We start from the raw sequence: 109,984 nt of genomic DNA, 5'->3' as shown, positions 1-109,984 counted from the left end.
CCCCAACAGCGCCTCCGGCTCAGGCTCCTTCACCTCCAGGTCGTCGAGCGTGAAATCGAGAGGCGTGTCGCAATCCAGCTGCACCAGCCGCCGGGATACTTCGATCTGGTCGCGCTTCTCGATCAGGGTCTGCCGCCGCTTCGGCTGCTTGATCTCCTCGGCGCGCTCCAGAAGGGTGTCCAGATCGCCGAACTCGTTGATAAGCTGCGCCGCCGTCTTCACCCCGATGCCCGGCGCCCCCGGCACGTTGTCCACCGAATCCCCGGCCAGCGCCTGCACGTCCACCACGCGATCCGGCCCGACGCCGAACTTCTCCTCCACCTGCTCGACGCCGATGCGCTTGTTCTTCATCGCGTCCAGCATCTCGACGCCGCCGCCGACCAGTTGCATCAGGTCCTTGTCGGAGGAAATGATCGTCACCCGGCCGCCCGCCTCCCGCGCCTTGCAGGCGAGCGTCGCGATGATGTCGTCGGCCTCGTATCCCTCGATCTCCTCGCAGGCCACGTTGAAGGCGCGCGTCGCCTCCCGCGTCAGGGGGAACTGCGGCACCAGATCCTCGGGCGCCGGCGGGCGATTGGCCTTGTAGTCCTCGTAGATGGCGTTGCGGAACGACTTGCCGGAGTAGTCGAAGATGACCGCCGCATGGGTCGGCGCATCGGGGCCGGTGTTGGCCTCGATATACTTGTGCAACATGTTGCAAAAGCCCGCGACCGCCCCCACGGGCAGCCCGTCGGACTTCCGCGTCAGCGGCGGCAGCGCGTGGTAGGCCCGAAAGATGAAGGCCGAGCCGTCTATCAGATGCAGGTGATGTCCCTTGCCGAATGGCATGTCCGCTCCATTCCCCGTGTTCACCCGACAGACCTACCCCGCCGCTTCCGGCGGGTCCACAGCCGTTCCGGCCAGGGAGGCGCGAGCGCCTGATCGACGGTTCTCCGAACGGCGCGTATCCGTAGGGTTACGACGGGCAGGCGCAGGCGCACCCACCTGCAATCCCTTGATCCTTATTCGGATTATCGGACCGCCCACACCGCACTGCTACGGCACAGCGGCCGGTGGGACCGTCGAAGAATTTGGGAACGCCATCCGCGGCCCGAGGCCAGACTCGGCCCGGCAAAACTGTCAGCCGGGCGCCGTGTCCTAACCGTGGATCAGCTGCCGTTCTTCAGCACCAAGTACTCACGCCCGCTGCCGGCCTGTTCGATTTCCACCTCGGAGACGCTGCTGTGGGTGGTGTCCGCCGTCGCGGCGCGCACCTCCCGCACCGTGGCCGTGGCTTCGCCGGGCGTGGTGGTGGTGAAGTCGTCGCGGAAGACGAGTCGGCCCGTCGCCGGTACATAGGCAGGATGCTCGCCATGCGGGCCGGGCGCGCCGGTGTAGGCCGGAATGTCGTCGGCATGGGTGCCGGTGCTAAGCTGCAGGGCCCGCTGCGCCGGGGCACTCAGGCGCGGCGTGGAGGCCGGCAGGTACACCTGATCCTTCGTCGCGTAAGACTCATCGCAGGCGGCCAGCCCGAGGCCGAGTGCCAGAACGCCAGCCCCCCTGAACAGGACCTTTCCGCACCGCCCGGTCAGCTCGCCCGCTGCCACCGTCTCTCTCGAACTTGTCTTGCTGGGCACGTCGGCCTCCTTCGATTCCCTATGCGCGGTGCACCCACGACACGGCATTTGCCCGGATGCGTCCCGGGCAGTTTAGCGCCGAATTTCGACAGGAGATACAACTGATTCCGCCCGGGTCAAGCGCCCGGGTCACGCGGCGCGGCCGTCTTCCCCGTCACCCGTTCCGGCCTTGCGGAACAGCTTGTCGCAATAGGGGCATTCCACCTCGCCGTCCTCGCCAAGGCTCAGCCAGACACGCGGGTGCCCAAGCGCCCCCTCGCCTCCATCGCAAGCCACCCGCTCGGTGGTGACGATCTCGACCTCGGGCGGTTCGGGAATATTGCTCATGCACAGGCTCCTGCGGGATCTTTCCAGCGGCCGCCTTGTCGCGGCCTCCGGCACGGCTTAGGTATCCGGCATCATAGGGTAAGCCCGGGTACGGGCAAGTGCCGGAGCGCCGCATATGACAGATTACGCCATCGAGATCGAGGGCCTGACAAAGACCTATGCCGCCCAGCGTGGCACCGGCCCGAAGACGGCCCTGCACGAGGTGGACCTGACCGTTCCCGCCGGCAGCATCTTCGGCCTGCTCGGCCCGAACGGCGCGGGAAAATCGACGCTCATCAACATCCTCGCCGGACTTGTGCGCAAGTCCGCCGGCCAGGTGAAGATCTGGGGCTTCGATCAGGACGTGAACCCGCGCCAGAGCCGCGCCTCCATCGGGGTCATGCCGCAGGAACTGAACATGGACCCGTTCTTCACGCCCCGCGCCTCGCTGGACACCCAGGCGGGCCTCTACGGCGTTCCCAAGTCGCAGCGCCGAACCGATGAGATCCTTCGCACCATCGGCCTCACCGACAAGGCGGACGCCTACGCCCGCACGCTCTCCGGCGGGATGCGCCGCCGCCTCCTGCTCGGCAAGGCGCTGGTGCATTCCCCGCAGGTTCTGGTGCTCGACGAGCCCACCGCCGGCGTGGACATCGAGCTTCGGCAGATGCTCTGGCAGAACGTCCGCAAGCTCAACGCGCAGGGCATGACGATCATCCTGACCACGCATTACCTGGAGGAAGCCGAGGAGATGTGCGACGAGATCGCCATCATCCACCAGGGCCGCAAGATCGCCCACGACCGGACCGACCGGCTGATCGGCCAGCTCGACGCGAAGACGCTGGTCATCCAGCCCGTCGACCCGGCCCCCGAGGCTCTCCAACTGCCTGACGGGGTGGAGCTGGAGCGCCGCGCCAACGGCACGCTGGCGTTCTCCTACTTCCGCAACCGGACCTCTGCCGAGCAGGTGCTGGACGCGGTGCGCGCCGCCGGCATCCGCATTCACGACGTCGCCACAGCCGAGCCCCATCTTGAGGATGTCTTCCTCGCGCTGACCAAGTCCTCCGAGGATCAGGCCGCCTGAATGCGCCTGACGCCGCCGGATGCCCGGCCCCGGCCTGGCGTGTCGCCCTACCGCAGCCTCTTGGCCCAGGCCGCCGCCGCGCGGGGCGGCACCGTCGAGCTTGAGGAGGCTTATGGCTTCGTCGGCCGCTATACCACGCCCACCGGCCGCACGCGCCCGATCGTCGGCAAGGCCCTCGGACTGAATTGCGACTCCGCCGTCGCGCTCGCCGCCGACAAGGACTACACCGCCCGCTGGCTCGCCGCCGACGGCCTGCCCACGCCGCCGGGCCTAGCGATCTTCTCGCCCGCCTACTGCACCCGCCGCGCGCTCAAGAACGCCGCCGTTGCGGGCCGCTTGCCTGAAACGAGCGCCGGCCTCGCCTTCGCCCGCACGCAGGGCTTACCGGTCATCGTGAAACCCAACCGCGGGGCCGAAGGGCGCGGCGTCACGCTCGCCCGGACCGAGGCGGAGCTTGCGGAGGACATTGCGGCAGGTTTCGCCACGGAAGAACAGCTCCGGATCGAGGCCCAGGTGCCGGGCCGCGACTACCGCCTTCTGGTGCTCGACGGCACCGTGCTTCTTGCCTACGAACGTCTGCCCTTCGCGATCACAGGTGACGGCGAACGCACGATCGCCGAGCTGCTGAGTGACGCCCTCGCGACACTCGCCACCACACGACGCGGCCCCCGGGTCGTCGCTGACGATCCACGGATCACGCGCTGCCTCGCCTCGCGCCGTCTCACCCCCGCCAGCGTTCCGGCCAAAGGCGCGTCCCTGCCGCTGCTGGAGACCGCAAACCTCTCCACCGGCGGGCGCGCCAGGGACCTCACCGGAACCCTGCCGCCCGAAGCGGAGGCGCTGGCCACAGCCGCAACCCGCAGCCTCGGCCTCACCCTCGCGGGCGTGGATATCCTCGCCCCGAACCTCCCCGCCGGCACGGAGGGCGCCACGATCCTCGAGGTCAACGCTGCACCGAGCCTCGACCACTTTGCCGCCGAAAGCGCCGCCCACCGGCAGCGCGCCCTCGCCGCCCTGACCGACATGCTCGCCCGACTGGAGTGACCCGCCCCCCAAAGACCACCGCAGGGGAATGCCGACCGCCCGCCAAAGGCGCCCACTGCCCGTAGGGCTCAAAAGGAACGCGCCGCAGGCGCGCCGTTTGATAACCGGCCCGAACCGTCACTCCGCCGGTGCCAGCATCCGCCCGAGCATTCGTCCGCCCAGAACGTGCACGTGCAGATGCGGCACTTCCTGCACGCCGTGCACGCCCGCATTCGCGATCAGCCGGCAGCCGTCGCCGGCCGCATCCGCCTGCACCCCGAGCGCCTTGCACACCTGTCCGACCGTCCGGGTGAAATCGATGATCTCCGCGTCCGACGCTTCCAGCGCGAAGTGGTCGTAGCAAACGTACCGCCCCTTCGGGACCACCAGCACATGCACCGGCGCCTGCGGGTTGATGTCGTGGAACGCCAGCGAGTGCTCCGTCTCCATCACCGTATTGTTCGGAATCTCCCCGCGCAGGATCTTCGCAAAGATGTTCTCGTCGTCGTAGTCGTAGGCCATCGCCTCTCTCCTCAAACCCAATCAGTCGACAAACAGGGTGTCGGCCGCCGCAATCTCGCGCGCCATCTCCCTCGGTATAGACAGAATTTCCACCCGCGACACGGCATTCTCCTGCGCCGTGTCCTGCGCCGGACTTCGGTGGCGGTGCGCGCCCCCGCACGCCCCGCATCCGCTCGGCTTGCCCCGCCAAAACAACCGGAACGCAGCCAGCAACGCCGCCGACGCTCCCGCGTTCAATGTGTGGGCAGACCGCCGGCTCGCTCAGGACTTTGACTTCAGCTTGACCCGCAGCTCGTAGCCGCCGTCGACCTCCTGCCAGGTGGCGCCGGACTTGGCGAGGGCCTTCTCAAGCGCGCGGACGGTGGAGTAGCCCGCCCCCGCGCCGCCTTCGAGGCGCTTGAGCGTCTGCACGTGGACGCCCGCGGCGGCGGCCAGTTCCTTTTGCTTGAGCCCTGCCGCGCGGCGTGCGCGGGAAATGACCTCACCGATCTTCATGGACGCCGCATGGCACCCGGCAGGGCGAAAATCAACCCCGAAGAAATCGTTTCACGCCGCCGGACCGCGCTCGACGCGGCCGTCAGACAAGCCCCGCCTGCCGGAACAGATCGTAGGTGTCCGTCTGCGGGCGCGGGCCCATATGGCCGATCACCTCGCCCGCACAGATCACCCCCATCCGCCCGCATGTCTCCAGGTCCCGCCCGGTGGAGAGCCCATAGAGGAACCCGGCCGCGAACTGGTCGCCCGCGCCCGTCGCGTCCACGGGCGTCACGCGGTGCACCGGCACCTCCACCCGCTCTGCCCCGCGGATCAGGATCACGTCGTCGCCGGACCGCGTGCACACCACCAGCCCGCAATCGACCGCCGCATGGGCCAGCGCGCGCTCCAGATCCTCTGTCTCGTAGAGCGAGCACCACTCGTGGACATTGCCGATGACGTAATCCATCTCCTCGGACACCAGCGTGCGGAAATCGGCCCTGTGCCGGTCCACGCAGAACGGGTCCGACAGCGCAATCCCCGCGCGGCCGCCGGACGCTTTGCAGAGACGCGCGGCCTTCAGAAAGGCCTCCTTCCCCTTGTCCTTGTCGAACAGGTAGCCCTCCAGGAACAGGATCTCCGACGCCCCGGCCACCGCATCGGGCACGTCCTCCGGCCCCAGTTCGGCGGAGATCCCGAGGTACGTGTTCATCGACCGCTCCCCGTCCGGCGAGACGAAAATCATGGAGCGCGACGTGGGCAGCTCCCCGTTCGGCACCGGCGGGTTGACGAAATCGGTACCCCCCTCGGCCAGCGCCCGCGCGTAATAGGCCCCGAGCGCATCCGCATGGACCCGCCCCATGAACGCCGTCTTCAGCCCCAGGTGCCCCAGTCCCGCCAGCGTGTTCGCCACCGACCCGCCCGGCGCCTGCCGGCGCTCGTCCATCGCGGCATAGAGGACTTCCGCACGCTCGCGTTCGACGAGTTGCATGATCCCCTTCTCGATTCCCATGATGTCCAGGAAACTGTCGTCCGAATGGGACAGCACGTCGACAATGGCATTGCCGATCCCGGCAACCTGATAGTTCGGGCTCATTCAACGCCCTCCTTGGGACAGAGATCTTCAATCAAACACACGGCACATTTCGGCTTGCGCGCCACGCAGATGTAGCGGCCGTGAAGGATCATCCAGTGATGCGCGTGGCGGGCGAAATCGGCCGGGACGTTGTCCTCGATGGCCCGCTCGACCGCCACCACGTCCTTGCCGGGCGCAATCCCGGTGCGGTTCGCCAGACGGAAAATGTGGGTGTCCACCGCTTGCGCCGGCATCCCCCACCACATGTTGAGAACCACGTTGGCCGTCTTGCGCCCTACGCCCGGAAGGCCCTGAAGTGCGGCGCGGGAATTCGGAACCTCCCCGCCGTACTCCTCCACCAGGATGCAGCAGAGCTTCATGACGTTCTTCGCCTTGTTGCGATAGAGCCCGATGGTGCGGATATGCTCGATCAGCCGCTCCTCGCCCAGCTCCAGCATCTCCTGCGGCGTCGAAACCTGCTCGAAGAGCGCCCGGGTTGCGCGGTTCACGCCCTTGTCGGTGGCCTGCGCCGAGAGCAGCACGGCGACCAGCAGGGTAAACGCGTTGGTGTGCTCCAACTCGCCCTTCGGTTCGGGCTCGTGGGCGCGGAAACGCTCGAAGATATCCCGCATCACGCGGTAGGGAAGTTGCGGGGCCATGCGGGTCGTCTCGTTTTGCCTGCGGCCCGGTTTAACGTCATCGGCCGCCGATGCAAACGCAAGCCGCAGGATTCGGGTCGCCCGGCCCCGGACCGGCCACTAATGTCATTGCATCACAGGAGGCCAAGACGATGAATGCCGAAACCGCAGTCGCCGATCAGGGATACCACTTCAACGTCATGCGGCGCGCGCTCGACGAGATCGACGCGGCGGCAGAGACGGGCGAGACCCTCTCGCTGGACGCCCTGGCGGCGCGGATGCAGATGAGCCCCGCCCATTTCCAGCGCCTCTTCAGCCAGTGGGTCGGCGTTTCGCCGAAGCGCTACCAGCAATACCTTTCCCTCGGCCTCGCCAAGACGCTCCTGCGCGACCGCTTCACCACGCTGGAGGCCGCCGACGCAGCGGGCCTGTCGAGCAGCGGGCGGCTGCACGACATGTTCCTGCGGTGGGAGTCCATGACCCCCGGCGAATATGCCCGGGGCGGCGCCGGGCTCGAGATCCGCTGGGGATGGTTCGACAGCCCCTTCGGACCGGCGCTGGTGATGGCCACGGACAAGGGCATCTGCGGCATCGGCCTGGCCGCCGACACGGGGGCGGAAGCCACCATGGCGGACCTCCGCGCGCGGTGGCCGAAGGCGACGTTCCGGGAGGACCCGGGCGCCCTGCGCCCCTGGGTGCAGGCGGCCTTCGGCGAGGCGACCGGCGAGGCGCGGCTTCACCTTATCGGCGCCCCATTCCAGATCAAGGTCTGGGAAGCGCTGCTGGCCATTCCCAGCGGCCACGTCACGACCTATTCCGAAATCGCTGGCGCCATCGGCCACCCCGCAGCCGTCCGCGCCGTCGGAACGGCCGTCGGGCGCAACCCGGTCTCCTGGCTGATCCCCTGCCACCGCGCCATCCGCAAGTCCGGGGGCCTCGGGGGCTACCACTGGGGCCTGCCGGTCAAACGGGCCATTCTCGCCTGGGAAGCCGCCCGCGCGGACGCAAGTTGAGCGGCGAAAATGCGCGAGAGGCCGCCACGTCACGCGATTGGTGGCTGGCACCGGCGCGCAGGTGGCGTAAAACCTAAGGGAAATGTCCCCAAAGAGGCCACGAGCATGATGACCCGTCTTTCCCTGACCCTTCCCCTGTGCAGCGCCCTCGCCCTCGGCGCCTGCACCGATCCCGCCAACCTGAACCCGGATGCGAACTACACCCAGCAAGGCGCCATCATGGGCGGCGTCCTGGGCGCGGCCACCGGCCTCGCCACTGCTGAAAACGACAAGGATCGGGGCCGCAACGCCCTGCTCGGCGCCGCCATCGGCGCCGGCGCTGGCGCGATCGCCGGCAACCGGATGGACCAGCAGGCAGCGGCCCTGCGCCAATCCATCTCCAACCAGAACATCCAGATTAGCCAGCAGGGCGACACCCTCGTCGTGACCATGCCGCAGGACATACTGTTCGACGTGGACAGCACCGAGGTGCGCGGGGCGGTCCGGGGCGATCTCGCCGCGCTCGCCGCCAACCTGAACCAATACCCGAACACCAGCGCGCAAATCGTCGGCCACACCGACAACACCGGGGACGCGGCCTACAATCAGGATCTCTCCGTGCGCCGCGCCCAGGCCGTGGCGGCCATCCTTTCGGCGAACGGCGTCGCGCAATACCGCATGTCCGCAACCGGTCGCGGCGAGGACGCCCCTGTCGCGTCCAACCTCACGGCGGAGGGCCGCGCCCAGAACCGCCGCGTGGATATCCTCATCAGCCCGTCGGCTTGATCACCGTATGAGCGGCCGGCCCCGCGTCGGTCGGCCGCGTTCCACACGCCGGGCAACCTCAGCGCCGTCCCGCGTCGCTCCGCCGGAACGTCAGGTAATGCGGCACCCGCCCCTCGCGCAGGGCCTTTTGCTCGTAGCGCGTGGAAACCCAGTCGTCCCACGGTCGACGCCAGTCCTCCGGTCCCTCCGCGGTCCAGACGAACCCGTGGCGCGGCACCTGCTCCAGCGCCTGCCGCACGTAGTCCGGAATGTCCGTCGCGATCCGCAACTCCGCCCCCGGCGTCATCACACGCGCCAGCGGCGCGAGATGCTCGGGTGTGACGAAGCGGCGGCGATGGTGCCGCTTCTTCGGCCAGGGGTCCGGATAGAGCAGGAAGGCGCGCGCGATAGAGGCGTCGGGCAGCACGTCGAACAGATCGCGCGCATCGCCGGGGTGGACGGCCACGTTGTCCGCCTCCGCCGCGCGGATCTTCCCCAGCAGCATCGCGACACCGTTGATGAAGGGCTCGCAGCCGATGATGCCGACCTGCCGGTGCAACTCCGCCTGGTGCACCATGTGCTCGCCCCCGCCGAAGCCGATCTCCAGCCAGACATCGCGGCCGCCGAACAAGGCGTCCAGGTCGAGTGGCCTGCGCTCGGGGTTCTCGTCCCAGCCGACGGGGCCGGGTGAGAGCCTGGCGAGGTCTTCCTCGAGATAGGTTTGCTGGCTCGGCCGCAGGGTCTTGCCGTGGCGGCGGCCATAGAAATTGCGCCAAGGGGCGCCTTGGGGAGCGGTCTCTTTGGTCATGACGCGCAGCCTTTGGCAAAGGCGGCCCCCGGGGTCAAGCGGCAGCGGCTCCGGGCCGCGCCGAACCGCCGCGGGCCTCAGCCCGCGGCCCGGCCCAACGGGATGAGCCCCCGAACGGGGGCGAAGACGGGCGGGAGCGCCCCCTGCGCCGCCTCACCGCCGTCGGCAAGCCGGGACGGGGGCTGTCTGCCCCCACGCCTCCCGGCAGAGCCGGGAGCCTCCCCCGAGGATATTTTCCGACACAAGAAGCCGCCGCGCTCAGGCGATGGCCTTTTTGAGGGCCTCGGCGAGGTCCGTGCGTTCCCAGCTGAACCCGCCCTCGGCATCCGGCTCGCGGCCGAAGTGGCCGTAGGCGGACGTGCGTTGGTAGATGGGCCGGTTGAGATCGAGGTGGGTGCGGATGCCGAGCGGGGTCAGGTCCATCACCTCTGCGACCGCGCGTTCAATAGCGGTCTCGTCGACCTCTCCCGTGCCGTAGGTGTCCACATAGATCGACAGCGGATGCGCCACGCCGATGGCATAGCTGAGCTGGATGCAACAACGCCGCGCCAGGCCCGCCGCGACAACGTTCTTGGCGAGGTAGCGGGCGGCATAGGCGGCAGAGCGGTCGACCTTCGTCGGGTCCTTGCCGGAGAAGGCGCCGCCGCCGTGGGGCGCCGCGCCGCCGTAGGTGTCGACGATGATCTTGCGTCCCGTCAGCCCGGCATCCCCGTCCGGCCCGCCGATCACGAAGGTGCCCGTGGGGTTCACCCACCATTTGGTGGCCTCGGTAATCCAGGACGCCGGCAGCACCTCGCGAATGTAGGGCTCCACGATGGCGCGGATGTCGTCGGAGGTCTGCCCTTCGTCCGCATGCTGGGTCGACAGGACGATGGAGCTCACCTCCACCGGCTTGCCGCCCTCGTAGCGGATGGACAGCTGCGACTTGGCGTCGGGCCGCAGGTCCGGCTCCGCGCCGGATTTGCGCGCCTCCGCCAGGCGGCGCAGGATGGCGTGGGCATACTGCAGCGGCGCCGGCATCAGTTCCGGCGTTTCGTCCACCGCGTAGCCGAACATGATGCCCTGATCCCCCGCCCCGTCGCGGTCCACGCCCTGGGCGATATGGGCGGACTGCTCGTGCAGGAAGTTCAGCACCCGGCAGGTGTTCCAGTGGAACTGCTCCTGCTCGTAGCCGATGTCCCGGATGCAGTCGCGGGCGATCTCGCCGATCTTGCCCATGAAGGTCTTCAGGCGTTCCTCGTCAGACAGGCCGACCTCGCCACCGATCACCACCATGCCGCTGGTGGCGAAGGTCTCGCAGGCGACCCGCGCGTTCGGCTCCTCGGTGAGGAACGCGTCAAGCACCGCGTCCGAGATACGGTCGCAGACCTTATCGGGGTGCCCCTCGGAGACGGACTCCGAGGTAAAGGTGTAATCTTTCCGGGACATGAGTGCTCCATTGAGAAATACGCCGCCACGTCAGGAAGCCGTTGTGGCGGACAAGTACCCCCAATTAGGCGCGCGAGGGTTCGGCGTCAACCGAGCCTGGCACGGCGCCGTGACAGCACGATCACCGCGCCCAGGGCGAGCAGGAGAATGCCCACCGGCGTGTCTCCGTAGCGGGCATAGACCGTTGGCGGCAAGGGCGCGGGCAGCGGCGCGTCGATGAACCCGGCCGTATCGAGCGGTACCCGGGCAAGCTCGCGGCCGTAGGGGTCGAAGGCCGCGGAAACACCCGTATTGGCCGCCCGGAACAGCGGCAGCCCCTGCTCCACGGCGCGCAGGCGGGCCTGGGCGAGGTGCTGGAACGGGCCGGAAAGGTGCCCGAACCAGGCATCGTTGGTGATCTGCACGATCCAGTCCGCCCGGACCGGCGCGCCGGAGATGTCGCCGGGAAAGATCGCCTCGTAACAGATCAGCGGCAACATGCGGCCAAATCCGTCGAGGTCGAGCACCTGTGGCCCTGGCCCGCTGCTGTAGCCGCCGGTCTCGTTGGCGGCGAGGCCGAAGACGCCCCAGCGAGCGAAAATCTCCACCAGCGGCATGTATTCCCCGAACGGTACCAGGTGATGCTTGTCGTACAGCGCTTCTATCCCGCCCTCGGACGAAAGCGCGACGAGCGAGTTGAACCAACGCCCCTGATCGTCGATCCGCTGCAGCCCGACGATGGACTGCGCCCCCTGCGCGGCGTCGGCGATGGCCTCGAAGGCGGGCGCGGCGTTGTGCAACAGGGCCGGGACGGAGGTCTCGGGCCAGATCACCAGACCGGGGCGCGGGCCGCCCGTGCTGGGCGCCGCCGCGGTTTGCTCGAGCAGACGCTGGTAATAGATCGGCGCCATTTCGGGCGACCACTTCAGGTGTTGCGGCGCATTTGGCTGCACCAGCCGCACGATCGACGGCGGGTCGCTTACCAACAGCGCCGGGTCATCTGGCACCCTGAACGTACCGAAGAGGCCGGAAAGCCCCAGAAGCGCAACCCCCGCCAGCACACCAAGCCACACACGCGCCGGACCGAAGATGGCCGGAAGCGCCGCCGCCGACACCGTCAGCACGGTGAGCCCATGCGCCCCCACGATGGCCGCAAGCTGCATCTGCGGCCAGCCGATCCAGATGTGCCCGACGAGGGCCCAGGGAAAGCCGGTAAAGATCACCGACCGCAGCATCTCGGCCCCGGTCAGTGTCACGATGGCGAGGGCTGCGCGCTGGCGGCGGGTGCTGCCGAAGCGGCCAGCGAGACCGAACGCCAGCGCCCAGAAAAGCGCCAGCCCCCCCGCCATGAAGACCAGCGCAAACGGGGCCATCCAGCCATGCCGGCCGATGTCTACAAGGAAAGGCTCGACGATCCAAAAGAGGGCGGCGGCGAAATACCCGGTTCCAAGGGCCCAGCCGCGCCACGCGGCCACGCGCCAGTCGGCCGGCACGGAGATCAGGTAAAGCGCAACCGCCAGAACGGCCACCGCGCCCCAGGCCCAGCCGAGCGGCGCCTGCCCCATGGCGAGAAGCGCGCCAAGACAGATGCACAGCAACTGGCCCGAGCGGCGCGTCTCCACCGCCCGCATGATCGCTGCCGACATACCGGGGCTACTCTGCCGCCGCCGTCCGGGGCATGGGGATTGCGGCGTTCGGCAAACGCACCCGCAGCCGCTTGATCCGGCGCGGGTCCGCGTCCACGATCTCGAACTGGGCGCCGGAGGCATGAGGAATCACCTCGCCGCGCGCAGGCACCCGGCCCGTTTCCATCACGACCAGGCCGCCGAGCGTGTCGATTTCCTCCTCGTCCTCCTCTTCGACCAGGCGCATGCCGATGGCGGCTTCGAACTCGTCCAGGGGGGCGCGTGCGAGGGCGAGGTAGCAGCCGGGCTTCTCAACCGTCCAGAACGCTTCTTCCTCGACGTCGTGCTCGTCCTCGATCTCGCCGATCACCTGCTCGATGAGGTCCTCGATCGTCAGCAGGCCGTCGACGCCGCCATATTCGTCGATCACCAGCGCCATGTGGCGGCGATCCGTCTGCATCTTCTGCAACAGCACGCCGATCGGCATGGAGGGCGGTGCATAGATCAGCGGGCGCAGCATTTCGCGGAGGTCGAAATCTTCGTTGCCATGCCCGTTGAAGCCATAGCGCAGGGCCACGTCCTTCAGGTGGACCAGACCCAAGGGGTTGTCGAGCGTGCCGTCGAAGACCGGCAGGCGGGTGTTGCCGCTCTCCCGGAAGACGTCCACCAGCGACTCGAGATCCGTGTCCACCGGGACGGCACAGATCTCCACCCGCGGGATCGCCACGTCCTCCACCCGCATCTGACGCAGGTTGGCCATGCCCCGGGACACCACGTCGCCCCGCTGGTTCCGCTCGGCGGAGGCCCCGCCCATGTCGTCCCCAGCCTCATCGGCCGGGCCATTTTCGCTAAAAAGATCGGCCAGCCGGCCGAAGAAGCCGCGCTGTTCGTGAATGTCGGTTACCTGCGCGCCATGCGCTGCGCTAGGAGAACCTTCGGGAGTGTCGCCCATCGTTCCTTTCCAAAACCACCGGACACGCCGGCACACCCTTAATATGGGTCCGGAAATCCGAGTTCGCCAAGTATTTCAATCTCGAGACGTTCCATCAAGTCGGCATCTTCGTCACAGATGTGATCATAGCCCAACAGATGCAACAATCCGTGTACAATCAGGTGCGTAACGTGCGCATTGAGCGGCTTTTCTGCACAATCGGCTTCCGCCCGGCAGGTTTCCCAGGCAAGCGCAATATCGCCGAGGAACGGCGGCTCACCCGGAAAATCCGCCTCCGGCAGCGCGGGGGGCCCGCCGGGGGTGTCGGCGGCAAGGTCCTCGGCGGGCCAGGAGAGCACATTGGTGGCCGCTTCCTTGGCCCGAAAGTCCGCATTCAGGACAGTGATTCGCGCATCGTCGGTGGCCAGCAGCGAGCATTGGCAGTCGTCCGGCAGCCGCAGGTGGCGCAGGGTCGCCAGCACCGCCTTTTCGGCGAGCGCGTGCAGGCCCACGTCCTCCCACTGGGGCGCCTCGATCACCACATCGACGTTATCGGTCATCTCGTTCCGTCCGCCCTGCCGCCTTCCGCGCCAGCGGTAAACCCATTCCTCGCTGGACGGAACCACATGGCGCGGCCGCCCCCGCCCATTCAGCCGAGCGGCGCGTCCGCGTCGTAGGCTTCGATGATCCGCGCAACCAGCGGATGGCGCACCACGTCCTTGGCGGTGAAATAGTTGAAGGAGATGCCGCCGATCCCTTTCAGCAGCCGCTCCGCCTCCACCAGCCCCGATGTCACGCCGCGTGGCAGGTCCACTTGGCTGCGGTCGCCCGTGACCACCATGCGGGAGCCTTCGCCCAGCCGGGTCAGGAACATCTTCATCTGCATCGTCGTCGCGTTCTGCGCCTCGTCCAGCACGACCGCCGCATTCGACAGCGTCCGCCCGCGCATGAAGGCCAGCGGCGCGATCTCGATCTTCTTCTCTTCCTTCAGCTTGGCCACCTGCTTGGCCGGCAGGAAGTCGTTCAGCGCGTCATAGAGCGGCTGCATGTAGGGATCGACCTTCTCCTCCTGCGTGCCGGGCAGGAAGCCCAGCCGCTCGCCCGCCTCCACCGCCGGCCGGCACAGAATGATCCGGTCCACATGGCCGCCGATGAACAGGCTCACCGCCACCGCCACCGCGAGATAGGTCTTGCCCGTGCCCGCCGGGCCGATGCCGAAGGCCAGTTCGTTGGCCATCAGGGCGCGCACGTAGGCCTTCTGCGCCTCCGTACGGGGCTCCACGATCTTCTTGCGGGTCTTGATCTCAACCCGCCCGCCCTGGAACATCTCCAGTTGATCGCCCGGCCGCGGCGACGCCTCGTCTTCGAGCGTTCCGAGCCGGATCGCCCCGTCGATGTCACCCGGCTCCAACGGCCGTCCGGCCTCCAGCCGACCGTACAACTCCTGCAGGATGACTGCGCCGCGCGCCCGCGCATCCGCATCCCCGATCAGCGCCAGGTGATTGCCGCGCCGGATGATCTGCAGGCCGAGCTGGTGCTCTATCTGGGAAAGGTTCCGGTCGAACTCGCCGCAGAGTTCAACCAGGAGACGATTGTCGGGAAACTCCATTGGCGTTTCGAGGATTTCGTCTGCGGTGGGCGGGGTGGTCAGGGCACTGATTCCCAAAAATGCGGCTCCGCTGTTTCGTGTTTCCGTCGTGCGAATGCTGCCCGCTCTGCCCGCCACTTGGCAAGGGAAACGGTGCAGAATTCACATCGGTGACACAAAAAGAGCTATCCCGATTGTGCCCCGCTGCCAGATATGGGGTGCAAACGCCACAAATCCACCCGTCTCGCGCCCCAACCGCGCAGGGAATGCGCTCAAACCAGCGCGCCGGCCAGCGAATTGGGTGCACTCTCGGTGATCCGAACCCGGACCAGATCGCCGGGCGCCAGCGCCGCCGTCATGTGCACCGCGTGAAGATGGTCCGACTTGCCCACCACTTGACCGGGCAGGCGCCCGGGCTTCTCCACCAGCACCCCCACGGTCCGGCCCACCATCGCATCCTGCGCCGCCTTCTGCTGGCGCGTCAGCAGGGCCTGCAACCGCTGCAGGCGGTCGTCGGCCTCCGCCGGGTCCACCATCGGCCGCTCGGCGGCGGGCGTTCCCGGCCGGGCGGAATACTTGAAGGAGAAGCACTGCCCATAGCGCACCTCCTCCACCAGCGCCATCGTCGCGCGGAAGTCCTCTTCCGTCTCCTCCGGGAAGCCAACGATGAAATCGCCGGACATCAGGATATCCGGCCGCGCGGCGCGGATGCGCTCCACCAGCCGGATATACTCCTCCGCCGTGTGGCCCCGGTTCATCCGCTTCAGTATGCGGTCGGACCCCGATTGCACCGGCAGATGCAGGTAGGGCATCAGCTTTTCACAGTCGCCATGGGCGGCGATCAGGTCGTCGTCCATGTCGCGCGGATGCGAGGTGGTGAAGCGGATGCGGTCCAGCCCGTCGACCGCCGCCAGCCGCCGGATCAGCTGGGCCAGCCCCCAGGTCTCCCCGCCCGCGTCGCCGTGATAGGCGTTGACATTCTGCCCCAGCAAGGTGATCTCGCGCACCCCCTGCTCCACCAGCCCTTCGGCTTCCTTCAGGATGCGCGATACCGGGCGAGAGACCTCCGCGCCGCGGGTGTAGGGCACAACGCAGAAGGCGCAGAACTTGTCGCAGCCCTCCTGCACCGTCAGAAACGCCGTCGGCCCGCGCCGGGGCTTCGGCCGGGTCGGCAGGTGCTCGAACTTCATCTCCTCTGGAAAGTCCGTGTCGAGCGCCTTCTCCCCGCCCCGCGCCCGCGCCTCCAGCGCCGGCAGGCGATGATAGGACTGCGGCCCGACCACGAGGTCGACCAGCGGCTGCCGGCGCAAGATCTCCTCGCCCTCGGCCTGCGCGACGCAACCAGCAACCCCGATCATCAGATTCGGGTTCGCGGCCTTCAGCGGCTTGTACCGGCCCAGTTCGGAATAGACCTTCTCCGCCGCCTTCTCGCGGATGTGGCAGGTGTTGAGCAGGATCATGTCGGCGCCCTCGGGGCTCGACACCTGCTCATAGCCCTGCCCGCCCATGGCCTCCGCCATGCGCTCGCTGTCGTAGACGTTCATCTGACAGCCATAGGTCTTGATGTAGAGCTTCTTCGGCGCCTCGGTCATCGGCCCTGCCTCCTGATCGCTGGCGCGCGGCATACCGCAGCGGGGCACGGCGCGCAACGCCGCCGCGCCTTGCGGGCTTGCCATGCCGATGCTCTGGCGCCAGAGGCAGCGGCCCAATCAGGCACCTAAGTCTCGTCAGCCTCCTCTCCCGAACCTGCGCCGCATCGTCCCTCAACCCTGACGTGTCCGCAAATTCTCGGCCGAAAGATCGTCATACTCTTTCGGCCGAAAATTCGGTGTCGCTTCAGCCCGGAGCGGTCTCGGTATGTGCCAACCCGCCGGAGATCTCCTCGGTCGCCTCAGGCTCGAGCGGCTCCGGCAGGACAAGGTTCAGCACGATCGCGATCAGGGCCGCCGGCAGCAGGCCGCTGGTCATCAGGATGCGCAGCGTATCCGGCAGGTGCTGAACCGCGCCCGGTTCGAGCTGCAATCCCAGCCCGACCGACAGCGCGATGGCGAAGATCACCATGTTGCGCTTGTTCCAGTCCACGTCCGACAGCATCGAGATGCCGGCGGCGACCACCATGCCGAACATCACGATCACGCCGCCGCCCAGCACCTCGATCGGCACCGTCCGGATCACCGCCCCCACCTTGGGCACAAGACCGCAGACGATCAGGAAGATCCCGCCGATCGTCACCACGTGCCGGCTCATGATCCCCGTCATCGCGATCAACCCGACGTTCTGGCTGAAGGAGGTGTTTGGCAGCCCGCCGAAGGCACCGGCCACGGCACTCCCGATCCCGTCGGCGAAGGTGGCGCCGGAGATCTCCTTGTCCGTCGCTTCACGCCCGGCCCCGCCCTTGGTGATGCCGGAGACGTCGCCCACCGTCTCCACCGCGGAGACGAAGGCCATCAGGCAGAAGCCGATCACCGCCGCCAGGCTGAACTCGAAGCCGTACTTGAACGGCTGCGGCAGCGAAAACGCAGCGGCATTGCCCCAGCTTCCGGCGATGCCCTCCATGCTCAGCATCCCCGTCATCAGCGCATAGAGATAGCCCACGAGGATGCCGATCATCACGGCGGAGACCGAAAGCATGCCCCTGGTGAAGAACTTGAACCCGAGCGTCACGAAGATCACGACGAGCGCCGCGGACCAGCTCTGGAGGCTGCCGTACTCGGGCGTTCCGATCTTGGGCACGCCCCCGGCGGCGTACTGAATGCCCACCTTTACCAGCGCAAGACCGATCATGGTCACGACCAGCCCGGTCACGAGCGGCGGCAGAGCGAAGCGGATCTTGCCGATCACTGTGCCGAGGCAGGCATGGAACAGCCCCCCCAGGAACACGCCCCCGAACAGCGCCGCCAGCCCGTCCACGCCCTTACCGGCCACCAGCGGGATCATGATCGGGATGAAGGCGAAGCTGGTGCCCTGCACGATCGGCAGCCGCGCCCCGACCGGCCCGAAGCCGATGGTCTGGAACAGCGTCGCGATGCCGGCGAACAGCATCGACATCTGGATCATGTAGAGTAGCTCGGGAAAATCCGGCGAGTTGGACCCGAAGCCGAACCCGGCCGCCCCCGCGACGATGATCGCCGGCGTCACGTTCGACACGAACATCGCCAGCACATGCTGAATACCGAGCGGAATCGCCTTTGCCAGCGGCGGCGTATAATCCGGATCGCGCAGTTGCTGCGGCGTTCCGATGGAATCTGTGGTCATGCGAGCGTCCCCTAGCTGTGTTTTCCCGACAGCTAAGAGGACCGGGCAAAGTTCTGTCTTTTCCTTTTCCCGGCCACTGCGGCCTGCATCGCCCGATATGATCCCAAATCAGGCGAATGCCGCCGCTTTGCGAAAGAATCAGGCAATTGGCCGCGCGCCACGCTGGCGCTTCGGCCTCAGACCTTCCGCAGCCGGATCACGACGTCCACGCTGGACACCTCGGCGCCCTTCGGCGCTTGCGGCAGGCGGGATATCTCCAGCTCATCGGAGGGGGCATCGGTCAGCCGTTGATCGTCTTCCCAGAAGAAATGCGGGTGGTCGTCCGTGCAGGTGTCGAAGTAGCTCTTGGTCCCATCCACAACGATCTCGCGTATCAGGCCTGCATCGCAGAAGGCACGCAGGGTATTATAGACCGTCGCCAGCGACACCTGCTCGCCTGCGTTCCGCGACGCGTCGAACAGGCTCTCGGCCGTGACATGGCGGTTACGACCGTCCCCCACGAGCAGTGCGGCGAGCGCAAGGCGTTGCCGCGTCGGCCTGAGCCCACCGCGATCCAGCCATTTCGATCCGCGTTCGCGTTCCTCGGAGGTCATTCGGTCTACCCACCAATCCTTTGCATCGAATGAATATGCGCCTTTTAGCCGCGATTTCAAATTAAAACAGGTCGCAAACCCCGCCGCGGGACGCGACCGGCGGTACACTTGCACCGGCTGGACGCGCGGTGATAGAGAGCGCAAAAGAATGCCTGGCGCGGGAGGAAAGCATCATGTCCGAAAGACAGACAGTTTTTGACAAGGACGACCTCCTGCGGTGCGCCCGCGCCGAAATGTTCGGGCCCGGGAACGCCCAGCTTCCGCTGCCGCCGATGCTGATGGCCGATCGCATCACCGACATCTCCGCCGATGGCGGTGAGCACGGCAAAGGCCATATCGACGCCGAATTCGACATCAAACCCGACCTCTGGTTTTTCGAGTGCCACTTCCCCGGCAATCCCGTCATGCCGGGCTGCCTGGGCCTCGACGGCCTGTGGCAACTCACCGGCTTCGGCCTCGGCTGGCGCGGTTTCAAGGGCCAGGGCTTTGCGCTCGGCGCGCAGGAGGTGAAGTTCTCCGGAATGGTGCGGCCGACCAACAAGCTCCTCACCTACCGTATCGACTACACCCGCGTGATCGACCGCAAGCTGAAGCTCGGAGTGGCCGACGGCAAGGTGTACGTGGACGGCGAGCAGATCTATGCTGTCACCGGCCTGAAGGTCGGCCTGGCCGAACCCCAATCCTGAACCGCAACGGAACTCTCGGAAGGAGGTCCACCATGCGCCGAGTCGTCGTCACCGGACTTGGTATCGTCTCACCCATCGGCAATTCCGCCGAGGATGTCACAACCAGCCTGAAAGCCGGTGCTTCCGGGATCGCCCGCGACGAGTCCATGGTGGAACACGGATTCCGCAGCCAGGTCTCGGGCCAGCTCCGGATCAAGCCGGCCGACCACATCGACAAGCGGACCTTGCGCTTCATGGGCCCCGGTGCGGCCTATGCCCATATCGCGATGCAGCAGGCCATCGCCGATGCGGGGCTTGAGGAGGAAGACGTCGTCAACGTACGCACCGGGCTCGTGGCCGGCTCCGGCGGCCCCTCGACTTCGGCCATGTTCACGGCGCACCAGACGGTGCTCAAGACCGGCGGGACCAAGCGCATCGGCCCGTTCGCGGTGCCGAAATGCATGTCTTCAACGATCTCGGCCAACCTTGCGACGGCCTTCAAGATCAAAGGGATCAACTATTCCATCACCTCCGCCTGCTCCACATCGCTGCATTGCATCGGCAATGCCGCCGAGCAGATCATGATGGGCAAGCAGGACGTGATGTTCGCCGGCGGCGGCGAGGAGCTGGACTGGACGCTCTCCTGCCTCTTCGACGCCATGGGCGCGATGTCCTCCAAATACAACGACACGCCCGAAGCCGCTTCCCGCGCCTTTGACGCGAACCGCGATGGCTTCGTGATCGGCGGCGGCGGCGGCATCCTGGTGCTTGAGGAACTGGAGCGTGCAAAGGCCCGCGGCGCCAGGATCTACGCCGAGGTGACGGGCTTTGCCGCCACCTCCGACGGCCACGACATGGTGGCCCCCTCCGGTGAGGGTGGCGAGCGGGCGATGCGGCTCGCGCTGCAGTCGCTGCCCGAAGGTCGGAAGGTCAGCTACATCAACGCCCACGGCACCTCCACGCCGGTCGGCGACGTGGGCGAGATCGAAGCCGTGCGCCGCGTCTTCGGCGAGGGCAGCACGCCGCCCGTCTCCTCCACCAAATCCATGACGGGCCACGCCCAGGGCGCCGCCGGCGTTCTGGAAGCCGTGTTCTGCCTGCTCATGCTGAAGCACGATTTCATCGCGCCGTCGATCAACGTCACCGACCTCGATCCGGCATTGAAGCCCGAAGAGATTGCCACCAGGCTCGTGGAAAACGCAGGTCTCGACACCGTCATGACGAACAGCTTCGGCTTCGGCGGGACCAACGGCTCCATGCTCCTTTCCACATTTGACGGATGAGGCTGCCATGCCGGAACTGATGAAGGGGAAACGCGGCCTCATCATGGGTGTCGCGAACGATCGGTCCATCGCCTGGGGCATTGCCAAGGCGATGGCGGCGGAAGGGGCCGAACTGGCGTTTTCCTACCAGGGAGAGGCCTTCGGCCGGAGGGTGGAACCGCTGGCGGAATCCCTCGGCTCCGACATCCTGATCGACGTCGATGTGACCGACGATGCCTCCCTCGACGCGGGCTTCGCCGCGCTGCGGGATCGCTGGGACAGCATGGATTTTCTCGTGCACGCAATCGCCTATTCCGACAAGAACGAACTCGGCGGGCGCTTCATCAACACCTCGCGGGAGAACTTCCGCAATTCACTGACCATCTCCTGCTACTCGCTGATCGACGTGGCGCGCCGGGCCAAGCCGATGATGCCGCAGGGCGGTACCATCCTCACGCTCACCTACCAGGGCTCCAACCGCGTCACGCCGTTCTACAACGTGATGGGCGTGGCCAAGGCGGCGCTGGAATCCACCGTGCGCTACCTCGCGAACGACCTCGGCCCGGACAAGATCCGTGTGAACGCCATCTCCCCCGGCCCGATGAAGACCCTCGCCGGAGCCGCCATCACCGGCGCCCGCCGGACCTTCCGCCTGACCGAAACGAACGCCCCGCTGCGCTCGAACGCCACGCTGGAAGCCGTAGGCGGCACGGCGGTCTACCTCGCCTCCGACGCCGGCGCCTACACCAGCGGCGAGATCATCCACGTCGACGGTGGCTACCACGTTCTGGGAATGCCGCAGCCGGAGAACCTCTGACCCCGGCCGCCATGGAACCGACTGGTGGTCAGACGGGGAAGTTGTCCTCGGTCCCGTCGTCGTCCATCGGGGCCTCCTCGGCCTCGTCCGCCTCGTAGGCGGGGGTCATCAGGCCGACGACCGCCCCGCTGGTGTCCGCGACGATCGCGATGCGGCCCACTTCCGGCACGTCGAACGGCGGGCGGATGATCCTGCCGCCGGCAAAACGCGTCCGCTCCGCCGCCCGGTCGACATCGTCCACCGCGATATAGGTGAACCAGTGCGGCGTGCTCTCCTCGAACTGCTCGCTTCCGGTCATGTCCGAAATGCCCGCGATCGGTTTGCCGTGCGCGACGGCGACGTGGTAATCGCCCCCCTCCATCGGCATCGCGTCGAACGACCAGCCGCAGACGTCGCCATAGTATTTCAGCGCTCCCCGCACGTCGCTGGTCTTCAGCTCACTCCACCATATCGCTCCGTGATTCAGGCTCATGCCACCCTCCCGTTCTTGAATTGCACATCCCCGATTCCCGTCGCGCGGAACCACTGTACCCCCATTTCCGGCCATGCGTCACGAACTGCCGGCGGCGCGCCCAGTCGAATTCGGCATGTTCAACGCCGGGGCCATGTGCCAGTGTCGCGCCGAAGGAGGGGCCGATGACCTCACGGGTTGCCGTTTTCGATGCTTATGGAACGCTGTTCGACGTCGCTGCGGCGGCGCGGCGCGCGGCGGAAGAGCCGGGCGGCGACGCGCTCGCGGCGCATTGGCAGGCGCTGGCGCAGGTCTGGCGGGACAAGCAGCTTCAGTACACGTGGCTCCGCGCCATCACCGGCGCCCACGCGGATTTCTGGCAAGTGACGACCGACGCGCTCGATTACGCGCTCGAAGCCCAGAGCCTCGACGGCGCCCCGGACCTGCGTGCGCGGCTGCTTGCGCTCTACCGCGAACTCGATGCTTACCCGGAGGTGCCGACCGTCCTGCAAGCCCTCAAGGCCGCAGGGCTGCGAACCGCGATCCTCTCCAACGGCTCGCCGGATATGCTCGCCGCAGCGACCGCCTCCGCCGGCATCGGCGCCCACCTCGACGCCCTGCTCTCGGTCGAGGCGGTGGGGGTCTACAAGCCGGACGGCCGCGTCTACGACCTCGTGGGCGACCATTTCGGCTGCGAGACGGGCGACGTGCTCTTCGTCTCCTCCAACGGCTGGGATGCGGCCGGGGCGACGGGCTACGGGTTCGAGACCGCCTGGATCAACCGCGCCGGCCTGCCGATGGACCGTCTCCCCTGGACGCCCGCCCACACCCTGCCAGACCTCACGACACTTCCGGAGCTCGCCCTTCCCCGATGACACAGTTCTTCCAATCCGCTGACGGCCTGCGCCTGGCCTACGACGACCAGGGCAGCGGCCACCCGATCCTCTGCCTTGCCGGCCTGTCCCGCAACATGGCCGATTTCGAGCCGGTGCTGGAGCGCTTCGCCGACAGCGCCCGCATCATCCGGCTGGACAGCCGCGGGCGCGGCCAGTCCGACTGGGACCCCGATTACCTCAACTACACCGTCCCGCAGGAAGCCCAGGACGCGCTGGCGCTGCTCGACCACCTCGGGCTGGACAAGGTGACGATCCTCGGCACCTCCCGCGGCGGCCTGATCGCCATGGGCCTCGCCGCCGCGGTCGCCAGCCGGCTGCACGGCGTGATCCTGAACGACATCGGTCCGGACCTCTCGCCACAGGGCCTGACGCATATCATGGGCTACCTCGGGAACCGCCCCGGCTACCGCGACTACGACGAGGCCGCCACACGCCTGCCCGACGCAATGGCCCCGGCCTTCCGCAACGTCTCCCACGATCAATGGCGCGCCTACGCCCGACGCCTGTGGCGACAGGAGCCAGACGGGCTGGACCTGCGCTACGATCCACGCATTGCGCGCGCCTTGGTGGAACAGTCCGCCGCCGGCGAGGCGCCGGACCTCTGGCCGCTGTTCGACGCCTTGGCGCAACTGCCCGTCGGCCTGATCCGGGGCGCCAATTCCGACCTGCTGCTGCCCGAGACGGCCACGGAGATGGTTCGCCGCCACCCCGGCCTGATCTATGGCGAGGTGCCGGACCGTGGGCACGTCCCCTTCCTCGACGAACCCGAAGCCGTCGGCGTGATCCAGACCTACCTCGAGCAGATCTCGTGAACATCGCGGATATCGAGGCCGCGGCCGCCCGCCTCGCCGGGCGGGCCCGTCGCACGCCGCTCCTCACCTCCCCCTTTCTCGACGAGATCGCCGGCCGGCCCGTGCTGGTGAAGGCCGAATGCCTCCAGCACACCGGCAGCTTCAAGTTTCGCGGCGCGTGGTCGGCCATCTCCGCCCTGCCCGCCGACACCCGGGGCGTCATCGCCTTCTCCTCCGGCAACCACGCCCAGGGGATCGCCATGGCCGCCCGGCTCCGGGGCCTGCCGTCCGTGATCGTGATGCCCGCCGACGCGCCGAAGCTGAAGCGCGAGAACACCGCCGCGCTCGGGGCCGAGGTCATCACCTACGACCGCGCGACGGAGGACCGGGACGCCATCGGCGAACGGCTGTCGCAGGAGCGCGGCCTCACCCTCGTCCGCCCCTTCGATGAGCCGCTGGTGATCGCCGGACAGGGCACCTGCGGGCTTGAGATCGCGGAACAGGCGGCGGAGGCGGGCGTGAAGCGCGCCACGGTCCTCACCTGCTGCGGCGGGGGCGGTCTGACCAGCGGCATCGCCCTCGCGCTGGAGGCCCGCGCGCCGGGCATGACAGTCCGCACCGTGGAGCCCGAGGCGTTCGACGACGTCGCCCGCTCCCTCGCGGCCGGGCAGATCGTAACCAACCCCGCGCTCACCGGCTCCATCTGCGACGCTATCATCACGCCCGCGCCCGGCAAACTCACGTTCCCCATCATGCACCGCCTCTGCGGGCCCGGCCTGACCGTCAGCGACGAGGAGTGCCTGCGGGCCATGGCGCTCGCCTTCCTGCGCCTCAAGATCGTGCTGGAGCCCGGCGGAGCCGTGGCGCTCGCCGCCGCCCTCTTCCGTGGGGGCGAGCTCGCCGACGGTCCGGTCATCTGCACCGCGTCCGGCGGCAATGTCGATCCGGGGGTTTTCCGCACCGCGCTGGAGCGCTACGGAGAGGGCTGACGCACTCGGTCCACGGCAAGTCAGGGAGCAGACGGACATGCATATGGCAGACCTCGGCGACATCGGCCTGCATTGGCGCGAGGACGGCAACCCGCACGGCGCGCCCATCGTCTTCGCCAACTCGCTCGGAACGGACCTGCGGATCTGGGACAAGGTCGTCGCCCGCCTGCCCGGCCAATACCGCATCCTGCGTTACGACATGCGCGGTCACGGCCTCTCGGACTGCCCCCCGCCTCCCTACTCCATGGGCGCCCTCGTGCGGGACGTCGAACGCCTGCTGGACCAGCTCGAGGTCCGCGACGCGGTCTTCGTCGGCCTGTCCGTGGGCGGTATGGTCGCCCAGGGCCTCGCGGTAAAGCGCCTGGATCTGGTGCGAGCCATGGTGCTCTCCAACACCGCCGCCAAGATCGGAACGAAGGAGACGTGGGAGGACCGCGTCGCCGCCGTGAAATCGGGCGGCCTGGAGTCCCTTGCCGACGGCATCATGGAGAAGTGGTTCACGGCCGAGCTCCGCGCCACGCCGGAACTCAGGCTCTGGCGGAACATGGTCACGCGCTCGCCCGAGCAAGGCTACATCGGCACCTGTCAGGCCATCGCCGGCACAGATTTCTACACGCCGACGTCGGGGCTGACTCTTCCCACGCTGGCCATCGCGGGCTCGGAGGACGGCTCCACCCCGCCCGATCTGGTTCGGGAGACGGCGGGCCTAGTGAGGGGCTCCGAATTCCACCTGATCCGCCGGTCAGGCCACATCCCCTGCGTGGAGCGGCCCGACGACTACACCGAGCGGCTGATGGAGTTCCTGACCGCCATCGGTCACTGACGCCCATGCCCACCGACCATCGCGACGCCGCCCCCACCGACCCGGAGGGGAGCCCTTCGGGACGGGCGCCCCCCCTGCCCCCGGTTTCCCGCGACTCCCGCCTGCCGCTGGTGTTCATCCTCGCGACCCTGGTGATCGACGCGATGGGAATCGGGCTGATCCTGCCGGTGATGCCGGACCTGATCCGGGACGTCGAAGGCGCCACGCTGGCCGAGGCCGCCGTCTGGGGTGGCATCCTCGCCACCGGATACGCGGTGATGCAGTTCCTCTTCGGCCCCATCCTCGGCGCGCTCTCGGATGCGCACGGCCGCCGGCCGGTGCTGCTCGCCTCGCTCGCGGTGATGGCGGTGGACTACCTTGTGATGGCGGTGACCGGCTCGATCTGGATGCTGCTCGCCGCCCGCGTCTTCGGCGGCGTGCTGGCGGCCACCCACGCGACCGCCATGGCCTTCGTCGCCGACATCTCCCGCCCGCAGGAGAAAGCCGCCCGCTTCGCGCTCACCCACGCGGCCTACGGCGTGGGCTTCGTGCTGGGCCCGGTCCTCGGCGGCGCCCTCGGCGTCTTCGGCCCGCGCGCCCCCTTCTACGCCGCCGCCGCCCTCGCGGTGGCCAACCTGGTGCTCGGCCTCGTCGTCCTGCCCGAAACGGTGACCCGCCCCCTCCGGCGCCCGTTCAGCTGGCGGCGCGCGAACCCCTTCGGCGCCATCGCCCATGTCGGTAGTCTGCCCGGCGTGGGGCGGCTCATGGCGGTCCTCGCGATCTACGAGTTCGCCCTCTACGTCTACCCGGCGATCTGGGCCTACTTCACCCCGCTCCGCTTCGGCTGGGACACGCCCATGGTCGGCCTCTCCCTCGCCCTCTTCGGCATCGGCTTCACCATCGTGCAGGCGGGGCTGATCCGGCCGATCCTTCGGCGGCTGGGGGAGGACGGCACGATCCTGTTCGGCCTCTGCGCCGAAGTGGTCATTCTCACCACCCTCGGCCTCGTCACCTCCGGCACTTTCGGGCTGATCCTCACGCCCATCTCCGCCATCGGCTCCGTGGCCGTTCCTGCACTGCAGGGGCTCATGTCACAACGAGTCAGCGCGGATGCGCAGGGAGAGTTGCAGGGCGTGGTGACCTCGACCATCTCGCTCGCCACCGTCCTCGCGCCGCTCCTGATGACCCAGGTGTTCTACCTCACCACCCGCGAAGGCGCGTCGTTCCACCACCCGGGCGCGACCTTCCTTCTCGCCGCCGCCCTGATGGTGGGCGGGGTCCTGCTCTACGTCGGCGGGCCGCGCGGCCGGGCGGCGCCCGGCTGACGGCACCCTCAGCGCAGCGCCGACAGGTTGGCGACCAGCAGGGTGCGGCGGCGGTCCGCCTCCTCGTTGATCCGCTCCGCCGCGCCTGTGGCATGGCTCAGGTGCTGCTCGACGATGTCGGCATTTTCCCGCGAGCAGATCTCCATCGCCCCGTGCATCGCCTTGTCGATTGCCGCGAGGATCTCCGCCTCGTGCCCATCCGTGACGCCGATTCCCTCGATCCGCTTGATTTCCTCCAGCGCCCGATGGGCGATCTCGTTCAGTGACATCGCTTGCTCCTCCTCGGCCTCGTATCAAGTCACGCCCCGGCCCCCGGTGCAAGCGGCGCCGCGCGTCCACAACGAAACGCGCCGCCTGACAGGCAGGCGGCGCGCGCACATCTTCAGAAAAGATGCATTCAGACGATAGCTTCTTGATCCGAATCAAGGTGCCCCGGACGCCCGCCGGGTATCCGGCGGCCGACGGCTCTGATTGGATGACGACGATGCTGAGACTCACCCTGCTGATCCACGCACTTGCGTCCACCGTCATCATGGGCGTCGGCATCGTCGCCGTACTCGTGATGGGTTTCGTCTCCGCCAAGGCGATCATAGCGGCCATCGTCATCGGCCTGATACTTGGCGTCCCCGTAGCGTGGCTGATTGCGCAGAAACTCCACGAGGGATGAATCGCCGACCAGAAGGTCGTTCGTAAAAAGTCGGATCTCTAAAGTCATGCGGCTCCCCGAATGGCCTCCGGATGGTCCTTTACGAAGTGTTGAAGTGTGAGAAACAGTTCCCTGGCATGATCCAGGTCGCCGTGCCGTATCGCCTCCCGCATATCCTCGCAGATCATCTGCTGCACCTTCTGCGGCCCCTTTGGCAGGTGCATGAGGTATTCGGCAAGCATGGAAGCGTCGAAATCGCCTATGTGCTCGTGTTCGGCGAGCGCCGCGATCTCCTTCCTCGAGAGACAGGTCATGTCCTCGATATCGTCTAGTGCGATCATCCTATCCTCCCCTTTCGGCTGATCACTGGGGAGAAAGTACCACATAAAGTGACGCGGCGTAATTAATCCATGACAACTGTCAGGCCGAAAGGTACGCCGCGACCGTCGCTTCGAACTCCCGCGGCCGGTCCGCATGCAGCCAATGCCCGGCGTCGGGGATCTTCGCGAATTGGGCGGCAGGGAACAAAGCTTTGATGTCAGAGCGATAGTCGGGCAGCACGTAATCCGACCGCGCACCGGACAAAAACAGCGTCGGGCCGTCGAAGCGTCCATCGGTCGCGGGCCACCCCAGGATTTTGTCCATCTCCTCGGCCAGCACGTCCAAGTTTAGCTTCCACCGCGGCGTCGGGGCCTTAACGTCCAGAGATTGCAGGAGAAACGAGCGCGTCTGGGAGTCCGGAACGGTGCGTTCCAGCGCCCGGTCGGCATCGCTGCGCTTCTTCAGTCCCTCGATCTCCAGCTCCTGCATCGCTTCCACCAGGTGAAGCTGCGTGTGGCTGTAGGCCACCGGCGCAATGTCCGCGACGATGAGTCGGCGGACGAACTCCGGCCGCGTCAGCGCCAGCATCATCGCCGACTTGCCGCCCATGGAATGTCCGAGCAGGTCGACATTTCCCCCATTCTCTTCAATCACTTGCGCCAGATCTTCGGCCATGTCCTCATAGCCGTGCGCCTCTGCCCGGAAGCTCTCTCCGTGGTTGCGCATGTCCACCGTCAGAACGGGCCGGTCGACCGACAGGCGCTTGGCCAGGACACCCCAGTTGCGGGCGGAGCCGAATAGGCCGTGGACGATCAGAAGGGGCCGGCCCTCGTCGGGGCCGTAGCGATACGTTGCGAGCATTGATTTACCAAGGAATCCTGAGGGTTGGCACCCTCCGTTGATTGACCGTTTTCGCCGGACGTTCAACGGGGTACAACGCATTCATGTTTGAAGTGTCGCTTCCGGAAACCAACGCCGCCCTCGCTGGGAAGATGCGTGAAAAGCTCGGCCTCGGCGGCGAGGACCGGCTGGAGGTCAAACTCCGCCGCGGCCGCCGCATCCTGCCGCGCGCCGTGAAGAAAGACGTCAAGTATCTGGTAGATATGGAGAAAATCTGCCTCCACCCGAAGCTCGCCCCGCAGGTTGACCCCCAGAAAACCCAGCGGGCGGAGGACAACCTGCGCCGCTATCTCGACAGCGTGAACGTGCGGGACCGGCGGATCGGGCAGGTCTTGGGCATCGTGGCCCCGCTGGCCTTCAATATTCTGGTGATCTTCGCCGCGGTCGTCACCTGGCTCGTCTGGCGCGGTCGGCTCTAGGCGGCAATCCCGCGCCAACCGACTGAATCGGCACCCCAAATGGCCGAAGGCACGGTCATTCCCCCTCTCACTGCGCCTCCCTCTCCTATCGGCCACCGCCACGGCGGAAACCCGCGCACCCGGCCCGCCGCCGAAGCCACAGCCGCCCCCGCGCTCGGGTGAACGCACGCATCCCAACCGCGAGTGATTCTGTCGGAGACAGCCCGACGGCCAGCCTCCTCGCGACGGCCGCCGCGCACGACGGCGCCCACCAGACCCGAACGATCCTCCCAAACGCGCCCGCGGACGCTCACCGCCATATCGCAGCCGTCCGGCGCCGTCCCTCCAGTTGTCCCAGCCACCGCCATCGGGCCCGCAAGTCCGCCTGGACCACCACAGACCGCCCCAACCCCGGTTTCCACACCGGAAACGGTATGCAGCGGCGTACGGCCACGGACACCCGAAGAACGCATCGACCGCGCCCGCCCAACGACGCACCCTCCAAGCGGGCACCACATACCGCCCCGTCCCCCCGGCTCAGCAGCCCCGGAGACCGCTTGCGCATGGTTGGCGGCGGTCCTAGATTGCGGCGCCGAAACGATACTGGACTTGCGTCATGCGCCGACTGATCCTGCCGCTCGTGCTGCTCACCCTTTCCGCCTGCGCCACCGTTCAGGGCGCCGGACGGGACATCTCCACCGCCGGTGATTTTGTCTCCGACAGCGCCCGGAACGTGCAGCAGCGCATGTGACGCTCAGGTCAGTTGCCGCGCCACCAGGTAGCTGACGGGCACGGCCGCGACAAAGCCGAGCACGGCCGCCCAAACGATGGGCGTCTGCGTATCGAGGCCCGCCACGAGCGCGGCGACGATGAATATGCCGGCCATCGAGGCACCAATCACGACGAAAAGCAGCAGGGCAAGGCGGAACATGGCTCCTCCGGGTCAAAGCGTACAATCGCGAAAACCCGTATCTGCGATACCTCTTTCTGTCCTTGACCTGAGTCAATGATCCGCCGGCGGCCCACCTGCACGCCCGCCAAGGCCGCACGCGCCCCTTCCCCAAGGCACAAAAAAAGGCGCGCGGTCTCCCGCGCGCCTTTCTGTCGGTCGCGTGACGGCTTAGCCGACCACGTTGTAGCCCCGGCCGCGCATACAGTTGCGGATCAGGACTTCCTTGTTCTGCTGCTGCTGCAGCGCGCCAGCGCCGATACCCGCGGCGGCACCCAGGAGGGCCGCGTCGCGCACGTTGGTGCCCTTGTTGTTGAACACGGCCGTCGAGCCGCCCGCGATGGCCGCGCCAGTGGCCGCGGTGGCGCCGGTGTTGCTGTCGAAGGCGCCCTGCTGTGCGGCAAGCGACTGGCAATAGGCCAGGTCGTTGGAATAATTCGGGCCGACGGGGCCGTCGATGACCGGCTGGTAGCTGGCACCGGAGTTTGCGCAGGCCGCGACCACCAGGATCAGCGGAATGGCGGAAAGAGATTTCAAGCGGATCATGGGGTAGGTCCCTTCAGCTCGTGACAATTCTTGTTAACGGCCCGTGGGAGCGGACCTTGCCAAAGTCTTAGCGCAATATTCCGCCGAGGGAACTGTTTTCCGTGCAATGTACGAACATCGGCGGTTGAACGCGCGTGACGCGAGGGCAGCATTCCCGGGCGATTACGCGGGGTTGGCGCCGGAAGCTGCGCCACGCGAGGGCAACGGCCCGACACATCGAACCGCCGGACCGCCGCCCTGTGCCCGGTCAGAGGCCGAGCGCGTCCATCGTGTTCGACAGATCGCCCTTCTTGCCGCCGGCGTTGGCGAGGCCCGAGCGTGGCTCGTCATTGCTGCCCTTCCCTTTGCCGTCGCCCGACGGATCGGACGCGTGGGCGCCCTGGTTGAAGCCGCCCGAGATGGCCCCGCTCGTCGCGTCGCCCCAGCTTCCGCCACTGCGCTTGCCCGGTGGGGTCTTTCCGCTGTCCGCATGGGCCGAGGCGGCGGCGAGCGCGAGACTGGCGGCGAGCAGAATGGCTGTCTTTGTCATGGGGTGTCCTCCCTCATTACATCCCCGGCGGTACCTTCGCACCACGCGACCCGTTTCCCAGCGCCGGGGCGTGCGGGACAGGGTAACACAGGTTGGGGGAAGTCCGGTAATCGGCCGATAAGGGTAATGGAACGGCGACCGGACGAACGACAGCGTCCGCCCTTTGGGGGCGAGCCGGGCGCTGCCCGGTATTCAAGCGAACCGGGCAACAAGCGTTCATAGTGATTGCCTTCATTCGCGAGGAATCCCTAAACGCCCAGATCAAAAAAACGGAATAAAATTTCCAATTTCTAAGAGCTACCAGATGTGGTAGCATTGGATCATTGCCTAAGGGAGATTAATCCATGATTTTGAAAGAGCGTGTTTTTTGGACAGTTTCTGCATTTGGAGCAATCGGCGCAATTTTGGGCTTCGGACACAATTTTATACAAACCCATTCTCTACCAGAGAACTGGATGATCGATCTACTAATTGTGTCTTTCCTTGGAGCCTTTTCCGGAGGCCTCTTCATTTTCCTGCTGGCAAATACGGATCGGGAAGATATCCCCCGTCTCGTTATTCTTGCAACTTTGAGCGGATTTTTCTGGAAACCGGTTATTGAAGCTGGGCAACTATATATTAACAAATCGCGCGAGGAGCAGCTTGCCACGAAAGCTTCCGACGCAATTCAAGAGATAGCAGAATTAAACAATGCAGCCTCCAACGGGATGATAGACAAACAAGAAGCGATCCAACGCTCACTGAAATCCGCTAGTGTAATAAGCGAGTCTCTTCACTCCATTGACAGTCAAAGCACGTCGAAGGCACTAGCAGCACAACTGGGATATCAGTCAACTCAGCTTGACCCAGAGTTCTTGAACGCAATCCAGGCAGTAGAGGGTTTAGATTTTTACAAGGGATCTAATCCGGACACGACTGTTGGTATAACACCACTACCATTTCAAATGACCGATCCGTCGAACCCCATTGGGGAAGGGTACTACAATGGCTCGATAAAGGGCCTTCTTGATGGATTTTATGGCACAATTGCTGACCCTCAGAAAAATGGTGGATAGGGGCAGCTGACTTTCGCGAACTTAAGAAGGCAATTCGCTCTCCATCGTGAGACCAGCCCGGGCCGCGCCGGAGCCTCCCCCCGGGAGGGCGCTTTGGCGATGGCAGTCTCCGCACAGAGCGCATTCGGGGCTTCACCATAAACCGCTGACCACAAGTGTCCCGAAGCGCCCACCCAGGGTCGGGCGCGCCCCTCGGCACTCTGTCCTGAGCGCTCCAGCGCCCCCTTTGGCGACGGTATCCAACGCACATACCGCGTCGCGGGCGTCACGTTGAACCGCCGCCCACACGCGTCCCGTACCGCCCACCAGCGCCGAGCGCGTCCCTCCGCACTGGGTCCTGCGCGCCCAAGCGATCCCTTTGGCGACGGTATCCGCCGCACCAAACGCGCCCGGAGGGTTATGATACACCTTCGACCGCACGCGCCCCGCAGGACCCGCCCAGCGCCGGGCGCGTCCCGCTGGTCATTCCTTGTGTGGAGGTCATTGCAGGCACCGGCGCGGGCGCCTTTCGGGGGTTCATTCGCGGCTCTCGAGTGTGCCGCCGTCCCCGGATGGGCGCCCCACGGGTAGGTCCGTCTCCCGCCGAAACGCCATCCGTGACCGTCCCCGTTCCGCGAGACAGCGTTAAGATGCGGTTAAAATGCCCGCACCAGACCTAATGATTTCAATGACTTGGATATGTCCCACGTGTGGGACACCGTGAGGGACGCCCGACCCGCCGGCGCCCCGTCAGCTGTCCATCTTCAGGGCGTTGATGAAGGCCTCCTGCGGGATGTCCACCTTCCCGAACTGCCGCATCCGCTTCTTGCCCGCCTTCTGCTTCTCCAGCAGCTTCTTCTTCCGCGTGGCGTCCCCGCCGTAACATTTCGCGGTCACATCCTTCCGCATCGCCGAGAGCGTCTCCCGGGCGATCACCCGCCCGCCGATGGCCGCCTGGATCGGAATCTTGAACATGTGGCGCGGGATCAGCTCCTTCAGCTTCTCGCACATCGCCCGCCCCCGCGCCTCGGCCCGGTCGCGGTGGACCATCATGGAGAGCGCGTCCACCGGCTCGTCGTTGACCAGGATCTGCATCTTGACGAGGTTGTCCGTCCGGTAGCCCGAGAGCTGGTAGTCGAAGGAGGCGTAGCCCTTGGTCACCGATTTCAGGCGGTCGTAGAAGTCGAAAACGACCTCGTTCAGCGGCAGGTCGTAGACGACCATGGCCCGGGCGCCGGCGTAGGTCAGGTCGAGCTGTATGCCCCGCCGGTCCTGGCACAGCTTCAGCACGTCGCCGAGGTACTCGTCCGGCACCAGGATCGTCGCCTTGATCCGCGGCTCCTCGATATGGTCGATATCCGCCGGGTCCGGCATATCCGCAGGGTTGTGCAGCTCCACCTGCTCACCGGACCGCATGTGGATCTGATAGATCACCGACGGCGCGGTGGTGATGAGGTCGATATCGTACTCCCGCTCGATGCGGTCGCGGATGACCTCCAGGTGGAGCAGGCCGAGGAAGCCGCAGCGGAAGCCGAAGCCGAGCGCGGCGGAGGTTTCCATCTCGTAGGTGAAGGAGGCGTCGTTGAGCGCCAGCTTCTCGATCGCCGTCCGCAGGTCCTCGAACTCGGCGTTGTCCACGGGGAAGAGGCCGCAGAAGACGACCGGTTGGGCCGGTTTGAAGCCGGGCAGCGGTTTCTCGCAGGGCTTCTTGTCATGGGTGATGGTGTCGCCCACTCGGGTGTCACGGACCTGCTTGATGGAAGCTGTGAGCACGCCGATCTCGCCCGGGCCAAGCTCGGCGATGTCGGTCATGGCAGGTTTGAGGACGGCCAGCCGGTCCACCCCGTAACGGGCGCCGGTCTGCATCATGCGGATGTTGTCGCCCTTGCGTATCACCCCGTCCATGACGCGGATCATGACGACAACGCCTAGGTAGGCATCGTACCAGCTGTCGACCAGCATGGCCTTCAGCGGCGCGTTCCGGTCACCTGTAGGGGACGGCAGACGGGTGACGATGGCCTCCAGAACGTCGGGGATGCCCTGCCCCGTCTTGGCGGAGATCTCGATGGCCTCGGAGGCGTCTATGCCGATGACGTCCTCGATCTGCTCTTTCACGCGCTCGGGTTCCGAGGCTGGCAGGTCGATCTTGTTCAGGACGGGGACGATCTCGTGGTCGGCCTCGATGGCGGTGTAGACGTTGGCGAGGGTCTGCGCCTCCACGCCCTGGGTTGCGTCAACAACCAGCAGCGAGCCCTCCACAGCCCGCATGGAGCGGGAGACCTCATAGGCGAAGTCCACGTGGCCGGGCGTGTCAATGAGGTTCAACACATAAGTATGGCCGTCCTTTGCGGGGTACTCGATCCGCACGGAGTTGGCCTTGATGGTGATGCCGCGCTCGCGCTCGATATCCATCGCGTCGAGCAACTGCTCCTTCATATCGCGCTCGGCCACTGTGCCGGTAAGCTGGATCAGCCTGTCGGCCAGGGTGGATTTCCCGTGGTCGATATGAGCAACGATGGAGAAGTTGCGAATGTGCGAAAGCTCGGTCATGGGCGGGATATGATTGGGTTTGCGGAGCCGGTCAAGATGGCTCGCGCAGCCGAAGCGTGTGCTCCGCGCACGCCTCTCGCCACCCGTGCGACCTGACGGCGGTGGCACCTCACCACCCGATCCCGCGAGGGTGCCGAAGCTCGCCCCACCCGGCGCTTCCCTGCCGCCGCGTGCGCGGGACGTTTGACTCGTGATCCGGCGGGCTGATAGGCAGAATGTCGCACCGCTTTTCAATTTAAGGAGGATCTGGTGGCCAGAGTACGCGCGGTAGACAGTTTTTTGATGAATGGTTTCAACCTCAATGTCGTTGAGGAGAACGCGACCAACTACTTCTTTTTCAACAACGACAATTGGACGTACTGGGGCAAGCAGTATCAGGACGCCTTCACCGTCCGTTTCCTTGAGAATTCGGATTTCCTTGAGCTGAGTTTCACCGGCGACAGGATCGTCGCCGACAAACGGGCCATGGAAACCACCGACAATGAGATGGTCGGTGGCAAGGTCACCGGCATGTTTCTTGGATACTGGGATTCGTCCAACAACTTCAACAAGATGTGGGCAATCCAGAACTTTACGTTGGCCGCTACGGACGTGACGGACGCGATGTCGACGTCAGGAACGCGGGACGACACCGCGCTTTTCCGGGACATCTTTTCCGGCCGCGACCGCTTCGACCTGAGCAGCAAGGCCGACTATGCCCTGGGCTTCGGCGGCAATGACAAGATGTTCGGCAACGGCGGCGGCGACTTGCTGGCCGGCGGCCGGGGCGCGGACCTGATCTCGGGTGGCAATGGGCGCGATCTCCTGTTCGGACAGGCGGGCGACGACATTCTCTTTGGCGGCAGGAAGGCGGATTCGCTGATTGGCGGCAAAGGGGACGATAGGCTCACCGGCGGACAAGGCCCGGATACGTTCCTGTTCGGCGACGGCGACGGCCGCGACGTGGTGGCGGACTTCACCGATGACGTGGACACGCTGTGGTTGTCTGCCGAGCTCTGGTCCGGAGACCTGACGGCCCGCCAGGTCGTGCGGGAATTCGCGGTCGTTCGGTCCGATCGGGTCGTGTTCAAATTCGGCGACGGCGATAGGCTTATCGTCCGGGATGTCGACCGCAAAGTTGACCTGATCGACGACATTCAGCTTTCCACCGACAGCGGCGACGACTTCGCCTGAGTACCCGGTTCGCCGCCGGAGACATTGCCCACGATCAACGACATCTCCTTGACGCCGGTATAAAATCCGACGTCGAGGAGGGTTGAACGATGGCAGAGGTTTTTGCATCCGGATCGCTCGATCTGACTGATTTCGACGCCAGTAGGATCTCGGACGGCTTTGTCGGCACATGGAAAGGCGGGCCATTCGTTTTTGAAGATCTAAGCTACGACCAGTACGCCGAGCTCCAGTGGATCTACCGCGTCGAATTCCTGTCGAGCGTCCTGCTCGGGAAGAACGTCGATTTCACCGATAACGGGCTCGTCGGGACTGTCTCCGCCTATTTCGAAGCGTACTGGCAGGACGGTGAGCCGTCCATCTACTGGGGACTTACGGGCATCTCGATGGATGCTGCGCGGCTCTTCCAGGTAAGCCGGACCGATGGCACGAAGGACGACATGGCGTTGCTGGAGGACGTGTTGTCAGGAGACGACCGGTTCGACCTGAGCGACTACCGCGACGTCGTCAACGGCTACGCCGGCAGGGACGTGATCGTCGGAAACGGCGGCGCTGATGTGTTGTCGGGCAACGCAGGAGCCGACAGGCTGCTCGGCGGCGTGGACGATGACGCCCTCAACGGGAATGGCAACGCCGACGTGCTGAAAGGCCAGCGCGGCGACGATGTGTTGCGGGGCGGCAGGGGCGATGATGCGCTTCTGGGCGGCCGCGGTCAGGACCGGCTGATCGGCGGGGTCGGAGAGGACGCTTTTCTCTATACCGAAAATGACGGCCGCGACGTGGTGGTGGACTTCGCAGATGACGTGGACACCCTCGTTTTCGCCGACTGCCTGTGGACTGGCGACCTGACGCGGCGTGAGGTGGTACGGACGTTCGCCACGGTCGAGAATGGCGATGTGGTGTTCGATTTCGGCGACGGCGATCGGTTGATCGTGCGCGACGTGACCTACAGGCGCGACCTTTTCGACGATGTGCGGATCGTCTCCGACCTGGGCGACGCGATCGCATGACGCGTGCCGGCATTCTGGGTACGTAATGCCCTGCTGCGCGGAGGGTTTGGCGCCGGCCCCCTGCCGGACTACCATTGCGGGGAAACATCCGCGGAGGACATCATGCGAAAGTTGCAGGCACAGGGCGTGCACCACATCACGCTGACGGGCGCCGACCGACAAACGTCGATCGACTTTTGGGAAGGCATCTTGGGCATGCCGTTCGTCTTTGACCAACCGAACCTCGACAATGCCGATGAAGGCCACCTCTACTTCGACCCGGGCGACGGCCGGCTGATCACTGTGTTCACCAACGAGTCCCGGACGCCCAATCCGCGCCGGACGCCGACGGAGCCGGGATGTGTGCACCACCTGGCATTCAACGTGAGCAAGGCCACCTTCAGCCAGGCGGTGGAACGGCTGGACGAGCGCGGGATCAAACACTCCGGGCCGAAGGATCGGGGCTTCATGGATTCCATCTACTTCACCGATCCGATGGGCCTGCTGATCGAGCTTGCCTGTTACCGGTTCGACCCACCGGTGGGCTGCACACATGCCGACGTGATGATCGAAGCGCACCGCATCCGCGTCGCGGCTGAGGACGACCATATCGAGGAAGTTCACCTTGCCGACGCCATCCAGTTACTTGTGGAACGGCGACAGCAGACCTTGTCTTCGAGCCGCGCACCGGCTGATCCGTACAGTCGCTGAGCGCACGGTCCGTCAAATCAGAAACGACAGGATGGCGCTCAGGGCCATGCCGGCCACCAGGGTGGTGAGCATCACCCTGAGAAACGAGATGAAACCGTAGATCACGCCGAGGGTGCCTAGCAGCAGGGGCAGCCAGCCCAGCCCGTTTCCCACCTCCACGAGGTTGAATCCCCAGATCAATAGCGCCAGGTTGGCCACGGCGATCGCCACGCGGAGCACAGTTGGCATCAGGGCGGCGCCGTCGCCATCCGGACCGTCGCCGGCGGATGGGTCCCAGTGCTGCTGGAGCAGCACGAGCCGCCGCCGTCCCTTCTCCGTCGCCGACCGAAGAGGCGCCGTCCAGCGGCCCATCTTCTCCGACCACGTCTCCCGCACGATCACCGGCTCATCGGTCAGTGTCTCGTCGGGAGAGGCGAAGCGCTCGGCGTGTGCGTTGAGGAACGGACCAGTGCGATCTTCAGAATGGCCGAGGTAGACGCCGTATTTGTCGAAATGATCGTAGGAAAGTCCCCCTTGGATGCTTTCCCGAATTTCCGATCTTCCGACGAAGTTGCCGTGTCCGTCGAAATGTTCATAGTAGTGCCCGCCTGACGGGCCGTTGCGTCGTTCCGTGTTCGCCATGACCGTCCCCGCCACTGCCGGTATGCGTGATCAGTCTATCCTATCTAACGCCGCGCGAAATTGGCAAAGTGGCGGACCTGTTTAAAGCTATGGCTGAGGAATTGAAACGACGGGGTGCCGCGAACTGCTGCGCCGATCGAGAAATGGGGAGGGCCAAAATGGAATGGGACGTCGTGAAGGTGCGGGTGCACGGCCGCGTGCAGGGTGTCGGATACCGCGCGTGGTGCCGGGAAGAGGCGGCCGTGCGTGGGTTGAATGGGTGGGTGCGCAACGAGTCGGATGGGTCGGTCACGGTGTTGATCGCGGGCCCGACGTCGACAGTGGCGGAGATGGCGCGGCTGCTGGAACACGGCCCGTCCGCGGCGCGGGTCACGGAGGTGGAATCGGCCCATCATTCGGGGAAAGTGGCGCAAGGATTCCGGATCGAGCTCTAGGCGGGCCGGACCCGGTTTCCGCCGTGCGTATGAAACGTCGCGTATGAAATTAACGTCCGGAGCAGGCGTTTGGCCGTTTCATGTCCCGGAACGGCGTTTCCCGATCAACCGCGGGCCGTTGAATTTCAGGTGTCTTTCTGGCAGACTTCCTCGGCGGGCACGCACCACGGCAAGATGGTCGGCCCCGACAGAAAAACCGAGGCAGAGCATTATGAAATTCCTGACACCCACCGTTCTCGCGGCGGCGCTCGCCGCATCAGTCAACGTCGTGACGGCCCCGGCGGCCGACGCGGGGTCCGCGATCGAAAGGGCCTGCATCCGCTCGAACCGGAGCGCCGCCACGCGGCCCCTGTGCGGCTGTATCCAGGGCGTCGCGGACCAGATGCTGACGCGCCGGGAGCAGCGCATGGCAGCGAAGTTCTTTCGGGACCCGCACCGTGCGCAGGAAATCCGGCAGTCCGACGACGCCTGGCACGAAGCATTCTGGAAGCGGTACAAGGCTTTCGGAACGACTGCTGGAAACGTCTGCCGCTGACGCGGGTGCGCGGGGCGCTTTTATCCGGCAGTGCCCCGCAGTTCGTCCAGCAGGCCCTCTGCGGCGCGCTCTATGAGCCTCAGGACCGCGTCGAAGCCCCCCTCCAGGTAGGGGTCCGGCACATCCATACGCCCTGAGGGCTCGTAGCTCAGCATCAGGCGCACGGGCGTGTCGCTTCCCGCCGGGCGCAGCGTCTCAATGTCCGCGAGGTTCTCGCGGTCCATCGCCACGATCAGATCGAAACGGTCGAAATCCAGCGCGCTGACGCGACGCCCCCTGTGGCCCGAAACGTCGTAGCCGGCCGCAAGGGCGGCAGACTGCATTCGGCGGTCCGGCGGCTCCCCGATATGCCAGCTGCCGGTGCCCGCGCTGTCGAGTTGGAGGTCCAGCCCCGCCCTTGACGCAAGCGTGCGCGTGATCGCCTCCGCCGCAGGTGAGCGGCAGATATTTCCCAGGCAGACGAATAGAATGCGCGGCGTGTCGGAAGATGTCGTGTCGGTCATAGCGCCTGCGTGCCCCGCCGCGCCCCGGCGGTCAAGGCCGTCGTTGCTCGTGGTGCCGGCGAAGTATGGCCGCGCGCGGCAGCCGGCATGCGGCTGCCTCGGCGGTGGACCGCCCATTGCCTTGCGGGCGCCCCGGATTGCAGACATGTCAGGGGTGGACATGGCTGCCAGGCGCCTCCGTCCGCGAGCGATACGAGAACGGTGCAGGGAATATCGGATGCGAAAGATCGTGATTCTAACCGGAGCCGGAATTTCCGCGGAAAGTGGCCTGGGAACATTCCGCGACGCCGGCGGGATATGGTCTCAATACGATCTGGCGGAAGTGGCGACGCCCGAAGGCTTCGCGCGCAACCCCGTTCTGGTGCACGACTTCTACAATGCCCGGCGCGCCAATGCGCGCGCGGCATCGCCGAACGCCGCCCATCTGGCCTTGGCACGCCTGCAACGCGAATGGCCAGGGACGGTGGTCGTGATCACGCAGAATATCGACGATCTGCACGAGCGCGCCGGACAGTCGCGCGTGATCCACATGCATGGGGAACTGGCCGGTGCGCTTTGCGCGGAATGCGGAGCGCATTGGGAGGCACCGCTGGTGATGCACGCGGAAGACCCCTGCCCGGAATGCGGCACGGCGGCGACGCGGCCGGACGTGGTGTGGTTCGGCGAGATGCCCTACGACATGGACCTGATCGAGCAGCACCTGTCGAGCGCCGACCTGTTCGCGTCGGTGGGCACCTCGGGTCAGGTCTTCCCGGCAGCGGGCTTCGTGATGCAGGCGAATGCGGCGGGGGCGGAGACGGTGGAGTTGAACCTGGAACCCTCCGAACTCAGCGGCATGTTCGACGCACGCCATGAGGGGCCTGCTACCCAAGTCGTGCCGGAGTGGGTGGCGAGGCTGCTGAGCAAAGGCTGAGGCCAGGATAGCGATCGATGTCGAGGGGGGCTGTCTGCCCCCCGGTCGGCCAAAGCCGCCCTCCCCCCGAGGATATTTACAGACACAAGAAGTCCTTTTGCGTGGCGATGACTGGCCAACACCGCACGGCGCCGCGCAGGGAGGGTGGCGTCGCGGGGCGGCAGCCCCGGCCGGTTCGCGACGGCCGGCAGCGCCGGCCCGAGCGGGCCGGCACCCCCTGGTCCGGCTATTGCATCGCGGCGGGTTGGCGCTTGAGGTCGACCGGGATGTCGAGCGTCATCTCCCCGGCCTTTTCGAAGGTCAGCGTCACATGGATCGTATCGCCGTCGTTCATCGGCCCGTTCAGCCCCATGAACATCACGTGGTCGCCGCCCCGTTTCAGAAGGTGGGTGTCGCCGGCTGGGATCGGGAACCCCTCCTCGACCTGGACCATCTGCATCACGCCATTCGCGTCAGAGATATGGGTGTGGAGCTCGACCCTCTGCGCTATGTCGGACGCCGCCGCGATCAGGCGGTCGTCCGTATCGCCGGTGTTTCGGATTTCCATGAAGGCGGCGCCGGCCTTGGCGTTGGCCATGGCCGCCCGGGCATAGGCGTCGTGAATTTCGATATCGGCGGCAGCTGGGCCGACCATGATGAGCGCGGCGGTGGCCGCGAGGAGTGTCTTGAGAACCATCTCGGTCTCCATCTGGAATGTTCGGATCTGATGCGTTGGGGCGGCTGGACGCCCGAGAGGTCAGACCGGAGGCGCGCGCGCGCTTCGGTTGCGCGGGACGGCCGCCACGGCGACGGATGCGCTCTGGGGCCAATCGTGCCAGAGGAGAGCGAGATCGGCCCGGGGCGCGGCTGGCGGCTGGACTGCGACGGGTGCCCAGAAGCCCAGGGCCGCGTCCGGGCAAAGCGTGTGTGATGCGACCGGGTTGCCGTCGGCGTCGACCGAGAGCGTGACGATGCCATTGCCGGTGCAGATCACCATCTGCCCGGCCACCGGGACCTGCCCACGCGCCATGCCGAAACCGAGGGCGGAAAGCCCCAGATTCAGGGTCAGCAGCAGAGAAAGCAAGCCCGAGCGAGTCATCCCGCGCACGGTAATTGGGCCCCGCGAAAAGGCAACGCACAAAAAGAAACAGCCCCGCCCGAGTGGGCAGGGCCGATTTGGCGTCGCCTTTGGCGTAGGTCAGGCGGCGGCCTGAGCCTTGGCGATGTCCTTCTTGATCTTCAGCGCCTTGGCGGACAGCTCTTCGTCCTTCGCCTTGGCGAGGAAGGCATCCAGCCCGCCGCGGTGATCGACGGTGCGCAGCGCGGCCGACGAGATCTTCAGCTTGAAGGAACGCCCAAGGGCGTCGGAGATCAGCGTGACATCCTGCAGGTTGGGCAGGAAGCGGCGCTTGGTCCTATTGTTGGCGTGGCTGACGTTGTTGCCAACCATCGGGCCTTTACCGGTCAGTTCGCAGACACGCGACATGGGATGGTCCTCGACGTTCGTATGACAAATAGGAGCGCACCCCGGGCCTGGGTCGTCGGCCGGGGCGCCCCGAATTCCGTCCGGGCGTTTAAGGCGATGCCGAAGCCGGTGTCAAGCCCATTCCGGCCAAGTGCGGCGGACCAGCGTGCGGCTCGCCCGTATCGCGTTCGGCGCGCTGCCTGCATCGTCCTGCCGCGCGGGCGGAAAGGGCATTTTCTCCCCGGCTTGAGGCTGGTCTAAGGGCCGCAGGAGGGCCGCGCCATGACAGATACGATTCCCGTCTTCGACGGTCACAACGATTTCCTGCTCCGGCTGTATCGCGCCCCGCAGAACAGGGGCCGGCTGTGGCTGGAGGGTGGCCCCGGCGGGCATATCGACCTGCCGCGGATGCAAGCGGGCGGTATGGCGGGCGGACTGTTCGCCATTTTCCTGCCCTCGCCCGCCTATCCCGGCGGCCCTGACACCCTGACCCGGATGCCGGAGCCACCCTTCACCATTCCTCTGCCGCCGCCACTCGAAGCGGGTGATGTGGCCGGTGCCGTGATGGCGATGTTGGGTCACTGGGCCTGGATGGAGCGCGCGGCGGGCGGCGCGTTTGCCATCTGCCGCACGGTGGAGGAGCTGCGTGCGGCGATGGACCGCGAGACGGTGGCAGGTGTGCTGCACCTGGAGGGAGCGGAGGCGATCGGGCCGGACCTCGATACCCTCCACGTTCTGCACGCGGCGGGACTGCGCTCCCTCGGGCCGGTCTGGAGCCGGCCCAATGCGTTCGGACATGGCGTTCCCTTCGCCTTCCCGGCCGGGCCGGACGTGGGGCCGGGGCTGACGGAGGCGGGCAAGGACCTGGTACGCGAATGCAATGCGCTCAAGATCCTCGTGGACCTGTCGCATCTCAACGCCGCCGGCGTAGAGGATGTCGCGGCGATTTCGGATGCGCCGCTGGTGGCCACCCACTCCAACGCCCACGCGCTCTGCCCCTCCCCGCGCAACCTGACCGACCGGCAACTGGACATGATCGCCGAGCGCGGCGGGCTCGTCGGGCTGAACTTCGGGGTTTTCTTCCTGCGGGAGGACGGGCGGGATGATCCGCAGTGCGGTTGGGAGCCTGTGCTGCGGCATCTCGATTACCTGATCGAGAAACTGGGGGAGGACCACGTCGGGTTCGGCTCGGATTTTGACGGCTGCGTGGTGCCGGATGTGCTGGGCGACGCGGCGGGGCTGCAAGGCCTGATTGGCGAACTGCGCAGCCACGGCTTCGACGAGCCATTGCTCCGCAAACTGGCCTGCGAGAATTGGCTTGGCGTGCTCAAGCGGACGTGGGGAGCCTGAGGCGGACGGTGGAGCGGGCGCGGCGCGCGGGCGCGCCCGCCCGCACGGCCCCGCGGCTCAGCTCCGAACGGCAGCTTCCCGCGCCAGGGCCTGGAAGCGCTCGAACAGATCGAAACGCCGCGCGTGCCAGTCCCGCGCCTCTCCGGCCGCCGGTTCGTAGCGGGCCGCGGTCGAGCTCATTGCTGCCATGGCCTCCGACATGGTCCCGAAGGCACCGGTCGCCTGCGCACCCAGAATCGCCGAGCCCAGCAGGACCGGCTCCTCCGTGGCGGGCGCGGCAACCGGGACGCCGGTGGCATCGGCGAGCAATTGGCGCACCAGATCGCTGCGGCCCGCGCCGCCGCTGATCACGATGGTCTTGATCGACGCTCCTTTATTCGCCTGCGTCTCGATAATCTGACGAAGTCCGTATCCGAGCCCGCAGATCCCCGCGACGTAAAGCGAGACGAGATCGTCGACGTCGGTCTCCATCCCGAGCCCGGCCACGACCGCGCGGGTGTAGGGATCGGCGTGGGGGGCACGGTTGCCGATGAACTCGGGGACCACGTGCTTTCCGTCGGCCAGCCGCGCAGCCGCCTCGGAAGATCCGGCAAGCTCGACGGCGCGCCGTGCGAGCCACGCCGGAAGCGACATGCCCTGCGCCCCTGCGGCCTCGGCGGCATCTGCCGCCGCGGGGTGGAATTGCAGGAGTTGGTCGATAGCGGCGCCGGCGGCAGACTGGCCGCCCTCGTTCAGCCAGGCGCCCGGGATCATGGCGGAATAATATGGCCCCCAGACACCGGGGACGAAGACCGGCTCGCTGGTGGTGGTCATGGTACAGGAGGAAGTGCCGAATACGTAGGCGAGGTTGTCCTGCGGCCCGCCTCCGCCCTTCGCGCCGACCGTACCGACACCCCCTGCATGGGCGTCTATCAGGCCCGCTGCGACCGCCGTGCCCGGAACGAGGCCCAGATCGGTGGCCGCCGCCTTCGTCAGACCCTCGCCCAGCGGCGTTCCGGGATCGACCACATCGGTCCCGATCCGGGCGAACCCCTCGTCGGCCAGCGCGTCCAGACCGATCTTGCGGAAATAGCTCTCGTCCCAGTTCCGTTCATGACCCATGTAGGTCCACTTGCAGGTGACGGTGCAGATGGAGCGCGCCTCGCTTCCGGTCGCCCGCCAAGTCAGGTAGTCCGTCAAGTCGAAGAAGCGCCAGGCCGAAGCAAAGGTCTCCGGGCGGTTCTCCTTCAACCACAGGAGTTTCGGCGTCTCCATCTCCGGCGAAATCCGGCCGCCGACATAGTCGAGCACCCGATGCCCCATGCCGTTGATCCGTTCGGCCTGTTCGATGGCGCGGTGATCCATCCAGACGATGATGTTGCGGTCCGGGTCCTCGCTCGGGCCAACGGGAAGCGGCACGCCCCCCTCCCCCAGCACGACCAGCGAACAGGTCGCGTCGAAGCCGATGCCAGCGATCTCGGCCGGATCGACCCCTGCCTTCGCAATGGCCTCCCGGGTCGCTGCGCAGACAGCGGTCCAGATCTCATCGGAGGATTCCTCCACGATCCCGCCGGGCGCGTGGTAAACCGTGACGTCCCTTTTGGCGGTGCCCAGCAGCGTGCCGGAGGCATCGAACACGCCGGCTCTGGCGCTGGCGGTCCCCACGTCCACGCCCATGAAGAATTGACCCATGTCGCTCTCCTTGCTTGTCACGGTGCGCCCGGTGCCGCCGCTCTTTACGGCCGCCGGATCGGCCGGGGCGCTCTGGCCCCGGCAAAGGGTCTCTGTCAGACCCGGTCGAAGTTGGTCGGCAGGACCAGCATGTCGCGGATGGTCACGTTGCGGCTCCGGGTGAGGATGTAGAGCACCGCGTCAGCCACTTCGCTCGCCTCGATCAGACTGCCGGACTCCTTCGCCTTGCGCAGGTTCTCCTCCGGCCAATCGGCCAGAAGCGCGGAGATGACGGGACCGGGCGACACTTGTGCCACGCGGATGCCATGCGGAATCATCTGGCGGCGCATGCCCTGAACGAAGCTGGTGATTGCCCATTTGGAGCCGGAGTAGACGGGCTCCCAGTAGGTCGGGAAGTGGCCGGCGATGGAGCAGGTCACGACGATGTCGCCGGTGCCGCGCTCCGACATATGCGGGATCACGTCGTGGACGTTCTTCATCACCGCGTTGACGTTCAGGCTGAGCATCCGGTCGATGGTTGCACCGTCCGTCTCGGTCAGATCGCCCCCGATGTAGGTGCCGGCGTTGCAGTAGAGGATGTCGATATGATCGACCTTCTCGAGGATCTCCGGCACCATCCGCCCGCAGCTTTCGGGGTCGATCAGGTTCGTCACCTGCGCGATGGCCTTTCCGCCGAGCCGGTCGGTGCACTCCTTGAGCGCCTTCTCGTCGTAGTCGACCATCACCACGGTCGCCCCTGCCTCCAGCAGCGCTTCGGTGGTCGCCAACCCGATGCCGGATGCGGCCCCCGTGATCGCGGCAATCTTGCCTTCGAGCGATTCAGCCATTTTCGTACTCCTTGTTACACGTGCTATCGAAAGGTGGGTCAGACGGCGAGGAAGCCGCCGTCGACCGAGATGACGGATCCCGTGATCATCGCGGCGTCATCGCTCAGCGCCATGGCGACGGCGCGGGCGACGTCCTCCGGCTCAGCGAAGCGCCCGAGAGGGTGGCGGACCATCATCGGCTCGCTCTTGGCGGGATCGGTCCAGGCCACGGCGGCCAGTTCGGTCATGGTGATGGTGGGCGCGATGGCGACAACGCGGATTCCGTGTGGCCCGAGTTCCTTTGCCAGGACACGTGTCGCGCCCTCCATGCCGGCCTTGGAGGCGGCGTAGCAGACGTGCTCGTTGAACCCGCGATGGCCCGCGATGCTGGAAATGTTGACGATCGCCCCGCCGCCGCCGGCCGCCACGCGCGCGAGCGCGAATTCCTGAGCGCAAATCAGGGACGCGCGCAGGTTGACGTTGAGCACCGCATCGCACCCCGCGTCGGTCATTCCGAGCACGGTTTCCAGAACGTTTATTCCGGCGCAGTTGACGAGATAGTCACACGTCCCCGCCTCCTTCATGGCCGACCGAACGGCGGCGGCGTCCGCGAAGTCGGCGACAACATACCGCGCACCGATTTCCTCCGACAGGCTCTCGAGTGTCTCGCGGGTCCGGCTCAGGCCGACGATCTGAGCTCCGCGCTCGGCGAGAAGCTTTGCCGTGGTCCGTCCGATGCCCTTGCCTGCGCCGGTGATAATGACGGTTTTGCCTTCGAAATCCATGGTGTCCCTCTCGAATGGACCGGGCCGGAAACGGCCGTTGGGGTGGTGCGAAGCGGCGTGAACCGGCTGTTGACCTGCCGGCCTCGCGCCGCCTTTTGCCGTGGCGGCGGCACGCGCCCGACGAGCGTCCATCCTGCGGAGGGTGCCGTGAAGCGTTGCCGAGCCACGAGGCGTGTCAGGGCGGGGCCGTTTCTGCCCCGGGGGTGGCCGGGTCCTGCGCGGGCCAGACCTTTGTCTTGGTGCGGGTCGGCGGGCCGAGCGGCCCGGCCGGACCCTTTCTGAGAGGGCTGTGGACGGGCGGGATTTCGACCAATCCGCAAGGCCGCCTCAGCGCCATTCCCGGCCGATGTAGATGGCCAGCAGAATAATGAAGCCCTTGATGACGTCCTGCAGGTACGGGTTGATCCCCATAAGGTTCAGGCCGTTGTTCAGGATGCCCAGCAGCACCGCACCGATCAGCGTTCCCAGGATCAAACCGCGACCGCCCGCGATGGAGGTCCCGCCCAGAACGACGGCGGCGATCGCGTCGAGCTCGAACCCGACACCGGCGTTCGGCTGGCCGCTCATCAGACGCCCGGTCAAGACAACCGCGGCAAAAGCCGAGGTCAGACCCGAGATCGCATAGATGGCTAGCTTCACCCGCCGCGTCTTGACGCCGGAGAGCCGCGCCGCGGTCTCGTTGCCGCCGATGGCATAGACGTAGCGACCGAACGGCGTGCGTTGCAGCAGAACCCAGGCGACGGCGTAGACGATGAACATCAGGATCACCGGCACGGGAATGTCCCACAGACGTCCGATTCCGAACCAGGACATCCACGACGGCAAGCCGCTGATCGGGTAGCCACCAGAATAGATCAGCCCGAGGCCGCGGGCGATGCCCATCGTCGCCAGCGTCACGATGATCGCAGGCATCTTGCCCCAAGCAACCAGCGCCCCGTTGAACAGGCCGAAGCCCACGCCCACGAGTAGGCCCGCGAGCAGCCCCACCACACCGGGCATGCCCATGTTCACCACCAGCCCGGCACAAATCGTTCCCGAAAGCGCCATGACGGCGCCCACCGAGAGGTCGATCCCGCCGGTCAGAATGACGAAGGTCATTCCCACCGCGAGGATGCCGACGATGGACACCTGCCGCAACACATTGAAGATGTTGGCCACGCTGAAGAAGTTGTCGCTCGCCAGGCCCATCAGGATGGACACGACGATCAGGCCCGCCAGCGGAAGAACCAGCGGCGAATGCAGGATCGTGCCGAGTTTCAGGGTCCTGCCGTTTCCTGCCTTTCCGGCAACGGCAGTGTTTGCGTCATGCGGCATGGTCTGGTCTCCCGGTGGTGGCATAGGTCATAACGGTCTCCGAGGTGATGTCCGCACCCTCCACGGTCGCGGCGATGCCGCCGTCGCGAAACACACACACCCGGTCGGACATGCCGATGACTTCGGGCAGTTCGGAAGAGATCATGACAATGGAATAGCCCTGCGCGGTGAATTCGCGCATGAGCAGATAGATTTCGGCCTTGGCGCCCACGTCGATCCCGCGGGTCGGTTCGTCGAAGATCAGGATCTTCATGTCGTGGTTGATCCAGCGGGCGATGACGACCTTTTGCTGGTTGCCGCCCGACAGGGTGTCGACCCGGCTCAAGGGGCCCTCGGCCTTGACGCTCACCTGGCCCATCGCGTCCTTCGTGCAGGCCAGTTCCTTCTTCAGATCGATGAACCAGGTGTTCTTGCGATACTTGCCGTAGTTGTTGAGCGATACGTTCTGCAGGATCGAAAAGCTCGTGATCAGTCCCTGTTCCTTGCGGCTTTCGGGCAGCAGGCCGATGCCATGGGCGAGCCCGTCGGCCGGTTCCGCGAACCGCGTCTCGACGCCGTCGACTTTCACCTTGCAGCGCGCAGCCGGATAGGCCCCCAACAGCGCGAGTGCGGTTTCCGTGCGTCCTGAACCGACAAGGCCGGCAAAGCCGAGAATTTCTCCCTCGCGCAGGAAGAAGGAAGAGATCGGGCCGCCCCGCTTGAGCTGCACCTCCTCGACCTCCAGCACCCGCGCCGCATCCGGCGCGATACCGGGCTTGGGTGGGAAGCTGTTCTCGATCCTCCGGCCGACCATCATTTCGACGAGGCCGTCGTTGTCCACGTCGGAGACGTTGCAGGTGCCGATATATTCCCCGTCCCGCAGCACGGTAATGCGGTCGCAGATCTGGAAGATCTCCTCCAGGTGGTGCGAGATGAAGACGATGGCCACGCCCTTCTTGCGCAGCTCCCGGATCACCTTGAACAGGTGCTCCACCTCAGACGGCGTTAGGGTGGCGGTCGGCTCGTCGAGAATGAGAATGCGCGCGTCGAGCGAGAGCGCCTTGGCGATTTCGACGAACTGCTGTTCGGCCACCGAAAGGGAGGCAACCGGAAGGTGCAGCGAAATGTCCACGTCGAGCTGTTGCAGGATCTCCTGCGCCCGGCGGCGCATGGCCGCGCGGTCCAGCAGGCCGAAGCGCGTCTTGATTTCCCGGGCGAGGAACATGTTTTCGACCGCGTTGAGGTACGGGATGAGGCTGAATTCCTGGAAAACAATCCCGACGCCAGCCGCGATGGCCTCGTCGTAGTTCGAGAAGCTGCACTCCTTGCCGTCAATGCGGATCACACCGTCGCTGTGTCTGATGATGCCGCAGAGGACCTTCATGAGTGTGGATTTTCCGGCGCCGTTTTCGCCGAGGAGCGCGTGAACCTCGCCCGCGCGCACGTCCAGATCGACCCCGTGCAACACCTCTATGCTGCCGAAGCTTTTCTTTATTCCCTTGAGTTCCAGCATGGTGCCCCCGCGACAGGATGGGTGAAAAGGCACCGCCCCCGCGACAGGCACGGGAGCGGCTCGGGAGGGACCTGTTACCAGCTGAAGCCTTCAGCGTTCTCGGAGTCCACGACCATCACGTCGATCGGAACTTCTGACGGAACCACGCGCGCGCCCCAGAGCTGGGCCAGCGCCATGCCGAGGCCAACGCGGACCTGGTCGCGCGGGAACTGGGCCGTCGTCTCGATGAACGGCGTGCCCTGGGCGATGGCGGTCACCGCTTCCGGCGCGCCGTCGACGGAGGTCAGCTTGACATCGCGGCCGGAGCCCTGGATCGCGGCCAGCGCACCCATCGCACCACCGTCGTTGACGGAGAAGATGCCTTCGAGGTTCGGGTGCGACTGGATCATGTTCTCGACCACACCGAGCGCGACCGAACGGTCCTGACGGCCGTTCTGGGTGTCGACCAGTTCGATCCCCTCGAATTCTTCCAGCGCGGCCTTGCAGCCTTCGACCCGCTCAAGGATCGGAATCACCGGGATACCGTCGAGGATGGCGACTTCACCGTCTCCGTCCAGAGCCTCGGCCAGGTACTTGCACGACATGTAGCCGGCATCGCGGTTCTTGGAGCCGACAAAGGTGTCGACCGGGCCATTGGCGTTGGCATCGACCGCGACCACGATCGCGCCCGCTTCCTTGGCCATGCGTACGGCGGATTCGATGCCGGCGCTGTCGGTCGGGTTCAGAAGCAGGATGTCGATGTCCTGCTGGAGCATGTCCTCGACGTCCGAGATCTGCTTGGCGACGTCGTGGCCGGCGTCGGTGATGACCAGTTCCGCGCCCAGCATGTCGGCCGCTTCCTGCAGCGCCTCCTGCATAGACACGAAGTAGGGGTTGTTCATTTCCTGGAACGTCATGCCGATTTTCAGCGCGTCGTCCTGTGCGCTCGCGGCGAAGGACGTCGCGGCGATAGCCAGTGCGGCGGCAGAGACGTTGGTCAGTAGTTTCTTCATAGGAACCTCCCGTTGATGAAGAAGATGGGTAAAACCTTCCCGTCACGGCGATCACAGTGATTGCCATGCAGGTCATTAACCATTTGAAGTTGCTTGCTATCCGGTCATTCGCACCAGCTTGTTAGCGGCGAACGTGGTGCGGAACTCGGATGGCGACATTCCTTTCAGCTTGAAGAATTGCCGATTGAAGTTCGACAGGTTGGAAAAGCCCACGTCGAAACAGATATCGGCAACCTTTGCGTCCGGGTCGGACAGCAGCATGTGGCAGGCAAGATCGACCCGAAGCTGGTTCTTGTAGCGGACGAGCGTCGTACCGGTGTGCCGTTTGAAGGAGCGCGAAAATGCGCTGCGGCTCTGTCCCGTCATCGAGGCAAGCTCCTTTTCGGGCATCGGGTTCAAAAGGTTGTCGCGCAGGTGCGCAATCGCCCGGTTGATCCCCTTGTCTTCGCCCTCGTCCATGTTCTTCTGAAAACTGAGGCTGGCCAGAATTTGCGGCTCCGGCGCGGCCAGCATCAAGTCCACGAGGTCGCAGAAATGCGAGAGGCGTCGCACGCTCTTGGCCTCCATCAGCGCGGCCATGATCGGCATGGCCGCCATGCCGGTGTCGTGGTCGAAGAGCAGCCCGCGGCGGCTCTTTTCGAGCAGGGGCTGGAACGCCTCGAACTCCGGCATCACCTCACGTGCATCGTCGATGAACGACTTTCGGAACTGGATGACCTGGCTCCGGCGCGGAACGATCACGTTTTCTGGTACGTCGCTCAGCCAATTCTGCGGCAGGTTCGGGCCGGTCATGACGAGTTGCCCGGGAGCGAACCGCCCAATGTGGTCGCCGATGTAATACTTGCCCGACGTCTCCACCACGAGATGGATCTCGTACTCCGGGTGATAGTGCCAGCGCACTGTCCGGAACGGATAGCCATGTTGCCAGGCGGCAAACGACTCTCCCTTTCGAATGTGCACCAGCTCCAGGTCGGGCTGCATGGCTTCCTCCGGCGCGATATCTCGCGCTTCACTCCTCCGCGATGCGCTGCCGCATCGTATACCGTAGCCCACCCTATCAGCGCTGAGGGGAGCCGCTCCACGTCCTGACCAACAATTCGATGATACTTTTTTGACGCAGACGGATGAATCGTATGGGTTTTCGGCGGCGCACCGTCGGCTGCGGATCGAGCGGAGGGGGAGATTCGCGGTGGATTGGGCCAGACTCGAGCAACATCAGAGGGGCGCGCTCCTACGATGAACCTTGCGCCGGAACGAGGACTGCCGACCGATGGCGTACCACTCAGACGACGCCGTTCAGGGACCTGGAAGAAAAAACGAACCCGCCGCGCCGCGAATCGGCAACAAACAGGTTGCGCACTGGAGTATTCGAGACACATGACGAAATCGTACCTCCGCGCCCGCGGAATCAACGTGGCGGTGCGGCGCAATTGGGAACCGTCATTTCTGCGCCGGAAGGTGGCGTTCCTTCCCGGCGTCTTTCGGTGTCAGGTCTCAGACCTCAGACGATCTGGGGGCCGGGTATATGGCCCAATAAGATTGATACTTTTCGGCATATTGCGCGACGATGTTAGGTTAAGCGGTGACGTACTCCGCAATCTGAGGGGGAGCGTGGACCCTGCTGAACGCGTCTCAGGTTGCGCAGACGGTCGCGAGGCGGTGGCCGGCGTACGGGCATCCCGCGTGGCGGCAAAAGGTTCATCCATCTGGATCGGCCTCACGCCCGACGTGCCTATATCGAGTCCGCGACACGGTACGATCCTCCTCCTCTGCCCGTTTCAGCGCCCAGGCATCTCGATCTGGATCTTGACGTCCGTCGGGCGCGCCTCCACCGCGCGGTCGAAGGCCGCGACGCTTTTCTCAAAGGGAAGCGTCGCAGAAATCAGTGGCTTCAGATCCACCTTGCCCGAACCCATCAGCGCGATCGCGCGGTCATAGATGTTGGCATAACGGAAAACCGTTTCGACGCGCAGTTCCTTCACCTGAAGCCCGACGACGTCCATCGGGACCGGGTCCACCGGCATCCCGACGAGTACGATGGCACCACCGGGCCGGGCCATGGCGGGCGCGTCCAGCACAGCCGGTGCAGCGCCGGAGCATTCGAACACGACGTCGGCCCCCCACCCATCGGTGGCGTCCCTCATGGCGTCGGCTACCGGCTGCTGAGTGATGTTGATCGTCTCGATCCCGTCGTAGGCGCCGATTATGTCAAGCTTGGGCTGGGCCAGGTCCGCCACGTAGACTTTGGCGCACCCGCCCGCCAGCGCGGCAAGGGCGACCATCATGCCAATCGGGCCGGCGCCGGTTACCACGCCGATGTCGCCGGGTTGGATGCGGGCACGCAAAGCGCTCTGCATCCCGATGGCAAATGGCTCCACCATGGCGCCTTCGGCAAAGGTCACGGTGTCGGGCAGCTTGTAGGTGAACGCGGCGGGGTGAACGACTTCTGGTGTCAGGCAGCCGTGGATCGGCGGGGTCGCCCAGAACCGTACAGATGGGTCGACGTTGTACATGCCCATCTTGGACGCGCGGGAGACCGGATCGGGAATGCCCGGCTCCATGCAGACGCGGTCGCCGACCTTGAGGTGCGACACCGCCGATCCGGTCTCGATGACGGTACCGGCGGCTTCGTGACCCAGGATCATCGGTTCGTTGACAACGAACTGCCCAATCCGGCCGTGGGTGTAATAGTGCACGTCGGAGCCGCAGATACCGACGGTGTGAATGGCCACCCGCACGTCATCCGGGCCGAGTTCCGCCGCAACCGGGAAGTCCCGCAGAGACAGTCTCCCTTTTTCTTCAAGCACCAACGCAGTCGCCATCTCTCGCTCCCAAGAACATCGTTTTCGTTGGCGCAAATGAGGACGGGACGCGTGGGCGTGTAAACCGGCGGCGGGGCGGCGGCGGGGGTATTTTTCGCCACAGGTTCAATTCGTACCGGTCCGCGTGGGAAACCCTCCGAGCGCGCCGCAGCTCTTTCGCCTCGCGACGCCCTTCGTGGTGCTGGGGCGGACATCCCGATCCACGAGCGACTCGCGTCGGCCCTGAGCACGCAATCAGGTAACGAGTGCCTGATCCGATCCCTGCGTCCAGTATCCGCGCAGTCTGTTCGGGATCAGGCGTAGGCGGAGCCCAAAATCTCCAGCATCTCCTGCGCCGCCGCGCCGGGTGCGAGTTCGCCATCAGCCACACGTGCGCCCAGGGCGTTCATCCTTGAGCGCATCTCGGGGGAGCCGGACAGGCGGGCCAGCAAACCCTGGCGGACTTCCTCTTCGAACCAATGGCGGGACTGCATCGCGCGGCGTGCTTGCCAATGGCTGTTTTCCTTGCGCCAGGCCGCAAGCGTCTGCATCTCCTCCCAGGCCGCTTCGAGACCGTCGCCGGAGACCGCCGACACGGTCATAGCCTTGGGGAAGCCCTTCGGGTCCTCTGGGCGTTTGCGAAGCAGCCGCAGCGCCCCGGCATAGTCGGCGCAGGTACGGTTGGCCACGGGTTTGAGGTCACCGTCGGCCTTGTTGACGAGGATCATGTCGGCGATCTCCATGATGCCCCGCTTGACGCCCTGCAACTCGTCGCCGCCAGCGGGCGCGAGCAGCAAAAGGAACAGGTCCGACATCTCGGCCACCATGGTCTCCGACTGGCCGACGCCCACCGTCTCGATCAGCACCACATCGAAGCCCGCCGCCTCGCACAGCGCCACCACCTCCCGCGTGCGCCGCGCCACGCCACCGAGCTGGGACTGGCTGGGAGAGGGGCGGATGAAGGCGTTGGAATCGCGGGAGAGCGTTTCCATCCGGGTCTTATCGCCGAGAATGGAGCCGCCGGAGCGCGTGGACGACGGGTCCACCGCCAGAACGGCAACCTTCAGACCCTGCCCCGTGAGCATGGTACCGAACGCTTCGATGAAGGTGGACTTGCCGACGCCCGGCGTTCCGGAAAGTCCGAGCCGCAGCGCTTCGCGCCCGGTCCCCGCGAGGGCCTCGTTCAGCGCCACCGCTTGCACGCGATGGTCGGCGCGGTTGCTTTCGACCAGTGTGATCGCCCGCGCCAGCGCCCGCCGCTCGCCCGCCTTCACTCGTGCTGCCAGGTCGTTCGTGTCCATCTGCCGTCGTCCTCCGTCCGTCGCCGTGTATTGTACGGCCTTCGCGGTGCCACCTCTTCCCTCCACAGCCGGCAAATGTCCAGACGCGCGGTCCGGGCTGCGCGCCGAAGGCGCGCCCGGCCCAACAGCCGCAGGCGCCTGTGGCGCCGAGGCTGGCGGGAGCCCTCCGGGCCGGCCTTGCGCCGCTTGCCGAGGGTGGATTGAGGCCTGACTTTCCCTGCATTTCCAGTGCATTAACGGCGGACGATAGATCGCTGGGCAGCGGACCGCCGATCGGCGCGATACCCGCGGTTGACGCCCGCGGGGTTTTGCTGCCCCCTTGCCGAACGCGAAGCCCCCGAAAGCCATGCCCCAAGGAAGAGCCCGCCATGCGCCGCCTGACCGCCCTCTGCCTCGCCCTCGCCCTGCCTGCCAGCCTCTCGGCGCAGGAGGAGGCAGCGGACTTCGACGTCAGCTTCGCTGGAATCCGGGGCGGGACACTCTCGATCCGCGCCACCGAGGCGGATGGGGCCTATCAGGCGGTCGGCACGGCAGCCACCAGCGGGCTGGTCGGTGGCCTCTTTTCGCTCAAAACCGAAGCGCGCGCCTCCGGCCGGGTGCAGGGGAATACCTACGACCCGGCGGCATATGACGAGGTGACTGTCGAGCGCGGCGAGAGGAAAACCAAGCAGATCCGCTTCCAGGGAGGGTACCCGGCCGTCACACAGGACCCGCCGGACACGAAGCGCAGATCCTTCCACGCAGACGGCAAGGACTTTCCCGCCGCCGTGGACCCGATGACCGGCCTCTACGCCCTGCTCCGTGCCCGTCCTGCCGCACTTGCCTGCAACCTCGACATCTCGACCTACGATGGGCGGGAGGTGCACCGCATTCGCCTGGGCGGCGGGCGGATGGACGGTGCGCGCCATGTCTGCGCCGGGCAGTACATTCGTGTGGCGGGCTATCGCCAAAAGGATCTGGCCGACGCGAGCATGCGCGATTTCGTGGTGATCTACGACACGTCGCGCGGCGAGCCATGGCCGGTGGTGGAGGTTCGCGCCCGCACCAGCTATGGGAACATGGTGTTCCGCCGACGCTAGAGGCGCCCATGGCCCCTGCCCCCCTGCCCATTGATTCCGTGCTGCCAGACCTTCTGGCGGTACTCCGCCGCGCGGGTCAGGCCGTGTTGCAGGCGCCTCCCGGCGCGGGGAAAACCACACGGGTGCCGCTGGCGCTGTTGGAGGCAGGGCTGGTTGGCGGGCGGATCGTGATGCTGGAGCCAAGGCGCCTTGCGGCCCGGGCGGCGGCAGAGCGGCTGGCGGAGCAACTTGGGGAAGCGCCGGGGCAGACCGTCGGCTACCGCATTCGCGGGGAAAGCAAGGTCGGGCCCGCCACCCGGATCGAAGTCGTGACGGAGGGCATCCTGACCCGAATGCTGCAGGCGGATGCGGAGCTGACAGGCGTCGGGGCGGTGCTTTTCGATGAATTTCACGAGCGCTCGCTCAATGCGGATCTCGGACTGGCGCTCTGCCTGGAAGTGCGGGCTGCGCTCAGGGAGGACCTGATGTTGCTGCCCATGTCTGCCACGCTGGACGCCGCACCCGTGGCTGAGTTGATGGGCGGCGCCCCAGTGATCACGGCGGAGGGGCGCGCCTTTCCGGTGGACGTCCGGCACCTCCCCCGCCCGCTCGACAAACGTGCGCGGCTGGAGCAGGCCGTGGCGGAGCAGGTCATGGATGCCGTCGCCGAGACGGACGGCAGCGTCCTGGTCTTTCTACCTGGCGAGGGAGAAATACGCCGCACCGAGGCGCTGCTCGCACCGCGTCTACCCGAGGGCGTGGCGCTGCGGCCGCTGTTCGGGGCGATGCCGTTCAAGGCGCAGCGTGCCGCAATCGCACCGGCCCGGGAGGGGCGGAAGGTGGTGCTGGCGACCTCTATCGCCGAGACGTCGCTGACCATCGAAGGGATTACCTGCGTTGTGGACGGGGGCAAGGCGCGGCGCGCGCGGTTCGATCCCGGGTCGGGCATGTCGCGGCTCGTGACAGAGCGGGTCACCCGCGCCGAAGCCACGCAGCGGGCCGGACGCGCGGGCCGGGTGGCGCCGGGTATCTGCTACCGACTCTGGACGCGGGGCGAGGAAGGCGGGCTCGCGGCCTTTCCCCCGGCGGAGATCGAGGCAGCGGACCTGACGGGGTTGGCGCTTGAACTCGCGCTCTGGGGGAGCGACACGCTGCCGTTTCTGACCCCGCCTCCGGAGGGGGCGCTGGCGGAGGCGAAAGCGTTGCTCGCGGATCTTGGGGCACTCGACGCGGCGGGTCGGATCACGGAGCACGGCCGGGCGATGGCCGCCCTGCCCCTCCACCCCCGGCTCGCGCACATGCTGATCCGCGCCGGGCGTGGCGCGGCTCCGTTGGCCGCCCTCATGGCCGAGCGCGATCCGATGCGCGGCGCGGGCGCCGACCTGTCCCTGCGCCTTGCCGCCCTGCGGGACCCGAAGTCCGCGCCGGTGGCGCCCGACCGTGGAGCGCTGGAACGCATCCGTTCCGAGGCGAAGCGGCTGTCCAGAATGGCGCCCACGGCGGACGCGCTGCCCGCCGCCGAGGCGGCGGCGCTCGCCTACCCGGACCGGATCGGCCTGCGCCGTCCGGGCGACGCGCCACGGTGGCTGCTGTCCGGCGGCAAGGGCGCGGTGATGGACGAGGCGGACCCGCTCGCTGGGCACCGCCTGATCGTTGCAACCGATCTCGACGGGGACATGCGGGAGGCGCGCATCCGGCTGGCCTTGCCCCTGTCGGAAAGCGCGGTTCGGGAGCTTTACGGCGACCGCATCCAGTGGGTTGACGTCGCCGAATGGTCCAAACGCGACCGCCGCGTGGTGGCCCGGCAGCAGGAGCGGCTGGGCGCACTGGTACTTTCAGACCGGATCTGGCGGGACGCGCCGCCGGACGCGCTGGCCATCGCAGCGTTGGAGGGCGTGCGACAGCTTGGGCTGCCATGGAGCGACCCCGCGCGGCGTTTGCAGGCGCGGGCGCTGCTCTATCGTTCCGAAGGCGGCGAGATCGCCGATCTGGCCGATGAGGCGCTGCTTGCGGAGGCGGAAACGTGGTTGCTGCCGTTCCTCGGCTCCGTGCGCACTGCCGAGGACATTCGCGCGCTGGACCTTGTCGAGCCGCTCAAGGCGCGGATCGGGTGGGACGCGCAGCAGCGGCTCGACCGCGAGGTTCCCGGTGCCTTTTCCACGCCACTGGGACGCCGGGTGCCCATCGACTACGCGGGCGAGGCGCCGGAGATTTCTCTGCGAGTGCAGGAGATGTTCGGACAGACAACCCATCCGACCGTCGGGCCGCGCCACCTCCCCCTGCGAGTGACGCTGTTGTCTCCTGCGGGCCGACCGGTGCAGACCACGATGGACCTGCCCGGCTTCTGGTCCAGTTCCTACGCGGATGTGCGCAAGGACATGCGGGCGCGCTATCCCCGCCACCCCTGGCCGGAGGACCCGACACAAGCCGATCCGACCCTCAGGGCGAAGCGACGGGGCACGTGAGTGCGCGCTGGAGCGGGTGCGGCCCGCTCCGAGACGCTTACCGCCGTGCCTTCCGGTTCAGCCAGTGATGCGCGAAGGCCAGCTTGGTACGCACCGCATCGTTGAGCACGAACGGATAGAGGTCCGACAGGCCCATGGCACGGTTCACCTGGTTCAATGCCAGCCCGAGATCCACCGCCGACCGGATCAACGGCACGGATTTCGTCGTGGCATAGGCATCGCCGGGCCGCTCACTGGTCGTGTGCCAGGACAGGTCAACGGATTCCGCGGTATCGACAATGTCGGTCAAGTGCATCAGGTGCGCCACCGTCTCCGCCCAATCCTCGTGCGGGTGCGCGCTGGCATAAGGGGTGATGAACGACATCTCCCACCCTTGCGGCGGACCGTCCGAGTAGTGGCGCTCCAACGCCTCCCCGTAATCCGCGCGCTCGTCTCCGAACAGCTCCCGGAAGGCTTGGGGAAAGTCAGGCTCTTCGGCCGACAGCCGATCATGGAGGAAATGCGCGAGTTCATGCCGCAGATGCCCGAGCATCGTGCGGTAGTCCTCGTCCAGCATCTCGCGGTTACGCACCCGGATCGCGTCGTCGGCCTCCGCGACGTTGAGAGTGATGACGCCGGACGCATGACCCATGGTCACATGTTCGGAGCCGACCGAGGTCTGCTCGGACTTGAACTCGAACGACGGCAGAGACCCTTCGTCTTCCGACCCGAACCAGCCCCACCTGGCGAGGTTGGCCAGCACCCACCGTTTCGCCGCTTCGCCATCGGCCCAAAGTTCCCGGTTGGGCACGACCGCGAGGTCCGGGATGACGTCGGTCATTTGGCAGGAGTGGCACAGGTTGTCGCTTGCGGCATCGCCCACCCAGTTGCAGCCGATCTCATTGACGTTTGCGCAGGAACCGACGCCGGTGACGAAGGCGTCCTCGCTGTCGTTGTAGGAGACGTTTGCCCCGCACGCTCCACACAAGGAGTTGTGGAAATAGAGCCGCGCGTCACAGACGGGGCAGGCATAGAGCCGCATGACGAAAATCCTGTTCTAACGGGGTGACGATCCCCGCGCTTCGCACTGGTTGAAAACCCGTCCGGACCCTAGGCGGCAGCGGATCGGGGCTTTTGAGACGTCAGACCGGGAAGATTGGGGCGCGTTCGGGCCAAGTCAACGACGCCGTGAAAAGATATATTCGCATGCCGGAAGCATTCCGGGGCGCAGAGGCCGGTCCAGTTAGCGGCAGACCGTGCCGCCGCCGGCGCCGTAGCACCGAACGGACCGCCCGTACTGGTCGCGGTAGTCGCCCGTCCCGACAGCTGTCTGCTCGATGATGAGGCCGGGGGTGTGGTAGACCATCCGCCCGTAGGCGTCCGAACTGCGCCCGGGGCCATAGACATTGTTGGTCACGACCCGCGGATTGGTGTTGGGACTACGGTCCTGCGGGTTGAACACGGGATCTGCCGAGGAACTTGTCCGCGGTGACAGAGCAACGCCGCCACCGCGCGGGCCGGCAGACCCTGCGCGTTGGCCCATGGGGAGCAGTGTCGCCTCCAGCCCCGGGTCGACCGGCTCGCAAGCCGCGATAAGAAGCGTAAAGGCCACCCCGGTCAGCCCCCACCACAGCCGCATCACTCCTGTCCGCATGACCCCGCTCCTCACCTTCCGTTCAGAATAGCGGGGCGGCGCGGTGGGTCCACCGCGACATGTCGGAAGGGCGTGGACAGAACCGCCGACCTTAAATCAGGGGGTTGGCTTTTTGCACGCGATCCAGGATCTCGGGGCTGAATACCGTCGGCCCGCCCGACCTGGCGGCGTAATCCGACAGGGCGCTTTCGAAGAACATCAGCCGGATCGCGCGCAGGGACGCAGGATCTTCGCAGGACAGCACGGCACACTGGGTGTTCACGTCGTCCTCGATTCGGTCGGAAACGAACTGGATAAAGTCGGATGGCATCTCGGCGAGGCATTCGATCCATGCCAGACCGAACCAGCACATATACCCGGCCCGTCGCGCATCCCTTGGCGGCGCAAGCATTTTTCCAGGCGCAGCCGCGCTTTCAGATGCATACGGTTGTGGTTCGGCCATCTTCAGCTCCCCAGTCGCTGAGACTTAACAGAGTAGCATTCTTTGCGGCTTGACCAGTGGAAATGCCACTGCCTCAGAAAAAATCCGCCGAGACGCCCGCTGACATAGCCCGCTTAGCCGGCGGCCTTTTCCTCTAGCTCAAGCCACTCATCTTCCGCCGCAGCCAACGCAAGCTGCCGTTCCACAAGGGCTTCGCTGGCTTTCTTGAACTTAACCGGCTGTTCAGTGAACAGGGCCGGGTCGGACAGGAGGTGCTCCAATTTTCCGATCTCCGCTCCGAGCCGTTCGATCTCGGCCGGGAGCGCATCGAGCCGGTGGCGCTCAGTAAAGGTGAGTCCGGACTTTGGGGTCGCCGGGGCCGACTCAGGGGCGGCGGGGGGGCTGGCGTCCGCGGATTTCGGGCGCGCACGGGCGGGAACCTGCTCCGCCGCGACCTCCGCCTTCTGCGCCTGGTAATCGCTCCAGCCACCCGCATAGACCACCGCCCGCCCGTCGCCTTCCATAGCAATGGTGGTCGTGGCGATTCGGTCGAGAAAATCCCGGTCGTGGCTGACGAGCAAAACCGTGCCGTCGTAATCGGAGATCAATTCCTGCAGCAGGTCCAGCGTCTCGACGTCCAGATCGTTGGTCGGCTCGTCGAGCACCAGCAGGTTCGCCGGCTGCGCGAGGATCTTGGCCAGCAAAAGCCGCGCCTTCTCGCCTCCCGACAACGAGCGGACGGGGGCACGAGCCTGGGCTTCGGAAAACAGGAAGTCCTTGAGGTACCCGACAACATGCTTCGGCGTGCCACGGACCATGACCTGATCGCCACCGCGGCCCGGCACCCGCAGCGCCTTGTCGCCGGTCAGGCTCTCCCAGAGCGTCGCATCGGGGTCGAGTTGCGCGCGCGCCTGATCGAAGACCGCCAGGTCCAGATTCGTGCCGAGGCGGATCGTTCCGCTGTCTGGGGGAAGCTCGCCAATGAGCAGCTTCAGCAGCGTCGTCTTGCCCGCGCCGTTGGGGCCGACCAGGGCCACCCGCTCCCCGCGTTGGACGCGCAGGGAAAACGGTTTCAGAATCTCGCGGCCGTCGTAGGCCTTCGTGATGTCCCGCGCCTCCACCACCAGCTTGCCGGAGGCCTTGCCGGTGTCGATGGCGAGATCGGCCGTGCCCTGCCGGCGGACCTGTGCGGCACGGTCGGCCCGCAAGGCCTGCAGCGCCCGAACCCGGCCCTGGTTGCGGGTACGTCGGGCAGAAATGCCCTCCACCGCCCATTTGGCCTCCGCCTTGATCTTGCGGTCGAGCTTGTGGCGAGCGTCGTCTTCCTCGGCCCAGACGCGGTCGCGCCAAGCCTCGAAGCTGGTGAACCCGTGATCCTGACGCCGCACCACCCCCCGGTCGAGCCAGAGGGTCGCGCGCGTGAGCCGGTTGAGGAAGGCCCGGTCGTGGGAAATGAGCACGAAGGCAGCGCGGGTCGCGGCGAGCTGCTCCTCCAACCAGCCGATTGCGGTAATGTCGAGGTGGTTGGTCGGCTCGTCCAGCAGCATCAGTTCCGGCGCCTCGGCCAGAAGCTTCGCCAACGCAGCGCGGCGCCGCTCCCCGCCGGACGCTGTTTCCACGGGCCGTGCGAGATCGAGCTTCAACCCCTCGGCCGCCATTTCCACGCGATAGGCCTCGCCCTCCGCCAGGCCGCTCGCGGCGAAATCGCCCAGCGTCGCAAAGCCGGCCATGGTGGGGTCCTGCTCCATGTAGCCGACGCTGACACCCGGGGGCACGATTCGCGTCCCGGCGTCCGGCTCCACCAGCCCCGCCATCACCTTCATCAAGGTCGATTTGCCCGATCCGTTCCGTCCCACCAATGCGACCCGGTCGTCCGGCTGCAGCACGAGACCGAGGTCGGAAAAGACGGGGTCGCCGCCGAAGGTCAGCGAGATGTCCGAGAGTTGCAGAAGTGGTGCGCGTGCCATGGGCGCGGCCTAGTCAGCCCGCCCGCCCTCGTCAAGAGACGCCAGGCTCCGACCCATACGCCACCCGCCGCAGAAGCCTCTTTCGGGCCGGGGGAATGGCACGCACCTCCAGCGCAGTGAAGACGTGCAGCGTGCCGAGGTCGCGGTCGATCACCACGTGGTCGCCGACCCAGCCGCCCATCGCAAGGTAGCTCCGCAGAAGCGGCGGCACCGTTTTCGTCGCGAGCTTCGCGTCTGGCGGATGGTGAGGGGTACGTGCGAGCCGTACGACCTCCGCCGCCTTTTCCTGCGGCCGCCATTTCGCCGGGCCGAGGTGCCGCTGACCAAGCAGGGCGAAGGCGTCGGTATATGGCCCCGGCGCGATGCCTTGAAACGACGTGCAGCCGAAGAGCATGTGCACCCCCATCCCATCCACGACGCGTGCGATGGCCCCCCAGGCCAGGCGCAAGATGTCGGCATCGCGGCGACCCGGCCGAATGCAGAAACGGCCCATCTCGACCATCGGCCCATCGAAGGACGCGAGCCCGGACAGATCGTAGAATTTGGCGGCGTAGGTCCGGCCGATCTCCCGTCCACTACCGAGCGACAGCAGTCGGAAGGTGCAGACGGCCATCCCCGTTTGCCTATCCTCGACCAGCACATGATCGCAGACCGCATCGAAGGCATCAGCGTCCTCCGTTTGCCCGTCTCGGAAACTCGCGGCGCGCAAGGTCAGCGCGGCGGCGAGATCGGCGGGCGTCTCGGCTGGGCGAGCGATGTACCGCCCCCGGACGAGCCGTGGCATGATCACCCGTCTCGGATCAGTGGCGGAAAGAGTTGCTACCATGGTGCAGGTGACGCCGGGCGGACCGCCGCCCTGCCCTCTCCGCACGCCTCTGTTATCCGGCTGGCACTGCGCCTCCCGCACCCCATATTGGCATGGAGACCGCGAGACAGAAGGTGCAGGACATGAGCGATAAGGTGAAGAAAAGCGAGAGCGAGTGGAAAGAACAGCTTGGCGATCTGGGCTACGAAGTGATGCGCAACCACGGCACCGAGCGGCCGTTCACCCACGACGACTTCCCCGATGCTCCGGGAACCTTCCGTTGCGCCGGCTGCGGCGCGCCGCTTTTTGAGCAGAAGGACAAGTTCGACGCCGGCTGCGGTTGGCCGAGCTTCGTGCGCCCTTCTGATGGGGACATGATTGAAGAGAGCCAGGACAACCGCTTCGGCATGCACCGCACGGAGGTGCATTGCAGTCGATGCGAGAGCCATTTGGGGCACGTGTTTCCCGACGGGCCAGCACCGACGGGACTGCGCTACTGCATCAACGGGGTGGCGCTGTCGTTCGAGGCAAAAGATGGGGACGCCGAGGACTGACACAGCGTCCAGCCTCACGACATCGGCCCTTAGAGGTTGGAGCCGATGTCGAAGCGTCCGACGTTGCCGAAGAGCTGCGCGAGGAAGCCGAGCGACTCGATGTTGCTGTCGGTGACGCGGCGCGACAGGGCCACGACATTGCCATCCTGAAGGGTAAAGCGCTCGATATTGGAAACCACGCCGCGCTGGTCGAAGCTGATTGCGACGATCTGCCGATCGATGATCTCGGGCTCGTGATAGGTATAGGTCCGCATTCGCTGGGACACGTAGTAGTAGCCCGAATCCTTGAGAACCCCCGACGAGGACGGTGTGCCCACCGTCTCGGCCACGGTTTCACGCGTGTCGACGCCCACCGCAACCTGCGACAGAACTTCGTCCGTCGGCACGTATCCATGGTCACGATAAATGGGCGAACAGGCGCCGACGGCGAGCATCGCCACGGCGGCACAGATCGCCCGGACCCTGCGGCCCCTGTCTGCGCGGCATTGCCTGCCCATCCCTGCCCTCATGTCGTCTCTTGGTTGATTTGCCATTCGGCTTATAACAATGGCATCCTTTTCTTCAAGGAAGGAACACGATTGATGTCCACGAGTGATGCCCCCACGATACTGCGCCTCGGCCGGCTTCCCACCGGCCACCCAACACCTTTCCGGCTCGAACCGGGAGAGGATGCACGGGCGAAGCTCATGGAGGAGCTGGATCTGCTGGATCTGCGAAAGGTACGCTTCGACGGCCAGATGGTGCCGGAGGGCAGGCGAAACTGGCGGTTGGAGGGGACCCTCGGTGCAACGGTGGTGCAGCCTTGCTCCGTCACCCTTGTGCCCGTGACGACGCGAATCGATGTGCCGGTGGAGCGCAGGTACCTTGCCGACTATTCCGCCCCCGCAGAGGTCGAAGCCGAGATGCCGGAGGACGACAGTATCGAGCCGCTGCCGGAGTCCATCGACTTGAACGCGGTCCTGACCGAGTCCCTGGCGCTCGCCATCCCGGACTTCCCGCGCGCGGAAGGCGCGGAGCTGGGCGAGGCCGTCTACGCGGAACCGGGGGTCGCCCCCCTCCGCGACCAGGATGTGAAGCCCTTCGCGGGGCTGGCGGACTTGAAACGGAAGCTGGAATCCTGACCCGCGCTCCAATCCTCCGAGCCATCCTTTCTACCGAGGCGGGCCCTGCAAAATGAATGCGCGACTCACTTGCATCTTCGCGCGAAATGCGTATGGTCCCGCATCTTCCACACACCCTTGATCGGGAAGCGCCGTCGGCGTATGAGGCGCCGACAATCGAAACATCTGCCGCCGGGACGGACCGGACTGGCCCCTAACACCGAGGTTGAGACATGGCTGTCCCTCAGAATAAAGTCACCAAGTCGCGCCGCAACATGCGCCGTTCGCACGACTCGCTTTCCGGTGCGAACCCGAACGAGTGCTCCAACTGCGGCGAGCTTAAGCGTCCGCACCACGTGTGCAGCGCCTGCGGTCACTACGACGATCGTGAGATCGTGGCGATGGTCGGCGAGATCGACATCGACGAAGACGCCGCCTGAGCCAGAACGGACCCTTCTCCACGGGCGCATTGCCGATGACAACCGAGGCGCAGGTCGACCTGCCGGACGCGACTCCCCCCGAGCTCGTGAACCGTGTCGTGATATCGGTGGATGCCATGGGCAGCGACATGGGCCCGGCCAGTGTCGTGGCCGGTTGCGCCCTGTCTGCGCGCAAGAATCCGGACATCGGCTTTATCCTGCACGGTCGCAAGGACGAGCTTGAACCGCTGGTCGCCAAGCGCGGGCTGGGTGATCGCTGTGTTATTCACGATGCACCCGATGTCGTGACGATGGATACCAAGCCCTCGGCGATCATGCGCCGGGGAGGAGGCACATCCATGTGGTCCGCCATCGACTCCGTCCGCAACGGCGAGGCGACCGTGGCCGTGAGTTGCGGCAATACCGGCGCGCTCATGGCGCTCTCCATGGTGCGCCTGCGCAAGCTTCCAGGTGTCAGCCGACCTGCCATCGCCTGCCTCTGGCCCTCGCAAAGCGAGACCGGCTACGCCGTGATGCTCGACGTGGGAGCGGACATTCGGGCCGACGAACACGACCTGCTGCAGTATGCCCGCATGGGGGCGTCCTATGCCCGCAACGGTCTCGGCATCCAACGGCCGCGGGTCGGGCTGTTGAACGTCGGCACCGAGGAGCACAAGGGCCGCCCGGAGCTGAAGGCAGCCCAGGCGCTGATTTCCGAGGGCGAAGCCTCCGGCAAGTACGAATTCGTGGGTTTCATCGAGGGTGGCGACATTCCCAGCGGCGCGGTTGACGTGATCGTGACGGACGGCTTCACCGGCAACATCGCACTGAAGACCGCCGAAGGCACCGCGTCGCTCATCCGGGATCTGCTGAAACAGGCTTTCCGCCATACCTTCCTGAGCCGCATGGCCGCCATCCTTGCACTGACGTCGATGCGGCGTCTGTCCAAGCGGATCGACCCCCGCCGGGTCAACGGCGGCGTCTTTCTAGGGTTGAACGGCACGATTGTGAAATCCCACGGATCGGCCGATCCAACCGGCGTTTCCGCCGCGATCAAACTTGCGTTCCAATTGGCACAGGCCGGATTTTCCCGGCGACTTGCCGACACGGTGGCCTCGACCTCCCCGTCGCGACAGGATATGCCGTGACGCAACAATTCCGCCGAAGGCGGAACAAAGAACAATACGACAAAGGCAGGTGAAAATGCTGGTCAGAGCGGTGGTCCGCGGTGTGGGGCATTACCTCCCGGAGAGAGTGGTCGAAAACGCCGAATTCGAAGCGCGCCTGCAAACCACAGACGAATGGATCCGGTCGCGCTCCGGTATCGAAAGACGCCACTTTGCGGCCGACGGCGAAAACACCTCCGACCTTGCCACGAACGCCGCGCGCGCAGCACTGACAGACGCCGGCATGTCGCCTGGTGACATCGACGCCATCGTCGTCGCGACCTCCACCCCCGACCTCACCTTTCCGTCCGCCGCGACTATGGTGCAGGCCAAGCTCGGCATGACCGATGGCTTCGCATTCGACGTGCAGGCGGTCTGCGCGGGGTTCGTCTTCGCACTGGCAAACGCCAACGCGCTCATCCTGTCCGGTCAGGCAAAGCGCGTCCTCGTGATCGGCGCCGAGACGTTCAGCCGCATCCTCGATATGGAAGACCGCGCCACCTGCGTGCTCTTCGGGGACGGCGCGGGCGCCCTCGTACTGGAAGCACAGGAAGGGAACGGCACCGCCGAGGATCGCGGCATCCTTGCGACCGACCTTCATTCCGACGGCCGCTACCGTGAATTGCTCTATGTGGACGGCGGCACGTCCACAGGCACCAGCGGCGTGCTCAAGATGCAGGGCAAGGAGGTCTTCCGCCACGCGGTGGAAAAACTTGCCGACACCGCCCACGCCTCGCTGGCGAAAGTCGGCCTGACCGGCGAGGACGTCGACTGGATCGTTCCCCACCAGGCCAACCTCCGCATCATCAAGGGCACCGCGGCCCGAATGAAGGTGCCGATGGACCGGGTGATCCTGACTGTTCAGGACCACGGAAACACCTCCGCCGCATCGATTCCCCTCGCCCTGTCAGTCGGCCGGCATGGCGGCCAAATCGCCGATGGCGACCTGTTGGTAGTTGAAGCCATTGGCGGCGGGCTTGCCTGGGGATCGGTCGTCCTGCGTTGGTAGGGCCGCATTAAGATTTATTTCTTCTATTGATTTCATGATCTTGCGTGCCGGAATTAATGCGGACACCCAAGGCCGAGCCGCCAATGGGCGGCTGAGCGCTTGCCCCCAAGTCATTGATATTGACTGAATTCCCTGGCTGCCCTAGGCTTCGCCCCATGCTATTCCGGGGGGATTATGAGCGATAAGACATTGACACGAATGGATTTGAGCGAGTCCGTCTTCCGCGAAGTCGGTCTCTCGCGAAACGAATCCGCACAATTGGTCGAAAGCGTCCTGCAGCACATGTCCGATGCTTTGGTGCGTGGCGAGCAGGTGAAGATTTCGTCCTTCGGCACCTTCTCGGTGCGAGACAAGGCCGCCCGTGTCGGCCGCAACCCCAAGACAGGCGAGGAAGTTCCGATCCATCCCCGCCGCGTCCTGACCTTCCGACCGTCCCACCTGATGAAGGAGCGGGTCGCAGCGGGAAATCGCAAGTAGTGGCGGGCGGGCGATGACCGGAAAGGCTCCCGACGCATTTCGCACCATCAGCGAAGTGGCGGACTGGCTGGGCGTGAATGCCCACGTCCTTCGGTTCTGGGAAAGCAAGTTCTCGCAGGTCAAGCCGGTCAAGCGGGCCGGCGGACGGCGATACTACCGACCCTCCGACATGGAGCTTTTGGGCGGCATCCAGAAGCTGCTGCACGAGGATGGGATGACCATCAAGGGCGTGCAGAAGATTCTCCGCGAAAAGGGCGTCCGAACGGTCTGTGCGATGTCGCGGCCGGTGAACGGGGTCGTCGCAGAGCCGGACTCTGCGCCGGCTGGGACGGAGGAGACCGTCGCATCGACCTTCCACGAGAGTGCCGACGGCGTGGCGCCTACAGACTCCCAACGTGAGGTGCCTGCCGCGATAGCGGCAGAGGCTCCGGGGCCCCTGTCCGAATCGCTCGCTCCGGAACCGTCGCCACCCGAGGCGGCAGACCCAACCGACACCCTTCCCGATGTGCCGCAGTGGGCAGACCCGGCGGAAACGTCGGAGGAGTTGCCAGAACCCGCCGATGCCTTGTCCGACCTTGAGCGGCCAGCGGAGGCAGAGCCGCCGACCGATAGTGTAGCCGCCTCTGATGAGGAAGACGGATTGCCTCTGTTCGGCCATCCCCCCTCGGAGGCGGAACCGCAATTGCCGGAGCGTGTGGACCCCCCCGCAGACGAAGTGGCGCACGCCGAGCCAACTGAGAGCAACGAATGGGTACCGGACGGGGCCGACGCACCGCCCGAAGTCCCACTGCCCGACGTTCCGGGTGTCACACCGTCTCTCGCCGAAGCTATCGGACAGCTCGCCCCGGGCCAGATCGACCCGGACATCCTGCGCCCGATCCATGCCCGCCTCGTCGATTTGCGCACCCGGATGGACCTGGGCGCGTGAGCCCGCCGCCAAGGTCGGTTTGCCGCTTGCCCTCGCCACAGAAATCGCTAAAAAGCCCGAACGTCGGGCTATGGCGCAGCCTGGTAGCGCGTCCGTCTGGGGGACGGAAGGTCGCAGGTTCAAGTCCTGCTAGCCCGACCATTTTGAGACCGCCCGCCCCCGCTGGGGAGCGGGCGTTTCACTGCCCGGGGCTGTCTTCAGCCCGCAGCGCGGGAGACGAACATGAGTGGCGTCCTGCCCAGCCAATCCATCGTGGAAATGATCACGCGCGGCCAGATCGCTGCCGAACTGCCCTTCGCCGACGGCCAGGTGCAGCCCGCGAGCCTCGACCTCCGCCTGGGGTCCACCGCCTACCGCATCCGGGCGTCGTTCCTTGCGGGCAAAGGCAATCGCGTTTCCGACCGCCTCGAGCAGCTGCAGATGCACGCCATCGACCTGTCCCAGGGGGCCGTGCTGGAAAAGAACTGCGTGTACCTCGTGCCGCTTCAGGAGCGGCTCGATCTGCCCGGGGGCATCAACGCAGTCGCCAATGCCAAGTCATCCACCGGCCGGCTGGATCTTCTGACGCGGCTCATCACCGACGGCGGCGTTGAGTTCGACCGAATCGGGGCGGGCTATACTGGCCCGCTCTACGCCGAGATCTGCCCGCGGTCGTTTTCGGTACTGGTGCGTCCCGGCATGCGCCTCAACCAGATCCGGTTCCGCGACGGCAAGGTGGCGCTCGATGACGCGGCCCTGAAGGCACTCCACGAAGAAGTGGGTCTGGTCTCCGGTCAGGCGGTGATCTCGGAGGGCCTCGGCTTCTCCGTCGACCTCCGCCCCGAAACAGGCTCCCTCGCGGGCTGGCGCGCGAAACCACACGCCGGCGTCATCGACCTCGACCAGATCGGCCGGTACCGCCCGTCCGACTTCTGGGAGCGCATCGAAGCGGAGGATGGCCGGATCATTCTGGACCCGGGCGCCTTCTACATTCTCGTCAGCCGGGAAGCGGTGCACATCCCGCCGGACTATGCTGCCGAAATGGCGCCCTATGTTGCGATGGTGGGCGAATTCCGGGTGCACTACGCCGGGTTCTTCGACCCCGGCTTCGGCCACGCGCCGGCCGGCGGCTCTGGGGCGCGCGGCGTGCTGGAGGTGCGCTGCCACGAAGCGCCGTTCGTGCTGGAGCACGGACAGATCGTCGGCCGCCTAGTTTATGAACGGATGTCCGAGCGCCCGGAGGCACTCTACGGTCAAGGAATTGCGTCAAACTACCAGGGCCAGGGCCTCAAGCTCTCCAAGCATTTCCGCACGCCATGAGCAGAGAACTGCCTCGCACGTCTTGTGTCTGAAAATATCCCCGCCGAAGGCACGATTTTTCAGCCGAAGAATCGCCCGCCGCGCGCGGGCGCGTGGCGCCCCCGACCTACCTGAACCGTCCGTGCCGTTTTAGCACTTCGATCTGGTAGCCGTCCGGGTCAGCCACGAAGAAGAACTGCGCAAAAAGCGCCCCGTCCCGCTCGAAACTAACGATGTCCCGTGGGTTAAGCCCCGCTTCCGATAGGCGGTTGTGCTCGGCCTGCACGTCCGCGACGCTGAACGCGATATGGCCATAGCCGTCACCGAGATCGTAGGGCTCCGTCCGTCCCTTGTTGACCGTCAGCTCCAACTCGAAGTCCGATTAATCATTGGCCAGATAGAGCAACACGAACGAATCGAACTCGGATCATGCTGTGAATGGCTTTGGCCATGGTGCGCGCCCCTCGGATTCATGTGGTTTCGCGCGGACCATAAGCCACGGCGCCCGCAGGTGCGAGCGCCGGGTGTCTATCGAGATGCGCGGACCTGCCCCGTCGCGATCAGGCGAAGATGAAATCGCTTTCGTCGAGGCGCGACTGGTCAACGCCCAGCAGCACGAGGCGGTCGCCGTTGCCGAAATCCAGAACGGTGCCGAAAGCGCGATCCACGAAGGTATCATCGAGCTTGCCGAAGGTGTCGATGTCGGTACCACGAACGTCGATCACATCTTGTCCATTGCGGAAATCGATGACGACGTCGCGATCGTAGCCCTTGGAGAACACGAACGTATCGTCCCCGGCACCGCCGCGGAGTTGGTCGTTATCGCGTCCACCATCGACCACATCACGGCCGCGGTTGCCGTTCAACTGGTCGCTCCCCTTGTTTCCGATAAGCGTGTCTGCCCCGAGCTGCCCCTTGAGCACATCCGATCCATTGCGGCCAAGCACCACGTCGTTCCCGCGCCCGGCCAAAACCATGTCGTTGCCAGCGCCGGCACTCACGTAATCATTGCCGCCTCGCGTTTCGTAAACTGTCGAGGCCCCGTCGCCGATCACCAGATCGGTGCCGCGCTGCGATAGGATTCCCGAAACGGACAGAGGCAGCAGAACACCATCGAGAGCGTGGATCACACCGTTCTCCGCCGCGATGTCGGTGGCGATGATCCCGGGGTTGGGCACGCCCACGTCCGCGTCGATCAAGGACGGTGGGGTTGTCCCGTCGTCAACCCGGAGCCGCCCGCCCTGCAGCGTCGGAATACGCGTCGAAGACAGGACGTCGGCGGCATCAAGTTCACCCGCGGCGACATGATAGGTCAGCACTTCCGTCAGCAGGGGGATCGGATCCCCATTGCCAAGCAGCGTGAGGGATTCGACGATGTAGCGAAACGCGCCCTTTTCGTGCGCTTCTTCATACCCGAGGGTGTTGGCCAAACCGACGAAGGCTTCGTCGATCGGTGCGAAAACCGTCAGGCTGGCCGACGGATCGTTCAGCGCATCTGCCAAATCGGCGGCCACCACGGCATCGCGCAGAATGTCGAAATCTGACCCGTTCCGATCGAATTCCCCCGGCGCACCGCTTTCTAGGACGATCTCTGTTATTGTCTTAGCCATGTCTTCCTCCATAGGCCCTGTCCACTGCCTTGCAGGGTTTTCCCCGGATGGCAGAGAGGTCTCAGGCCACCCCTCCCGGGTGACTGACAGAATTACGATGCGGCGGGCAAATCGGATGCATCCCGGCCGACGCCGTGGGAGAGAGAAAACAGGCTTCCGCACAGGTGTTCGGATGCAGGAGATTGACTCCTTTCAAATATTCTTCTGACAAATTTGTGAACTGCCTCGGGCCGCACGCGCCCCTGCCGACGCGTCCGGCACCGCCCTGCCGATCATCGTGTCAGGGTGCGGCCCTACCAAAGGAACGAGACTGGCCTGCGCCTTACCACCAATTCTCGTATTGAATGCCGACCGTCGTGCCATCGGTGGAGTTCCCGAGAGCGGCCTGCTGGGTGATGGCTCCCGGGTCGTTCCAATTGGCCCAGGTCACGAAGGCACGAAGTTGTGGGCGGGCGAAGAAACCGGTCTTGCCGAAGCTGTAGAAGGGCGCGAGCGTCACCTTGGTCAGCGAGTTCGAGCCAGCACTCTCCGGGTTCACCTGGTCGTAGCCAACCTCAAGCGCAATGCCGAAGGTCTCGTTGACGTTGTACTGTGGCCGGGCACCGATCGAGAGCCACGTCTCCGCATCGCCGTCGATCTCGGTGCGTTGCCAGACAGCCGTGGCCTGGGTCTGTAAGCCCTCTGTCGCGGTGAACAGCGCCTGGCTGACGAAGCGCCAGCGATCGTCGTCCGACGTCACGTCAGGGTTGCCGGAAGAGTCGAAGTTGATGCCGGAGCCGCGCCCGTACATCAGTGCATTGCGCCATTCGCCCCACGACAGGTCCACGTTCTCCGCGTGAAAGCGGATCGCGTAGCCCTCGTTGTCCTGCGGGGCGTCGTCGCCGTCGGTGCCGGTGTAGGACAAGCCAACCTCTCCGAGCCAGTCGCCGCCAAGTGCGATTTCATGGAACCGCACATCAATGGTCCCCGCCTCGTAGTCGAGATCGTCATGGTCATAATGGAACAGCGCGGTGGACAGCCGGAACGCCCCGAAATCCACGCTCTCCAGGCCGATCCCGTCGTTGCTGTAGTTCTCGTAGTAGAAATCGGTAATGTGGACGTCGCGCCTGCGATAGTAGCGCCGCCCCGCCCAAAGGAAAGCCTCTGCCGTCTCGCCACTGCCGAGCCCCTCGATGCCGAAATAGGCCTGCGCGGTGTCGCCGTCGCTGTTCGCGTCGTTTCCGTAAACGAACATGTTGGAATCAGCCCAGCCGTTCAGCATGACCTCCGCCACGACGGCAGACCCCGTTCCTATCGGGTTGCGGAACCCCAGCGACGCCTCGCCATAGAGGTCGCTCTCGTTGCCCAGGCGGTACTTGCTCGCCGCGCCGTCGAGCTGAAAGGCGACCATGGGATCGTCGTCGGTGGAGCCGATGCCGAACCGGACGTAGCCGTGAGAGAATGGCCCTGGCGGATTGGGCACCGCTGCCTCCGGCCCGGCCGTCTCCCCAGCCGCAAGGTTTTCGTCCTGCGCGGCGGCCGGGACAACCGCCAGTGTCAGAACGAACAGAGCTGTATTGGAAATTCGGGCAAGTGACATGATGACCTCCCTTTCACGCGGGGGGCCACACGGCTGTCCATGGGACCACACCGCCGATGCCGAAAGTATAAGGCGAAAGAAAGCAGCCCCCAACAGGGAGACCGCCGGCGACGTCTCGACAGCCCAGGTCCGTTGCACGTCTGCCGGCAGATTGCGTTCTAGGACCGCGTGGGAGCCTCGTCCTCGCCGTCCTTCTCGCCCGTGTCGTCCTCGAACATGTCGCCTTGGTCGCCGTCGTCCGACTCGCTGTCCTCTGCCTCCGACCCCGGTGGCGGGCGGTTGTCGAGCAGGCCCGCGGCGCGCAGTTCGCGCAGCCCGGGCAGGTCACGGGCGCTTTCCAGGCCGAAGTGGTCGAGGAATTCCGGCGTCACCACGAATGTCACCGGCCGACCCGGCGTCATCCGGCGGCGGCCGAAGCGGATCCATTCCATCTCAAGGAGCAGGTCGATGGTGCCCCGGCTGACGGAGACACCCCGAATTTCCTCGATCTCTGCCCGCGTGACAGGTTGGTGGTAGGCGATGATCGCCAGCGTCTCGATCGCGGCACGGGAAAGCTTGCGGGTCTCGACCGTTTCTTTCTGCATGAGGAAGGCGAGGTCCGGCGCGGTCCGGATCGCCCAGCGGTCCGCCACGCGCACCACAATCACCCCCCTGCCCTCGTAGCGCTTGCGCAGCCGCTCCAGCGTCCGCGCGGCGTCCGCACCGTGGGGCATGCGCGCGTTCAACTCGCCCACTGTCACGGGTTCTGATGTGGCGAACAGGATCGCCTCCACCATCCGGTCCTGCTCGCCCTCGGGCGGCGCCTCGAAAAGGCTCTCCTCCACCGGCAGGTCGTCTTCGTCGGCCATCAGCGGCCCTCGGCGGCGCGGATCTGGATCGGGGCGAAGGTTTCGGGCTGGCGAATGCTGATCCGGCCCGCCTTCACCAGTTCGAGCGAGGCGGCGAAGGTGGCCGCCGTGGCAGTACGCCGGCGCACGGGGTCCAGCTCCCATCCTTCAGGCAGGTAGGACATCAGGTCCGTCCACTCGCCCGCGTAGCCCACCAGCGGTTTCAGTCGCTCCAGCGCCTCCTCCATCGTGTAGAGGTCCTTGCGGTCCATGACAAACGGGCGAAACTCGTCCTTGGTGCGGATGCGGGCGTAGGCTTGCATCAGGTCCATCACGTTGGCGGTGAAGGTCACCTTGCGCGTGCGCTCGACCTGCTGGATCTCCCCCCGCACGAAGAAATCGCGCCCCTTCTGATCCCGCGCCATCAGCTTGGCGGCGCAATCCCGCATGGCTTGCAGCCGTTCGAGTTGGAACGCGAGGTGTGCGGCCAGTTCGTCGCCGGTCGGGCCATCCTCCGTCGGATCTGGCGGCAGCAGCAGGCGGGATTTCAGGAAGGCGAGCCAGGCCGCCATGACGAGGTAGTCTGCCGCCAGCTCGATCCGGAGCGTCTTGGCGCGGTCCACAAAGGCAAGATACTGCTCAGCCAGCTTGAGCACCGAGATCTTACGCAAGTCCACCTTTTGCGTGCGTGACAGCATCAGCAAAAGGTCGAGCGGCCCCTCGAAGCCGTCGACATCCACGATCAGCGCCTCTGCTGCCAATCTTTCGGCGACGGCGTCATCGGTTGCTGTTTCCGCCATATCCTTAGCCATGGACCTTGCCCCCCAAGAGCCGCTCGAGTTCAGCCTCCGCCGCGCACACGTCGAATGGCTCGGGCGCGGTGCGCCGCGCCAACGCCGCCTCGGCCCGTGACTCCGCGGGCCCGGAGAGCGTTCCGGCCGCGGCGACCGCCGCTTCCATCTCCGCCATTTCGCCATTGCAGTGAAGAACGACGTCACACCCCGCCGTGATGGACGCCGCCGCGCGGCTTCCGATATCGCCATCGAGTGCCTGCATCGACAGATCGTCGCTCATCAGGAGCCCGCCGAAGCCGATCTCGTCCCGGATCAGTCCGATTACACGGCCGGACTGCGTTGCCGGCAAGCTCGCATCGAGGGACGTGTACGTAACATGTGCGGTCATCCCCATGGGGAGATCCGCCAGCGCGGCGAAGGGGGCGAATTCCGTCGCGCGAAGGTCGTCCAACGCGGCATCGACCACGGGCAATTCCAGATGGCTGTCGTTACGGGCGCGGCCGTGACCTGGCAGGTGCTTGAGCACCGGCAAGACGCCCCCCGCCAGAAGCCCCTCGGCAGCCGCCCGTGCGCCGGTGACGACGCTGGCGGTGTCTTCCCCGAAGCAGCGATTGCGCAGGAAGGGATGGGTTTCAGCGCGTGCAATGTCGGCCATAGGGGCGCAGTTCACGTCGATCCCAACCGCGCGCAGTTCTTCTGCCATCAGCCGGTGGCGCAAAAACATCGCTCGCGCTGCCTCCTCCAGATCGTCGGCACGCGCCATCTGATCCAGCGGCGGAAGCCAGAGCCGCCAGTGCGGCGGGCGCATCCGCTGCACCCGCCCGCCTTCCTGGTCGATCAGGACGGGAGCGTTCCAGCCCACCACTTCGCGTAGCTCCGCGGTCAGGCGGCGCACTTGGTCGGGCGTTTCGATATTCCGGGCGAACAGGATAAATCCGAACGGCTGCGCCTCGGCCAGAAAGGCTCTCTCGGCGCCAGTCAGCGCCAGCCCCTCGACACCGAGGATCGCAGCCGACCGGGGACTCACCGGGCCACCACCGGGATGCACTCGGTGTTCTCGGAGATCAGTTCCGAGCAGAAGCGGCGCGCCTCTGCCAGATCATCGAACCCCATGGCACGGAGACGCCAGAAATCGCGGCCGCCGGCCTGCGCCTCGACGATCACGCGCGTCTTGTCCTCCATCAGCCCGCCGAAGCCCGTAGCAATACGGCCCCAGGCCGCTTCCGCCTCCGCAGGGGTATCGTAGGCGCCAAGTTGCACAAGCCGCGTGCCAGCCACGATGGCCGCCGGGTCGGCGCTCGCCGGTGCAGACATGGGAACCGCTTCCACCGCCTCGGCGGCGGCGAGGGTCACGACGGCGCGCCCGCCCGGGCGGGGTGCGGGGCGCGGCGAGGCAGCGAGACCCGATCCGTCGTTCACTGTGTCGAGCGGGACAGAGACGGCCGCGGTCCGCACGGCGGCTTCGATCGCGCTGGCCATGTCGAAGGGCGCAGCCTCTTCGGTCTCGTCCGCCTCAGGCGCTACCTCGTCGGCCACCACGTCGCCGTCCGCCTCAGGCAGCGGCGCCTGCAAGGGCGTCGCCCCCTGTGCCGCGGTTTCTGCGAGAGACATCGCACGGGCGACGGGGTCGTCTCCAGGCAGGTCCTGCGTCAGGCTCGCGAGGGTCGGCGCCTGCGGTTCGGGACTGACCAGCACCGCATCATCCGCCTCTTCCTGTGCCATCAGGTCGAGTTCTTCGGGCTCTGGCGCGAGGGGCGCCTTGGCTTCGGTCACAGGTTTCAGTTCCGCCGTCGGGAGGTCCTCTTCGGCCAGCGACATCGGATCGGGCGCGAGGATCAGCTCGGATTCCGGGGTCGCCGCGGTGCCCGCGGCCTGGACGGTATTTACCGAATAGCCGGAATAGCTCGCCACCATGCCACCGGGATCCTCCGGCGCGGCCCGCATCGGCCCCTGCAACGCCTGCACCACGGGCACGCCGTGCAGGTCCCGCATGATCTGCTTGTAGCCCCACCACGCGCCGGCCGAGATCACGGCCAAGGACACCAACGCCCCCGTCGCCTGCGCGATCAGACGCGCCCTGCCGGCAGCCGACACGTTATAGGCGCCGGCCTCGTGACCTGACTGAATGTATTGCTGCACATAAGGCGCCTGCAGCGCCTCCCTTCCCTGACCGACCGCCGGGTTCATCATGCTCCGCCTCACTGCTTCTCCCGCACGAGACACACAGCCGGATCAGGGATATGCGCTGCACGGGTCTTGCCTGCCAATTGCCCCGCGCACGCCGTTCGTCAGCGCATCTCTTCGACCGGGGTCACGCCAAGGATACCAAGACCTGTGGAAATCACAACGGAGACGGCACGTGCGAGGGCGATTTTCGCCTGACTGGTGGCGGGGTCGTCCTCCTGAAGGAAGCGCAAGGCCGGCTCTTCGTTGCCCCGGTTCCACAATGCGTGCAGCTCGCCGGCCAGTTCGTAGAGGTAGAACGCCACGCGATGCGGCTCGTGCGTGCGCGCCGCGATCTCCAGCAGCCGCGGCCATTCCGCCACCTTTGCGGCGAGCGCGACTTCTGCCGGGTGGGTCAATCCCGAAAGATCGGCACCAGCGAGCGTCGCATCATCGACCGCGATTCCGGCTTCCGCGGCCTTCCGAAGGACCGATTTCACACGCGCATGGGCATATTGGACGTAAAAGACGGGGTTGTCCTTGCTCTGCTCCAACACCTTGTCGAAGTCGAAGTCGAGCGGCGCGTCGTTCTTCCGCGTCAACATCACGAAACGGGTCACGTCCGGCCCAACCTGGTCCACCACGTCGCGGAGCGTCACGAAGGTGCCCGCGCGTTTGGACATCTTAAACGGCTCGCCGTTCTTGTAGAGCTTGACGAGTTGCGTCAGCTTGATGTCGAGCGGCACCTTGCCGTCCGACAGCGCCGACACGGCCGCCTTCATCCGCTTGACGTAGCCGCCGTGATCCGCGCCGAAGACGTCGATCAGTGCATCGTAGCCGCGTTCCACCTTGTCGAAGTGGTAGGCGATGTCGGGCGCGAAATAGGTCCAGGAGCCGTCGGACTTTTTCACCGGCCGATCCACGTCGTCACCATGGTCGGTGGAGCGGAAGAGTGTTTGCTCTCGCGGCTCCCAATCCTCCGGCACCTTGCCCTTCGGCGGCTCCAGAACGCCCTCGTAAATCAGGCCCCTGTCGTCCAGCGCCTTCAGCGCTGCTTCGATCCGTCCTGTTCCGTAAAGCGACTTCTCCGAGAAGAAGCGATCCATCTGGACGCCGAGCACAGCCAGGTCTTCCCGGATCAGGTCCATCATCGCGTCGGTCGCGAAATCGCGCACCGCCTCCAGCCAGACCTCCTCCGGCTGGTCGACATAGGCCGCCCCGACCTTCGCCTTCAAAGCCTCGCCAACCTCTACGAGGTAGTCGCCCGGATAGGTGCCATCGGGGAAAGCGACGTCCTGCCCATGCGCCTCGAGGTAGCGCAAGTAGACCGAGCGCGCGAGCGTGTCCACCTGGGCGCCGCCGTCGTTGATGTAGTATTCCCGCGTGACGTCGTAGCCCGCAAAATCCAGCAGTGCGGCCAGCGCGTCTCCGAACACCGCCCCCCGCGTGTGGCCCACGTGCAGCGGCCCTGTGGGATTGGCCGACACGTATTCTACGTTGATCCGCCGGCCTTTGCCCATCTCGGAGCGACCAAACGCGTCCCCGGACTCCAGAACCGTGCGCACCACCCCGGCCCAGACCGGCTTGGCCATTCGCAGGTTGAGAAAGCCCGGCCCCGCCACGTCCGCCGTCTCCACCCGGTCATCTGCCACGAGCTTTTCCGCCAGCGCGGAAGCAATGTCGCGGGGTTTCATTTTCGCGGGCTTCGCCAGCACCATCGCCGCGTTCGTCGCCATGTCTCCATGCAGCGGATCGCGCGGCGGCTCCACGGCGACGTTGGACAGATCCAGCCCCTCGGGCAACACGCCTTCGGCGGCGAGCGCGTCGAGCGCGTCCGTCACGAGGGCACGGATATCGGCATAGATGTTCATTTCAGGCTCCGCTGGCGTCGCCGGGCGGTGTACCACGGGCAAAACCGGCGTCAATGACCTGCCCTGTCTTGAAGGAAATGGCCCTGGCGACAAAGACGCCAGGGCCGGTTGCACGGGTGATCCGTGGGAGGACTGATGCAATCACCCTGTCAGGAAATCACTTACGATCCTTCAGAAGCTCGTCGACGTTGTCGGTCGTGACGATCGTCCAGGGGATGTCATAGCGCGGATTCTGGCCATCGTCCCATGACAGGTCGTCCGCGTACTGCTCCCAGATCGCAGATTGGGGCTCGTAGGCGTCTCCTTTGACCGCGCGGAGGGCCACATCGATGCTGCCTTGCATCTGCCCGCGGGCGTCCTGCAGGATGGACGTCATTTCGCCCGCCTTGACCGCGCGCAGCGCGTCGGTCACGCCGTCGATGCCGGCAATGGCGAAGTCGTTCACATCCAGCCCGGCGGCCTTGATAGCTTCGATCGCGCCAAGAGCCATCTCGTCGTTCTGGCCGATCACGCCGTCGATTTCACCCGGGTGTTTGGACAGCCAGTTCTGCATCAGGTCTAGCGCTTCGGCACGCGACCAGTTTGCGGTCTTGCGCTCCAGGACCGTGACGGCGCCCTCGGGACATTCCGCAATCGCCTGCTCGTTGCCTTGACCGCGCTGGATCTCACCCGAACCGCCTTTCGGCCCTTCGATGATCACCACGTTGCCCTCGCAACCGAGCTTTTCCAGAACGTCCTTGGCTTCGAGGTAGCCGCCCTGAACGTCGTCGGAAACGACTTCGGAGGTCATATCCGTCGTGTTCAGGCGCGCATTGGTGACGATGACAGGGATGCCGGCATCGTTCGCCATGGTCACGACGTCGATGTTCGCCTCGAAATCCATTGGGTTGATGATGATGGCATCCTGCATCGTGTTGATGGCCATTTGCCCCTGGTCGTTCTGAACGGAGGCATCGTAGCGGCCGTCATACATCGTCAGGATCACGTCGCCGGATTCAACGGCGGGGTGCTCGGACGCATAGCGTTCCATGAGCTGCACGAACTCGGCCTTGTTGCCGTACATCAGGACGGCGATCCGTACCGGATCTTCCTGGGCTGTCGCGGCGGTTACCGCGAGCGTGGACGTCGTGGCCAGAGCGGCCGCTATCAGGGTTTTCATAGGTTCCTCCTTGTTTCTGTGAAATGCGACGGCGGGGTCATGCCTGCCGGCGACTATCGAAGATCACCGCGAGAACGATCAGCGCGCCCTTGATGATCAATTGGTAAAAGCTTTCGACTCCAAGGATATCGAGGCCGTTGTTCATGACGCCGATGATGAGCGCCCCAAAGAAGGTGCCGCTCAGGCGCCCCACACCGCCCGACAGGCTGGCGCCGCCGATCACGACCGCGGCAATCGCGTCCAGCTCATACGCCGTCCCCGCCGCTGTCTGCGCGGAGCCGGTCTTGGCCGTCAGGATGATCCCGGCGACGCCGGACAGGAAACCTGCGACGATGTAGACCCACATCAGAACGGAGGTCGTGTTGATGCCGGACGTCCGCGCGCTCTTCTCGTTCCCCCCGACCGCATAGACGTAGCGGCCGAAGACGGTCTTGTTCAGCAGCACCCATGCCAGCACGAACACAATCGCCAGGATCACCACGGGGATCGGGATGACGTCGAACAGGCGCCCGGTGCCAAACCAGCGAAATTCCGGGCTCAGGGCGGAAATCGGGTTGCCCCCCGTCACGGCCATGGTCATGCCCCGCGCGGCCAGCAGCATTCCAAGCGTCGCGATGAAGGGCTGGATGCGGAAGCGGCTGACGATGAAACCGTTCGCAGCCCCGCAGAGCGCGCCCGTCGCCAAGGCGGCCAACACCGGGATGGCAACGAAATAGACGCCGCTCCAGGGCGTCACACCCGTAGAACGCGTCGCGAACGATGCCGCCATCATGCCCGCGAAGGCCAGCACGGACCCAACCGACAGGTCGATGCCCGCAGAAATGACCACGAACGTCATGCCCACCGCCAGAATGCCGTTCACCGAGATCTGGTGGAGGATCAACATCAGGTTGTTGACGGTAAGGAAAACGTTCACCGGCCAAACGCCCTGCATCACCCTGATTTGACAGATCAGACTGACCAGAGCGCAGAGGCCGAGGAACGCGACAACGATCCCGTATCGCTTGAGGGAGAAGGGTTGTTTCAGAGTCCGGGTCGTGGCCATCTCAGTCTGTCTCTTCTTTTGGGCATCTGGCGGCGTGAACGGCTGCACAAACGGATTGCGGTTGTACGGCTCAGACGGCCGCCATCATCAGGTCCTTTTGGGTTGCGCCTGCGCGCGGGAACTCGCACGCGACCTTGCCGTCCCGCAGGACGAGAATGCGGTCGCTCATGCCGAGGATTTCCTCGAGATCCGACGAGACCATCAGAACGGCCCCGTTCTTCGACGCGAAATCGGAGATGAAGCGGTAGATCTCCTTCTTGGCTCCGACGTCGACACCCCGGGTGGGTTCATCCAGGAGCATCACCCGCGGGTCCACTGCGGTACACCGGCCAAGAACCACCTTCTGCTGGTTGCCCCCGGACAGGAACGACACGATTTGATCCGGTCCCGGGGTCTTGATGTTCATCTGCTCGATAGCCGTGGCTATGCCGTCGCGCTCCGCCCGTTCGTCCACGAATCCGAAACGGTTGATGAACCGCAATTTGGAGAGGGCAAGGTTCGCGCCGACAGACGCGCCGAGTACCAAGCCGCTGCGTGCCCTGTCCTCGGTGACGTAGGTAAGGCCGGCCCGGATAGCATCGTCGACATTGCCGGGCGCAAGGGGTTTGCCCGCTACGGCGATGCTGCCGCTTTGCGCTGTTTCCAATCCGTAAACAGTATCGAGGAGTTCGCTGCGGCCCGATCCGACCAGACCGTAGATGCCGAGGATCTCGCCGGCGTGCAGACGGAACGAAATGTCCTTGACCCTCGGCGCGCGCGTCACGCCTCGGACTTCGAGCAGGGGTTTCTCGGAAGGCACGTTTTCCTTCACGAATTCACCCTCGATGGCGCCCCCGATCATGCTTTCGATCAGGCCCTCGCGGGTGATGTCGGCCACTCTACCTTCGTCCACCGTCTCGCCGTCCTTGAACACCGTGTAGGCGTCGGCGATGGTGAAAACCTCTTGCAGGCGATGGGTCACATAGACGATGCCCTTCCCGGCCGCTGCAAGCTCTCGAATGACTTCGAACAGGCGCTGCACGTCCTTCTCGCCGAGAGCCGAAGTCGGCTCGTCGAAAATCAGCACGTCGGAATCGCCATGCGACAGGGCTTTCGCGATCTCGACGAGTTGCTGAGTGGCGACGGCGAGATCTCCTAACGTTGCTTTCGGGTCGATGTCGAAGCCCAGCCGATCCAGGAGTTCGGCAGCATTCCGGTTCAACGTCTCGAAATCGATGAACCCGCGGTGGCGGGGCTCCGCACCGAGATAGATGTTCTCGGCGACGCTGAGCTGCGGCACGCCACTGAGCTCCTGTTGCACGATGGCGATCCCGGCGTTGAGCGCCTGGGTCGGCGTCGTGAAGTGGACGGGCGCGCCATCGATCTCGATCGTTCCGGAATCCGGTTTGTGGAACCCCATGAGAATTCCGAGGATCGTCGATTTACCCGCTCCGTTGCCGCCGCAGAGAGCGTGGACCTCGCCGCGCCGCAACGTCAGGTTTCCGTCGCGCAGGGCATGAACACCGCCGAATCTCTTCGTGATGCCCCGCATGGAGAGGAGAGGTGTGCTCATGGATCCGGTCCTCAGATGACGTCGACGCCGTGGATGTCGAGAACCGCCTTGCGGTACCGGGCAAAGGCCTCGTCATAATCAGCGCGCACAGACGGGCGCGGCTCGGCCGTCTTCGACGCATCCACCGCGACGGCAGTCTTGGCCAATTCGGAAAGTGCCATCGGGTGACCGTCGTACTTTTGCCAGGCCCACTGCGCCTGCAGGGCACCGCCCAGGGCGCCAGCTTCTTCAGACAGGGGAACCAGCACCGTCGCGCCGGTGGCGTCGGCGATCATCTGCCGCCACTGCGGCGACTTCGCTCCGCCCCCCACCAAATGGATGGCCGACGTGGCACGGCCCGACAGGATAAGGCTGAGACCGGCCAGCATGCCAAACGTGACACCCTCGGTTACCGCGCGAAGCAGATTGTCCTGGGTGAGGTTGACCATGGAAAGCCCAAGTACGGTGCCGGTTGCCGTCGGCAGATCCGGCGTGCGTTCGCCGTTCAGGAACGGCAGGACGGTCAGGCCCTCGGCACCCGCCGGGCTCGCGGCCAAGGCCCGGTCGATCGCTGTCACATCATGGCCCAGGACGCTGGCGACCTTCGTCGTGACGCCGGTGGCGTTCATCATGCAGACGAGCGGCAGCCACGCGCCATCTGACGAGCAGAAGGCCGCCACGCGCCCCTGCGGGTCCGTCACGGGGGTGTCGCTGTGGGTATAGGCAGCCGCCGATGTGCCGATGGACAGGGTCACCACACCTTCGGTCAGGTTCCCGGTTCCGATCGCGCCCATCATGTTGTCGCCGCCGCCGGCGGACACGATGCAACGGGTGGTCAGGCCGAGCGCTTCCGCTGCCTCGGCGGTCAGTGTCCCAACCACATCGTCCGCCGCGATAAGCTCGGGCAGGCAGGATGCGAGTTTACCCGTGCCGTCATCGATCAAGGCGAGAACGTCTTCGGACCATGCCCGTTTGCGGATGTCGAAGTAGGCGGTCCCGGACGCATCGCCGTATTCCGCAACCCGCCGGCCGGTCAGCCAGAAGTTCAGATAGTCATGAGGCAGCATCATGCATGCCAGTTGGTCGTATGCCTCGGGGGCGTTTTCCTTCAGCCAAAGGACCTTGGACAGCGTGTAGCCGGTCAGGGGAACAAGGCCGATCTTTGCCTCGCAGGCCGCGGCTCCGCCCATTCGGCGCACCATTTCTTCGTTCTGCGGAGCGGTTTCTGTATCGTTCCAAAGCTTTGCCGGGCGCAAAACCTTGCCGTTGGCGTCGAGCGGCACAAGTCCGTGCTGCTGTCCGGATACGCCAATCGCTCGTACTGCGTCGCCCGGAATGCCCGCTGCGTCGAGCGCCCCGCGCACGGCGATGATTGCGGCATCGATCCACCACTGCGGATCCTGCTCCCGCGTGCCGCGCGCATGCTCGATTATCTGGTGGGCGGCGTGGCCAATGCCGAGAATTTTACCCTCAGGGTCGAGCACGACGGCTTTGGTGCCCTGGGTGCCACAATCGATGCCGATAAACATGGTCAGGTCTTCCTTGTCACGAGGCCCGCGTTTCGGTGCCGACGGTTTCGCCGTAGCGCCACTGGGCGCGAAAGGCGGAAGGCGACAGGCCGATGAAACGCTGGAAATTGCGATTGAACGTCGACAACGTGCCGTAGCCGACGTCGTAGGCGACGCCGGTGATCCGGGCGTCCGTCTCGATGAGGAGCTGGCACGCTTTGAAGATGCGCAACCGATTGATGTATTCGATGCACGTGCAGTGCATGTGGCGTTCGAAGAAACGCGAGAACGTGGACAACTCCATGTTCTCCGCTTCCGCCACTTCGGTGCAGGTGAAATCAGAGCGGTCGTGATTGGCGGCGATCAACCCGAGGATGTTATCCAACCGGCGCGGATTCTGGCATCTGGGAATGTGCCATTCGACCGACAGGCTCTGCCGATCCTTGTCCAGCGCGAGCAGGTCGATGATTTCGAAGAAGATCGACAATCGTCGCGGACCGTTTTGCTGGGTCAGTTCCTCCATGAGAGGCAGGACCAGGCGGGACGTTTCCTCCGAGAACACCAGTCCGGCTGTGCTTAGTGTCATCAGGTCGCTCAGGGGCGCGCAGTCGCCGAAATGCTCCACGCAATTGCCGGCAAACTCGCCGCTGAACTGGATCACGAGATCGCGGTCGGGGATGAAGTCCCCGAATGTTTCGCCCTCGTCGTAGCCGCTGCGATCCGTGACCCACATGTGCGGCAGGTTCGGGCCGGTCAGGACCAGGTTGCCGGGCTTGAACGAGCCGCAGTAGGTTCCGACGTAAAACAGGCCGCTGCTGCGGCGGATGGCGTGCAGTTCGTATTCCGGATGGTAATGCCAGATCGTCACGTCCGATGGATACCCGTGCTGGTAGGCCCGGATGCCCCGATCCAGGGGCGTGGCAATCAATTCTCGGATCGGCTTCGAAAGCATCGACGGTCTCTTGGTGTTATGAAGTCGCCGCCCTCATCAGACCTTTGGAGACCGGCAGATACGTCGTCTCGCCGGCGCTCCGATGGAGGCCTACAGGGTTATCTGCAGCTTTACGTCCTGGGCCCGGTGCTCTGCAGCGCGCTCGAACGCCGCAACCGAGTCCTCGAACCGGTAAGTTCCCGAAATCAGGGGCTTGATGTCGATCTTGCCACTTCCGAGCAGCTTTAGGGCGCGACCCCAAACATTGGCGTAGCGGAACGTCCCTGTCAGAGTGATTTCCTTGACCTCAAGGGCGACGACATCGAGCGCGACCTTTCCCGCCGGCATCCCGACGAGCACGATGGTTCCTCCGGGGCACACCATGTCGATCATGGTCTCATGCGGCTTGGTCGACCCGGACGCTTCGAAGAACACGTCTGCACCCCGGCCATCGGTCCGCTCTGCCACAGTTTTTGCCAGGTCCCCGGTTCTCGCGTCGACCACGGTCACTTCCGGCATATCCGCAACCAGGGCCAGTTTCTCCGCCGCGACGTCACTGACGATGACCTCCGCGCAACCCGCTGCCAGCGCAGAGAACACGACCAGCAGCCCGATGGTGCCAGCGCCGGTCACGACCGCAATGTCGCCCGGCGAGATGTCCGCTTTCAGCGCCGCATAAACACCGACGGCGAGCGGCTCGACCATCGCGCCTTCCGAAAAACTCACCGAGTCCGGCAGGCGGTAGGTCAAGGCGGCTGGGTGGACAACCTGCGGCGTCAAGCAGCCGTGGATCGGCGGCGTCGCCCAAAAGCGTACGGACGGGTCGAGGTTGTACATGCCACGCAGCGTTTCGGCAGACTTGAAGTCGGGAATGCCCGGCTCCATGCAGACGCGATCACCCGGCTTCAGGTGGGTCACGTTTTCGCCCACGGCATCGACGACACCGGAGGCCTCGTGACCGAGCACCATCGGCTCTCGTACGACGAAGTCACCTATGCGGCCGTGTTCGTAGTAGTGGACGTCGCTGCCGCAGACCCCCACGCATTTGACGTTGATCCGAACATCATCCGGGCCAGGCTCGAGCGAGCCGGGAAGCTCAATCTCTCGAATGGCCAGAGACCCTTGTTTTTCGAGGACGACGCCTTCCGCAATCATGGTGTTCCTCCCACGGCCTGCCCTCGCAGGCCACTACCGTAGCGTGCGCATATTCCTGATCCCGCGGGCCAATTTGCGCTACGCTATAGTTTCGCGATTGTGTGCAATTTTTTACCCGACGGCGGGCGGGGCGGATTTTCTAGCTCCCCCGCGGGTGCCAGCGTGCGTCATCGAAGCTCTCGCCGCCCGGCACGCCAACGTGACCGGCGTTATCGCAGGAGCGACGCAGTGGATGCGCCAAGGTGGCGGACTTGTTGTAAGCTTTGTACGAGGATCGAGGTCACACGAGATCCCTCGGCCGTGGAAGCCATCGATAGCCACAGCGCCACCACACCGGTTCTGACGGATATACTCAGCCAGATTCCGGGTGAGGCGGACATCAGATACGACGGAGGCACGTCCCGCGGCAGGGAAGTTGACCACTGGGACGAAATGTCGACCGCCACCGCGCGCAACACCAATTCCAAGGCACCGCTCACATTAGCTGCGCCGCGCGCGACAGACCGAGCACCCGGCCAAGTGGATAGCGCCGCCATGGAACGGCATTACCCTGGGCATCACGTCGTGCATCGGAGTGAGCCGGCCCCTGCCCTCAGCGCCAGCCGAGCGCCGGCGCGACGTGGGTCAGGATGCTTTCGATCACATGGGCGTTGTACTCAACGCCCAGCATGTTCGGCACCGTCAGGAGCAGCGTGTCGGCCTCGGCGATCGCCTCGTCTTGCTTGAGCTCCTCGACCAGACGGTCGGGCTCGGCCGCGTAGCCGCGGCCAAAGATGCCGCGGAAATTGTCGATGTGACCGATCTGGTCGCTGTCGCTTCCGCGGCCGAAATACATTCGGTCCATGTCGTTGATCAGCGCGAAGATGGATCTGCTGACCGAAACGCGTGGCTCGTGCGCATGTCCGGCGTCCTTCCAGGCCGCGCGGAAGGCGCGGATTTGTCTGGCCTGCTGAATGTGAAACGGCTCGCCCGTCTCGTCGACCTTCAAGGTGGAGCTTTGCAGGTTCATCCCCATCTGCGCCGCCCAAACGGCGGTCGCGTCGGACGCGGAGCCCCACCAGATCCGCTGACGCAGGCCGGGAGCGTGCGGCTCCAGCCGCAATAGTCCCGGCGGATTGGGGAACATCGGCCGCGGGTTCGGCTGGGCAAAGCCCTCCCCGTCGAGATGCTTGAGGAATATCTCAGCGTGGCGGCGCGCCATGTCCGCCACGTCTTCGCCTTCGGCTGGGGCGTAACCAAAATGGCGCCACCCGTCGATCACCTGTTCGGGCGAGCCGCGCGAGATACCCAATTGCAAACGCCCGCCGGAGATCAGGTCGGCCGCGCCCGCGTCCTCGATCATGTAGAGAGGGTTTTCATAGCGCATGTCGATGACACCGGTGCCGATCTCGATCTTCGAGGTCCGGGCGCCAATGGCGGCCAACAATGGGAAGGGTGAGGCGAGTTGCTGGGCGAAGTGATGTACGCGAAAGTAGGCCCCGTCGAGGCCCAACTCCTCCGCCGCCACGGCGAGTTCAATGGACTGGATCAACGTCTCCCTCGCCGTTTGAAGCGGCGAGCCGGGTTCGGGATTCCAGTGTCCAAATGACAGAAAGCCAATCTTTTTCATCGTACCTCCAGGGGAGCGCGGCGGTGGTGTTGGCCTGACTTAGGGTGTCGTACGCGTCCATCCAATCCCCACTGCCGCACACCACCTGTTTTTCAGCGCGCTCTTGCTGCGAGAGCGGAGCCACTGAAGGCACCAACAAGTCCCGCGGGTATATTCCGGTCACCGGTCGCCATTCTAGACAGCGTCCGGGTCGGTGACGCCTGAAGCTCAGGGCACCCTGCTTCAGGGCCAGCCCACTGCCCCGCCGATGGCGAGGGCAGGTTCCGATGTCTCCGCTTTGTTTCGCTGGCGGCGACTCCTCGCGTCTGCTTCTGTTGCAAGGCCGGCCACGGTAGGATGAGAGGTACGGCACCGGAGATGCCCATGAGCCCGCCAAAGCCCGATTCCGCGGCGATCCAAGATCTCTACCGGCGCGAGGGCCGTCGTGTGTTTGCCACGCTCGTGCGGCTGCTCGGCAGCTTCGACCTCGCCGAGGAGGCGCTGCAGAACGCGTTTGTCGCGGCCGCCGAACGCTGGCCGCGGGAGGGGATGCCGAAGAACCCGGTGGCCTGGCTCATCTCGGCTGGGCGGTTCCAGGCCATCGACCAGCTCCGACGCCAGCGGCGGATGACGCCGTGGAGCGAGGCCGCGGGCCACATCGATGCGATACCTGACGGCGCGCCCGCGCTCGACGAGCGGGAGGCGGTGGAGGACGACCGGCTGAGGCTGATCTTTACATGTTGCCATCCCAGCTTCGGCGATGAGGCGAGTATCGCCCTGACCCTCCGCGAAGTCTGCGGGCTTTCGACCGAGGCCATCGCGCACGCCTGCCTGCTTGCACCGACCACGCTGGCGCAGCGGATCGTTCGAGCCAAAGCCAAGATCCGGGACGCGGGGATTCCGTACGAAGTTCCGGATGCAAGCGAGTTGCCGGAGCGGCTGGGGCGGGTGCTGCGGGTGCTCTACCTCGTCTTCAACGAGGGCTATTCGGCGTCCTCCGGCGACGACCTGCTGAAGCCGGACCTCTCCGCGGAGGCGATCCGGCTGGCGCGCCTGCTGGCGGATCTGCTGCCGGAGCCAGAGGTGCGGGGCCTGCTGGCGTTGCTGCTGCTCCAGGAGTCGCGGCGCCGGGCACGGACCGATGCCGCGGGCGATCTGGTGCCGCTGGAAGAACAGGATCGGAGCCTCTGGGACCGGGCGGCCATTGTGGAGGGCTGCGCGCTGGTCGGTCCGGCGCTGCAATCGGGGCGGTTCGGCAGCTACACGCTCCAGGCGGCGATCGCGGCGGTTCATGCGGGGGCCCCGAGCACGGCGGAGACCGACTGGGCGGAGATTGCTGGCCTATACGGCGCGCTGCTGCGGCTGGAGCCTTCGCCGGTGGTGGCGCTCAACCGGGCGGTGGCGGTGGCGATGGCGGAGGGGCCGGAGGCGGGGTTGGCGCTTGTCGAGCCGCTGATGGAGGCGGGCGGGCTGGGTCGCTATCACCTCGCTCATGCGGCGAAGGCTGACCTGCTGAGGCGGCTCGGGCGGCTGGAGGAGGCGAAGACGAGCTATGAGACGGCGCTGGGGCTGAGCCGGCAGGCGGCGGAGCGGCGGTTCCTGGAACGGCGGCTGGCGGAGATCGACCGATAGGAGCCACGGCCCGCGTCGGAGACGGCGGTGTCCCATGGATGGGACGGGAGCCGGGCGCGGTTTTTCAATGGGTTACGGGGGTGAATTCACGGTTTGTTAACGATCCGCCGTCCGCGGGGAGCGACGGAAATCCCGCGCGCGGCCCAAGCCGGGATGGGAGCCGCCCGCGCTGAGCCTTCGGCGACTGTCGGAACAGGGTGCGGAGCAAACCGGAGACCGCGCGCAACGGTCCGGCCCTCGTTCGGCCGAGTCCGCGCGAACCGGCGCCATGTTCCGGGGCATCGAGGGCTCCGCAAATCGGAGCGGCGCGGCGGCCCGGAAAAAAACGGGGGGTGTCCGCAAACCGTGTCGGTGCGCTTCGTCACGTCGCAGAAAGGCCTATATCCCTCGACTTTTGACGCGGAGGATACCCAGGCTGCACCACGATTTTCGCCGGTTTCTCGATGCCCTCGACCGCCTGAACCCGGCCCAGATCGAGGACGCCTGGTCGAAGATCACAGATCTTCGACAGAAGACGGTGGCGATCTCGGAGATCGAAACGCGGACAAACCAGGATCATACGTTCCCCTCGATCCGACGCCTGCCGAACCGCATGGGTGTTACGCTTGAGCGCGCCATGAAGCCACTGGTTGCGCGCGATGCCGCGCGATGTTCCGATGGCGCCAACGGCGACATGAAGGTCGCAGCGGCATTCAATCTCGAGCACTTCGTGGTCGGCAACACGTCAGCCACGCGCGTGGCCTCAGGCTGCTGTCAAATCCAGAACGTGAACTCGCGCCACGCCCGCTACAGAAGGTTCATCAAGCCTTTCTGAGGACCAGCGACGAAGAACCTCAGCGGCTAGATCCGCTCGCTGAAGGTCCGGCTGGCGGGTATGCGGCCGGCGAAGATTGTCCGTGCATCGTAACCCAGCTGTCGCGCAGAGGTCGGCTTAGAGCGCTTAGTCGACCTTCGCTTCGACACCCCGATCGGCCGCTTCGCGCCCCGTATCGGTCGTTCCGGACGGCGTATGGAGGTGATCAAAAGCGAAGACGCTGTTGGGCCCAGGCACAGGCGCAATGTTCAGCTTGGCGGACGCGGTCAGGTAATTATGGCGGTTGGAGCTCCGCTAAACTCCTACTGGCGTACAAGGCAGTTCTTCAATCGCTCGGGAACCGGCTCGAAGCCGTGACCCGGCCGATCCGGGGCCATCGCCGTGCCGCTGCCCGAAAGAAGGATGGGCGGGTGGGCGAGATCGTCCGCGTAGAGCCGGCCTTCCGGAAAAATATCCGCCGCATAGGCCTGCCCCGGCAAGGTGGCCATGGCCATGGAAACTCCCTGCCCGACAAAGGACTCCAGCATCCCGCCAATCCAGCAAGGCACGTCGCGTTTAATGCAAAGCTTGTGGATTTCGATCGCGTTCGTCAGTCCACCGACGCGGCCGTGCTTGATGTTGATCCAGCGCGCCGCGCCAATATCGATCGCCTGCTCGGCACGCTTGACCGAGGTGATGCTCTCGTCCAGGCAGATTGGCGTATCCAGGTGTTCCTGAAGACGGGCATGATCGATCAGATCGTCGCCTGAAAGGGGCTGTTCGATCATCGTCAGCTGAAGCGCATCCAGCTCGCGAAACAGCGGAAGGTCCTCAAGCGTGAAGCCGCCGTTGCAGTCTATGTGAATCGTTGCGTCCGGAAAAGCCTCGCGGACGCGGCGGACCATCTCGAATCCGCTGTCGCGACGGAACTTCAGCTTCGTTCGCGGGAAGCCCGCCTCGATGGAGGCCGCGACATCGGCGAGCAGTTTTTGCACGCTGTCCTGCACCGGGATATCGGCGCCCACGGCGATTTCCGGATTCGTGCCGCCGATCAACGTCCAGAGCGACACGCCCTTCTTCTTTGCGACCAGGTCCCAGTAGGCGGTGTCGATTGCGCCCTTAGCGAATTGGTTCCCCTTGAAGCGCGATAGCTTGTGCTGAAGCTCTTGGCCGCTGGCGATAGACGTGCACTCGAGAAATGGCGCAAGGATGTTGCGGATGAGATGAGTGCAGCCGCCAGCCCACTCGGGCGAGAATTCTGGCGCCGCGTATGGCGCCGCCTCACCCCAGCCGATGTCGTCGCCACTCCTTATACGCACCAGCACGCTATCGATCGCGTGTTCTTCGCTGAACGCGGTCTTCCACGGCTGCTTGAGCGGCATGGCGACATGAAAGACATCGATCTTGTCGAGGCGCATCGGCGGCCCTCCATCCAATTCGTCGGGTTTCAGTTGCTGGAGTCCAGCTCGCCCAGCAGTTCCAGCATTTCTTCGATCCGGCCGAGGCGTTGCCGCGCCGGTTTGCCGGCGATGTGATTTGCGCGCGTGCAGATGAAATTGATGAGGCTGATGACACCGACATAGGAGTCGAAGAGCGAGGTTCCGCGCACGTGACAGGCAAGCGTCCAGGTCGCGAATTTCGTGGTCGTTACGGCGCGCCGGTCAGTGATGTAGGCAATCGGGACTTTCTGCTTCTGCATCAGTTCCATAGTCTTGCCGAGGGTCGGCGTCCGCCGCCTGAGGCCCACGGCGAAGATGAGATCCTTCTCGCCAAGGTCCGACATGTCCTCCATCAGCATCTGCCCCGCACTCGGCATGACCATGACGTTGGGACGCGTGTTGATGATCAGCCGACGCGCGTAGGCGGCAAAGAAGTGGCTGTTGCGGAAGCCGAGACAGACGATGCGCCGTGCCTTGACGATCTGCCGTGCCACGGCGAGAGCCGTTTCTTCGTCGATATTGTCCGCCGTGCGGCGCAGGCAGTCCATATCCTGTTCGAAATGCGCGGCAAGCGATCCCTGCTTGGCTTCCATGCGCATCGTTCCCGACGTCAGGAAGATAGGATCGCCGGTCGTCTGCGCCTGGCGGATTTCCTTCTGCATGTCTCGGAAGTCGTGATAGCCGAGCCGTTTGACGAACCGCGTGACAGCCGCCTTCGACGCGCCGGAGAGTTCCGCCAGTTCGGTCGCCGAGCACATGATGATATCGCCCGGATACTCCAGCACGCGGTCCGCCAGCGTGCGTTCGCTTGCCGGCATGGTGTCGTAGACCGCCTTGATACGGCGCTCGAAAGCCCTCGGCTTGGTCTGTTCCGTCTCATTTTTAGGCATGCGCGTCTCTTTGCCGGGCACGGCTGGGTCCACCGCTCGCCCTCATTGAAACAATTTTTTTAACCCTTTGACAAACTAAAATTCTCGTATCACCTTTCGGTTGTGTGGCGGCGCACAACGCCTTTCGAAACGAAGGCTCCGACGTACAGTTCGACAAAGGAGACATCAAATGTCTGTCAGGATGACTGTGGCCTTGACCGGCGCAATACTACTGGGCATCGCCGCGCCGACCATGGCCGACGACATCGTCTGGGCGCGCGATGGTGACATCGACTCGCTCGATCCACACCGCGCCACCTCCACCCTCTCGCGCCAGGTCTGGTACCAGATCTACGACTCCCTGCTGGAGTTCAATGATGCCGGCGAGCCGGTTCCGAACCTGGCGGAAAGTTGGGAGGTTGCCGACGACGGTACCGAGGTCACCTTCACACTTGCCGAGGGCATCGTCTGTCACGACGGTTCGCCGTTCAACGCCGACGATGTTGTCTGGACGGCTGAGCGCGCGCTTGGCGAGGACAATCCGAGCCTCACCAAAGCAAGCTGGGGGCCGATCACCTCGGTCGACAAGGTCGACGACCTGACGGTCAGCTTCAAATTCTCGAAGCCGTTCGGCGCCTTTGTGCCCTTCATGGCGGACCAGTTCACCTCGATGCTGTGCGACACCAACGCCGATGCGGACGGTTTCGGCGTCTCCTCGGCGCTCGGCACAGGACCATGGAAGTTCGCATCCTGGACCAAGGGGTCCGAGATCGTGCTCGGAAAGAACGCCGACTACGTCAATCGCGGCCGGCCCGTCGACAATGACGGCGCGCCGTTCGCCGACAGGCTCGTCGTGCGCACAATGCCGGAGGCGCAGACACGCGTCGCCGGATTGCGGACCGGCGAACTGAACGTCATCGCGCCGCCGATCCAGGAGGTGAAGTCGCTGCAGGAAGACGAGGCCGTCGACGTCCATGTCGCCACCGGCACCGGCCAGAACATGTTCCTGCAGTTCGCGGTCAACCGCCCGCCCTTCGATGACGCACGGGCACGCAGGGCCGTCTCTCACGCCATCGACAAGGATATGGCGATCCAGGTCGTCTACGGCGATCTCGTCGAACGGCAATATTGCCCGATATCACGCGGCGTCTTCGGCAACGATCCGGAATTCTGCAAGCAGTACGACCAGGATTACGATCCGGAACAGGCGCAGGCCCTGCTGTCGGAACTGGGCTACGGTCCGGACAACCCGATGGAGGTGACGCTGGCGACGTGGACGGGCGACAGCCGCGAACGCATGCTTCAGATGATCCAGAACCAGCTTTCGCAGGTCGGCATCCAGGCCAACATCGAGGTCATGGACATCGGAACGCTGAATGCGCGCGATACGCAGGAGAACAACCGGGAAGAGGGTCCGGGATACATGGACCTGATGGGCTGGACATGGTTCGACCCCGACCTGCTCTACCTTCTGTGGCACTCACCGGGCGCCTATGAAGGCTTCCACACGCCCGAGCTGGATGCGATCCTCGAGGAGATGCGCTCCACGGTCGAACCGGAGGCGCGCAAGGAAGTCGTGCAGCAGGCATTCAAGATCCTGCTCGAGGAAGCCGGCCAGGTGCCGATCTACACGCCGGGATGGGCCTGGCTCTACGCGGTTTCCGCCGACACGCCGGGCTTCAAGATCGGACCCTTCAACCGGGCTCAATTTGCCGCCATGCAGCCCTGATTGAAGCGCGGGCGGGCCCTGGCCCGCCCGCAATATCACTCGCCGGAGAGCCATGATGGACCGTTACCTGCTCCAGAGATCATTAGCCGCTTTGCTCACGATATGGATCACGACCATCGCGGTCTCGATGCTGATCCACCTCGTTCCCGGCGATCCGGTGCAGATCATGTACGCGCAGTCGCAGGGCACGACGCCGGAAGAGCTCGAAGAGGTGCGCCAGCGCCTCGGTCTCAACGAGCCGCTGGTCGTTCAGTATGTCCAGTACATGGGCCGCGTACTGCAGGGCAATCTCGGCACCACAATCCGCGGCGAACAGCCGGTGCTGGAACTGCTGCTGGAGCGGCTTCCCAACACGCTGGCGCTTGCCGGCGCCGCTCTGCTGATTGCATGTGTCATCGGCCTCGTCTCCGGGTTCATCGCCGCTTACAAGAGAGGCAGCTGGCTCGACACGTCCCTGATGACGACCGCCATCCTCGGTGTGTCGATGCCGCATTTCTGGCTCGGCCTGATCCTGCTCTTCTTCTTCGCCGTGCGGCTGCAATGGTTCCCCGTCGCCGGCAACGGTATCGAGAACCTCGTTCTGCCCGCGGTAACGCTGGGGGTCACCAACGCCGCGATTATCGCCCGTCTGACCCGATCCTCGATGATCGACGTGTTCGACCAGGATTTCATTCGCACGGCCCGCGCCAAGGGGCTTCCCAAGGCGATGGTGCTCTATGGCCATGCGCTGCGCGCCGGCCTCGTCCCGATCGTCACTATGATCGGCCTGCAGTTCACCTACATGATGGGCGGTGCGATCGTGGTCGAGAACGTCTTCGGATGGAACGGCGTCGGCCGCATGGCCATCCAGGCCATCTTCCAGCGCGACTACCCGCTCATACAGGGCTTCATCCTGATGTTTGCCTGCATCGTCGTGACGGTGTCGCTGCTGATGGACGTCATCTACGCGTGGCTCGATCCGCGCATCCGGTACTGAGGCGGGGACCATGCAGCAACGCGTTCGCAATGCAATGGCCATCGCATCTGCCGCAGGCAGCCACGTCGATCCCGTGCCCGATACGCAGGGCCGCTGGTATGTCTTCGCCCGCAACCTCCATACCGTCTTCAGCGCGGCCACGGCCAACAGGGGTGCGAAACTCGGGTTTTTTCTGGTTCTCGCGCTGATCGTCGTGGCGATCTTTGCGCCGCTGATCGCGCCTTACCCGGCCGACCAGATGGGCGCCGGCATGTCCCTGCTTCCGCCGAACGGCGACTACTGGTTCGGGACCGACGAGTTCGGCCGCGACATCTTCAGCCGGGTCATCTACGGCGCGCGACTGACGATCCAGGTCGGCCTCATCGCGGTCGGCATCTCGCTGACCATCGGAACCATAACCGGGCTGGTCGCGGGCTATGCCGGTGGCTGGACAGAGCGGGTTCTGATGCGCCTCGTCGACGTCGTGTTTTCCTTCACTGAGACCCTGATCGCGCTGGCCGCCGTCGCCGTGCTCGGGCCGAGCCTGACGAACGCGATGATCGCCGTCGGCGTCGCCGCCATCCCGTTCTATGCCCGCGTCGCGTATTCGGTGACGCTGGTCGAGCGCAATCGCGCCTATTTCGATGCAGCCTACGTCGCCGGCGCCGGCCATCTGCGACTGATCTTCGTCCACCTGCTGCCCAACATCGTGCCTCCGCTGATCGTCGTGGCGACGCTCGGTGTCTCGTCCGCGGTCTTGGCAGCAGCCGGGCTCAGCTTCCTGGGCCTCGGCGCACAACCGCCATCACCGGAATGGGGCGCGATGCTTTCGGCCGGCCGCGACTATTTCACCCTGGCCCCGTGGATCATGATCTATCCCGGGGTGGCGATCATGATCGTCGTGCTGGCATTCAACCTTCTCGGCGACGGCATCCGAGAAGCACTCGATCCGAGGCAGAAATCATGAGTGACGTCGCCATGAACGACCTGTCCGAGACGCCGGTCCGGACGAGGGCAACCGATGCAAAGACGGTACTGGCCGTCGAGGACCTGTGCACCGACTTCCGGACCAAGGCCGGTTCGGTACGCGCGGTGGACGGCGTTTCCTTCGAATTGAAGGCGGGCGAGATCCTGGCGATCGTCGGAGAGAGCGGTTCGGGCAAGAGCGTCACCTCGCTGTCAATCATGGGGCTGATCCCGGAGCCGCCCGGGCGGATCGCCGGGGGCCGGGTCTTCTTCGACGGGCAGGACCTGACGAAACTCACTGACCGGCAGTTGCAGAAACTGCGCGGCTCGAGCCTTTCGATGATCTTCCAGGAGCCGATGACGTCGCTCAATCCGGTGCTCAGCATCGGCCGCCAGATGACCGAGGGGATCAGGCAGCATCTGGGAATGAGCGCGGATCAGGCGCGCAGACACGCCGTCGAGATGATGCGCCGGGTCAGCATTCCCGCGCCGGAGCACCGGCTGAAGGAATATCCACATCAGTTCTCTGGCGGCATGCTCCAGCGCATCATGATCGCCATCGCCATGTCCTGCAATCCGAAGGTGCTGATCGCCGACGAACCGACGACGGCGCTGGACGTGACCATCCAGGCGCAAATACTGGAACTGATGCAGGAACTGCGCGACATGACCGGCGCCGCGATCATGTTGATCACGCACGACATGGGCGTCGTGGCGGAAACGGCCGACCGCGTGATCGTCATGTATGCCGGCCAGAAGATCGAGGAAGGCAGTGTCGAAGAGGTCTTCCGCGCGCCTCGCCATCCCTACACGCTGGGGTTGCTCGGTGCCCTGCCTCGCCTCGGACAGGCCGGCGCAGTGGGCGACACGGAGCTGAACGAGATCCCGGGTGTGGTGCCGCCCCTGACCGACCTGCCGCCCGGCTGCCGCTTTTCCGACCGCTGCTCCTACGCGACCGACAAGTGCCGCGCCGAGACGCCACCGCTGGAGACGAAGCGCCCCGGCCATATTGCCGCCTGCTGGCATTCCGACGAACTGGAGAGCCCCACATGACTCCCGCCCCCGTCCTCGCCGTGCAAGGTCTGGTGAAACGCTTTCCGATGCGCGGGGGTCGTTTCGTCAACGCCGTCAACGGCGTGTCGCTCGAGATCCGCCCCGGAGAGACGCTCGGACTGGTGGGCGAAAGCGGCTGCGGCAAGTCGACCGTCGGCAAACTGATCATGAAGCTCCACGACCCGACCGAAGGTGCCATCGTGGTGCGCGGCCAGAACATCGCCGGCCTGAGCCGGCGGCTCATGAAGCCCGTGCGTCGGCAAATCCAGACGATCTTCCAGGACCCCTACGGCTCCCTCAACCCGCGCATGACGGCCGGCGCCATCGTCGGCGAGCCGCTGAAGATCCACGGCATCGCTTCTGGCCGCGACCTGACGCGCAGGGTGGCCGAGGTTTTCGAGAAGGTCGGTCTGCGGGCGGACCAGATGACGCGCTTTCCGCACGAGTTCTCGGGCGGGCAACGACAGCGCCTGTCGATCGCGCGGGCGCTCATCGTCGATCCCGAGATCATCATCGCCGACGAACCCGTCTCGGCGCTGGACGTCTCGATCCAGGCCTCGGTGATCAACCTGCTGATCCGCCTGCAGAAGGAGATGGGGCTGTCGCTCCTCTTCATCTCGCACGACATGAGCGTGGTCGAGCACGTCAGCCACCGCGTCGCGGTGATGTATCTCGGACGCATCGTCGAGATCGGGCCGCGCGACATGCTCTTTTCCAATCCGCAGCATCCTTACACGCAGGCGCTTCTGTCCGCCGTGCCGGTCGCCAAGCCCGGCGCGCGCAGGCGCGAGCGCATCGTCCTGAAGGGCGACGTGCCGAGCCCGGTCGATCCGCCACCCGGATGCCATTTCCACACCCGCTGCCCGATCGCCGAAGACATCTGTCGTCAGAAGGCGCCGGCGCTCAACACAGTGGACGGCGAACACCGTGCGGCGTGCCACCTGCGCGCCCCGGATGCACCCGCCGCACGAAGCGCCGCATGACGATCGGTATCGGGGCGCTTGGACCGAATGCCGGCCTCGCCGTCTTCAAGGCATTGCAGGCGGCCGAACGGGTCGGGACGGGCTCGATCGGCGGCTTCGCCGTATTCGCCGCCATTGCGGAAGACGGAACGCTCCATACCGCCGAAACGCAGCGTGGCGGCACGTCGACACTCTTCACCGAGGGCGAGACGACCGGTACCGTACCTCCTCCGAGCGTGGCCTCCGCTCGCCGTGCGGCGGTCATGTCGAGCGGACCCGACCGGCCCTCGCCGCTCTCCCAGTTCCTCGCCGCCGATCCGGCAATCGGTCTCGTGACCGGGCATCGCCTGCCGAACGCCGAAGGAGATGACGGCGTTCCGCTCAACAAGGCCGTTCTCGCCGCAATGGGCAGGGGCTTGGACGCGCAGGCCGCCTTGGCCCAGGTGTTCGAGGCCAATCCCGAGGCCGACGCGGGCATGATCGCGCTGGGGCCGCATGCAGGGATTGCGGCCCGGAATAGCCGCCTCGTCGCAAGCCGCCCCGATCTCGGTGGCGCGCGGCGCACGGCAGGTTCGGCAACCGTCGCAATCCTTCACAACGCCATCGCGCCGCATGCCAGCCTTGCGGCGCTGGTCGCGGACATCGCGCTGGGCATCATGCAGCCCGACCCGGAGCCCGCAGGTTCGATCGCCGTCTGCGCTGGCACGCCGCTGGTCCTGGCGGAGGCGCATCGCGTCATCATCGATGCCGATGGCGAGGTGCAGCGGATCGAGACCGATGCGCAGAGGCTGCTGTCAGGCGAACGCAACTGCGCCGCCATCTATCTGGGAGCTCCGGTTGTCCGCGACGGTGTGGTAATCGGGACGACCCTTGTCGAGCCGAACGTGGTGGTCCGGGACGGCCGTGTGGTCAGCCTGAGCGGGCAAGCCCGCTTTTCCATCTCCTACGCCGCCAAGCGGGGTGATGGCGAATGAACGACGGGACTTCGACGCTCGAGCATCTCGACTGCTTGGTAAGCTTTCCCTCGGTGTGTACCGCCGAAAACTATTGCGACATCGCCGACTACATAGTCGATCATCTGCAGTCGATCGGGTTTCGCTGCTTTCGCCTGCCCAACCAGACGGGGACGCGGGCCGGCATCTTCGCGGCGATCGGACCGGAACAGCCCGGCGGCGTGCTGCTGTCAGCGCATCTCGATGTCGTCCCTGTCGACGGCCAGGCCTGGACGGCGGATCCCTTCCGGCTTACCCACCGCGGCGGGAAGCTTTACGGCCGCGGCACATGCGATATGAAAGGCTTTGCCGCGGCGGCCCTTGCAGCCGCGGACCGGGCGGCAAGGCAAAAACTTGCAAAACCGCTGAAGCTTGCTTTCTCCTATGACGAGGAAATCGGCTGCGTCGGCATCGCGGAGATGATCGGCCAACTCGATGACACGATCGGCAAGCCGGACTGCTGCGTGGTCGGGGAACCGACATCGATGCGCGTCGCCACCGGACACAAGGGCAAGACCTCCTACCGCGTGACCTTTCACGGCAGTTCCGGACATTCCGCCTCGGCGCCACGCCATCTGAACGCGCTTCATCTCGCCACGGATTTCATTGGCATTTTGCGCGACGTTCAGGAGGAACTGGAAAAGACCGGCGTGCGTGACAGCGCATACGACATCGCCTTTTCCACGGTCCATGCCGGCGTGCTTTCCGGCGGCACCGCGCTCAACGTCGTGCCGGAGGCCGCCGTCCTCGAATTCGAGATCAGGCATCTCGCCGCAGAGGAACCAGCAGGAATACTCGGGCGTATTGAGAACGCGAGCGACCGTCTCCTCGCCGGCCATCTTCGCGTACATCCCGATGCCCGCATCGACATCGAGGAAACGAACGCCTATCCGGGGCTCGAGACAGCGTCGGAAGGAAGGGCCGCCACACTGGCCTTCGCCACAGGCGGGCTCGCTCCGGCCACCAAGGTAAGCTTCGGCACCGAAGCCGGTTTCTTCCAGAAAGCGGGCATCCCGACGGTGGTATGCGGACCGGGGAACATGGAGCAGGCACATAAACCCGACGAATACATCGAGGAAACCCAGCTCGCCGCATGCGATGCGATGCTGGACCGGCTGCTCGGTCGCCTAAGCGCCTGAACATTTCGGCAGCCATGGCATAGCCGGCACCGAAAATGCCCGCTATGAGGCAATAATCATCTACAAGCCGACCGACCGCTACCGGCTCCATTCGAGACATTTGCCTATTGGTACGGCACGGCCTCTTCGTCCGCATAGCGGACCAACACGGATTGCGACCTCCCCCCCAAAAAAATTTCGTCCCGCTGTCGAATCCGCCCCTGCCCGTTCGACCAATGTACGAGGAGGCCCGGAACCTCGGCCCTCACGAAATTGGAAACGGCAAGGAGACCCCATGGCACAGGCCATACCCTACCTCGGATTCGACGGCACCTGCGCGGAGGCGATGCGGCTCTATGAGGGTGTGCTCGGCCTCGGCGCGACGCTGGAGATGATGCTGCGCGGCGCGGATACGCCGATGGCCCCCGAGATGCCGCCCGACGAGGCCAACCGGATCGTGCACGCCCGGCTGCGGTTCGACGATGGCTCCTATATCTTCGCCGGCGACGCTCCGGCCTGCATGCCGTACGATGGCATCAAGGGCATTACGATCACCATGACCTACCCGACCGTCGCCGAGGCCCAACGCGTCTTCGAGGCGCTTGCCGAGGGCGGCACGGTGACCATGGCCTTTGCGCCGGCCTTCTACGCCAAGGGCGCGGGCATGCTTGTCGACCGCTTCGGGACGCCCTGGGCGATCAACGGCGAAGTGACGATGTAGGCGGCGCCGGTACCGGCCTTCCCGCAACATGTGAAAGGAAACGCGCATGAAATACCTTTGCCTCGTCTATCTCGACCAGGAGAACTGGAGTGCCTGCCCCGATCCGGTCTGCGCCGACTACGCGCAGGGGCTGGAGGAGAGCAAGCGCCTGCTGGCCGCCGAGCCGCTGCACCCCGTCCACACCGCGACCACAGTGCGGGTGCGGAACGGCCAGGTGCAGCTTTACGACGGCCCGTTCGCGGAGACCAAGGAGCTGCTCGCCGGCTTCTACCTTGTGGAGGCAAACGACCTCAACGAGGCGATCCAGATCGCGAGTGGCATCCCGCCTGCGAAGCACGGCGCCATCGAAGTCCGCCCCGTTCGCCAGCTCGACCTCGGTCAAGCCGCCGAGTGACACGGCGGGACACCGACCCCCATTCAGCCCCATTGCCCCCCGCCGGACGCGGGAAGGAGGACACATGAGCACCCAAACAACATTCCTCGCCGTTTTTCTCGGCAGCCAGACCAGCGCGCGCATGCAGGACTGGAAGGCGTTGGACGACGACACCCGCAAGGCCAGGGAACAGGAGGGCATGGCCGCCTGGCAAGCCTGGACGGAGCGCCACTCCGACGCCATCGTCGAGATCGGCGGGCCGCTCGGCAAGACGCGGCGCGTGTCGGCGGACGGCATCGAGGAGGTGAGCAACGCGCTCGGCGGATTCTCGATCGTTCGGGCGGAAAGCCACGAGGCGGCGGCGAAGCTTTTCGAGGACCACCCGCATTACACCATTTTCCCGGGCGACGCGGTCGAGGTCATGCCGATCCTGTCGATCCCCGACATGTGAGCCCACCGGACCCGAAGGAGACGCCCTATGCCCAGTACGATCCGTCTGCACCGTGTGCTCGCGGCCTCGCCCGAGAAGGTCTACCGCGCCTTCCTCGAACCCGATGCGCTCGCGAAATGGCTCCCGCCCGACGGCTTCGCCTGCACCGTGCACGAGTTCGAGCCGAATGCCGGCGGTCGCTTCCGCATGAGCTTTCGCAACTTCACGACCGGGGACAGCCATGCCTTCGGGGGAAGTTTCGTCGAGCTCACGCCGGGCGAGCGGGTGCGATACACCGACGCCTTCGACGACCCGAACCTGCCGGGGGAGATGCAGGTGACTGTCACGATTGTGCCGGTTTCGGTGGGAGCGGATGTGCAGATCGTTCAGGAGGGCGTGCCGGACCTGATCCCGGCAGAGGCGTGCTATCTGGGTTGGCAGCAGTCGCTCGACAATCTCAAGCGGCTGATCGAGCCGGAGATCCCCGGCTGAGGGGCCGGGACGCGGGGGAGGACAGATGCCGACATTCGTGACGATCGGATACGGGGATCGCGCCGGCTACGACCGGACGGCGCCTGCGCTGCGGGACGCCGCCCACGCGGCCGACGCGGCGCTTCGCCAGGCGGGCGCAGTGATGGGCGTGGCCGGGGGGCCGGTGCAGGTCCGCAACCCCGGGGCGGCGGGCGTGGCGACAGAGGATGGGCCTTTCATGGCCTCGGCGTTGCCGGTGGCGGGGTTCGCCCTCATCGAGGCGGAGAGCCTTGCGGAGGCTGTCGCTCTGGTCGCGAAAACGCCCTGCGCGGTGGCCCACGGGGTGGTCGAGGTCTGGCCGCTTCTCGAGGCGCCATAGGCCGCCCGGGGAGGTGAGTGAAGGGAGGGCAAGTGGATGCGGAAGATCCGGATCATCGAACACATGTCGCTCGACGGGGTGATCCAGGCGCCGGGTGCGCCGGACGAGGACGGCGACTACGCCCACGGCGGATGGGCGATGCCGTTTAGCGACCCCGCGGTGGGAGAGGCCATTGAGGCAGTCTACGGGCAGAGCTTCGACCTGCTCATCGGGCGGCGGACCTACGACATCTTTGGCAGCTACTGGCCGAAGCGGCGCGGGCCGTTGGCCGACAGTTTGAACGGCGCGACAAAGTTCGTCGCGACGCACGGGGCGCGGAGCCTCGACTGGGGGCCCGCGGAAGCGCTCGGCGCGGATATCGTCGCGGGCATCCGCCGCGTGAAGGCGACGGAGGGGCCGGACCTGGTCACCTGGGGAAGCTCGACGCTGACGCCGGTGTTGGTGGAGCAGGACCTCGCCGACGAGATCGTGCTGCTGGTGGCGCCGGTTCTGCTCGGCGCGGGCAAGCGCTTTTTCCGGGAGGGTTTCGGGGCGCGCGAACTGAGGCTCGTCGGGATCGAGCGCGCGGGCTCGGGGGTGATCATCAGCCGGTATCAGCCGGCGGGGCCGCTTCGGACGGGCTCCTACGACCGGCCAGTGGACTGAACCGACGCGCCGGACCGGCCCGGCATGCGGGCGGGCGATGTTCCAAGCAAGGACAAGGAGGACGACCATGACCGAACTCGTAACCTGCCTGTGGTATGACCACGGCGAAGCCGGCAAGGCGGCAGAGTTCTATGCCGCCACCTTCCCCGACAGCCACGTCGGCCGCACGAACCCCGCCCCGACCGACTTCCCCGGCGGCCGGGAGGGCGCCGAGCTGACCGTGGAATTCACCGTGCTCGGGCGGCCCTTCCTGGGCCTGAACGGCGGACCGACGTTCACACCGAACGAATCCGTGAGCTTCATGGTGATGACCGAGAGCCAGGAGGAGACCGACCGCTACTGGGACGCCATCGTCGGTGGCGGCGGCACCGAGAGCGCCTGCGGCTGGTGCAAGGATCGGTGGGGGCATTCCTGGCAGATTACGCCGCGGCGGCTGATGGAGCTCACGACGGACCCTGACCGCGCCAAGGCGAAGCGCGCGATGGAGGCGATGATGACCATGCAGAAGATCGACATTGCCGCGCTGGACCGCGCGGCGGCGGAAAGCTGAGGGAGGACCCCGCATGACCTACGTAGACGGTTTCGTGATCGCCGTTCCGACGGCAAACAGGGAGGCGTTCATCGACCACGCCCGGCGGGCTGACGGGGTGTTCCTCGACCTCGGGGCGCTCCGGGTGGTCGAATGCTGGGGAGACTCCGTGCCGGAGGGGACCCTGACCGACTTCCGCCGGGCCGTGCAGGCGGAGGACGGCGAGACGGTCGCCTTCTCTTGGGTCGAGTGGCCGGACAAGGCGACGCGTGACGCGGCCTACGCGACGATGACCGACTGGATGAACACCCCCGAGTCGGCCGACCCGCGCATGGACCCGGCGAAGAACCCGATGCCGTTCGATGGCAAACGCCTGATCTACGGCGGCTTCGTCCCGGTGGTGGACGTCGCGCCGGATGCGCATGGCGAGGACGCGTAGCCATGGCCGGGACATCCCGCACCCGCGTCCAGCATTTTGCCGTTTCGCTGGACGGCTTCGGCACGGGCGTCGGCCTCAGCCGCGAGGCGCCGTTCGGCCACGCCGGGCACAAGCTGCACGAGTGGATGTTCGCGACCCGATGGGGCCGCCAGATGTTCGGCCAGGAGGGCGGCACACGGGGGATCGATGACGCCCTTGTGCGGCAGTTCTCGCACGGCATCGGTGCCGAGATCATGGGGGCCGGCAAGTTCGGCCCGCCCGGCTGGCACGAGGATCCGGACTGGACCGGCTGGTGGGGTGCGAACCCGCCGTTCCACACGCCGGTCTTCGTTCTCACCCACCACCCGCGCCCGCCCCTTGAGATGGAGGGCGGCACCACGTTCCACTTCCTGGACGCAGCGCCTGCCGAGGCCCTCGCGGCGGCCCGCGACGCGGCAGGCGGCATGGATGTGCGGATTGGCGGGGGGCCGAGCATGGTCCGGGACTTCGTCGCCGCCGGGTTGGTCGATCACATGCACATCGTGGTGGTCCCGGTCCTTCTCGGCCGGGGCGTCCGCCTTTGGGATGGGATGGAGTCGCTCGAGGATCGCTATGATATCGAGATGGTCGCGTCACTGAGCGGGGTGATGCACGTCATGCTGGCCCGCACGGGCGGCTGAGGCCGGAACGGGTGAGGCTTCGCAGCACCCGTCGCGTGACCGCTCAGACCCGAGTAGCTCTGTTGGAAGAGGCCCATGGTCCCCGCTACGAACGGCATTTCGATCGACTGAGATCCCGCCGCTGGCAAGGAATATGCCGCCACGCTTGTTCGATGCGCCCGAGCCAGATCCGTGGCTTTGAGTCCGCTGCGCAACCACGGCTTGTTCTCACACACAGTCAACACCTTGAATTGAGGGTCGGTCTGGCGCCTGCCGGAGCCTTCGAAACGGACTCGGCGCAGGACGGGAACGACAAAGCCCGCGCGACTGATGTCTCTGAGACGCTCGCCGACCTGAAGCCCGTCCCGCGCTTACCCAGCTTCGCGTTCCGTGACTACTCAGATGAGGCGTGGATATGGGCGAGCCGTCTGCCCGCTGAAAAGTGGCCCGTCCTGAAGAAGGCTTCGTGCCAGTTGCTCGTCGCGCGCGACGCGCCCGCATCCCGGTACGGGTGCCATGGCTACCGCCGTATCGCTTCTCTGCTTAAGGAGGCCGTGTGGACGGCCGAAGTGAAGCGCGTGGAGTGGATCTGGCGGTCGGAGGGGCTGACGGTCACTCCGGCACCGACAAGGTGTGAAAGCCATTTGCCCATCAAACAGGAAAATGCCGTAACCAGTTGGATATAAACCATTTCTTGGAATGTGGAACGTCGAGCATCTTTGACTCAATGGGGCTGGTTTTCTGCATCTTGCCAAGGGGCAGCGTCACGCAATATTGGCCCAAACGTCAAGCATTTCTGACCCAAACCGGACCTTGGGCGCGGCGTGGGGCAAGGGCCGGTAAGCGGACAAAGCGAGCATTCACTATTGCTGAGCCAATGACCGCTTTGGAAAACGCTCGCCTCCGGAAAGCGTTCAAGAACCGTGATTAACTCCGCTCAATGGCAATGACTGTGTCAATCACCACAGCGCTCTGCCCCTTCGGGCCTATCGCAGCTCGCTCGATGGGTCCGACAAAGACGTTCCGCCAATCGTCTGTGTTCAGAGCCAGGTCCACCAGCTCGTCTTGTGCAGTTGGATAGACCGTATCTGGATCAGCCCATGACCAAGGGGCGCGTGAACCATGTGCAACGATCAAAAGAAGCCCGCCCTGAGCGACGGATTGCGCGGCACGGCGCAGAGCTTGAACCCGCCCAAAATCGACCGGTGAATGGAAAAACATCGCTGTCACCAAGTCGAATTTTCCAGTTGGAAAGGTCATACCCAGGTCATGCCGTTCAAATGTCGTTCGATCTGAGACGTTCGCTTCCTGCGCGGATGCACGGGCCGCACTCAACGCGGCCTCGGCAACATCAACCCCTGTGACCGTCCATCCTTGCTTTGCCAGCCAGATTGCGTCGTCGCCACGGGCGCACCCCAGTTCAAGCGCGATTCCGATTGGTCGCGCCTCGACAAACTGCTTCAAAACGGCGGAGACACGGCCGCCAGACGGACGAGTCATTTTGGCGTAATGTGGTTCCCAAAAATCTTGCGAGGAGTTTGATGAGTTATCGGTCATTGTGGGGGCTTTCTGTGGCGATAGGCTGACACTCCAAGGCCGAGGGCCAAGGCCGCAAAGACGGCCATCGAATAGAGCGTGGCTTGTGATGCGGCATGGACAAAACGGGACGCGGCCTCTGCTCCCACTTCCATGTCGTCCTCGCCGAGACGGGAGAAGAATATCTGACCTGCGATTGCGATCCCGAGGGCTGCGCCGACTTGTTGGAACGCTTGCATGGCACCAGAACCGGCCCCTGCATCTTGCGCTTCAACGCTCGACATTGTGACCTGAAACAGCGACATGACCGCCGTTCCCATGCCAAAGCCGCAGATGATCAACGGCACCGTGAACAGATACGGGTTCAGGTCAGTCCCAACGCCGTTGATCACGACCCGAAGTCCAATCATGCCGATCGTCAGAAGTGCAGCACCGCACGCAATTCTGAGTGTCAGATACGCGTTTCCAAAGCGTGATGTGAGTGTGGACGCCAGCATGACGCCGACAGGGAAGGGCGTGGTCACAAGGCCGCTTTGCAGGGCTGACAGGCCAAACCCGGATTGCAGGAAGATGGCGAGGACAAGGAACAGACCGGGGATGCCGGAGAAGAACAAGATCACCAGCCCAAGGCGGATCAGGTAGGGCCGGTTTTGTAAAAGTCCCTCGGGCATCAGCGCGGACAAGCTGCGTTTGCTCAGGCGGCGTTCCCAAAGCACAAAGCCGGCCATCATTGGCCCACAGGCCAAGAGTGCCGCAAACGTCCACCACGGCCAGCCAAGGACTCGACCCTCGATCAGCGGCAGAACCAAAAGAACGATTGCCCCGGCAAACAATCCCGTCCCGATCCAGTCAGGGCGCAACGTGGTGTCAGTCTCCAGATCAGGGACAAAGCGCAGTGCGCCGATCAAGGCGACCGCACCAAGCGGAACATTGATCAGGAAGGCCAGCCGCCAGCCCAGCCCCGCTAAATCAGTGGTAATCAACGCGCCGCCAATGATCGGCCCTGCGACGACGCCAAGGCTGGAGACTGTACCAAACAGACCAAAGACCCGGGCCTTTTCATCCGGTGGAAAGATCACATGCACAATCGCAAGAACCTGCGGCACCATCATTGCGGCGAAACTCCCCTGCGCCGTGCGGGCCGCAATCAAGGTCAGTATATCAGGTGCGACCCCGCAAAGAACGGATGCGGCAGTGAACCCAAGCAGGCCCCACAGGAACATGCGACGGCGTCCGAACACATCACCGAAGCGACCAAAGGGCAGCAGGCCCACGGCAAGGGCAAGAACGTAGACTGCCGCCACCCATTCAAGCTGGGTCGCTGTCGCACCCGTGTCCGCTTGTATGCGCGGTAGGGCGACATTCACGATGCTGACGTCAATCAGGTTCATGAAGCTGGCAAGGAACAGAACGGCCAAGGCCATCCACCTGTCGGAGCGCGGCTCGTGCTGAGACACATCGGCCATGGTACTTTTGAAAATATTCATGTAACATCAAATGTACCATAATACACCAAGAGTCAATCTCTTGTGTTTTCAAATGTTACATATGAGCGATGGAGACCCAAAATGCGTCAGGATAAAAGACTTTCCCGCGTTCTTCATGCCCTTCTCCATCTTGACGGCATGGACGAGCCAGCAACATCAGAATTGATCGCGCAGATGTTGCAGACCAATTCCGCCGTGGTGCGCCGCACGATGGCAGGGCTGCGCGACGCGGGAATTGTCACGTCCACGAAGGGGCATGGCGGCGGCTGGATTTTGATGAAGCCGTTGAACGAAGTCACCCTGCTTTCCATTTACAAGGCCCTAGGATCACCGACCTTGTTTGCGCTTGGCAATGATGAGGATGAGCCAACCTGTCTGCTTGCCCGCGAAGCGAACGCCGCCACGACCGAAGCGTTGAACGCAGCGCGGATTCAATTTGAGCGATCACTTGGTGCAGTGACGGTCGCCCAGCTAACAGCAGGCTGGCGACAAGAAATGGCGAACTGCAACGTAGCTTCATAGGTTTTGAGCAAGAGAGTCGCAACGATATCATAAGGCAAGTGATCAAAAGCAAATCACGTAAGTGGACATTCATGCACCGCGCAGCATCGTGCACTTTGGGCTCGAACCTGCCGTTAGCCGCAGCATCCACGAACGACCGCTTGCGCGGAACTCGCAATATGTGCGGGCAGTCTTATTAAGATCTGGCGGTCAATCGTCCTCATATGCAGTGGCGATCACATGAGAATACGCAGCCTTAATTGCTATGGTCGTTCTCGCCCCATAGGTCATCCATGAAGGCCTTCACGTCAGACACAGACAACGTTGCGGTGAGGCCAAGCGCTTTCACTTTATTTTGCAGCACCTCGACACGTTCGGAAAGTGTCTCAGGTTCGCGCCCTATCTGATCTCGAAGGCCTTTGCCCTGCTTTTCTGGGGTCGTCACTACTACACCTCCTGCGCCAGCGCCTGCCTATCTTATCATGAAGTGCCGGACGTGCCAAAGCTCACGAAGCCTTACTTGCTGGACGCTTGAACCATCGAATTTAGTCTCTTCGGGCAGTTTTCCGCAAGGGCGGGAGCCCCCTAGATAGGTGAGGTCTTCGCGTTTCCCGTCTTTGCTATTCTCAACCGCTCCGTCACAAGCGGCGCGCTAGAGATACCGGTGCCCATATGCTTGCCCACTCGGTGCCGCATCTGACAGGCTAGAGTACTGGAAATCTTGCGGAAACTTACTCAATCAGGCAGGACAGGCGATCATAGGTGTCTTTCAGGATGATCACAAAGGCACGGCCGTTCCCAGCTCTGACGTAGACAGGACCCTGAGCGACCAATTCCAATACCGCATCCGCGTTTTCACGTAAGAATTCGACGGACACTTCCATTTCTCGGTCTCGGCTCGAGGTGTCGAAATACTCTTCGATAAGCAGTGCGGCCTGCTCCTCTGGCGTAACACCATTCTTTTTCCCGAGGTCGCAGAGCGCGGAGAATTCAGTGTCAGACAGCTCAATGGTGTGATTTTCAGCCATGATTGCATCCCCCTTCCAGGACATCGATTGGATAAACCCTTACTGGTCCAGCATTGCAAGTTATGGGCGCAACGCCGTCACGGTCGAGCTTTCGGGCAAGGTGGATAGGTCTAATGCCTTGCTTTTTCGCCAGCTGCCCGAGGGTGACATATTGCTGCTCGAACGCAGAGATGCTTTGTTTAGTAATGTATCGCTTGCAGTGATTGGTATCAGGGTTCCTGCGCGAAATTTCTTCTAGGTATCCCGCATCTCTTAGGCGCCTGACCCCGGCGACGTTGACGATGAGATATCTGGCCGCTTCTTCCGCAGTGAGATCACCGATGAGTTTGGCCAGCGCCTTATGGGACAGTAGTCCCCAATCAACTTCAATCGCCTGTAGCCCAACTCCATCGCCCCGACAGAGTTTGCCTTCAAGTTTGCCCCGCACCCAAAGGTCAATGATTTTGACCTGCTCCCCTGAAAAGTCTGCAATTTCGAGTTAGTCTGTTCCTTACAAAGGAGACAGACGATGGGCGTTGTTGCAGAACTCAGCCGGTGAAGGATTCACATCGGGAATTCATGCGGTTAGACGAGGTACATGAGCAAGCCCAAGCCCGCCCGCTACCGCACAACGAACTGGTCCACCTACAACGATGCGCTCAGGAAGCGCGGGTCGCTGCTGATCTGGCTGGACAAGGAGATGGTCTGGCACGCGCCGCATGAGGGACGCCCAGGGCGCCCGCCGGTCTTTTCGAATGCCGCGATCCAGTTCTGCCTATCGATCAAGGTTCTGTTCAAGCTGCCGCTCAGGCAGACAGCCGGGATGGTCGCGAGCCTCCTGCGCCTGGCAGGGCTGGACTGGCCCGTTCCGGAC

At 65.2% G+C, this 109,984-nt stretch carries 118 protein-coding genes, 1 tRNA gene, 2 pseudogenes and 1 riboswitch (1 of these 122 cut by a window edge); of the genes and pseudogenes, 56 read left to right on the top strand and 65 right to left on the bottom strand.

The genetic code is table 11. The features are described 5' to 3' along the window. The 3 genes from polA to BM075_RS09515 all read right to left on the bottom strand — a co-directional run. Nucleotides 1-828: the 5' portion of a DNA polymerase I gene (polA, locus tag BM075_RS09525; RefSeq protein WP_093360444.1), read on the bottom strand. The gene continues 1,968 nt to the left of window position 1, outside the view; only the first 828 of its 2,796 coding nucleotides appear in the window; the start codon lies at nt 826-828; its stop codon lies off the left edge, out of view. A gap of 320 nt (nt 829-1,148) precedes the next feature. Further along, nucleotides 1,149-1,616 carry a hypothetical protein gene (locus BM075_RS09520; protein ID WP_143089851.1) on the bottom strand — a complete coding sequence of 156 codons (468 nt, stop codon included), beginning with the start codon at nt 1,614-1,616 and terminating at the stop codon, nt 1,149-1,151. Nucleotides 1,617-1,745: 129 nt separating this feature from the next. After that, the gene (locus BM075_RS09515) at nt 1,746-1,943 is read right to left on the bottom strand and encodes a zinc-finger domain-containing protein (RefSeq protein WP_093360442.1); all 198 of its coding nucleotides are present in this window, start codon (nt 1,941-1,943) and stop codon (nt 1,746-1,748) included. A 115-nt stretch (nt 1,944-2,058) separates the two neighbouring features. Here BM075_RS09515 and BM075_RS09510 point away from each other — a divergent pair, with 115 nt between their 5' ends. Further along, nucleotides 2,059-3,006, top strand: a complete 948-nt coding sequence (locus BM075_RS09510; protein ID WP_093360441.1) for an ABC transporter ATP-binding protein — start codon at nt 2,059-2,061, stop codon at nt 3,004-3,006. Then, on the top strand, nt 3,007-4,050 hold the full coding sequence (locus tag BM075_RS09505; RefSeq protein ID WP_093360440.1) for an ATP-binding protein: 1,044 nt from the start codon (nt 3,007-3,009) through the stop codon (nt 4,048-4,050). It begins immediately after the preceding gene. Between the two features lie 117 nt (nt 4,051-4,167). On the opposite strand, the gene BM075_RS09500 is transcribed toward BM075_RS09505, so the two are convergent. The 4 genes from BM075_RS09500 to nth all read right to left on the bottom strand — a co-directional run bounded on the left by BM075_RS09500 (nt 4,168) and on the right by nth (nt 6,759). Next, the gene (locus BM075_RS09500) at nt 4,168-4,551 is read right to left on the bottom strand and encodes an HIT domain-containing protein (RefSeq protein ID WP_093360439.1); all 384 of its coding nucleotides are present in this window, start codon (nt 4,549-4,551) and stop codon (nt 4,168-4,170) included. A 261-nt stretch (nt 4,552-4,812) separates the two neighbouring features. Then, on the bottom strand, nt 4,813-5,046 hold the full coding sequence (locus tag BM075_RS09495) for a helix-turn-helix domain-containing protein (protein ID WP_093360438.1): 234 nt from the start codon (nt 5,044-5,046) through the stop codon (nt 4,813-4,815). 82 nt (nt 5,047-5,128) lie between these two features. After that, nucleotides 5,129-6,121, bottom strand: coding sequence for an adenosine kinase (locus tag BM075_RS09490; protein ID WP_093360437.1), 993 nt, complete (start codon nt 6,119-6,121; stop codon nt 5,129-5,131). Beyond that, complete coding sequence (gene nth / locus BM075_RS09485) at nt 6,118-6,759, bottom strand: endonuclease III (RefSeq protein WP_093360436.1); 642 nt, start codon at nt 6,757-6,759, stop codon at nt 6,118-6,120. The genes BM075_RS09490 and nth overlap by 4 nt, the downstream gene beginning before the upstream one ends. A 131-nt stretch (nt 6,760-6,890) precedes the next feature. Between nth and BM075_RS09480 the strand changes: the two genes are divergently transcribed. Both BM075_RS09480 and BM075_RS09475 read left to right on the top strand, forming a co-directional pair. Then, complete coding sequence (locus BM075_RS09480; protein WP_093360435.1) at nt 6,891-7,751, top strand: bifunctional helix-turn-helix domain-containing protein/methylated-DNA--[protein]-cysteine S-methyltransferase; 861 nt, start codon at nt 6,891-6,893, stop codon at nt 7,749-7,751. Nucleotides 7,752-7,856: 105 nt separating this feature from the next. Beyond that, nucleotides 7,857-8,516, top strand: a complete 660-nt coding sequence (locus BM075_RS09475; RefSeq protein WP_245758805.1) for a YiaD family glycine zipper/OmpA-like lipoprotein — start codon at nt 7,857-7,859, stop codon at nt 8,514-8,516. 58 nt (nt 8,517-8,574) lie between these two features. Here the strand turns inward: BM075_RS09475 and trmB are convergent, their stop codons facing one another. The 9 genes from trmB to irrA all read right to left on the bottom strand — a co-directional run bounded on the left by trmB (nt 8,575) and on the right by irrA (nt 18,702). After that, the gene (gene trmB, locus BM075_RS09470; protein WP_093360434.1) at nt 8,575-9,303 is read right to left on the bottom strand and encodes a tRNA (guanine(46)-N(7))-methyltransferase TrmB; all 729 of its coding nucleotides are present in this window, start codon (nt 9,301-9,303) and stop codon (nt 8,575-8,577) included. Between the two features lie 258 nt (nt 9,304-9,561). Continuing rightward, nucleotides 9,562-10,731 carry a methionine adenosyltransferase gene (gene metK, locus BM075_RS09465; RefSeq protein ID WP_093360433.1) on the bottom strand — a complete coding sequence of 390 codons (1,170 nt, stop codon included), beginning with the start codon at nt 10,729-10,731 and terminating at the stop codon, nt 9,562-9,564. Nucleotides 10,732-10,734: 3 nt separating this feature from the next. Next, nucleotides 10,735-10,784: riboswitch (SAM-SAH riboswitch) on the bottom strand. A gap of 33 nt (nt 10,785-10,817) precedes the next feature. Beyond that, complete coding sequence (gene lnt / locus BM075_RS09460) at nt 10,818-12,356, bottom strand: apolipoprotein N-acyltransferase (RefSeq protein ID WP_245758804.1); 1,539 nt, start codon at nt 12,354-12,356, stop codon at nt 10,818-10,820. Between the two features lie 7 nt (nt 12,357-12,363). Further along, on the bottom strand, nt 12,364-13,287 hold the full coding sequence (locus tag BM075_RS09455) for a hemolysin family protein (protein WP_093360432.1): 924 nt from the start codon (nt 13,285-13,287) through the stop codon (nt 12,364-12,366). Nucleotides 13,288-13,325: 38 nt separating this feature from the next. Beyond that, entirely contained in the window at nt 13,326-13,826 is a 501-nt protein-coding gene (ybeY, locus tag BM075_RS09450; protein WP_093360431.1) for an rRNA maturation RNase YbeY, read from the bottom strand. An 89-nt stretch (nt 13,827-13,915) separates the two neighbouring features. Then, entirely contained in the window at nt 13,916-14,875 is a 960-nt protein-coding gene (locus BM075_RS09445; protein WP_093360430.1) for a PhoH family protein, read from the bottom strand. A gap of 251 nt (nt 14,876-15,126) precedes the next feature. After that, nucleotides 15,127-16,446 (bottom strand): tRNA (N6-isopentenyl adenosine(37)-C2)-methylthiotransferase MiaB, encoded by a 1,320-nt coding sequence (miaB, locus tag BM075_RS09440; protein WP_093360569.1) that lies wholly within the window; start codon nt 16,444-16,446, stop codon nt 15,127-15,129. Between the two features lie 244 nt (nt 16,447-16,690). Next, nucleotides 16,691-18,109: a uracil-xanthine permease family protein gene (locus tag BM075_RS09435; RefSeq protein ID WP_093360429.1), complete on the bottom strand. Its 1,419-nt coding sequence runs from the start codon at nt 18,107-18,109 to the stop codon at nt 16,691-16,693. A 176-nt stretch (nt 18,110-18,285) separates the two neighbouring features. Beyond that, on the bottom strand, nt 18,286-18,702 hold the full coding sequence (gene irrA, locus BM075_RS09430; protein WP_093360428.1) for an iron response transcriptional regulator IrrA: 417 nt from the start codon (nt 18,700-18,702) through the stop codon (nt 18,286-18,288). Between the two features lie 173 nt (nt 18,703-18,875). On the opposite strand from irrA, the gene fabA reads away from it, so the two are divergent. Genes fabA through BM075_RS09415 form a run of 3 tightly spaced genes read left to right on the top strand, consistent with a single transcriptional unit; the run spans nt 18,876 to nt 21,446 of the window. Beyond that, nucleotides 18,876-19,388, top strand: a complete 513-nt coding sequence (fabA, locus tag BM075_RS09425; RefSeq protein ID WP_093360427.1) for a bifunctional 3-hydroxydecanoyl-ACP dehydratase/trans-2-decenoyl-ACP isomerase — start codon at nt 18,876-18,878, stop codon at nt 19,386-19,388. Between the two features lie 32 nt (nt 19,389-19,420). Further along, nucleotides 19,421-20,650 carry a beta-ketoacyl-ACP synthase I gene (fabB, locus tag BM075_RS09420; RefSeq protein ID WP_093360426.1) on the top strand — a complete coding sequence of 410 codons (1,230 nt, stop codon included), beginning with the start codon at nt 19,421-19,423 and terminating at the stop codon, nt 20,648-20,650. Nucleotides 20,651-20,657: 7 nt separating this feature from the next. Next, nucleotides 20,658-21,446, top strand: coding sequence for an enoyl-ACP reductase FabI (locus BM075_RS09415; protein ID WP_093360425.1), 789 nt, complete (start codon nt 20,658-20,660; stop codon nt 21,444-21,446). Between the two features lie 28 nt (nt 21,447-21,474). Here BM075_RS09415 and BM075_RS09410 read toward each other — a convergent pair whose 3' ends face one another. After that, nucleotides 21,475-21,918, bottom strand: a complete 444-nt coding sequence (locus BM075_RS09410; RefSeq protein WP_177208305.1) for a VOC family protein — start codon at nt 21,916-21,918, stop codon at nt 21,475-21,477. Between the two features lie 164 nt (nt 21,919-22,082). Here BM075_RS09410 and BM075_RS09405 point away from each other — a divergent pair, with 164 nt between their 5' ends. Genes BM075_RS09405 through BM075_RS09385 form a run of 5 tightly spaced genes read left to right on the top strand, consistent with a single transcriptional unit; the run spans nt 22,083 to nt 26,700 of the window. Next, nucleotides 22,083-22,772 carry a haloacid dehalogenase type II gene (locus BM075_RS09405; protein ID WP_093360424.1) on the top strand — a complete coding sequence of 230 codons (690 nt, stop codon included), beginning with the start codon at nt 22,083-22,085 and terminating at the stop codon, nt 22,770-22,772. Next, nucleotides 22,769-23,605 (top strand): alpha/beta fold hydrolase, encoded by an 837-nt coding sequence (locus BM075_RS09400; protein WP_093360423.1) that lies wholly within the window; start codon nt 22,769-22,771, stop codon nt 23,603-23,605. Before BM075_RS09405 ends, BM075_RS09400 begins: the two co-directional genes overlap by 4 nt. After that, the gene (locus BM075_RS09395; RefSeq protein WP_093360422.1) at nt 23,602-24,573 is read left to right on the top strand and encodes a threonine ammonia-lyase; all 972 of its coding nucleotides are present in this window, start codon (nt 23,602-23,604) and stop codon (nt 24,571-24,573) included. The genes BM075_RS09400 and BM075_RS09395 overlap by 4 nt, the downstream gene beginning before the upstream one ends. 37 nt (nt 24,574-24,610) lie before the next feature. Beyond that, nucleotides 24,611-25,396 (top strand): 3-oxoadipate enol-lactonase, encoded by a 786-nt coding sequence (gene pcaD, locus BM075_RS09390; protein WP_093360421.1) that lies wholly within the window; start codon nt 24,611-24,613, stop codon nt 25,394-25,396. Between the two features lie 5 nt (nt 25,397-25,401). Continuing rightward, nucleotides 25,402-26,700 carry a TCR/Tet family MFS transporter gene (locus BM075_RS09385; protein ID WP_093360420.1) on the top strand — a complete coding sequence of 433 codons (1,299 nt, stop codon included), beginning with the start codon at nt 25,402-25,404 and terminating at the stop codon, nt 26,698-26,700. A gap of 8 nt (nt 26,701-26,708) precedes the next feature. Here the strand turns inward: BM075_RS09385 and BM075_RS09380 are convergent, their stop codons facing one another. Beyond that, nucleotides 26,709-26,969, bottom strand: a complete 261-nt coding sequence (locus tag BM075_RS09380) for a hypothetical protein (RefSeq protein WP_093360419.1) — start codon at nt 26,967-26,969, stop codon at nt 26,709-26,711. 215 nt (nt 26,970-27,184) lie between these two features. Between BM075_RS09380 and BM075_RS09375 the strand changes: the two genes are divergently transcribed. Then, a complete protein-coding gene (locus BM075_RS09375) occupies nt 27,185-27,367 on the top strand; it encodes a hypothetical protein (protein WP_143089850.1) in 183 nt (60 codons plus the stop codon). A 44-nt stretch (nt 27,368-27,411) separates the two neighbouring features. Here BM075_RS09375 and BM075_RS09370 read toward each other — a convergent pair whose 3' ends face one another. After that, nucleotides 27,412-27,687, bottom strand: a complete 276-nt coding sequence (locus BM075_RS09370) for a hypothetical protein (RefSeq protein WP_093360417.1) — start codon at nt 27,685-27,687, stop codon at nt 27,412-27,414. Nucleotides 27,688-27,766: 79 nt separating this feature from the next. After that, the gene (locus BM075_RS09365) at nt 27,767-28,528 is read right to left on the bottom strand and encodes an alpha/beta fold hydrolase (protein ID WP_093360416.1); all 762 of its coding nucleotides are present in this window, start codon (nt 28,526-28,528) and stop codon (nt 27,767-27,769) included. Nucleotides 28,529-28,611: 83 nt separating this feature from the next. Here BM075_RS09365 and BM075_RS09360 point away from each other — a divergent pair, with 83 nt between their 5' ends. Both BM075_RS09360 and BM075_RS09355 read left to right on the top strand, forming a co-directional pair. Then, complete coding sequence (locus BM075_RS09360; RefSeq protein ID WP_093360415.1) at nt 28,612-28,986, top strand: hypothetical protein; 375 nt, start codon at nt 28,612-28,614, stop codon at nt 28,984-28,986. Between the two features lie 595 nt (nt 28,987-29,581). Then, on the top strand, nt 29,582-29,716 hold the full coding sequence (locus BM075_RS09355; RefSeq protein WP_093360414.1) for an entericidin A/B family lipoprotein: 135 nt from the start codon (nt 29,582-29,584) through the stop codon (nt 29,714-29,716). 3 nt (nt 29,717-29,719) lie between these two features. On the opposite strand, the gene BM075_RS09350 is transcribed toward BM075_RS09355, so the two are convergent. The 3 genes from BM075_RS09350 to BM075_RS09340 all read right to left on the bottom strand — a co-directional run bounded on the left by BM075_RS09350 (nt 29,720) and on the right by BM075_RS09340 (nt 30,989). Continuing rightward, nucleotides 29,720-29,896, bottom strand: a complete 177-nt coding sequence (locus BM075_RS09350) for a CTP synthetase (protein ID WP_093360413.1) — start codon at nt 29,894-29,896, stop codon at nt 29,720-29,722. A gap of 189 nt (nt 29,897-30,085) precedes the next feature. Then, nucleotides 30,086-30,460: a glycine zipper family protein gene (locus BM075_RS09345; RefSeq protein ID WP_093360412.1), complete on the bottom strand. Its 375-nt coding sequence runs from the start codon at nt 30,458-30,460 to the stop codon at nt 30,086-30,088. Between the two features lie 247 nt (nt 30,461-30,707). Next, nucleotides 30,708-30,989, bottom strand: a complete 282-nt coding sequence (locus BM075_RS09340; RefSeq protein ID WP_093360411.1) for a hypothetical protein — start codon at nt 30,987-30,989, stop codon at nt 30,708-30,710. 344 nt (nt 30,990-31,333) lie between these two features. Here BM075_RS09340 and BM075_RS24640 point away from each other — a divergent pair, with 344 nt between their 5' ends. Beyond that, nucleotides 31,334-32,044: a hypothetical protein gene (locus tag BM075_RS24640; RefSeq protein ID WP_218152846.1), complete on the top strand. Its 711-nt coding sequence runs from the start codon at nt 31,334-31,336 to the stop codon at nt 32,042-32,044. 729 nt (nt 32,045-32,773) lie between these two features. On the opposite strand, the gene lepA is transcribed toward BM075_RS24640, so the two are convergent. Further along, complete coding sequence (gene lepA / locus BM075_RS09335; protein ID WP_093360410.1) at nt 32,774-34,573, bottom strand: translation elongation factor 4; 1,800 nt, start codon at nt 34,571-34,573, stop codon at nt 32,774-32,776. A gap of 249 nt (nt 34,574-34,822) precedes the next feature. On the opposite strand from lepA, the gene BM075_RS09330 reads away from it, so the two are divergent. The 3 genes from BM075_RS09330 (at nt 34,823) to BM075_RS09320 (ending at nt 37,443) form a co-directional block, all read left to right on the top strand. Then, nucleotides 34,823-35,746: a calcium-binding protein gene (locus tag BM075_RS09330; RefSeq protein WP_143089848.1), complete on the top strand. Its 924-nt coding sequence runs from the start codon at nt 34,823-34,825 to the stop codon at nt 35,744-35,746. An 89-nt stretch (nt 35,747-35,835) separates the two neighbouring features. Then, on the top strand, nt 35,836-36,753 hold the full coding sequence (locus BM075_RS09325; protein WP_093360408.1) for a calcium-binding protein: 918 nt from the start codon (nt 35,836-35,838) through the stop codon (nt 36,751-36,753). Between the two features lie 102 nt (nt 36,754-36,855). Next, entirely contained in the window at nt 36,856-37,443 is a 588-nt protein-coding gene (locus BM075_RS09320; protein ID WP_093360407.1) for a VOC family protein, read from the top strand. Nucleotides 37,444-37,455: 12 nt separating this feature from the next. Here BM075_RS09320 and BM075_RS09315 read toward each other — a convergent pair whose 3' ends face one another. Then, a complete protein-coding gene (locus BM075_RS09315; RefSeq protein WP_093360406.1) occupies nt 37,456-38,064 on the bottom strand; it encodes a hypothetical protein in 609 nt (202 codons plus the stop codon). A 158-nt stretch (nt 38,065-38,222) separates the two neighbouring features. Between BM075_RS09315 and BM075_RS09310 the strand changes: the two genes are divergently transcribed. Then, nucleotides 38,223-38,498, top strand: coding sequence for an acylphosphatase (locus tag BM075_RS09310; protein ID WP_093360405.1), 276 nt, complete (start codon nt 38,223-38,225; stop codon nt 38,496-38,498). A gap of 211 nt (nt 38,499-38,709) precedes the next feature. Continuing rightward, nucleotides 38,710-39,033: a hypothetical protein gene (locus BM075_RS09305; protein ID WP_093360404.1), complete on the top strand. Its 324-nt coding sequence runs from the start codon at nt 38,710-38,712 to the stop codon at nt 39,031-39,033. A 20-nt stretch (nt 39,034-39,053) separates the two neighbouring features. Here BM075_RS09305 and BM075_RS09300 read toward each other — a convergent pair whose 3' ends face one another. Further along, nucleotides 39,054-39,536, bottom strand: a complete 483-nt coding sequence (locus BM075_RS09300) for a low molecular weight protein-tyrosine-phosphatase (protein ID WP_093360568.1) — start codon at nt 39,534-39,536, stop codon at nt 39,054-39,056. Nucleotides 39,537-39,753: 217 nt separating this feature from the next. Between BM075_RS09300 and BM075_RS09295 the strand changes: the two genes are divergently transcribed. Continuing rightward, complete coding sequence (locus BM075_RS09295; RefSeq protein WP_093360403.1) at nt 39,754-40,449, top strand: NAD-dependent deacylase; 696 nt, start codon at nt 39,754-39,756, stop codon at nt 40,447-40,449. Between the two features lie 226 nt (nt 40,450-40,675). Here the strand turns inward: BM075_RS09295 and BM075_RS09290 are convergent, their stop codons facing one another. The 3 genes from BM075_RS09290 to rpmB form a co-directional block, all read right to left on the bottom strand. Continuing rightward, nucleotides 40,676-41,125 carry a copper chaperone PCu(A)C gene (locus BM075_RS09290; protein ID WP_093360567.1) on the bottom strand — a complete coding sequence of 150 codons (450 nt, stop codon included), beginning with the start codon at nt 41,123-41,125 and terminating at the stop codon, nt 40,676-40,678. 60 nt (nt 41,126-41,185) lie between these two features. Continuing rightward, on the bottom strand, nt 41,186-41,536 hold the full coding sequence (locus tag BM075_RS09285) for a hypothetical protein (RefSeq protein ID WP_143089847.1): 351 nt from the start codon (nt 41,534-41,536) through the stop codon (nt 41,186-41,188). A 90-nt stretch (nt 41,537-41,626) separates the two neighbouring features. Then, on the bottom strand, nt 41,627-41,914 hold the full coding sequence (gene rpmB / locus BM075_RS09280) for a 50S ribosomal protein L28 (protein WP_093360401.1): 288 nt from the start codon (nt 41,912-41,914) through the stop codon (nt 41,627-41,629). Nucleotides 41,915-42,175: 261 nt separating this feature from the next. Here rpmB and BM075_RS09275 point away from each other — a divergent pair, with 261 nt between their 5' ends. Continuing rightward, nucleotides 42,176-43,243 (top strand): dipeptidase, encoded by a 1,068-nt coding sequence (locus BM075_RS09275; RefSeq protein WP_093360400.1) that lies wholly within the window; start codon nt 42,176-42,178, stop codon nt 43,241-43,243. Between the two features lie 57 nt (nt 43,244-43,300). Here the strand turns inward: BM075_RS09275 and BM075_RS09270 are convergent, their stop codons facing one another. The 9 genes from BM075_RS09270 to meaB form a co-directional block, all read right to left on the bottom strand. Continuing rightward, complete coding sequence (locus BM075_RS09270; RefSeq protein WP_093360399.1) at nt 43,301-44,914, bottom strand: FGGY-family carbohydrate kinase; 1,614 nt, start codon at nt 44,912-44,914, stop codon at nt 43,301-43,303. Nucleotides 44,915-45,009: 95 nt separating this feature from the next. Further along, nucleotides 45,010-45,741, bottom strand: a complete 732-nt coding sequence (locus BM075_RS09265) for an SDR family oxidoreductase (protein ID WP_093360398.1) — start codon at nt 45,739-45,741, stop codon at nt 45,010-45,012. Between the two features lie 38 nt (nt 45,742-45,779). Continuing rightward, nucleotides 45,780-46,505, bottom strand: a complete 726-nt coding sequence (locus BM075_RS09260; RefSeq protein WP_093360397.1) for an SDR family oxidoreductase — start codon at nt 46,503-46,505, stop codon at nt 45,780-45,782. A gap of 327 nt (nt 46,506-46,832) precedes the next feature. After that, nucleotides 46,833-47,819, bottom strand: a complete 987-nt coding sequence (locus BM075_RS09255) for an ABC transporter permease (RefSeq protein WP_093360396.1) — start codon at nt 47,817-47,819, stop codon at nt 46,833-46,835. Further along, nucleotides 47,809-49,311: a sugar ABC transporter ATP-binding protein gene (locus tag BM075_RS09250; RefSeq protein WP_093360395.1), complete on the bottom strand. Its 1,503-nt coding sequence runs from the start codon at nt 49,309-49,311 to the stop codon at nt 47,809-47,811. Before BM075_RS09250 ends, BM075_RS09255 begins: the two co-directional genes overlap by 11 nt. A 74-nt stretch (nt 49,312-49,385) precedes the next feature. Next, nucleotides 49,386-50,303: an ABC transporter substrate-binding protein gene (locus BM075_RS09245; protein ID WP_093360394.1), complete on the bottom strand. Its 918-nt coding sequence runs from the start codon at nt 50,301-50,303 to the stop codon at nt 49,386-49,388. 96 nt (nt 50,304-50,399) lie between these two features. Further along, nucleotides 50,400-51,284 carry an AraC family transcriptional regulator gene (locus BM075_RS09240; protein WP_093360393.1) on the bottom strand — a complete coding sequence of 295 codons (885 nt, stop codon included), beginning with the start codon at nt 51,282-51,284 and terminating at the stop codon, nt 50,400-50,402. Between the two features lie 797 nt (nt 51,285-52,081). Continuing rightward, nucleotides 52,082-53,125 carry an NAD(P)-dependent alcohol dehydrogenase gene (locus BM075_RS09235; protein ID WP_093360392.1) on the bottom strand — a complete coding sequence of 348 codons (1,044 nt, stop codon included), beginning with the start codon at nt 53,123-53,125 and terminating at the stop codon, nt 52,082-52,084. 293 nt (nt 53,126-53,418) lie between these two features. After that, on the bottom strand, nt 53,419-54,405 hold the full coding sequence (gene meaB, locus BM075_RS09230) for a methylmalonyl Co-A mutase-associated GTPase MeaB (protein ID WP_093360391.1): 987 nt from the start codon (nt 54,403-54,405) through the stop codon (nt 53,419-53,421). Between the two features lie 368 nt (nt 54,406-54,773). Between meaB and BM075_RS09225 the strand changes: the two genes are divergently transcribed. Together BM075_RS09225 and hrpB are read left to right on the top strand one after the other, a co-directional pair. After that, on the top strand, nt 54,774-55,484 hold the full coding sequence (locus BM075_RS09225; protein WP_093360390.1) for a DUF3108 domain-containing protein: 711 nt from the start codon (nt 54,774-54,776) through the stop codon (nt 55,482-55,484). Between the two features lie 8 nt (nt 55,485-55,492). Beyond that, complete coding sequence (gene hrpB / locus BM075_RS09220; protein ID WP_093360389.1) at nt 55,493-57,928, top strand: ATP-dependent helicase HrpB; 2,436 nt, start codon at nt 55,493-55,495, stop codon at nt 57,926-57,928. A 37-nt stretch (nt 57,929-57,965) separates the two neighbouring features. On the opposite strand, the gene BM075_RS09215 is transcribed toward hrpB, so the two are convergent. The 5 genes from BM075_RS09215 to BM075_RS09195 all read right to left on the bottom strand — a co-directional run bounded on the left by BM075_RS09215 (nt 57,966) and on the right by BM075_RS09195 (nt 62,733). Then, complete coding sequence (locus BM075_RS09215) at nt 57,966-58,949, bottom strand: zinc-binding metallopeptidase family protein (protein ID WP_093360388.1); 984 nt, start codon at nt 58,947-58,949, stop codon at nt 57,966-57,968. A gap of 201 nt (nt 58,950-59,150) precedes the next feature. Next, nucleotides 59,151-59,561, bottom strand: coding sequence for a hypothetical protein (locus BM075_RS09210; protein WP_143089846.1), 411 nt, complete (start codon nt 59,559-59,561; stop codon nt 59,151-59,153). A gap of 91 nt (nt 59,562-59,652) precedes the next feature. Next, entirely contained in the window at nt 59,653-59,913 is a 261-nt protein-coding gene (locus tag BM075_RS09205) for a hypothetical protein (protein ID WP_093360386.1), read from the bottom strand. Between the two features lie 203 nt (nt 59,914-60,116). Next, nucleotides 60,117-61,949 (bottom strand): ABC-F family ATP-binding cassette domain-containing protein, encoded by a 1,833-nt coding sequence (locus tag BM075_RS09200; RefSeq protein WP_093360385.1) that lies wholly within the window; start codon nt 61,947-61,949, stop codon nt 60,117-60,119. A 31-nt stretch (nt 61,950-61,980) separates the two neighbouring features. Then, complete coding sequence (locus tag BM075_RS09195; protein ID WP_093360384.1) at nt 61,981-62,733, bottom strand: GNAT family N-acetyltransferase; 753 nt, start codon at nt 62,731-62,733, stop codon at nt 61,981-61,983. A gap of 164 nt (nt 62,734-62,897) precedes the next feature. Here BM075_RS09195 and msrB point away from each other — a divergent pair, with 164 nt between their 5' ends. Continuing rightward, a complete protein-coding gene (gene msrB / locus BM075_RS09190) occupies nt 62,898-63,308 on the top strand; it encodes a peptide-methionine (R)-S-oxide reductase MsrB (protein WP_093360383.1) in 411 nt (136 codons plus the stop codon). 29 nt (nt 63,309-63,337) lie between these two features. Here the strand turns inward: msrB and BM075_RS09185 are convergent, their stop codons facing one another. Continuing rightward, on the bottom strand, nt 63,338-63,817 hold the full coding sequence (locus tag BM075_RS09185) for an outer membrane protein assembly factor BamE (protein WP_245758803.1): 480 nt from the start codon (nt 63,815-63,817) through the stop codon (nt 63,338-63,340). Between the two features lie 72 nt (nt 63,818-63,889). Here BM075_RS09185 and BM075_RS09180 point away from each other — a divergent pair, with 72 nt between their 5' ends. The 8 genes from BM075_RS09180 to BM075_RS09145 all read left to right on the top strand — a co-directional run bounded on the left by BM075_RS09180 (nt 63,890) and on the right by BM075_RS09145 (nt 69,706). Continuing rightward, nucleotides 63,890-64,429 carry a YceD family protein gene (locus BM075_RS09180; RefSeq protein WP_093360381.1) on the top strand — a complete coding sequence of 180 codons (540 nt, stop codon included), beginning with the start codon at nt 63,890-63,892 and terminating at the stop codon, nt 64,427-64,429. Between the two features lie 212 nt (nt 64,430-64,641). Further along, on the top strand, nt 64,642-64,848 hold the full coding sequence (gene rpmF, locus BM075_RS09175; protein ID WP_093360380.1) for a 50S ribosomal protein L32: 207 nt from the start codon (nt 64,642-64,644) through the stop codon (nt 64,846-64,848). A 35-nt stretch (nt 64,849-64,883) separates the two neighbouring features. After that, nucleotides 64,884-65,975, top strand: a complete 1,092-nt coding sequence (gene plsX / locus BM075_RS09170; protein ID WP_093360379.1) for a phosphate acyltransferase PlsX — start codon at nt 64,884-64,886, stop codon at nt 65,973-65,975. Between the two features lie 55 nt (nt 65,976-66,030). Then, nucleotides 66,031-67,002, top strand: a complete 972-nt coding sequence (locus BM075_RS09165) for a beta-ketoacyl-ACP synthase III (RefSeq protein WP_093360378.1) — start codon at nt 66,031-66,033, stop codon at nt 67,000-67,002. Between the two features lie 174 nt (nt 67,003-67,176). Continuing rightward, a complete protein-coding gene (gene ihfA, locus BM075_RS09160) occupies nt 67,177-67,479 on the top strand; it encodes an integration host factor subunit alpha (protein ID WP_093360377.1) in 303 nt (100 codons plus the stop codon). A gap of 13 nt (nt 67,480-67,492) precedes the next feature. Further along, a complete protein-coding gene (locus BM075_RS24810; RefSeq protein ID WP_245758802.1) occupies nt 67,493-68,407 on the top strand; it encodes a MerR family transcriptional regulator in 915 nt (304 codons plus the stop codon). A 64-nt stretch (nt 68,408-68,471) separates the two neighbouring features. Further along, a tRNA-Pro gene (locus tag BM075_RS09150) sits at nt 68,472-68,548 on the top strand. 81 nt (nt 68,549-68,629) lie between these two features. Then, nucleotides 68,630-69,706 (top strand): 2'-deoxycytidine 5'-triphosphate deaminase, encoded by a 1,077-nt coding sequence (locus BM075_RS09145; protein WP_093360376.1) that lies wholly within the window; start codon nt 68,630-68,632, stop codon nt 69,704-69,706. Nucleotides 69,707-69,812: 106 nt separating this feature from the next. Here BM075_RS09145 and BM075_RS09140 read toward each other — a convergent pair. From BM075_RS09140 to BM075_RS09070, 15 genes and pseudogenes are all read right to left on the bottom strand, one after another. Then, nucleotides 69,813-70,109: pseudogene (locus BM075_RS09140) on the bottom strand (VOC family protein); the annotation flags it as partial. Between the two features lie 136 nt (nt 70,110-70,245). After that, nucleotides 70,246-71,295, bottom strand: a complete 1,050-nt coding sequence (locus BM075_RS09135; RefSeq protein WP_177208303.1) for a fasciclin domain-containing protein — start codon at nt 71,293-71,295, stop codon at nt 70,246-70,248. Between the two features lie 322 nt (nt 71,296-71,617). Further along, a complete protein-coding gene (locus tag BM075_RS09130) occupies nt 71,618-72,874 on the bottom strand; it encodes a carbohydrate porin (protein ID WP_093360374.1) in 1,257 nt (418 codons plus the stop codon). Between the two features lie 158 nt (nt 72,875-73,032). Further along, entirely contained in the window at nt 73,033-73,722 is a 690-nt protein-coding gene (gene scpB, locus BM075_RS09125; RefSeq protein WP_093360373.1) for an SMC-Scp complex subunit ScpB, read from the bottom strand. Then, nucleotides 73,722-74,513, bottom strand: a complete 792-nt coding sequence (locus BM075_RS09120; RefSeq protein WP_245758801.1) for a segregation and condensation protein A — start codon at nt 74,511-74,513, stop codon at nt 73,722-73,724. Before BM075_RS09120 ends, scpB begins: the two co-directional genes overlap by 1 nt. Further along, on the bottom strand, nt 74,506-75,522 hold the full coding sequence (gene nagZ, locus BM075_RS09115) for a beta-N-acetylhexosaminidase (RefSeq protein ID WP_093360565.1): 1,017 nt from the start codon (nt 75,520-75,522) through the stop codon (nt 74,506-74,508). Before nagZ ends, BM075_RS09120 begins: the two co-directional genes overlap by 8 nt. Further along, a complete protein-coding gene (locus BM075_RS09110) occupies nt 75,519-76,697 on the bottom strand; it encodes an SPOR domain-containing protein (protein WP_143089845.1) in 1,179 nt (392 codons plus the stop codon). The genes nagZ and BM075_RS09110 overlap by 4 nt, the downstream gene beginning before the upstream one ends. Before the next feature lie 86 nt (nt 76,698-76,783). After that, the gene (argS, locus tag BM075_RS09105) at nt 76,784-78,529 is read right to left on the bottom strand and encodes an arginine--tRNA ligase (RefSeq protein ID WP_093360371.1); all 1,746 of its coding nucleotides are present in this window, start codon (nt 78,527-78,529) and stop codon (nt 76,784-76,786) included. A gap of 157 nt (nt 78,530-78,686) precedes the next feature. After that, on the bottom strand, nt 78,687-79,688 hold the full coding sequence (locus tag BM075_RS09100) for a substrate-binding domain-containing protein (protein ID WP_093360370.1): 1,002 nt from the start codon (nt 79,686-79,688) through the stop codon (nt 78,687-78,689). Between the two features lie 37 nt (nt 79,689-79,725). Beyond that, entirely contained in the window at nt 79,726-80,733 is a 1,008-nt protein-coding gene (locus tag BM075_RS09095) for an ABC transporter permease (RefSeq protein ID WP_093360369.1), read from the bottom strand. Nucleotides 80,734-80,803: 70 nt separating this feature from the next. Further along, a complete protein-coding gene (locus BM075_RS09090; protein WP_093360368.1) occupies nt 80,804-82,285 on the bottom strand; it encodes a sugar ABC transporter ATP-binding protein in 1,482 nt (493 codons plus the stop codon). An 11-nt stretch (nt 82,286-82,296) separates the two neighbouring features. Beyond that, on the bottom strand, nt 82,297-83,793 hold the full coding sequence (gene xylB, locus BM075_RS09085; RefSeq protein WP_093360367.1) for a xylulokinase: 1,497 nt from the start codon (nt 83,791-83,793) through the stop codon (nt 82,297-82,299). 16 nt (nt 83,794-83,809) lie between these two features. Then, nucleotides 83,810-84,724 (bottom strand): AraC family transcriptional regulator, encoded by a 915-nt coding sequence (locus BM075_RS09080; protein ID WP_093360366.1) that lies wholly within the window; start codon nt 84,722-84,724, stop codon nt 83,810-83,812. A gap of 90 nt (nt 84,725-84,814) precedes the next feature. Next, nucleotides 84,815-85,858: an NAD(P)-dependent alcohol dehydrogenase gene (locus BM075_RS09075; RefSeq protein ID WP_093360365.1), complete on the bottom strand. Its 1,044-nt coding sequence runs from the start codon at nt 85,856-85,858 to the stop codon at nt 84,815-84,817. Between the two features lie 592 nt (nt 85,859-86,450). Then, complete coding sequence (locus tag BM075_RS09070; protein ID WP_093360364.1) at nt 86,451-87,467, bottom strand: LLM class flavin-dependent oxidoreductase; 1,017 nt, start codon at nt 87,465-87,467, stop codon at nt 86,451-86,453. 363 nt (nt 87,468-87,830) lie between these two features. On the opposite strand from BM075_RS09070, the gene BM075_RS24990 reads away from it, so the two are divergent. Beyond that, the gene (locus BM075_RS24990) at nt 87,831-89,078 is read left to right on the top strand and encodes an RNA polymerase sigma factor (RefSeq protein WP_218152845.1); all 1,248 of its coding nucleotides are present in this window, start codon (nt 87,831-87,833) and stop codon (nt 89,076-89,078) included. 394 nt (nt 89,079-89,472) lie between these two features. Next, nucleotides 89,473-89,892, top strand: a complete 420-nt coding sequence (locus BM075_RS09060; RefSeq protein WP_093360362.1) for a hypothetical protein — start codon at nt 89,473-89,475, stop codon at nt 89,890-89,892. A 302-nt stretch (nt 89,893-90,194) separates the two neighbouring features. Here BM075_RS09060 and menC read toward each other — a convergent pair whose 3' ends face one another. Beyond that, nucleotides 90,195-91,289, bottom strand: a complete 1,095-nt coding sequence (menC, locus tag BM075_RS09055) for an o-succinylbenzoate synthase (RefSeq protein ID WP_093360361.1) — start codon at nt 91,287-91,289, stop codon at nt 90,195-90,197. 29 nt (nt 91,290-91,318) lie between these two features. Further along, a complete protein-coding gene (locus BM075_RS09050) occupies nt 91,319-92,200 on the bottom strand; it encodes a MurR/RpiR family transcriptional regulator (protein ID WP_143089844.1) in 882 nt (293 codons plus the stop codon). 169 nt (nt 92,201-92,369) lie between these two features. On the opposite strand from BM075_RS09050, the gene BM075_RS09045 reads away from it, so the two are divergent. From BM075_RS09045 to BM075_RS24795, 17 genes and pseudogenes are all read left to right on the top strand, one after another. Beyond that, on the top strand, nt 92,370-93,908 hold the full coding sequence (locus BM075_RS09045; RefSeq protein WP_245758800.1) for an ABC transporter substrate-binding protein: 1,539 nt from the start codon (nt 92,370-92,372) through the stop codon (nt 93,906-93,908). Nucleotides 93,909-93,963: 55 nt separating this feature from the next. Then, nucleotides 93,964-94,884, top strand: coding sequence for an ABC transporter permease (locus tag BM075_RS09040; protein ID WP_093360359.1), 921 nt, complete (start codon nt 93,964-93,966; stop codon nt 94,882-94,884). Between the two features lie 10 nt (nt 94,885-94,894). Beyond that, nucleotides 94,895-95,830 carry a nickel transporter permease gene (gene nikC / locus BM075_RS09035; RefSeq protein ID WP_245758799.1) on the top strand — a complete coding sequence of 312 codons (936 nt, stop codon included), beginning with the start codon at nt 94,895-94,897 and terminating at the stop codon, nt 95,828-95,830. Continuing rightward, nucleotides 95,827-96,882, top strand: a complete 1,056-nt coding sequence (locus BM075_RS09030) for an ABC transporter ATP-binding protein (protein ID WP_245758798.1) — start codon at nt 95,827-95,829, stop codon at nt 96,880-96,882. Before nikC ends, BM075_RS09030 begins: the two co-directional genes overlap by 4 nt. Next, nucleotides 96,879-97,865 (top strand): ABC transporter ATP-binding protein, encoded by a 987-nt coding sequence (locus BM075_RS09025; protein WP_093360358.1) that lies wholly within the window; start codon nt 96,879-96,881, stop codon nt 97,863-97,865. The genes BM075_RS09030 and BM075_RS09025 overlap by 4 nt, the downstream gene beginning before the upstream one ends. Continuing rightward, nucleotides 97,862-98,818 carry a DUF6963 family protein gene (locus BM075_RS09020; protein ID WP_093360357.1) on the top strand — a complete coding sequence of 319 codons (957 nt, stop codon included), beginning with the start codon at nt 97,862-97,864 and terminating at the stop codon, nt 98,816-98,818. Before BM075_RS09025 ends, BM075_RS09020 begins: the two co-directional genes overlap by 4 nt. Beyond that, entirely contained in the window at nt 98,815-99,975 is a 1,161-nt protein-coding gene (gene argE / locus BM075_RS09015) for an acetylornithine deacetylase (protein WP_093360356.1), read from the top strand. Before BM075_RS09020 ends, argE begins: the two co-directional genes overlap by 4 nt. Nucleotides 99,976-100,249: 274 nt before the next feature. Beyond that, nucleotides 100,250-100,675 (top strand): VOC family protein, encoded by a 426-nt coding sequence (locus BM075_RS09010; protein ID WP_093360355.1) that lies wholly within the window; start codon nt 100,250-100,252, stop codon nt 100,673-100,675. A 46-nt stretch (nt 100,676-100,721) separates the two neighbouring features. Continuing rightward, entirely contained in the window at nt 100,722-101,069 is a 348-nt protein-coding gene (locus BM075_RS09005; protein WP_093360354.1) for a YciI family protein, read from the top strand. 64 nt (nt 101,070-101,133) lie between these two features. Then, nucleotides 101,134-101,499, top strand: a complete 366-nt coding sequence (locus BM075_RS09000) for a YciI family protein (protein WP_093360353.1) — start codon at nt 101,134-101,136, stop codon at nt 101,497-101,499. A 27-nt stretch (nt 101,500-101,526) separates the two neighbouring features. Then, nucleotides 101,527-101,970 carry an SRPBCC family protein gene (locus tag BM075_RS08995; RefSeq protein ID WP_093360352.1) on the top strand — a complete coding sequence of 148 codons (444 nt, stop codon included), beginning with the start codon at nt 101,527-101,529 and terminating at the stop codon, nt 101,968-101,970. Between the two features lie 25 nt (nt 101,971-101,995). Then, entirely contained in the window at nt 101,996-102,328 is a 333-nt protein-coding gene (locus BM075_RS08990; RefSeq protein ID WP_093360351.1) for a YciI family protein, read from the top strand. A 36-nt stretch (nt 102,329-102,364) separates the two neighbouring features. Then, nucleotides 102,365-102,973, top strand: coding sequence for a dihydrofolate reductase family protein (locus BM075_RS08985; protein ID WP_093360350.1), 609 nt, complete (start codon nt 102,365-102,367; stop codon nt 102,971-102,973). Nucleotides 102,974-103,040: 67 nt separating this feature from the next. Further along, nucleotides 103,041-103,523 carry a VOC family protein gene (locus BM075_RS08980; RefSeq protein WP_093360349.1) on the top strand — a complete coding sequence of 161 codons (483 nt, stop codon included), beginning with the start codon at nt 103,041-103,043 and terminating at the stop codon, nt 103,521-103,523. Between the two features lie 13 nt (nt 103,524-103,536). After that, nucleotides 103,537-103,941 carry a DUF1428 domain-containing protein gene (locus BM075_RS08975; protein ID WP_093360348.1) on the top strand — a complete coding sequence of 135 codons (405 nt, stop codon included), beginning with the start codon at nt 103,537-103,539 and terminating at the stop codon, nt 103,939-103,941. Nucleotides 103,942-103,943: 2 nt separating this feature from the next. Next, nucleotides 103,944-104,600, top strand: a complete 657-nt coding sequence (locus BM075_RS08970) for a dihydrofolate reductase family protein (RefSeq protein WP_093360347.1) — start codon at nt 103,944-103,946, stop codon at nt 104,598-104,600. A 470-nt stretch (nt 104,601-105,070) separates the two neighbouring features. Continuing rightward, nucleotides 105,071-105,193, top strand: a pseudogene (locus BM075_RS24795) (IS3 family transposase); the annotation flags it as partial. Nucleotides 105,194-105,506: 313 nt separating this feature from the next. Here BM075_RS24795 and BM075_RS08960 read toward each other — a convergent pair. Together BM075_RS08960 and BM075_RS08955 are read right to left on the bottom strand one after the other, a co-directional pair. Continuing rightward, complete coding sequence (locus BM075_RS08960) at nt 105,507-106,136, bottom strand: SAM-dependent methyltransferase (protein WP_093360345.1); 630 nt, start codon at nt 106,134-106,136, stop codon at nt 105,507-105,509. Next, nucleotides 106,133-107,602: an MFS transporter gene (locus BM075_RS08955; protein WP_245758797.1), complete on the bottom strand. Its 1,470-nt coding sequence runs from the start codon at nt 107,600-107,602 to the stop codon at nt 106,133-106,135. The genes BM075_RS08960 and BM075_RS08955 overlap by 4 nt, the downstream gene beginning before the upstream one ends. Before the next feature lie 81 nt (nt 107,603-107,683). Here BM075_RS08955 and BM075_RS08950 point away from each other — a divergent pair, with 81 nt between their 5' ends. Further along, nucleotides 107,684-108,124, top strand: coding sequence for an Rrf2 family transcriptional regulator (locus BM075_RS08950; RefSeq protein ID WP_093360344.1), 441 nt, complete (start codon nt 107,684-107,686; stop codon nt 108,122-108,124). Between the two features lie 235 nt (nt 108,125-108,359). On the opposite strand, the gene BM075_RS08945 is transcribed toward BM075_RS08950, so the two are convergent. Then, entirely contained in the window at nt 108,360-108,548 is a 189-nt protein-coding gene (locus BM075_RS08945) for a hypothetical protein (RefSeq protein ID WP_093360343.1), read from the bottom strand. 286 nt (nt 108,549-108,834) lie between these two features. Continuing rightward, entirely contained in the window at nt 108,835-109,131 is a 297-nt protein-coding gene (locus BM075_RS08940; protein ID WP_093360342.1) for a hypothetical protein, read from the bottom strand. Here BM075_RS08940 and BM075_RS24130 point away from each other — a divergent pair. Continuing rightward, nucleotides 109,130-109,369, top strand: a complete 240-nt coding sequence (locus tag BM075_RS24130; RefSeq protein WP_143089843.1) for a hypothetical protein — start codon at nt 109,130-109,132, stop codon at nt 109,367-109,369. The genes BM075_RS08940 and BM075_RS24130 overlap by 2 nt on opposite strands. A gap of 339 nt (nt 109,370-109,708) precedes the next feature. Next, nucleotides 109,709-109,984, top strand: a 276-nt coding sequence (locus tag BM075_RS08935; RefSeq protein WP_177208302.1) for a transposase, incomplete at its 3' end; no start/stop codon positions are given.

Source organism: Tropicimonas isoalkanivorans (genome assembly GCF_900112335.1).
Lineage (GTDB): Bacteria > Pseudomonadota > Alphaproteobacteria > Rhodobacterales > Rhodobacteraceae > Tropicimonas > Tropicimonas isoalkanivorans.
This window is presented reverse-complemented; position numbering and strand designations above follow the sequence as displayed.

What these genes read in the sequence shown, in the direction of transcription:
- BM075_RS09180 (WP_093360381.1), top strand. Translation starts at nt 63,890, where the DNA reads ATGTCCACGAGTGATGCCCCCACGATACTGCGCCTCGGCCGGCTTCCC.
- BM075_RS09095 (WP_093360369.1), bottom strand. Translation starts at nt 80,733, where the DNA reads ATGGCCACGACCCGGACTCTGAAACAACCCTTCTCCCTCAAGCGATAC.
- BM075_RS09340 (WP_093360411.1), bottom strand. Translation starts at nt 30,989, where the DNA reads ATGACAAAGACAGCCATTCTGCTCGCCGCCAGTCTCGCGCTCGCCGCC.
- BM075_RS09490 (WP_093360437.1), bottom strand. Translation starts at nt 6,121, where the DNA reads ATGAGCCCGAACTATCAGGTTGCCGGGATCGGCAATGCCATTGTCGAC.
- BM075_RS08960 (WP_093360345.1), bottom strand. Translation starts at nt 106,136, where the DNA reads ATGACCGATAACTCATCAAACTCCTCGCAAGATTTTTGGGAACCACAT.
- rpmB (WP_093360401.1), bottom strand. Translation starts at nt 41,914, where the DNA reads ATGTCGCGTGTCTGCGAACTGACCGGTAAAGGCCCGATGGTTGGCAAC.
- BM075_RS09325 (WP_093360408.1), top strand. Translation starts at nt 35,836, where the DNA reads ATGGCAGAGGTTTTTGCATCCGGATCGCTCGATCTGACTGATTTCGAC.
- BM075_RS09310 (WP_093360405.1), top strand. Translation starts at nt 38,223, where the DNA reads ATGGAATGGGACGTCGTGAAGGTGCGGGTGCACGGCCGCGTGCAGGGT.
- BM075_RS09195 (WP_093360384.1), bottom strand. Translation starts at nt 62,733, where the DNA reads ATGCCACGGCTCGTCCGGGGGCGGTACATCGCTCGCCCAGCCGAGACG.
- BM075_RS09305 (WP_093360404.1), top strand. Translation starts at nt 38,710, where the DNA reads ATGAAATTCCTGACACCCACCGTTCTCGCGGCGGCGCTCGCCGCATCA.
- BM075_RS09480 (WP_093360435.1), top strand. Translation starts at nt 6,891, where the DNA reads ATGAATGCCGAAACCGCAGTCGCCGATCAGGGATACCACTTCAACGTC.
- BM075_RS09000 (WP_093360353.1), top strand. Translation starts at nt 101,134, where the DNA reads ATGAGCACCCAAACAACATTCCTCGCCGTTTTTCTCGGCAGCCAGACC.
- BM075_RS09260 (WP_093360397.1), bottom strand. Translation starts at nt 46,505, where the DNA reads ATGGATTTCGAAGGCAAAACCGTCATTATCACCGGCGCAGGCAAGGGC.
- BM075_RS09100 (WP_093360370.1), bottom strand. Translation starts at nt 79,688, where the DNA reads ATGAAAACCCTGATAGCGGCCGCTCTGGCCACGACGTCCACGCTCGCG.
- fabB (WP_093360426.1), top strand. Translation starts at nt 19,421, where the DNA reads ATGCGCCGAGTCGTCGTCACCGGACTTGGTATCGTCTCACCCATCGGC.
- menC (WP_093360361.1), bottom strand. Translation starts at nt 91,289, where the DNA reads ATGCGCCTCGACAAGATCGATGTCTTTCATGTCGCCATGCCGCTCAAG.
- BM075_RS09030 (WP_245758798.1), top strand. Translation starts at nt 95,827, where the DNA reads ATGAGTGACGTCGCCATGAACGACCTGTCCGAGACGCCGGTCCGGACG.
- BM075_RS09075 (WP_093360365.1), bottom strand. Translation starts at nt 85,858, where the DNA reads ATGATTGCGGAAGGCGTCGTCCTCGAAAAACAAGGGTCTCTGGCCATT.
- BM075_RS09290 (WP_093360567.1), bottom strand. Translation starts at nt 41,125, where the DNA reads ATGGTTCTCAAGACACTCCTCGCGGCCACCGCCGCGCTCATCATGGTC.
- BM075_RS08975 (WP_093360348.1), top strand. Translation starts at nt 103,537, where the DNA reads ATGACCTACGTAGACGGTTTCGTGATCGCCGTTCCGACGGCAAACAGG.
- BM075_RS09345 (WP_093360412.1), bottom strand. Translation starts at nt 30,460, where the DNA reads ATGATCCGCTTGAAATCTCTTTCCGCCATTCCGCTGATCCTGGTGGTC.
- pcaD (WP_093360421.1), top strand. Translation starts at nt 24,611, where the DNA reads ATGCATATGGCAGACCTCGGCGACATCGGCCTGCATTGGCGCGAGGAC.
- msrB (WP_093360383.1), top strand. Translation starts at nt 62,898, where the DNA reads ATGAGCGATAAGGTGAAGAAAAGCGAGAGCGAGTGGAAAGAACAGCTT.
- BM075_RS09275 (WP_093360400.1), top strand. Translation starts at nt 42,176, where the DNA reads ATGACAGATACGATTCCCGTCTTCGACGGTCACAACGATTTCCTGCTC.
- trmB (WP_093360434.1), bottom strand. Translation starts at nt 9,303, where the DNA reads ATGACCAAAGAGACCGCTCCCCAAGGCGCCCCTTGGCGCAATTTCTAT.
- plsX (WP_093360379.1), top strand. Translation starts at nt 64,884, where the DNA reads ATGACAACCGAGGCGCAGGTCGACCTGCCGGACGCGACTCCCCCCGAG.
- BM075_RS09070 (WP_093360364.1), bottom strand. Translation starts at nt 87,467, where the DNA reads ATGAAAAAGATTGGCTTTCTGTCATTTGGACACTGGAATCCCGAACCC.
- BM075_RS09210 (WP_143089846.1), bottom strand. Translation starts at nt 59,561, where the DNA reads ATGCGGACAGGAGTGATGCGGCTGTGGTGGGGGCTGACCGGGGTGGCC.
- BM075_RS09025 (WP_093360358.1), top strand. Translation starts at nt 96,879, where the DNA reads ATGACTCCCGCCCCCGTCCTCGCCGTGCAAGGTCTGGTGAAACGCTTT.
- BM075_RS09270 (WP_093360399.1), bottom strand. Translation starts at nt 44,914, where the DNA reads ATGGGTCAATTCTTCATGGGCGTGGACGTGGGGACCGCCAGCGCCAGA.
- BM075_RS09200 (WP_093360385.1), bottom strand. Translation starts at nt 61,949, where the DNA reads ATGGCACGCGCACCACTTCTGCAACTCTCGGACATCTCGCTGACCTTC.
- BM075_RS09130 (WP_093360374.1), bottom strand. Translation starts at nt 72,874, where the DNA reads ATGTCACTTGCCCGAATTTCCAATACAGCTCTGTTCGTTCTGACACTG.
- scpB (WP_093360373.1), bottom strand. Translation starts at nt 73,722, where the DNA reads ATGGCCGACGAAGACGACCTGCCGGTGGAGGAGAGCCTTTTCGAGGCG.
- xylB (WP_093360367.1), bottom strand. Translation starts at nt 83,793, where the DNA reads ATGTTTATCGGCATCGATTGTGGCACCCAGGGCACCAAAGCCGTCGTG.
- argS (WP_093360371.1), bottom strand. Translation starts at nt 78,529, where the DNA reads ATGAACATCTATGCCGATATCCGTGCCCTCGTGACGGACGCGCTCGAC.
- BM075_RS09365 (WP_093360416.1), bottom strand. Translation starts at nt 28,528, where the DNA reads ATGCTCGCAACGTATCGCTACGGCCCCGACGAGGGCCGGCCCCTTCTG.
- BM075_RS09400 (WP_093360423.1), top strand. Translation starts at nt 22,769, where the DNA reads ATGACACAGTTCTTCCAATCCGCTGACGGCCTGCGCCTGGCCTACGAC.
- BM075_RS09215 (WP_093360388.1), bottom strand. Translation starts at nt 58,949, where the DNA reads ATGCGGCTCTATGCCTGCCCCGTCTGTGACGCGCGGCTCTATTTCCAC.
- BM075_RS09315 (WP_093360406.1), bottom strand. Translation starts at nt 38,064, where the DNA reads ATGGCGAACACGGAACGACGCAACGGCCCGTCAGGCGGGCACTACTAT.
- BM075_RS08995 (WP_093360352.1), top strand. Translation starts at nt 101,527, where the DNA reads ATGCCCAGTACGATCCGTCTGCACCGTGTGCTCGCGGCCTCGCCCGAG.
- BM075_RS09135 (WP_177208303.1), bottom strand. Translation starts at nt 71,295, where the DNA reads ATGGCTAAGACAATAACAGAGATCGTCCTAGAAAGCGGTGCGCCGGGG.
- BM075_RS09350 (WP_093360413.1), bottom strand. Translation starts at nt 29,896, where the DNA reads ATGTTCCGCCTTGCCCTGCTGCTTTTCGTCGTGATTGGTGCCTCGATG.
- BM075_RS09405 (WP_093360424.1), top strand. Translation starts at nt 22,083, where the DNA reads ATGACCTCACGGGTTGCCGTTTTCGATGCTTATGGAACGCTGTTCGAC.
- BM075_RS09445 (WP_093360430.1), bottom strand. Translation starts at nt 14,875, where the DNA reads ATGGAGTTTCCCGACAATCGTCTCCTGGTTGAACTCTGCGGCGAGTTC.
- BM075_RS09010 (WP_093360355.1), top strand. Translation starts at nt 100,250, where the DNA reads ATGGCACAGGCCATACCCTACCTCGGATTCGACGGCACCTGCGCGGAG.
- BM075_RS09080 (WP_093360366.1), bottom strand. Translation starts at nt 84,724, where the DNA reads ATGCTTTCGAAGCCGATCCGAGAATTGATTGCCACGCCCCTGGATCGG.
- BM075_RS08955 (WP_245758797.1), bottom strand. Translation starts at nt 107,602, where the DNA reads ATGAATATTTTCAAAAGTACCATGGCCGATGTGTCTCAGCACGAGCCG.
- metK (WP_093360433.1), bottom strand. Translation starts at nt 10,731, where the DNA reads ATGTCCCGGAAAGATTACACCTTTACCTCGGAGTCCGTCTCCGAGGGG.
- BM075_RS09265 (WP_093360398.1), bottom strand. Translation starts at nt 45,741, where the DNA reads ATGGCTGAATCGCTCGAAGGCAAGATTGCCGCGATCACGGGGGCCGCA.
- meaB (WP_093360391.1), bottom strand. Translation starts at nt 54,405, where the DNA reads ATGGACACGAACGACCTGGCAGCACGAGTGAAGGCGGGCGAGCGGCGG.
- hrpB (WP_093360389.1), top strand. Translation starts at nt 55,493, where the DNA reads ATGGCCCCTGCCCCCCTGCCCATTGATTCCGTGCTGCCAGACCTTCTG.
- BM075_RS09505 (WP_093360440.1), top strand. Translation starts at nt 3,007, where the DNA reads ATGCGCCTGACGCCGCCGGATGCCCGGCCCCGGCCTGGCGTGTCGCCC.
- irrA (WP_093360428.1), bottom strand. Translation starts at nt 18,702, where the DNA reads ATGACCTCCGAGGAACGCGAACGCGGATCGAAATGGCTGGATCGCGGT.
- BM075_RS09370 (WP_093360417.1), bottom strand. Translation starts at nt 27,687, where the DNA reads ATGATCGCACTAGACGATATCGAGGACATGACCTGTCTCTCGAGGAAG.
- BM075_RS08985 (WP_093360350.1), top strand. Translation starts at nt 102,365, where the DNA reads ATGCGGAAGATCCGGATCATCGAACACATGTCGCTCGACGGGGTGATC.
- BM075_RS09250 (WP_093360395.1), bottom strand. Translation starts at nt 49,311, where the DNA reads ATGCTGGAACTCAAGGGAATAAAGAAAAGCTTCGGCAGCATAGAGGTG.
- BM075_RS09205 (WP_093360386.1), bottom strand. Translation starts at nt 59,913, where the DNA reads ATGTGCTGGTTCGGTCTGGCATGGATCGAATGCCTCGCCGAGATGCCA.
- BM075_RS09040 (WP_093360359.1), top strand. Translation starts at nt 93,964, where the DNA reads ATGGACCGTTACCTGCTCCAGAGATCATTAGCCGCTTTGCTCACGATA.
- ihfA (WP_093360377.1), top strand. Translation starts at nt 67,177, where the DNA reads ATGAGCGATAAGACATTGACACGAATGGATTTGAGCGAGTCCGTCTTC.
- BM075_RS09165 (WP_093360378.1), top strand. Translation starts at nt 66,031, where the DNA reads ATGCTGGTCAGAGCGGTGGTCCGCGGTGTGGGGCATTACCTCCCGGAG.
- BM075_RS09225 (WP_093360390.1), top strand. Translation starts at nt 54,774, where the DNA reads ATGCGCCGCCTGACCGCCCTCTGCCTCGCCCTCGCCCTGCCTGCCAGC.
- BM075_RS09320 (WP_093360407.1), top strand. Translation starts at nt 36,856, where the DNA reads ATGCGAAAGTTGCAGGCACAGGGCGTGCACCACATCACGCTGACGGGC.
- lnt (WP_245758804.1), bottom strand. Translation starts at nt 12,356, where the DNA reads ATGTCGGCAGCGATCATGCGGGCGGTGGAGACGCGCCGCTCGGGCCAG.
- BM075_RS09455 (WP_093360432.1), bottom strand. Translation starts at nt 13,287, where the DNA reads ATGGGCGACACTCCCGAAGGTTCTCCTAGCGCAGCGCATGGCGCGCAG.
- BM075_RS09045 (WP_245758800.1), top strand. Translation starts at nt 92,370, where the DNA reads ATGTCTGTCAGGATGACTGTGGCCTTGACCGGCGCAATACTACTGGGC.
- BM075_RS08970 (WP_093360347.1), top strand. Translation starts at nt 103,944, where the DNA reads ATGGCCGGGACATCCCGCACCCGCGTCCAGCATTTTGCCGTTTCGCTG.
- BM075_RS08950 (WP_093360344.1), top strand. Translation starts at nt 107,684, where the DNA reads ATGCGTCAGGATAAAAGACTTTCCCGCGTTCTTCATGCCCTTCTCCAT.
- BM075_RS09435 (WP_093360429.1), bottom strand. Translation starts at nt 18,109, where the DNA reads ATGACCACAGATTCCATCGGAACGCCGCAGCAACTGCGCGATCCGGAT.
- BM075_RS24640 (WP_218152846.1), top strand. Translation starts at nt 31,334, where the DNA reads ATGATTTTGAAAGAGCGTGTTTTTTGGACAGTTTCTGCATTTGGAGCA.
- BM075_RS09500 (WP_093360439.1), bottom strand. Translation starts at nt 4,551, where the DNA reads ATGGCCTACGACTACGACGACGAGAACATCTTTGCGAAGATCCTGCGC.
- lepA (WP_093360410.1), bottom strand. Translation starts at nt 34,573, where the DNA reads ATGACCGAGCTTTCGCACATTCGCAACTTCTCCATCGTTGCTCATATC.
- argE (WP_093360356.1), top strand. Translation starts at nt 98,815, where the DNA reads ATGAACGACGGGACTTCGACGCTCGAGCATCTCGACTGCTTGGTAAGC.
- BM075_RS09410 (WP_177208305.1), bottom strand. Translation starts at nt 21,918, where the DNA reads ATGAGCCTGAATCACGGAGCGATATGGTGGAGTGAGCTGAAGACCAGC.
- BM075_RS09245 (WP_093360394.1), bottom strand. Translation starts at nt 50,303, where the DNA reads ATGAAGAAACTACTGACCAACGTCTCTGCCGCCGCACTGGCTATCGCC.
- BM075_RS09475 (WP_245758805.1), top strand. Translation starts at nt 7,857, where the DNA reads ATGATGACCCGTCTTTCCCTGACCCTTCCCCTGTGCAGCGCCCTCGCC.
- BM075_RS09380 (WP_093360419.1), bottom strand. Translation starts at nt 26,969, where the DNA reads ATGTCACTGAACGAGATCGCCCATCGGGCGCTGGAGGAAATCAAGCGG.
- BM075_RS09050 (WP_143089844.1), bottom strand. Translation starts at nt 92,200, where the DNA reads ATGCCTAAAAATGAGACGGAACAGACCAAGCCGAGGGCTTTCGAGCGC.
- nikC (WP_245758799.1), top strand. Translation starts at nt 94,895, where the DNA reads ATGCAGCAACGCGTTCGCAATGCAATGGCCATCGCATCTGCCGCAGGC.
- rpmF (WP_093360380.1), top strand. Translation starts at nt 64,642, where the DNA reads ATGGCTGTCCCTCAGAATAAAGTCACCAAGTCGCGCCGCAACATGCGC.
- BM075_RS09515 (WP_093360442.1), bottom strand. Translation starts at nt 1,943, where the DNA reads ATGAGCAATATTCCCGAACCGCCCGAGGTCGAGATCGTCACCACCGAG.
- BM075_RS09005 (WP_093360354.1), top strand. Translation starts at nt 100,722, where the DNA reads ATGAAATACCTTTGCCTCGTCTATCTCGACCAGGAGAACTGGAGTGCC.
- fabA (WP_093360427.1), top strand. Translation starts at nt 18,876, where the DNA reads ATGTCCGAAAGACAGACAGTTTTTGACAAGGACGACCTCCTGCGGTGC.
- BM075_RS09145 (WP_093360376.1), top strand. Translation starts at nt 68,630, where the DNA reads ATGAGTGGCGTCCTGCCCAGCCAATCCATCGTGGAAATGATCACGCGC.
- nth (WP_093360436.1), bottom strand. Translation starts at nt 6,759, where the DNA reads ATGGCCCCGCAACTTCCCTACCGCGTGATGCGGGATATCTTCGAGCGT.
- BM075_RS09495 (WP_093360438.1), bottom strand. Translation starts at nt 5,046, where the DNA reads ATGAAGATCGGTGAGGTCATTTCCCGCGCACGCCGCGCGGCAGGGCTC.
- BM075_RS09510 (WP_093360441.1), top strand. Translation starts at nt 2,059, where the DNA reads ATGACAGATTACGCCATCGAGATCGAGGGCCTGACAAAGACCTATGCC.
- BM075_RS09375 (WP_143089850.1), top strand. Translation starts at nt 27,185, where the DNA reads ATGCTGAGACTCACCCTGCTGATCCACGCACTTGCGTCCACCGTCATC.
- BM075_RS09300 (WP_093360568.1), bottom strand. Translation starts at nt 39,536, where the DNA reads ATGACCGACACGACATCTTCCGACACGCCGCGCATTCTATTCGTCTGC.
- BM075_RS24990 (WP_218152845.1), top strand. Translation starts at nt 87,831, where the DNA reads ATGAGCCCGCCAAAGCCCGATTCCGCGGCGATCCAAGATCTCTACCGG.
- BM075_RS08980 (WP_093360349.1), top strand. Translation starts at nt 103,041, where the DNA reads ATGACCGAACTCGTAACCTGCCTGTGGTATGACCACGGCGAAGCCGGC.
- BM075_RS09120 (WP_245758801.1), bottom strand. Translation starts at nt 74,513, where the DNA reads ATGGCTAAGGATATGGCGGAAACAGCAACCGATGACGCCGTCGCCGAA.
- BM075_RS09235 (WP_093360392.1), bottom strand. Translation starts at nt 53,125, where the DNA reads ATGGCGACTGCGTTGGTGCTTGAAGAAAAAGGGAGACTGTCTCTGCGG.
- BM075_RS24130 (WP_143089843.1), top strand. Translation starts at nt 109,130, where the DNA reads ATGATTGCATCCCCCTTCCAGGACATCGATTGGATAAACCCTTACTGG.
- miaB (WP_093360569.1), bottom strand. Translation starts at nt 16,446, where the DNA reads ATGACCGAGGCGCCGAAGAAGCTCTACATCAAGACCTATGGCTGTCAG.
- BM075_RS09020 (WP_093360357.1), top strand. Translation starts at nt 97,862, where the DNA reads ATGACGATCGGTATCGGGGCGCTTGGACCGAATGCCGGCCTCGCCGTC.
- BM075_RS09415 (WP_093360425.1), top strand. Translation starts at nt 20,658, where the DNA reads ATGCCGGAACTGATGAAGGGGAAACGCGGCCTCATCATGGGTGTCGCG.
- BM075_RS09255 (WP_093360396.1), bottom strand. Translation starts at nt 47,819, where the DNA reads ATGCCGCATGACGCAAACACTGCCGTTGCCGGAAAGGCAGGAAACGGC.
- BM075_RS09385 (WP_093360420.1), top strand. Translation starts at nt 25,402, where the DNA reads ATGCCCACCGACCATCGCGACGCCGCCCCCACCGACCCGGAGGGGAGC.
- BM075_RS09295 (WP_093360403.1), top strand. Translation starts at nt 39,754, where the DNA reads ATGCGAAAGATCGTGATTCTAACCGGAGCCGGAATTTCCGCGGAAAGT.
- ybeY (WP_093360431.1), bottom strand. Translation starts at nt 13,826, where the DNA reads ATGACCGATAACGTCGATGTGGTGATCGAGGCGCCCCAGTGGGAGGAC.
- BM075_RS08990 (WP_093360351.1), top strand. Translation starts at nt 101,996, where the DNA reads ATGCCGACATTCGTGACGATCGGATACGGGGATCGCGCCGGCTACGAC.
- BM075_RS08940 (WP_093360342.1), bottom strand. Translation starts at nt 109,131, where the DNA reads ATGGCTGAAAATCACACCATTGAGCTGTCTGACACTGAATTCTCCGCG.
- BM075_RS09185 (WP_245758803.1), bottom strand. Translation starts at nt 63,817, where the DNA reads ATGAGGGCAGGGATGGGCAGGCAATGCCGCGCAGACAGGGGCCGCAGG.
- BM075_RS24810 (WP_245758802.1), top strand. Translation starts at nt 67,493, where the DNA reads ATGACCGGAAAGGCTCCCGACGCATTTCGCACCATCAGCGAAGTGGCG.
- BM075_RS09355 (WP_093360414.1), top strand. Translation starts at nt 29,582, where the DNA reads ATGCGCCGACTGATCCTGCCGCTCGTGCTGCTCACCCTTTCCGCCTGC.
- BM075_RS09240 (WP_093360393.1), bottom strand. Translation starts at nt 51,284, where the DNA reads ATGCAGCCCGACCTGGAGCTGGTGCACATTCGAAAGGGAGAGTCGTTT.
- BM075_RS09090 (WP_093360368.1), bottom strand. Translation starts at nt 82,285, where the DNA reads ATGAGCACACCTCTCCTCTCCATGCGGGGCATCACGAAGAGATTCGGC.
- BM075_RS09360 (WP_093360415.1), top strand. Translation starts at nt 28,612, where the DNA reads ATGTTTGAAGTGTCGCTTCCGGAAACCAACGCCGCCCTCGCTGGGAAG.